At 65.0% G+C, this 115,343-nt stretch carries 79 protein-coding genes, 1 pseudogene and 3 riboswitches (2 of these 83 only partly in view); of the genes and pseudogenes, 40 read left to right on the top strand and 40 right to left on the bottom strand.

The window, feature by feature from the left end:
- Positions 1 to 182, bottom strand: the 5' end (the start) of a protein-coding gene (locus JLZ96_RS00650) for a precorrin-8X methylmutase (RefSeq protein WP_027497104.1). It extends 445 nt beyond the left edge of the window; 182 of the gene's 627 nt are visible here — the first part of the coding sequence; the start codon lies at positions 180 to 182; the stop codon falls past the left edge of the window.
- A 54-nt stretch (positions 183 to 236) separates the two neighbouring features.
- Positions 237 to 1,367, bottom strand: coding sequence for a precorrin-3B synthase (gene cobG / locus JLZ96_RS00645; protein WP_201009345.1), 1,131 nt, complete (start codon positions 1,365 to 1,367; stop codon positions 237 to 239).
- An 82-nt stretch (positions 1,368 to 1,449) separates the two neighbouring features.
- A riboswitch (cobalamin riboswitch) is annotated at positions 1,450 to 1,581 on the top strand.
- 67 nt (positions 1,582 to 1,648) lie between these two features.
- On the opposite strand from cobG, the gene cobN reads away from it, so the two are divergent.
- The 3 genes from cobN to JLZ96_RS00630 all read left to right on the top strand — a co-directional run bounded on the left by cobN (position 1,649) and on the right by JLZ96_RS00630 (position 6,167).
- Positions 1,649 to 5,254 (top strand): cobaltochelatase subunit CobN, encoded by a 3,606-nt coding sequence (gene cobN, locus JLZ96_RS00640; protein WP_094622163.1) that lies wholly within the window; start codon positions 1,649 to 1,651, stop codon positions 5,252 to 5,254.
- Positions 5,255 to 5,272: 18 nt separating this feature from the next.
- Positions 5,273 to 5,653, top strand: coding sequence for a PPOX class F420-dependent oxidoreductase (locus JLZ96_RS00635; RefSeq protein ID WP_027497107.1), 381 nt, complete (start codon positions 5,273 to 5,275; stop codon positions 5,651 to 5,653).
- An 88-nt stretch (positions 5,654 to 5,741) separates the two neighbouring features.
- The gene (locus JLZ96_RS00630; protein ID WP_032365857.1) at positions 5,742 to 6,167 is read left to right on the top strand and encodes a VOC family protein; all 426 of its coding nucleotides are present in this window, start codon (positions 5,742 to 5,744) and stop codon (positions 6,165 to 6,167) included.
- A gap of 39 nt (positions 6,168 to 6,206) precedes the next feature.
- On the opposite strand, the gene JLZ96_RS00625 is transcribed toward JLZ96_RS00630, so the two are convergent.
- The 3 genes from JLZ96_RS00625 to JLZ96_RS00615 are packed head-to-tail and all read right to left on the bottom strand — an operon-like array spanning position 6,207 to position 9,869.
- Positions 6,207 to 7,568 (bottom strand): metallopeptidase TldD-related protein, encoded by a 1,362-nt coding sequence (locus tag JLZ96_RS00625; RefSeq protein WP_201009344.1) that lies wholly within the window; start codon positions 7,566 to 7,568, stop codon positions 6,207 to 6,209.
- Positions 7,565 to 9,091 (bottom strand): TldD/PmbA family protein, encoded by a 1,527-nt coding sequence (locus JLZ96_RS00620; RefSeq protein WP_032382028.1) that lies wholly within the window; start codon positions 9,089 to 9,091, stop codon positions 7,565 to 7,567. The genes JLZ96_RS00625 and JLZ96_RS00620 overlap by 4 nt, the downstream gene beginning before the upstream one ends.
- Before the next feature lie 10 nt (positions 9,092 to 9,101).
- The gene (locus JLZ96_RS00615) at positions 9,102 to 9,869 is read right to left on the bottom strand and encodes a TSUP family transporter (RefSeq protein WP_032370548.1); all 768 of its coding nucleotides are present in this window, start codon (positions 9,867 to 9,869) and stop codon (positions 9,102 to 9,104) included.
- A 17-nt stretch (positions 9,870 to 9,886) separates the two neighbouring features.
- On the opposite strand from JLZ96_RS00615, the gene JLZ96_RS00610 reads away from it, so the two are divergent.
- The 7 genes from JLZ96_RS00610 to JLZ96_RS00580 all read left to right on the top strand — a co-directional run bounded on the left by JLZ96_RS00610 (position 9,887) and on the right by JLZ96_RS00580 (position 43,604).
- Positions 9,887 to 11,047: a sensor histidine kinase gene (locus JLZ96_RS00610; protein ID WP_032370549.1), complete on the top strand. Its 1,161-nt coding sequence runs from the start codon at positions 9,887 to 9,889 to the stop codon at positions 11,045 to 11,047.
- A 16-nt stretch (positions 11,048 to 11,063) separates the two neighbouring features.
- The gene (locus JLZ96_RS00605; protein ID WP_027497113.1) at positions 11,064 to 11,720 is read left to right on the top strand and encodes a response regulator transcription factor; all 657 of its coding nucleotides are present in this window, start codon (positions 11,064 to 11,066) and stop codon (positions 11,718 to 11,720) included.
- Positions 11,721 to 11,801: 81 nt separating this feature from the next.
- On the top strand, positions 11,802 to 12,359 hold the full coding sequence (locus JLZ96_RS00600; RefSeq protein WP_201009343.1) for an FxsA family protein: 558 nt from the start codon (positions 11,802 to 11,804) through the stop codon (positions 12,357 to 12,359).
- On the top strand, positions 12,356 to 13,951 hold the full coding sequence (locus JLZ96_RS00595) for an amidohydrolase (protein ID WP_201009342.1): 1,596 nt from the start codon (positions 12,356 to 12,358) through the stop codon (positions 13,949 to 13,951). The genes JLZ96_RS00600 and JLZ96_RS00595 overlap by 4 nt, the downstream gene beginning before the upstream one ends.
- Entirely contained in the window at positions 13,941 to 15,518 is a 1,578-nt protein-coding gene (gene lnt / locus JLZ96_RS00590; RefSeq protein ID WP_201009341.1) for an apolipoprotein N-acyltransferase, read from the top strand. Before JLZ96_RS00595 ends, lnt begins: the two co-directional genes overlap by 11 nt.
- A gap of 636 nt (positions 15,519 to 16,154) precedes the next feature.
- Entirely contained in the window at positions 16,155 to 42,908 is a 26,754-nt protein-coding gene (locus JLZ96_RS00585; protein ID WP_201009340.1) for a non-ribosomal peptide synthase/polyketide synthase, read from the top strand.
- A 99-nt stretch (positions 42,909 to 43,007) separates the two neighbouring features.
- Positions 43,008 to 43,604, top strand: coding sequence for a hypothetical protein (locus JLZ96_RS00580; RefSeq protein WP_032365824.1), 597 nt, complete (start codon positions 43,008 to 43,010; stop codon positions 43,602 to 43,604).
- Positions 43,605 to 43,658: 54 nt separating this feature from the next.
- Here JLZ96_RS00580 and pabB read toward each other — a convergent pair whose 3' ends face one another.
- From pabB to JLZ96_RS00565, 3 genes are all read right to left on the bottom strand, one after another.
- Positions 43,659 to 45,734, bottom strand: coding sequence for an aminodeoxychorismate synthase component I (gene pabB, locus JLZ96_RS00575; protein WP_032372412.1), 2,076 nt, complete (start codon positions 45,732 to 45,734; stop codon positions 43,659 to 43,661).
- A 10-nt stretch (positions 45,735 to 45,744) separates the two neighbouring features.
- Complete coding sequence (locus JLZ96_RS00570) at positions 45,745 to 46,140, bottom strand: chorismate mutase family protein (RefSeq protein ID WP_027497119.1); 396 nt, start codon at positions 46,138 to 46,140, stop codon at positions 45,745 to 45,747.
- Positions 46,141 to 46,415: 275 nt separating this feature from the next.
- Positions 46,416 to 46,754 carry an RNA polymerase-binding protein RbpA gene (locus JLZ96_RS00565; protein ID WP_027497120.1) on the bottom strand — a complete coding sequence of 113 codons (339 nt, stop codon included), beginning with the start codon at positions 46,752 to 46,754 and terminating at the stop codon, positions 46,416 to 46,418.
- 30 nt (positions 46,755 to 46,784) lie between these two features.
- Here JLZ96_RS00565 and JLZ96_RS00560 point away from each other — a divergent pair, with 30 nt between their 5' ends.
- From JLZ96_RS00560 to JLZ96_RS00545, 4 genes are all read left to right on the top strand, one after another.
- On the top strand, positions 46,785 to 46,925 hold the full coding sequence (locus tag JLZ96_RS00560; protein ID WP_155288453.1) for a hypothetical protein: 141 nt from the start codon (positions 46,785 to 46,787) through the stop codon (positions 46,923 to 46,925).
- A 6-nt stretch (positions 46,926 to 46,931) separates the two neighbouring features.
- Entirely contained in the window at positions 46,932 to 47,264 is a 333-nt protein-coding gene (locus tag JLZ96_RS00555) for a hypothetical protein (protein WP_027497121.1), read from the top strand.
- A 142-nt stretch (positions 47,265 to 47,406) separates the two neighbouring features.
- Entirely contained in the window at positions 47,407 to 47,862 is a 456-nt protein-coding gene (locus JLZ96_RS00550) for a tellurite resistance TerB family protein (protein WP_027497122.1), read from the top strand.
- A 203-nt stretch (positions 47,863 to 48,065) separates the two neighbouring features.
- Complete coding sequence (locus JLZ96_RS00545) at positions 48,066 to 49,703, top strand: cation:proton antiporter family protein (RefSeq protein ID WP_032370555.1); 1,638 nt, start codon at positions 48,066 to 48,068, stop codon at positions 49,701 to 49,703.
- 51 nt (positions 49,704 to 49,754) lie between these two features.
- Here JLZ96_RS00545 and JLZ96_RS00540 read toward each other — a convergent pair whose 3' ends face one another.
- From JLZ96_RS00540 to JLZ96_RS00510, 7 genes and pseudogenes are all read right to left on the bottom strand, one after another.
- Complete coding sequence (locus JLZ96_RS00540) at positions 49,755 to 51,353, bottom strand: TPM domain-containing protein (RefSeq protein ID WP_201009339.1); 1,599 nt, start codon at positions 51,351 to 51,353, stop codon at positions 49,755 to 49,757.
- A 444-nt stretch (positions 51,354 to 51,797) separates the two neighbouring features.
- Complete coding sequence (locus JLZ96_RS00535) at positions 51,798 to 52,244, bottom strand: VOC family protein (protein ID WP_032370557.1); 447 nt, start codon at positions 52,242 to 52,244, stop codon at positions 51,798 to 51,800.
- A 139-nt stretch (positions 52,245 to 52,383) separates the two neighbouring features.
- Positions 52,384 to 53,223: an SDR family NAD(P)-dependent oxidoreductase gene (locus tag JLZ96_RS00530; RefSeq protein WP_201009338.1), complete on the bottom strand. Its 840-nt coding sequence runs from the start codon at positions 53,221 to 53,223 to the stop codon at positions 52,384 to 52,386.
- The gene (locus JLZ96_RS00525) at positions 53,220 to 53,564 is read right to left on the bottom strand and encodes a nuclear transport factor 2 family protein (RefSeq protein ID WP_052055084.1); all 345 of its coding nucleotides are present in this window, start codon (positions 53,562 to 53,564) and stop codon (positions 53,220 to 53,222) included. Before JLZ96_RS00525 ends, JLZ96_RS00530 begins: the two co-directional genes overlap by 4 nt.
- 112 nt (positions 53,565 to 53,676) lie before the next feature.
- A complete protein-coding gene (locus tag JLZ96_RS00520) occupies positions 53,677 to 54,894 on the bottom strand; it encodes a benzoate/H(+) symporter BenE family transporter (protein ID WP_201009337.1) in 1,218 nt (405 codons plus the stop codon).
- A 15-nt stretch (positions 54,895 to 54,909) separates the two neighbouring features.
- Positions 54,910 to 54,997: riboswitch (ZMP/ZTP riboswitch) on the bottom strand.
- Between the two features lie 223 nt (positions 54,998 to 55,220).
- Positions 55,221 to 56,320: pseudogene (locus tag JLZ96_RS00515) on the bottom strand (hypothetical protein).
- Between the two features lie 145 nt (positions 56,321 to 56,465).
- Positions 56,466 to 57,410, bottom strand: a complete 945-nt coding sequence (locus JLZ96_RS00510; protein ID WP_201009336.1) for a squalene cyclase — start codon at positions 57,408 to 57,410, stop codon at positions 56,466 to 56,468.
- 373 nt (positions 57,411 to 57,783) lie between these two features.
- Here JLZ96_RS00510 and JLZ96_RS00505 point away from each other — a divergent pair, with 373 nt between their 5' ends.
- Complete coding sequence (locus tag JLZ96_RS00505) at positions 57,784 to 59,979, top strand: EAL domain-containing protein (RefSeq protein ID WP_201009335.1); 2,196 nt, start codon at positions 57,784 to 57,786, stop codon at positions 59,977 to 59,979.
- Positions 59,980 to 59,983: 4 nt separating this feature from the next.
- Here the strand turns inward: JLZ96_RS00505 and JLZ96_RS00500 are convergent, their stop codons facing one another.
- On the bottom strand, positions 59,984 to 60,502 hold the full coding sequence (locus tag JLZ96_RS00500) for a hypothetical protein (RefSeq protein WP_201009334.1): 519 nt from the start codon (positions 60,500 to 60,502) through the stop codon (positions 59,984 to 59,986).
- Between the two features lie 94 nt (positions 60,503 to 60,596).
- Here JLZ96_RS00500 and helR point away from each other — a divergent pair, with 94 nt between their 5' ends.
- Positions 60,597 to 62,759, top strand: a complete 2,163-nt coding sequence (helR, locus tag JLZ96_RS00495; RefSeq protein WP_201009333.1) for an RNA polymerase recycling motor ATPase HelR — start codon at positions 60,597 to 60,599, stop codon at positions 62,757 to 62,759.
- On the opposite strand, the gene JLZ96_RS00490 is transcribed toward helR, so the two are convergent.
- Positions 62,715 to 63,635 (bottom strand): LysR family transcriptional regulator, encoded by a 921-nt coding sequence (locus JLZ96_RS00490; protein ID WP_032383822.1) that lies wholly within the window; start codon positions 63,633 to 63,635, stop codon positions 62,715 to 62,717. The genes helR and JLZ96_RS00490 overlap by 45 nt on opposite strands.
- 79 nt (positions 63,636 to 63,714) lie before the next feature.
- On the opposite strand from JLZ96_RS00490, the gene dapA reads away from it, so the two are divergent.
- The 5 genes from dapA (at position 63,715) to JLZ96_RS00465 (ending at position 70,116) form a co-directional block, all read left to right on the top strand.
- Positions 63,715 to 64,653: a 4-hydroxy-tetrahydrodipicolinate synthase gene (dapA, locus tag JLZ96_RS00485; RefSeq protein WP_236253798.1), complete on the top strand. Its 939-nt coding sequence runs from the start codon at positions 63,715 to 63,717 to the stop codon at positions 64,651 to 64,653.
- A 71-nt stretch (positions 64,654 to 64,724) separates the two neighbouring features.
- Positions 64,725 to 67,106: an excinuclease ABC subunit UvrA gene (locus tag JLZ96_RS00480; protein WP_201009331.1), complete on the top strand. Its 2,382-nt coding sequence runs from the start codon at positions 64,725 to 64,727 to the stop codon at positions 67,104 to 67,106.
- A 32-nt stretch (positions 67,107 to 67,138) separates the two neighbouring features.
- Positions 67,139 to 67,699 (top strand): isochorismatase family protein, encoded by a 561-nt coding sequence (locus JLZ96_RS00475; RefSeq protein WP_201009330.1) that lies wholly within the window; start codon positions 67,139 to 67,141, stop codon positions 67,697 to 67,699.
- A gap of 99 nt (positions 67,700 to 67,798) precedes the next feature.
- On the top strand, positions 67,799 to 68,599 hold the full coding sequence (locus tag JLZ96_RS00470) for a HugZ family protein (protein WP_201009329.1): 801 nt from the start codon (positions 67,799 to 67,801) through the stop codon (positions 68,597 to 68,599).
- Positions 68,600 to 68,712: 113 nt separating this feature from the next.
- Positions 68,713 to 70,116: an NAD(P)/FAD-dependent oxidoreductase gene (locus tag JLZ96_RS00465; RefSeq protein WP_032366182.1), complete on the top strand. Its 1,404-nt coding sequence runs from the start codon at positions 68,713 to 68,715 to the stop codon at positions 70,114 to 70,116.
- Between the two features lie 91 nt (positions 70,117 to 70,207).
- Here JLZ96_RS00465 and JLZ96_RS00460 read toward each other — a convergent pair whose 3' ends face one another.
- The 8 genes from JLZ96_RS00460 to JLZ96_RS00425 form a co-directional block, all read right to left on the bottom strand.
- Entirely contained in the window at positions 70,208 to 70,867 is a 660-nt protein-coding gene (locus JLZ96_RS00460; protein WP_201009328.1) for an urease accessory protein UreD, read from the bottom strand.
- A 3-nt stretch (positions 70,868 to 70,870) separates the two neighbouring features.
- A complete protein-coding gene (ureG, locus tag JLZ96_RS00455; RefSeq protein WP_032370566.1) occupies positions 70,871 to 71,575 on the bottom strand; it encodes an urease accessory protein UreG in 705 nt (234 codons plus the stop codon).
- A 61-nt stretch (positions 71,576 to 71,636) separates the two neighbouring features.
- Complete coding sequence (locus tag JLZ96_RS00450) at positions 71,637 to 72,326, bottom strand: urease accessory protein UreF (RefSeq protein WP_052073775.1); 690 nt, start codon at positions 72,324 to 72,326, stop codon at positions 71,637 to 71,639.
- Positions 72,326 to 74,047, bottom strand: a complete 1,722-nt coding sequence (locus tag JLZ96_RS00445) for an urease subunit alpha (protein ID WP_027497140.1) — start codon at positions 74,045 to 74,047, stop codon at positions 72,326 to 72,328. The genes JLZ96_RS00450 and JLZ96_RS00445 overlap by 1 nt, the downstream gene beginning before the upstream one ends.
- Positions 74,047 to 74,679 carry an urease subunit gamma gene (locus tag JLZ96_RS00440; protein WP_048320343.1) on the bottom strand — a complete coding sequence of 211 codons (633 nt, stop codon included), beginning with the start codon at positions 74,677 to 74,679 and terminating at the stop codon, positions 74,047 to 74,049. The genes JLZ96_RS00445 and JLZ96_RS00440 overlap by 1 nt, the downstream gene beginning before the upstream one ends.
- Before the next feature lie 50 nt (positions 74,680 to 74,729).
- Complete coding sequence (locus JLZ96_RS00435) at positions 74,730 to 76,001, bottom strand: DUF6986 family protein (RefSeq protein WP_201009327.1); 1,272 nt, start codon at positions 75,999 to 76,001, stop codon at positions 74,730 to 74,732.
- A gap of 5 nt (positions 76,002 to 76,006) precedes the next feature.
- A complete protein-coding gene (locus JLZ96_RS00430; protein ID WP_027497142.1) occupies positions 76,007 to 76,468 on the bottom strand; it encodes a PaaI family thioesterase in 462 nt (153 codons plus the stop codon).
- Positions 76,469 to 76,690: 222 nt separating this feature from the next.
- Positions 76,691 to 77,413, bottom strand: coding sequence for a hypothetical protein (locus JLZ96_RS00425; protein WP_228139410.1), 723 nt, complete (start codon positions 77,411 to 77,413; stop codon positions 76,691 to 76,693).
- Between the two features lie 222 nt (positions 77,414 to 77,635).
- Here JLZ96_RS00425 and JLZ96_RS00420 point away from each other — a divergent pair, with 222 nt between their 5' ends.
- From JLZ96_RS00420 to JLZ96_RS00410, 3 genes are read left to right on the top strand one after another with little or no spacing between them, the layout of a single operon-like run.
- Positions 77,636 to 79,111: an iron chelate uptake ABC transporter family permease subunit gene (locus tag JLZ96_RS00420; RefSeq protein ID WP_080729245.1), complete on the top strand. Its 1,476-nt coding sequence runs from the start codon at positions 77,636 to 77,638 to the stop codon at positions 79,109 to 79,111.
- A complete protein-coding gene (locus tag JLZ96_RS00415) occupies positions 79,108 to 80,211 on the top strand; it encodes an iron chelate uptake ABC transporter family permease subunit (RefSeq protein WP_236253797.1) in 1,104 nt (367 codons plus the stop codon). Before JLZ96_RS00420 ends, JLZ96_RS00415 begins: the two co-directional genes overlap by 4 nt.
- Positions 80,208 to 81,077, top strand: a complete 870-nt coding sequence (locus JLZ96_RS00410) for an ABC transporter ATP-binding protein (protein ID WP_201009326.1) — start codon at positions 80,208 to 80,210, stop codon at positions 81,075 to 81,077. The genes JLZ96_RS00415 and JLZ96_RS00410 overlap by 4 nt, the downstream gene beginning before the upstream one ends.
- Before the next feature lie 9 nt (positions 81,078 to 81,086).
- Here JLZ96_RS00410 and JLZ96_RS00405 read toward each other — a convergent pair whose 3' ends face one another.
- Both JLZ96_RS00405 and JLZ96_RS00400 read right to left on the bottom strand, forming a co-directional pair.
- Positions 81,087 to 83,609 carry a bifunctional lysylphosphatidylglycerol flippase/synthetase MprF gene (locus tag JLZ96_RS00405; RefSeq protein ID WP_201010617.1) on the bottom strand — a complete coding sequence of 841 codons (2,523 nt, stop codon included), beginning with the start codon at positions 83,607 to 83,609 and terminating at the stop codon, positions 81,087 to 81,089.
- A gap of 101 nt (positions 83,610 to 83,710) precedes the next feature.
- Positions 83,711 to 85,012 carry an esterase family protein gene (locus JLZ96_RS00400; protein ID WP_032370569.1) on the bottom strand — a complete coding sequence of 434 codons (1,302 nt, stop codon included), beginning with the start codon at positions 85,010 to 85,012 and terminating at the stop codon, positions 83,711 to 83,713.
- Positions 85,013 to 85,206: 194 nt separating this feature from the next.
- On the opposite strand from JLZ96_RS00400, the gene JLZ96_RS00395 reads away from it, so the two are divergent.
- From JLZ96_RS00395 to gndA, 4 genes are all read left to right on the top strand, one after another.
- Positions 85,207 to 85,623, top strand: a complete 417-nt coding sequence (locus JLZ96_RS00395; protein ID WP_032366177.1) for a BlaI/MecI/CopY family transcriptional regulator — start codon at positions 85,207 to 85,209, stop codon at positions 85,621 to 85,623.
- 23 nt (positions 85,624 to 85,646) lie between these two features.
- On the top strand, positions 85,647 to 86,603 hold the full coding sequence (locus tag JLZ96_RS00390; protein ID WP_032383817.1) for a M56 family metallopeptidase: 957 nt from the start codon (positions 85,647 to 85,649) through the stop codon (positions 86,601 to 86,603).
- 280 nt (positions 86,604 to 86,883) lie between these two features.
- Positions 86,884 to 88,557 carry a DEAD/DEAH box helicase gene (locus tag JLZ96_RS00385; protein WP_032366175.1) on the top strand — a complete coding sequence of 558 codons (1,674 nt, stop codon included), beginning with the start codon at positions 86,884 to 86,886 and terminating at the stop codon, positions 88,555 to 88,557.
- A gap of 164 nt (positions 88,558 to 88,721) precedes the next feature.
- Complete coding sequence (gndA, locus tag JLZ96_RS00380; RefSeq protein WP_032388365.1) at positions 88,722 to 90,173, top strand: NADP-dependent phosphogluconate dehydrogenase; 1,452 nt, start codon at positions 88,722 to 88,724, stop codon at positions 90,171 to 90,173.
- A 71-nt stretch (positions 90,174 to 90,244) separates the two neighbouring features.
- Here gndA and JLZ96_RS00375 read toward each other — a convergent pair whose 3' ends face one another.
- Positions 90,245 to 90,772 (bottom strand): DUF4262 domain-containing protein, encoded by a 528-nt coding sequence (locus tag JLZ96_RS00375; RefSeq protein WP_052053297.1) that lies wholly within the window; start codon positions 90,770 to 90,772, stop codon positions 90,245 to 90,247.
- A gap of 87 nt (positions 90,773 to 90,859) precedes the next feature.
- Between JLZ96_RS00375 and JLZ96_RS00370 the strand changes: the two genes are divergently transcribed.
- The 9 genes from JLZ96_RS00370 to JLZ96_RS00330 all read left to right on the top strand — a co-directional run bounded on the left by JLZ96_RS00370 (position 90,860) and on the right by JLZ96_RS00330 (position 103,386).
- Positions 90,860 to 92,188, top strand: a complete 1,329-nt coding sequence (locus tag JLZ96_RS00370; RefSeq protein WP_201009325.1) for a DEAD/DEAH box helicase — start codon at positions 90,860 to 90,862, stop codon at positions 92,186 to 92,188.
- The gene (locus JLZ96_RS00365; protein ID WP_032372395.1) at positions 92,185 to 93,084 is read left to right on the top strand and encodes a DMT family transporter; all 900 of its coding nucleotides are present in this window, start codon (positions 92,185 to 92,187) and stop codon (positions 93,082 to 93,084) included. The genes JLZ96_RS00370 and JLZ96_RS00365 overlap by 4 nt, the downstream gene beginning before the upstream one ends.
- An 11-nt stretch (positions 93,085 to 93,095) precedes the next feature.
- Positions 93,096 to 94,532: a GuaB1 family IMP dehydrogenase-related protein gene (locus JLZ96_RS00360; protein ID WP_027497156.1), complete on the top strand. Its 1,437-nt coding sequence runs from the start codon at positions 93,096 to 93,098 to the stop codon at positions 94,530 to 94,532.
- A gap of 331 nt (positions 94,533 to 94,863) precedes the next feature.
- Positions 94,864 to 96,243, top strand: a complete 1,380-nt coding sequence (locus tag JLZ96_RS00355; RefSeq protein ID WP_027497158.1) for a hemolysin family protein — start codon at positions 94,864 to 94,866, stop codon at positions 96,241 to 96,243.
- Positions 96,236 to 97,357 (top strand): hemolysin family protein, encoded by a 1,122-nt coding sequence (locus tag JLZ96_RS00350; protein ID WP_201009324.1) that lies wholly within the window; start codon positions 96,236 to 96,238, stop codon positions 97,355 to 97,357. Before JLZ96_RS00355 ends, JLZ96_RS00350 begins: the two co-directional genes overlap by 8 nt.
- Entirely contained in the window at positions 97,358 to 98,272 is a 915-nt protein-coding gene (locus JLZ96_RS00345; protein ID WP_201009323.1) for a 3-methyladenine DNA glycosylase, read from the top strand.
- 64 nt (positions 98,273 to 98,336) lie between these two features.
- Positions 98,337 to 100,511, top strand: coding sequence for a malate synthase G (locus tag JLZ96_RS00340; protein ID WP_201009322.1), 2,175 nt, complete (start codon positions 98,337 to 98,339; stop codon positions 100,509 to 100,511).
- A gap of 67 nt (positions 100,512 to 100,578) precedes the next feature.
- The gene (locus JLZ96_RS00335; protein ID WP_236253796.1) at positions 100,579 to 102,243 is read left to right on the top strand and encodes a substrate-binding domain-containing protein; all 1,665 of its coding nucleotides are present in this window, start codon (positions 100,579 to 100,581) and stop codon (positions 102,241 to 102,243) included.
- Between the two features lie 3 nt (positions 102,244 to 102,246).
- Complete coding sequence (locus tag JLZ96_RS00330; RefSeq protein ID WP_201009321.1) at positions 102,247 to 103,386, top strand: metallophosphoesterase; 1,140 nt, start codon at positions 102,247 to 102,249, stop codon at positions 103,384 to 103,386.
- Positions 103,387 to 103,417: 31 nt separating this feature from the next.
- Here the strand turns inward: JLZ96_RS00330 and gcvP are convergent, their stop codons facing one another.
- The 12 genes from gcvP to idi all read right to left on the bottom strand — a co-directional run bounded on the left by gcvP (position 103,418) and on the right by idi (position 113,965).
- Positions 103,418 to 106,258: an aminomethyl-transferring glycine dehydrogenase gene (gene gcvP, locus JLZ96_RS00325; protein ID WP_201010615.1), complete on the bottom strand. Its 2,841-nt coding sequence runs from the start codon at positions 106,256 to 106,258 to the stop codon at positions 103,418 to 103,420.
- Between the two features lie 205 nt (positions 106,259 to 106,463).
- A riboswitch (glycine riboswitch) is annotated at positions 106,464 to 106,561 on the bottom strand.
- A 12-nt stretch (positions 106,562 to 106,573) separates the two neighbouring features.
- Positions 106,574 to 107,113 carry a MerR family transcriptional regulator gene (locus JLZ96_RS00320; protein ID WP_157226114.1) on the bottom strand — a complete coding sequence of 180 codons (540 nt, stop codon included), beginning with the start codon at positions 107,111 to 107,113 and terminating at the stop codon, positions 106,574 to 106,576.
- Between the two features lie 413 nt (positions 107,114 to 107,526).
- Positions 107,527 to 108,000: a bifunctional nuclease family protein gene (locus JLZ96_RS00315; RefSeq protein ID WP_027497166.1), complete on the bottom strand. Its 474-nt coding sequence runs from the start codon at positions 107,998 to 108,000 to the stop codon at positions 107,527 to 107,529.
- A 97-nt stretch (positions 108,001 to 108,097) separates the two neighbouring features.
- Positions 108,098 to 108,835, bottom strand: a complete 738-nt coding sequence (locus JLZ96_RS00310) for a MerR family transcriptional regulator (RefSeq protein WP_027497167.1) — start codon at positions 108,833 to 108,835, stop codon at positions 108,098 to 108,100.
- Positions 108,832 to 109,329 (bottom strand): glycogen accumulation regulator GarA, encoded by a 498-nt coding sequence (gene garA, locus JLZ96_RS00305; protein WP_027497168.1) that lies wholly within the window; start codon positions 109,327 to 109,329, stop codon positions 108,832 to 108,834. The genes JLZ96_RS00310 and garA overlap by 4 nt, the downstream gene beginning before the upstream one ends.
- Before the next feature lie 229 nt (positions 109,330 to 109,558).
- Positions 109,559 to 109,963 carry a glycine cleavage system protein GcvH gene (gene gcvH, locus JLZ96_RS00300; protein ID WP_027497169.1) on the bottom strand — a complete coding sequence of 135 codons (405 nt, stop codon included), beginning with the start codon at positions 109,961 to 109,963 and terminating at the stop codon, positions 109,559 to 109,561.
- 40 nt (positions 109,964 to 110,003) lie between these two features.
- The gene (locus tag JLZ96_RS00295) at positions 110,004 to 110,735 is read right to left on the bottom strand and encodes a DUF881 domain-containing protein (protein ID WP_063216679.1); all 732 of its coding nucleotides are present in this window, start codon (positions 110,733 to 110,735) and stop codon (positions 110,004 to 110,006) included.
- A gap of 3 nt (positions 110,736 to 110,738) precedes the next feature.
- Positions 110,739 to 111,062 (bottom strand): small basic family protein, encoded by a 324-nt coding sequence (locus JLZ96_RS00290; protein ID WP_205912519.1) that lies wholly within the window; start codon positions 111,060 to 111,062, stop codon positions 110,739 to 110,741.
- 113 nt (positions 111,063 to 111,175) lie between these two features.
- A complete protein-coding gene (locus JLZ96_RS00285) occupies positions 111,176 to 111,973 on the bottom strand; it encodes a DUF881 domain-containing protein (protein ID WP_230592984.1) in 798 nt (265 codons plus the stop codon).
- A 59-nt stretch (positions 111,974 to 112,032) separates the two neighbouring features.
- Entirely contained in the window at positions 112,033 to 112,638 is a 606-nt protein-coding gene (locus tag JLZ96_RS00280; RefSeq protein WP_032366166.1) for a CDP-alcohol phosphatidyltransferase family protein, read from the bottom strand.
- 67 nt (positions 112,639 to 112,705) lie between these two features.
- Positions 112,706 to 113,332 carry a CoA pyrophosphatase gene (locus JLZ96_RS00275; RefSeq protein WP_374758017.1) on the bottom strand — a complete coding sequence of 209 codons (627 nt, stop codon included), beginning with the start codon at positions 113,330 to 113,332 and terminating at the stop codon, positions 112,706 to 112,708.
- Between the two features lie 24 nt (positions 113,333 to 113,356).
- Positions 113,357 to 113,965 carry an isopentenyl-diphosphate Delta-isomerase gene (idi, locus tag JLZ96_RS00270; protein ID WP_032366164.1) on the bottom strand — a complete coding sequence of 203 codons (609 nt, stop codon included), beginning with the start codon at positions 113,963 to 113,965 and terminating at the stop codon, positions 113,357 to 113,359.
- Between the two features lie 44 nt (positions 113,966 to 114,009).
- Here idi and JLZ96_RS00265 point away from each other — a divergent pair, with 44 nt between their 5' ends.
- The 3 genes from JLZ96_RS00265 to JLZ96_RS00255 all read left to right on the top strand — a co-directional run.
- On the top strand, positions 114,010 to 114,171 hold the full coding sequence (locus JLZ96_RS00265) for a hypothetical protein (RefSeq protein ID WP_167328012.1): 162 nt from the start codon (positions 114,010 to 114,012) through the stop codon (positions 114,169 to 114,171).
- A 104-nt stretch (positions 114,172 to 114,275) separates the two neighbouring features.
- A complete protein-coding gene (locus JLZ96_RS00260; RefSeq protein WP_027497175.1) occupies positions 114,276 to 114,530 on the top strand; it encodes a hypothetical protein in 255 nt (84 codons plus the stop codon).
- Positions 114,527 to 115,343 carry the 5' portion of a cupin domain-containing protein gene (locus tag JLZ96_RS00255; RefSeq protein ID WP_201009320.1) on the top strand. It continues 446 nt past the right edge of the window, so the window shows 817 of its 1,263 coding nt (coding positions 1–817); its start codon is at positions 114,527 to 114,529; the stop codon falls past the right edge of the window. Before JLZ96_RS00260 ends, JLZ96_RS00255 begins: the two co-directional genes overlap by 4 nt.

Raw genomic sequence — 115,343 nt, 5'->3', positions numbered from 1 at the left:
GACTCCACCACGTCGGGCGTGAAGCCGATCGTCTCGGTCAGGTCGATCTCACCGACAGCGTGAATCATGCGCACGACGACCTGGGCGACGTCCGGGGTGAACCGAGACAGATCCGCTTCGGCGCGGATGGTTGCGAAAGACTGGCGGTAGATCTCCGCGCCGTCACGGATGTAGTCGTGCATGCGTGTCACGATAGGGGAGAGGGACCCCTCAGCCGGAAGCCGGTCTCCAGGTGCTCAGGACACCTGGTAGCCGATTCCCGTCGCAATGACGTCGGTCACCTCGCCTTTGGGTCGGCCGCATCGACGCTCGCAACCGGACCAATGCTGCCGCTCGTCCCGTGGCGTCATCCGCGCATCGACCGCGGCCGCGAGGTCGGCTCGGACGTCGGCGAGGGACTTCTCGCAACCGGGCGATCCGGTGCAGGCACTGACTCGGATCCACGGTGACGCGGCGTCGAAGATCAGGCCCATGGGTGCGAGAACTCGAACGACCTGTTCGGCCGGTTCCTCGTCCAGATCACCCACGATCAGCGATCGCCACGGCGTCACGATCAGCGGACGATCGACGGCAGCGAGGAATTCGGCCAACCGCGCGCCGAGGACGCCGTTGGCCAGACCTGCGCCGAGCGCAACGTGGCCATCGTCCTGATCGAGCCAGCCGATCGGTGGCACCTCGACCGGCGCAGGCATGGCCAGTACCGGTCCGGCCTGCAACCCGAGCACGTCGACGATGCGCGCGGCACCGCCGTCCAGTTCCGCCAGTCGCCATTCCTTGTGGCGCAACCGGACGAAGGCATCCGCGCAGTCGAGCAGAGTCGAGACCACGTGCTCGCGGTCGACGCGTACACCGCTGTCGCGTCCTGCCAACAGCACTGCGAACGACCCGTCGGCCTGGGCGTACACCCCGAAGTCGGGTTCGAGTCCGCACAGATCCCCACGGCCGTCGTCCAGGGCGAACAATGTCCGGCCTGGCAGTCCGGCGAGCTCGGGGCGAGCGCACACGGCAGCGTCGAGCTCGCCGACGAGACTGCGGACGTCGTTGAGTCCGCCGACCCGGCCCGACAGCGGCGAGGCGAGAATGTTGCGCACGCGCTCGTGCGTCGGAGACGGCAGCAACCCGGCGGCGGCCAACCTGTTCGCGAGCTCGTCCGGGTCCGAGACCGCACGAACCTGAATGTTGCCCCTCGACGTGAGTTCGAGCGAGCCGTCGCCGAGCTCGGCCGCGTCCTCGGCCAGGACCTGCATCTGCTCCGGCAGCACGAGGCCGCCCGGGAGCCGGATTCTGGCCAACGGACCGTCCGCCGCGCGGTGCGTCGACAGAGCTCCGGGGCAGCCGTCGGGCACGGACCTACTGGGCGAACTCATGTTCACCAGGCTACAAGTGCGACGGGTGGCCCGATCTCGTCCCGGCACCGGTAGCATTCGATGTTCACGGCTCCGGCCGAGAGGAAACCGGTGAAATCCCGGTACGGTCGCGCCACCGTGACCGCCCTGTAGTTCGTCGAGAACAGCTCGTCGGGAATGGTTCTCGGGACCTGTTCTCGAGGATCGTGCCTTCGGGACGGGGCGGAAGTCGGACCCTCTCACCGACGAGCTAGGACGATTCACCGATCCAGGGGCGCGAAACCCCGAGGAGGGCGTTACCCGTGTTTCTGTTGCTGTCCACATCGGACACCGATCTGCTCAGTGCCCGCGCCAGTGGGGCCGATTTCACGTGGGGCAACCCGTCCCGCCTGCTGGCGGAAGACATCCCGTCGATGGCCGAATCGGCCGAGCTGATCATCGTCCGCATTCTCGGATCGCGTCGCTCGTGGGAGTCGGGAATCGAGGCCGTCCTGGCCACCGGTTTGCCCGTGGTCGTGCTGGGCGGCGAACAGGCCCCGGATGCGGATCTGATGGAGATCTCCACGGTGCCCGCCAACGTCGCCGCCCAAGCGCACAACTATCTGGCCGAGGGCGGCTCGGGCAATTTGCGGCAGCTGTACAACTTTCTGTCCGACACGGTGCTCCTCACCGGTCACGGTTTCGATGCCCCTCGACACCTGCCGACGTGGGGCCACCTCGAGCGGAACTCCGACCAGCACTCCGACGGCCCGACGGTGGCGATTCTGTACTACCGCGCTCAGCATCTCGCCGGAAATACCACCTACATCGATGCCCTCGCCGCCGCAGTCGAGAACGCCGGGGCGAACGCACTGCCCATCTACTGTGCGTCACTGCGTACGGCGGAAGCCGACCTGCTGGAGACGCTGAAGTCGGCGGATGCCTTGATCGTGACCGTGCTGGCTGCGGGCGGCACCAAACCCGCCGGCGCTTCGGCAGGCGGCGACGACGAAGCCTGGGATGTCGCCGAGCTCGCCGCCCTCGACGTTCCGATCCTGCAGGGTCTGTGCCTGACGAGTTCCCGCGCGACGTGGTCCGAGAACGACGACGGACTCTCGCCCCTCGACGTGGCCACGCAGGTCGCTGTCCCGGAATTCGACGGCCGCCTCATCACGGTTCCGTTCTCGTTCAAGGAGATCGACGACGACGGCCTGACCACGTACGTTCCGGACCACGAGCGAGCAGCACGCGTCGCCGGCATCGCCGTCCGCCATGCGCGGCTCCGACACATCCCGGCCGCCGACCGACGAATCGCCCTGATGTTCTCGGCGTATCCCACCAAACATGCCCGCATCGGCAATGCCGTCGGCCTCGACACTCCCGCCAGCGCGATCGCGTTGATGTCGGACATGCGTGAGGCCGGTTACGACCTCGGACCGCTCGAGGGCCCGGATTCGGTGCCCGGTCTGGCGGCCCGAGACGGCGACGCACTGATCCACGCCTTGATCGCCCGTGGCGGTCAGGACCCCAACTGGCTCACCGACGCCCAGCTCGAGGGCAATCCCATTCGCATTTCGGCGGCCCGGTACCGCACCTGGTTCGAGCAGCTTCCCGACGACCTCCGCGAGGGCGTGATCGAACATTGGGGACCGGCACCGGGTGATCTCTACGTCGATCGTTCCGCTGATCCCGACGGTGAGATCGTCATCGCAGCAATGCAATTCGGCAATGTGGTCATCATGGTTCAGCCGCCGCGCGGATTCGGTGAGAAGCCCGTTGCGATCTACCACGACCCGGATCTGCCGCCGAGCCATCACTATTTGGCCGCCTACCGGTGGATCTCCGCAGCCCGCGAGGACGGCGGCTTCGGGGCCGACGCGATGGTTCATCTCGGTAAGCACGGCAACCTGGAATGGCTCCCCGGCAAGACCCTCGGCATGTCCGCCTCCTGCGGCACCGACGCTGCACTGGGCGACTTGCCGCTGATCTATCCCTTCCTGGTCAACGATCCGGGGGAGGGCACACAGGCCAAGCGGCGAGCCCACGCCACTCTCGTCGATCACCTCATCCCGCCGATGGCGCGAGCGGAGAGCTACGGAGACATCTCTCGGCTCGAACAGCTGCTGGACGAACACGCGAACATCTCGGCTCTCGATCCGGCCAAGCTACCGGCCATTCGCCAGCAGATCTGGACACTGATGACCGCGGCACAGATGCACAAGGACCTCGGACTCGACGAGCGTCCCGACGAGGAAGTGTTCGACGACATGCTGCTGCACGTCGACGGATGGCTGTGCGAGATCAAGGACGTGCAGATCCGCGACGGGCTGCACATCCTGGGCCAGGAGCCCGTCGGCGATGCCGAGGTCGAGTTGGTGCTGGCGATGCTGCGCGCTCGGCAGATGTGGGGCGGCGAGCAGACGGTGCCCGGTCTACGCGAAGCTCTCGGGCTCAGCGAGGACGGCGACGAGGAACGCACGCGCGTCGACAGCATCGAGGCCGTCGCGCACGGACTGGTCGCGGCAATGCAAGCGACGCAGTGGAATCCGGCCGAGGCCGAGCGGGTTGCGGGCGAACACGGTGACGTGGTCGCAGAGATTCTGAGGTTCGCCGCCGCCGAGGTGGTACCGCGTCTACGCGGAACTTCCCGCGAGATCGAGCAGGTGTTGCACGCTCTCGACGGCGGGTTCATCGCGGCGGGTCCGAGCGGATCACCGCTGCGCGGCCTGATCAACGTGCTTCCTACCGGCCGCAATTTCTACTCGGTCGACCCGAAGGCCGTGCCGTCGAAACTGGCGTGGGAGACCGGTCAGGCGATGGCAGAATCCTTGCTCGCACGCTACCGCCAGGATCACGGCGAGTGGCCGAAATCCGTCGGTCTCTCGGTGTGGGGCACCTCGGCCATGCGCACCTCGGGCGACGACATCGCCGAGGTGTTCGCTCTGCTCGGAGTCTCCCCGGTGTGGGACGAGGCCTCGCGCCGGGTGACGCGCCTCGAGGTGATCGACCTCGACGAGCTCGGCCGCCCTCGCATCGATGTGACGGTTCGGATCAGTGGATTCTTCCGTGACGCGTTTCCGCACGTGCTCGCCCTTCTCGACGACGCGGTTCGGATGGTGGCTGCGTTGGACGAGGAGCCCGAGCAGAACTACGTCCGTGCACACGCGCAGGCCGATCTGGCCGAACACGGTGACGAACGACGTTCTACGACACGCATTTTCGGGTCGAAGCCAGGAACGTACGGTGCCGGGTTGCTTCAGCTGATCGACAGCAAGACGTGGCGCAGCGACGACGACCTCGCTCAGGTGTACACCACCTGGGGCGGCTTCGCCTACGGCCGCGGACTCGACGGAGTACCCGCGTCGGACGACATGCGCACTGCGTACAAGCGTATTGCCGTGGCCGCCAAGAACACCGATACACGTGAGCACGACATCGCCGATTCCGACGACTACTTCCAGTACCACGGAGGCATGGTCGCGACGGTGCGCGCGCTGACCGGAAAGTCGCCCGAGGCATACATCGGTGACAGCACGCGGCCGGAATCGGTTCGCACGCGCACACTCTCGGAAGAAACCGCCCGCGTCTTCCGCGCTCGGGTCGTCAACCCTCGGTGGCTCGAAGCCATGCGCAGGCACGGCTACAAGGGTGCGTTCGAGATGGCGGCGACCGTGGACTACCTGTTCGGTTACGACGCCACCACCGATGTGGTGCAGGACTGGATGTACGAGAAGTTGGCCGAGACCTATGTGCTCGACGAGCAGAACCAGAAGTTCATGCAACAGTCCAATCCCTGGGCACTGCACGGTATTGCCGAACGACTGCTCGAGGCCGCGGAGCGCAAGATGTGGGCCGAGCCGGACAAGCAGGTTCTCGACGGCTTGCGCCAGGTGTACCTGGAAACCGAAGGTGAGCTCGAGGGGGAGTAGCGACGTACCCTTCTCGGTATGACTGCCACCTTCGAGGACATTGCCAAGGGCAAGTACGTACTGCTGACGACGTTCAAGAAGGACGGCACCGCCGTACCGACCCCGCTCTGGGGTGCGCTCGACGGTGATCGTCTGCTCGTGTGGACGGTGTCGGATTCGTGGAAGGTCAAGCGCATTCGCCGTAACTCGAAGGTTCTGCTCGCACCGTGCGACATGCGCGGCAAACCCCAGGGTGACGCGGTCGACGCGACAGCCGAGATCCTCGATGCAGCCGGCACCGAGAAAGCGCGCGCGGCGATAGTGTCGAAGTACGGCATCCTGGGCTGGCTCACCGTGAAGGGCAGCGTTCTTCGAAGGGGCAAGAGCGGCTCGGTCGGGCTCGCGATCACTCCCGCGTAACCGGTCTGCACGACGACACCATCGTTGGTATGCGCAGTTCCGAATGCTTCATGAGGCGGCTTCCCCTGCTGCCGGAACGGAGCACCACGTGCCTATTGCAGTGACCGATTACAACCATGTCCGACTCACCGTCAGTGACATCGACCGATCCCGATCGTTCTACGACTCGGTGTTCGGCTTCGAGGTCGCCTACGCCTGGGATCCCGACGCGGACGAGGAGACCAAACAAGCCCTGTGGTTCCTCTTCGGCGGTGTGATCTACAAGTTCGGCGGGGGTTTGCTCGGTCTGCGCCCGGTCGCGCCGAGCGACGACACCTTCGCCGAAGATCGTTGCGGGCTGGACCACCTCAGCTTCACCGTCGATACCCGTGCCGCGCTCGAGGATGCAGTCAAGACGCTCGATGAGCTCGGCATCGCGCACGAGGGCATCAAGGACGCAGGGCCCGGACTGTCCATCGTGGAGTTCCGCGACCCCGACAACATCGCGCTCGAGCTGTCCGGACCCGACAAGTAACGGTCGGACGCAGGGCCTGCGGGAAAGACCCCGCAGACCCTATTGCGCGGCGCTGACCGAGGACATGTGAAAGTCCGGAATGCGCAGCGGCGGCATTGCCGTGCGAGTGAACCAGTCCTTCCACTCGCGCGGCAGTGTTGCCTCCGTCCGTCCGGCCTCGGTGACACGTCGCAACAGATCCAGAGGACTCTCGTTGAAGCGGAAGTTGTTGACGGCTCCGATGATCCGGCCGTCCTCGATGGCGTAGACGCCGTCGCGGGTGAGACCCGTGAGCAGCAACGACGTCGGATCGACCTCTCGGATGTACCACAGTGTCGTCAGTAACAGCCCGCGCTCGGTCGACGCGACCATCGCGTCGATCCCGGTGTCGCTGCCGCCGGTGAGGATCAGATTCTCCCCGGGGACGGCAACGGGTACCTCGAACTTCCGGGCTCCGGCGCGGGTATAGGCCAGTGCTGCGATCGCGCCGTCCCGGATCCAATCGACCCGGTCGATGCCGAGACCGTTGTCGAACACCGACACCGAATCACTGGAGGAGCCCGCCGCGACGAACGGCGCGTACCCGAGACCGGGCTCGCGAGGGTCGGAGTGCAGCGTCAGGGGCAGCTCGGTGAGCTTCTCGCCGACTCGGGTGCCACCGGCCCGCGAGAGTGCGGTGCGACCCTCCTGGGCCCCGCGCCCCTCCATGGTCCACATCAGGTAGATCATCAGATCGGCCACGGCGGAGGGCGGCAACACCGTGTCGTACCGACCGGCGGGACGCTCCACGGTGTTCTGCGCCCAGCCCAGCCTGGTGGACAATTCGTCGAGCATCGATGCCGCCGACACGTCGCGGAAATCGGCTGTACCTTTCCCCACCCAGGCACTCGCACCGGACCGCTTTCCGTTGATCTCGATCGACCCGGTCGGCTGTGTGAACGTGCGCCGCACACCGGTCGAGGTTCCGAGCCACACGTTGTCGACGCGATGCTCGGCGAATCCGTACAACGTGTCTCGGCCGTCGAATCCGACGTTCAGTTCCGTTGCCAGCGAACCGAACACGTCGATGGACGTGGCCTGCGCGTGTCGATCCCAGCCGTCCGGCTCGGAATCGGGGGTCAGCAGCGGCATCGCGTCGTCCGCAGGCTCGGCGGCGCGGGCCGCTGCTTCACTGGCACGCACGACGTCCGCGATCTCGCTCGGATCGACACTGGTGGACGACACCGAGCCCACCCGCGCCACGTCCCCGTTCCGGACGATGGACACCACCACCCACTGCCTCGAAGTGGAGACGCCGTTCGTGGTCATCGAATTGCCCGCCCACCGAAGCGTCGCGTCGCTGGAGTCGGTGACGAGGACGACGGTGTCGTCGACGCTCGCACACGCCAACGCACGTTCGATCACCTGCTGCGGCTCGATCATCGACCTGCCTCCGATCGGGTGTTGAGGACGTTGACCCCGCGGAACAGTGCGACCGGGCAACCGTGACTGACCGCGGCGACCTGACCGGGTTGGGCCTTGCCGCAGTTGAACGCCCCACCGAGTTTCCAGGTGGAGCGACCTCCGAGCAGTTCCATGGAACCCCAGAAATCCGTCGTCGTCGCTTGATAGGCGACGTCGCGCACCTGGCCGTCGAGCACACCGTTTCGAATCCGGTAGAAGCGTTGTCCGGTGAACTGGAAGTTGTACCGCTGCATATCGATCGACCACGATTTGTCGCCGACCACGTAGATACCGTCCTCGACCGCGGCGATGACCTCCTCGGTCGACCGGTCGGTGTCGGGATCGGGCTGCAACGACACGTTCGCCATGCGTTGGATCGGAACGTGATGTGCGGAGTCGGCGTAGGAGCATCCGTTGGACCGTTCCAGTCCGAGCCTCGGGGCGAAGACCCGATCGAGTTGGTAGCCGACGAGTGTTCCGTCGCGAACCAGATCCCACTTCTGCGCGGCCACGCCGTCGTCGTCGTAGCCGATACTGGCGAGACCGTTCACCTCGGTCCGGTCTGCGGTGACGTGCATGATGGGTGAGCCGTAACGCAAGGTTCCGAGCTGATCGGGTGTGGCGAAGGACGTCCCGGCGTAGGCGGCCTCGTACCCGATCGCTCGGTCGTATTCCGTTGCGTGTCCGATGGATTCGTGGATGGTGAGCCACAGGTTGGTGGGATCGATGACGAGATCCGTCGGACCTGCCACCACCGACGGGGCCTTGACCTTCTCGGCCAGCCACTCCGGGATGCGCGCGAGTTCGTCCGCCCAGTCCCACGTGCTGTGTTCACCGAGGTATTCCCAGCCGCGTCCGACGGGCGGTGCCAATGTCCGCATCGAATCGAACGCACCGGCCGCTCGGTCCACGGCAGTGGCCTCGAACTGAGGGTGTAGTCGTACCCGTTGCTGAGTGATCGAGCTGCCCGCCGAATCGGCATAGAACGACTGTTCCTTGACCTGCAGCACCGACGCCGTGACGTGGTCGACGCCGTCAGAGGCGGACAACCTGGCCGAGTACTCGGCCAGCAGCGCCACTTTGTCGGTGGTGGGAACGTCGAACGGGTCGATCTCGTACTGCGAGACCCAGACCGCGTCCGAGTACACCGGTTCGGGCGCGAGTTCGACCCGTTCGCGGTTGAGCACGCGTAACGCCGTCGCCACCTCGGCCGCACGCCGCGCCGTGGTGGCAGCCGCGTCGGTACTCAGCTCGGCGTGAGAGGCGAAACCCCAGGTGCCGTCGACGACCACCCGCACCGCCAACCCGATTTCCCCCGCGTCGACGGCGGATTGCACCGAGCCGTCGCGCAGTGAAATCGACTGGGTCGTCAGCCGCTGCACCCGGAAGTCCGCATGCGAGGCTCCGGCCGTGCGCGCCGCGCTCAGGGCCGCGTCGGCAAGTTCTCGCAGGGGGAGGGCGAGGAAATCGGCGTCGACCGACCGGTCCGATGGTGTCGTCACGACTGTGACGCTAGCCGAATTGTTGCCAGCCGAGGCGTAGGACCATGCCGATCACGACGACGAGCAACACGATCCTGACGAAGCCTGCGCCCCTGGCGACCGCCGTCCTCGAACCGAGTACCGCACCGACGACATTGCAGGCGGCCATCGCAGCACCGAGTTGCCAGTACACACTGCCGGTGAATGCGAAGTAGGTCAGCGCACCGACATTGGAGCCGACGTTGATCACCTTTGCCATCGCGGCGCTGCGGACGAACTCGGTGCCCAGCATCGTCGCGAAGACGATGATGAGGAAGGTGCCGGTGCCGGGTCCGAGAATGCCGTCGTAGAACCCGATGCCGGCTGCGGCGAGGCCGATCACGATCAGAACTTTGCGATGGGTCGGGGGCGACGGTGCCGCGGTACGACCGATGGTCGGTCGGCAGGTCACCAGTACCGCAACGCCGACCAGCACGACCATGATGATCGGCACGAAGAGGTCGCGGTCGATCAACGACACCGCGGCAGCGCCCGCCGCCGAGGTCGTCGCCGCGATCGCGCCGGCAGGAACGAGCACCTTCCAGTCGAGCGAGACCTTGCGGGCGAACGTGACGACGGCGGCGACTGTTCCGAAGACTGCGGTCGCCTTGTTGGTCGCGAGGGCTGCCTGCTGTGTCAGTTGCGGTGCCACGAGCAAGATCGCCGGCAACAGAATGAGACCGCCGCCGCCGACCACGGCGTCGACCCATCCTGCTGCCGTCGCGGCGGCCATCAACAATCCCCAGTCCGCGACAGTCATACGGCAAACTCAATCACATGCGTCGATTCAGCCTGTGGCTCCGTGGCCAACCGTTCGTGGCCGACGCACTGCTCGCCGGTGGGCTTTTCGTCATCGAGATTCTCGTTTTCGTGAGTTCGGCCGACGGCCTGAACGGGCCGTTGTTTCTGGCCTTCTCGGTGGTCCTGACCGTTCCCGTCGCGTGGCGGCGTCGGTTCCCCAGGTCCGTGGCGGCCGTGGCGCTCGTGTCGACGTTCGTCGCCGACGTGTGGGGAGCCATGGTCGGGGATACCTCCAACGGCCATCCGGCCGCACTGGCGTTGCCGATCATGCTCTACACCCTGGTGGCCTACGTCGGCCGCGCACAGGGGGCCGTCTACGCCGCCGGTGTGGCCGCCTACTCGGTGTCGTCGTTGTTGCTCTTCCACCAGCCGTTGTTCACGACGCTGCTGTTCAGCGCTCTGCTGTACGCACTGTCGTGGGTCGCTGCCGAATTCCTCGGTGCCCGACGCGCATACGACGAGGCGATGGAAGCCCGACTGATCGTGGCCGAGTACGACCGGGATCGCCGCGCCGAGGAGGCCGTGCTCATGGAAAGAACACGCATCGCGCGCGAGCTGCACGATGTCGTCGCCCACGGGGTGAGCGTGATGGTGGTCCAGGCCGACGGGGCGTCGTATGCCATCCGGCGCAACCCCGAACGTGCCGAGCAGGCGGTGGCCAACATCTCGGCGACGGGCCGGCAGGCGCTGGCCGAACTGCGTAGGACGGTCGCGCTGCTGCGGACGACCCCCGACGCGGACGACATGCCCGAGTACGGCACGGCCGGTCTGGCCCGCGTCGTGGAAATGATGAGTCGAGCCGGCCTGAACGTCGAGTTGGAACAGACGGGCAATCTCGACGACATCAGCCCGGCGATCAGTCTCGGCGTACACCGACTCGTCCAGGAATCGCTGACGAACGTTCTTCGGCACGCCGGCCATGCCCCACGAGCCGTCGTGCGGGTCGCACGCGAAGCAGACACCGTCACCGTCGAGATCTCCGACAACGGCACCGGCAGTGCGGCGCCACCGACCCGTGGCGGAGGACACGGACTGGTGGGGATGCGGGAGCGAGTCGCGGTGTTGCAGGGCACGTTGCAGGTCGGTCGAACACCCCAGGGCTCCTGGCTCGTGCGGGCGAGACTGCCGATCGAGTAGGCGTTAGGTTGTGTCGGTGCCGATCACCGTTGTCGTCGTGGACGACCAGGAACTGATGCGAATGGGCCTGAACATGGTGCTCGAAGCCCAGGACGACATCGAGGTGATCGGTGAAGCGTCCGACGGCTCCGGTGCCATCGAAGCCGTGGCACGGTTGGCGCCCGCCGTGGTCTTGATGGACGTCCGCATGCCCGGGATCGACGGGGTCTCCGCCACTCGAGCGATCACCGAATCGGGATCGGACACCAGGGTTCTGGTCATGACGACGTTCGATCTCGACGAGCACGTACTCGGTGCGCTCAGGGCAGGAGCCAGTGGATTTCTGCTCAAGGACACACCGCCCGAGGATCTGGTATCCGCGATTCGGAGCGTGGCTGCGGGTGACGCCGTCGTATCACCGAAAGTCACGAAGAGGCTGTTGTCGCGGTTCGTCGAGCGCACCGAGCCGGCCGTCGACCCATCGGTACTGGACGGCCTGACCGGGCGTGAGCGAGAGGTCATGGCGCACCTGGCAACCGGGCTGTCCAATGCCGAGATCGCGACGGTGTTGCACCTGTCCGAGGCGACCATCAAGACCCACATCGGCCGAATACTGACCAAACTGGGAGTACGTGACCGAGTGCAAGCCGTCGTACTCGCCTACGAATCCGGCCTCGTCAGACCCGGATCCTGAGAATCTCCAGGCAAACAGGACGCATCGGGAGAAAAACGACTGTGCCGGACGTTGTACGGACCAAGCGAAGAAAGGACCGTCATGCTCGCTCTGTTCGTGCTCTACGTAGTGGTCGAGGTCGCAGCCCTGGTCGCTGTGGGCAGTGCACTCGGTGTGCTGTGGACCGTGGTGCTGCTCATCGCCGGATCGTTGGTCGGTTCGTTGCTGGTCCGTTCGCAAGGCCGGCGGGTACTGGACGGCCTGCGACGCGCATCGCAGGGTGAACGCTCGGCCGAGGGAGCCGTGGCCGACGGCGCACTCTTCGCTGCAGGGTCGGTGGCCATGTTCGTGCCCGGCCTGGTGACCACGGTGGTAGGCCTGTTGCTGTTGATCCCACCGACTCGCTGGCTGCTCCGGCCTGCCGTGCTGTGGGCGGCCGCGCGGTGGCTGCCCCGAGTCGCGGCGTCCACTCGGCGCATGCGCCCCACGGTCATCGACGGTGAGGTACTCGACGACCGTACGGCCGACGAGAATCGCGGACCACGAACCACCGGGCCGTCGCTCGTTCTCGAGGGTGAGGTGATCGACCCGGGCCGCGTCGATCCCGCTGCCGGGGATTTCCCCAAGCCCCACCGGCAGGGGCAGACTGGTCGCTCGTGACCACCGAATTGTTCTGCGGCGGACGGATCTACAGTCCTTCGGCTCCCGATGCCACCGCCATGGCCGTGACCGACGGAATCATCAGCTGGATCGGTGAGGATCGCACCGGAAGAGCCTTGCACCCCGGCGTTCCCATCACCGATCTGGCCGGTTCTTTCGTTGCTCCGGCGTTCGTGGACACGCACGTTCACGTGACCGACCTCGGACTGTCGCTGATCGGCCTGGACCTGAGCCGGTCCACGTCGATCGAAGAGTGCCTGCGCATGGTGCGAGAACATGCGGCATCCTCGGAAGACGAACTGCTCTGGGGTCACGGTTGGGACGAGTCGACCTGGTCCGAACAACGTCCTCCCACCACCGCCGAACTCGATGCGGCTGCTCCCGGACGAGCGGTGTACCTCACCCGAGTCGACTCGCATTCTGCCGCCGTATCCACCCGGTTGCGGTTCGCCGCGTCCGCTGCCGACGCCACCTCCGGCTACTCCGAACAGTCTCCATTGACCGCAGACGCCCACCATCGTGCTCGGCAGACCGCTCGCTCGCTGCTCACCGCCGACACCCGACGCCGGGCCAGGGCTGCTGCGCTCGATGCAGCAGCGGCGCACGGAATCGTCGCGGTCCACGAATGTGCAGGACCGGTGGTGTCGGGCATCGTCGATTTCCGAGAACTCATGAACACCGAGCACGGCGTCGAAATACGCGGCTACTGGGGCGAGCTGGCAGATACCGCCGAACGCGCCCGCGAATTGCTCGAAGAGACCGGTGCCCACGGATTGGCAGGCGATATCTTCGTCGACGGATCCCTCGGGTCGCACACCGCATGGTTGAGCTCGCCGTACGCCGATGGTCCCGGAACCGGTGTGTCGTACGCAGATGTCGACGCCATAGCTGCACACATCGCCGCCTGCACGACGGCCGGAATTCAGGCCGGCTTCCACGTCATCGGCGACGCCGCTGTGTCGGCCGCCGTCACTGCATTCGGCCGGGTGGTCGCCGATCTGGGCACACCCGCCGTCGCGTCCTGCGGACACCGGCTCGAGCACGTGGCGATGGTGTCCGCGCAGCAAGCCGACCTGTTGGCGTCGTGGGGCGTCATCGCCAGCATGCAGCCGGCGTTCGACGCGGCGTGGGGCGGAGCCGACGGCCTCTACGCCGCGCGTCTGGGTGCCGAGCGCGCTGCCCAACTCCACCCGTTCGCACGCCTGGCGTCTGCGGGAGTCTCGCTGGCGTTCGGCTCCGATGCGCCGGTGACGTCCCTCGATCCGTGGGCGACGGTCCGGGCTGCGGCGAACCACCGCACTCCGGGGAGCTCGGTGTCGCCCCGTGCTGCGTTCTCGGCTGCGACGCGCGGTGCATGGCGGGCGGGGGGAGTGCGCGACGGTTTGGCCGGAACACTGGTGCCGGGAGCCCCCGCGTCCTTTGCGGTGTGGGACGTGGACGAGCTCGTCGTGCGAGCACCGAAGGACAGCGTTCAACGGTGGTCGACCGACCCCCGTGCGGGCGTGGCACCGCTGCCCAGCCTCGAGGCGTCGTCCGTCGGTCCCCGCTGCTCGATGACGGTGCACCGTGGACGGGTCGTTCATGAGCAGTGAGAACTCCTCGACCGCGCGACTGACCCGGCTGTACGGGCCTGCGCTGTCGACCGTCCTGGCTGCCGTTGCCGGCGCGCTCGTCTTCGCCAGTTTTCCGCCGCGAACGCTCTGGTTTCTGGCACCCATCGGCATCGCAGTACTGGCACTGGTTCTGACGGGGTTCGGCGGTCGGCGATCGGTGTCGCTGAAAGGCGGATTCGGATACGGCTACGTGGCCGGCCTCGCCTTCTTCGTTCCTCTGCTCCCGTGGATCGGCGTCTACGTCGGCCCGGTGCCGTGGCTCGCGCTGGCCGCAGCCGAATCGGTATTCCTCGGTCTGTTCGGTATGACGGCCGTGCTGGTTGCGCGGAGCGCGTGGTGGCCGCTGTCGATGGCACTGATGTGGAGCGCCGCCGAGTGGCTTCGGGCGAGCGTTCCTTTCGGAGGATTTCCGTGGGGCCGGCTGGCGTTCGGACAACCCGAGGGCTGGTTGCTTCCGTTGGCGAGCATCGGAGGCGCACCGCTGCTCAGTTTCGGGGTCGCGCTCACCGGTACCGGACTGGCCGCGCTGGTGCTGACACTCACGCGTCGCGTCACCGCCCGATCGCTCGTCGGACCGGTCGTGACCACGGCGATCGCATCGATCACTGCGGTGTCGCTCATCCCGACTCTGCACACGAACGACACCGGGGACGGCGATCGCACGGCGACGATCGCTGCCATTCAGGGCAGTGTTCCTCGCCTGGGGCTGGACTTCAACGCGCAGCGACGCGCGGTGCTGGACAACCATGTGCGCGAAACGATGGCGTTGGCCGCCGATGTCGACGCGGGCAAACAACCCGCGCCGGATCTCGTCGTGTGGCCGGAGAACGCGTCGGATATCGACCCGCTGCGCAACTCCGACGCTGCGACGCTCATCACGCAGGCGTCGGTTGCCGTCGGTGCCCCGATTCTCGTGGGCACCGTCCTGGTCAACGCGAACAACACGAACACCAATTCCGTCATCGCATGGAACGGTGCCGACGGACCAGGGGAGCGGCACGACAAGAAGATCATTCAGCCCTTCGGTGAATACTTGCCGTACCGAAGTTTTTTTCGGCTGTTTTCGGAATACGCCGATCGAGCGGGTTATTTCGTTCCTGGAAATGGAAACGGTGTCGTACACGCTGCAGGAATGGCGGCCGGAATAGCCACGTGCTACGAAGTCGCATTCGATCGGGCCCTCGACGAGTCCGTTCGTTCGGGTGCGCAATTCATCGCGATCCCTACCAACAACGCCACGTTCGGCGATACGGAAATGACGTATCAACAGCTGGCGATGTCGCGGGTGCGAGCCGTCGAACACGGACGCACCGTCGTGGTTGCGGCGACGAGCGGCGTCAGTGCCGTAGTCGGACCCGAGGGGAACGTCCTGCAGCAAACCCCGCTGTTCGAGCCGGATGTACTGGTATCGACGGTCGAACTGCGGAGCTCGCTCACACCGGCAACGCGCATCGGTTTCGGCACGGAGCTGGCGCTGATTCTGGCCGCGGCAGTGGGCTTGATCGCGACGCTCGTCGACGTCCGACGTCGACGGCTTCGTGAATGAAACAATCGTCAAGTTCGTTCGGGTCGGTATTCGGCGCATCGCCGGTCCGAATCACTATCATTCGTTCGATGTAAAAACGGTGGCCGGGTGGCGCACACAAGCGATCCTGTAACAAGCTTCCCCGAACAATCGATGCCCACTAGGACTACCGCACAAAAGAACTTGGCCGATGTTGTATCTTTGTAAGCCGCTGGAGGTGTTGGAGGTCCAGGATGCGGCCGCCGTCGTACCCCCGAACGCCGCCTCGGTCACGATGTCAGGGGAGCGAACAATCGGCATCGATGCCGCGTCCGGATCGAGCGCCTGACAGGGAGGGGGAACCGTGTTCCTGAGTTCACGGACACCGTCGATCGGCTCTACTTCGCGTGAGGTTCCCGCGATGCAGCCCGCCCGGTGAAAACGGGGTTCTTCCCTGTTTCAATCCGACAAGCTCCAGGCGACGAATCCAAACAGCCCCACAACCGCCATCGAGTGTGTGTGGACCGATACGAACGCAGACCAGAACGGACGCCAGAATTGCTCAATCGCGCGCAGACGCCGCCGCGGCCGGAGATCTCTCACCCGGCCGAAGGCTCCGATTCCACGGGTTCGACGTCGGCTTTTGCCGGTGCCTCCGTCCCGCCGAAAGGCAAGTGAATGCGCGCAGTGACCACCGGTGGCTCTCAGGTCCCGCCGACCGGAACAGGGTTCGACAATTCCTTCCCGCTGTCCTCGGCGCAGCGCGGAATGTGGTTTGCGCAACAACTCGCGCCTGACGTCGCTGTCTGTATCGCCCAATACGTCGATCTGCGCGGACCACTCGACATAGCGGTTCTCCAGGAGGCGTCGGCCCGCGCCGGGCACGAGTTCCAGTCGGCCTACCTGCGCCTGGCCCAGGTCGACGGGGAGCCGGTTCAGACGGTCGACCACGGCATAGATCAGTCGGTGCACTACCTGGATCTTCGCGGCGAAGACGATCCGATGGCGTCGGCGCTGGCGTGGATAGACGAGAACTACGTCAAGCCGGTCGACATGGAGAACGATCCGCTCGTCGACAGCTGGATCCTTCAGGTCGAGGACGAACGCAACCTCTGGTACAGCAAGATCCACCACGTCGCCCTCGACGGCTACGGTGCCATGACACTGGTCCAGCGCACCGCCGCGCTCTACACCGCAGCGGTCGAGAATGTCGAACCCGAGCCGAACAAGGCAGCCGAACTTCGGCGACTGTACGACCTCGATCAGGAGTACCGGACGTCCACTCGTTTCGAGACGGACAAGGAGTACTGGACATCGAGGGCTGCGGGCATCCACGACGGTGCCACGCTGTCCAACACACCCGGTCGTACCATCGCGGCCAGCAAGCTGCGCAGTGTCGCACTGCCCGATGACGTCGTCACCGAACTCGAAGCGTCGGACTCGACGAAGGGTGGGACCGCCGCCGCGGTGTTCATCGCTGCATTCGGCTGTTACCTCTCGCGCATGACCGGGCGAGAAGACGTCCTGGTCAACATCCCCGTGTCCGCGCGCACCACGGCCCTCCTCCGTCGATCCGGCGGAATGTTGGTCAACGTCGCACCCATTCCGATGCGCGTCTCCGAGAAGGCCACCGTCGGTGAACTCGTACAGCAGGTACAGCTCGAGCTGATGGGTGCGTTGCGGCACCAGAGGTTCAGCATCGAAGATATCCGGCGCGAGTTGGCAGCCACGGGAAGCGACAAACAACTCGCCGGCCCGATGGTCAACATGATGCTGTTCCATCAGCAGATTCAGCTCGGCTCGATCGTCGGCGAATTCAACATCGTCACGTCCGGCCCGGTCGAGGACCTCCTCGTCAACGTTTACCAGAGTGGCACTCCTGCAAGAACATTCGTCGATTTCCGGGCAAACCCCAACCGCTACGACGACAACGACCTGACGACGCATCACTCCAGTTTCGTCGACATGGTCACCGAATTCATCGCCTCCGGCCCGGACGTGCCCGTCCTGCAAGTTCATCCGGACAGCGCCCTCGAAGGTCGCCGCCGCCGTCGCGCCGCGGCGCACGTAGCCCACTGGGTCGATCGACTGGCCGATGCGCCGGACCTGCTCGCGCTGCCGACCGACCGCCCCCGGCCTTCGCGCATCGGGCATGTTCGCGCGTCGCACGAGGTCGCCCTGGGGTCCGCAGCGTGGGATGCCGTGAGCCGACTCGCCGACGACAGCTCGACCACCCCGTTCGTCGTGCTCGAATCCGCTGTGGCCGTTCTTCTTTCGCGTCTCGCATCCACGGACGACGTCTCGATCGCAGTGCCCTCCGGCCGCGGCGAGACGGTTGTTCTGCGCACCCGCCCCGACGGCCGTCAGTCGTTCTCGGACTTCGTCGGCACCACCGCGGCAGAGTTCGTCGATGCGTCGGCCCACGCCGATGCCACCTTCGCCGAGATAGCCCGAGCACTCGGCTCGGCCGAAACCGGCTCGCACAACCCCCTCGCCCAGGTCGCGCTCCGCTTCGGGGAGTCTCCGCTTCCGCGCGACGGAATAGATTTCGATCTCGTCGTCACGGTTCACGAGTCCGAATCTCCGCATGTCGTCATCGATTACGCCACAGAACTGTTCGATGCCGGCAGTGTTGCTCAGATCGGTCGTCGTCTGGTGCGCATCGTCGACGCACTGACGAATGACCCACAGCGTGCCGTCGGTGACGTGGAGTTGCTCTCCGCCGCCGAACGTGCGCGTCTCGCTCCGGTTCGTGGTCCGCGTTCTGTTGCGGGTGTGGTGTTGCCGGAGTTGTTGGCTGGTGCGGTCGGTGTTGCTGGTGTCGGTGGTGTTGCGGTGGTGTCGGGTTCTCGGGTGCTCTCGTATGGGGAGTTGGATGCGGCGTCGTCGCGTGTGGCGCGGGTGTTGATGTCGTGTGGTGTGGGTCCGGGGTCGTTCGTGGCGTTGGCGTTGTCGCGGTCGGTGGAGTCCGTGGTGGCGGTGTGGGCGGTGGCGAAGGCCGGTGGTGCGTTCTTGCCGGTGGATCCGAATTATCCGGTGGATCGGATCGAGCACATGTTGGTCGATTCCGGTGCTGTGGTGGGTGTGACGTTGGGTGCGCATCTGGATGCGGTGTCCGGTGTGGGTGGGGTGTCGTGGGTGGTGCTCGACGATGCCGATGTGGTGGCGGATCTGGCGTTCGCTTCGCCTGCTCCGGTGTTGGATGCCGAGCGTTCGGGTGTGTTGCGTCTCGATGATGCGGCGTATCTGATCTATACCTCGGGGTCCACTGGTGTGCCCAAGGGTGTGGTGGTCACTCATCGTGGTGTGGGGAACTTGGCTGCCGAGGAGCGGGTTCGGTTCGGTGTGGGGCCGTCGTCTCGGGTGCTGGCGTTCGCGTCGCCGAGTTTCGATGCTTCGATTCTCGAGTTCGTGTTGGCGTTCTCGGGTGGGGCGACGATGGTGATTGCGCCGGCGATGGTGTTCGGTGGGGTGGAGTTGGCGTCGTTGCTCGCCGAGGAGCTGGTCACGCATGCGTTCGTGACTCCTGCGGCGTTGGCGTCGGTGGATCCGGTGGGGTTGGATTCGGTGGAGGTCGTGGTCACCGGTGGTGATGTGTGTGCGCCGGAGTTGGTGGCGCGGTGGGCGCCGGGTCGGCGGATGTTCAATGCGTACGGTCCGACGGAGGCGACGATCTTCTCGTCGATTTCGTCGGCGTTGGTGGTGGGGGAGTCGGTCGATATCGGTTCGCCGACGATCGGTTTCGCGGAGGTGGTGTTGGATGCGCGGTTGAATCCGGTGCCCGTGGGTGTGGTGGGTGAGTTGTATCTGGCGGGTCCGGCGTTGGCTCGTGGGTACCACGCGCGGTCGGGGTTGTCGGCGGAGCGGTTCGTGGCCAATCCGTTCGGTGGTGCGGGTTCGCGGATGTATCGCACCGGTGATGTGGTGCGGTGGAATGCCTCGGGTGCGTTGGAGTATGTGGGGCGCAGCGATTTTCAGGTGAAGGTGCGTGGTTTCCGCATCGAGTTGGGTGAGATCGATTCGGTGTTGGCGTCGGTGTCGGGTGTCGATTTCGTGGTCACTGTCGGGCGTGAGTCCGCGGCGGGGTCGACGGTGTTGGTGTCGTATGTGTTGCCGGCGGCCGGTGCGTCGTTCGATGCCGGTGTGCTGCGTGATCATGCGGCGTCGGTGCTGCCTGCGCACATGGTGCCCTCGGCGTTCGTGATGTTGGAGTCGATCCCGTTGACTCCGGCCGGCAAACTCGACCGCAAAGCCCTCCCCGAACCCGAGCTCGGTTCTCAGAGCACCACGGAGTCGCCGGAAACCGAGTACGAGGCGGCTGTGGCTGCCGTGTTCTGCGACGTACTGGAGCTCGATCGTGTCGGCGTCACCGACAGCTTCTTCGATCTCGGCGGAAACTCCCTTGTCGCAACGCGTTTGATCGCCCGCGTCAACGCAGCTCTGGGTACGGATCTGCGGGTTCTCGATCTGTTCGAGGCATCGACGGTTCGCACCCTCGCCGACCGTGCGGAGTCGACGGGCGCATCGCTGCACCGTCGCCCGGCACTGGTTCCCGCCGATCGGCCGGAGTCCGTTCCGCTGTCGCTGGCGCAGCAACGTATGTGGTTCATCAATCAGTTCGATGCATCCTCGCCTGCGTACAACATTCCTCTACTCGTTCGCCTGTCGGGCCGGCTGGACGTCGATGCGATGTCCGCTGCCGTCGGCGACGTGCTGACTCGACACGAGTCGCTGCGCACGGTGTTCCCCACAGTGGGCGACCTGCCGAATCAGGTGATACTTCCGCCCGAGAAGGTCACCGGACCGAACCTTCCGCTCCGTGTCGTCGACGTGACTGCCGATGCCGTCGACGCGCTCGTGCGTACCTCCGCCACAACGGGATTCGACGTCACCGTCGATCTGCCTTTCCGGGCGGTTCTGTACCGCACCGGCCCGGAGAGCTTCGTGCTCTCGATCGTGGTCCATCACATCGCTGCCGACGGCGCCTCGATGGCACCGCTCGCCCGCGACGTCATGGTCGCCTACAGTGCTCGATCCGCGGGTTCGCAGCCGGCGTGGACGCCACTGCCGGTGCAGTACGCAGACTTCGCGCTGTGGCAGCACGAGGTGCTCGGCGACGAGAACGACCCCACGTCCGTGGCAGCACGCCAGATCGAATTCTGGAAGTCCGCGCTGACCGACCTTCCCGACGTACTACCGATGCCGCTCGACCGACCACGCCCCACCCGTCAGTCGATGCGCGGCAGCGTCACACCGTTCACCATTCCGGCCGATGTCGCAGCTCGCCTGTCTTCGGTTGCTGCCGAACACGAGTCGACTCTGTTCATGGTGGTGCACTCCGCTCTGGCCGTGCTCCTCGCGCGCCTGAGCGGTACCCAGGACATCGCCATCGGCACCCCGATCGCCGGCCGAGGGGACGCAGCACTCGATGATCTCGTCGGAATGTTCGTCGGAACCCTCGTTCTCCGCACGCAGGTCGAGCCACAGGCCAGCTTCGCCGAACTGCTCGCCGGCGCTCGTAGCTCCGACCTCGCGGCGTTCGACAACACCGACATTCCGTTCGAGCGGCTCGTGGACGTACTCGATCCCGCCAGGTCGACCGATCATTCACCCCTGTTCCAGGTGCTCCTCGAATTCCAGAACAACGCCACCGCCGTGCTCGAGCTGCCCGAACTCGTCGTCGAATTCGAGGAGATCGGTACCGACACTGCGAAATTCGATCTGCAGCTTCGCGTCGACCAGGAACCGGTCGACGAGTCCGGTGCCCTGTCGGCGTCGTTCACGTACGCAACGGATCTGTTCGATCCCGAGACCATCGACCGTTTCGTCGACCGGTTCCTGAGGATCGTCGCGACCATCGGCAGCTCGACGGACATTCGTACCGGCGACATCGACATTCTGTCCCCGGCCGAACGAGAACTCGTACTGTTCGAGTGGAACGACACTGCACGTCTCATCGAGGATCCGGTCCACCGACAGCTCCACACCGGGGCCGTCGACATGACTCTGAGCAGTCTGTTCGACCGTCAGGTGCTGCGTGGTCCGTACTCGACCGCCCTCGTCTTCGAGGACGAGCACATCACCTACCTGGAGCTGGATGAGCGCGCCAATCAGCTTGCACGGCATCTCATTTCACTGGGTGTAGGGCCCGAGTCCCACGTCGGGCTCGCGATCCGACGTTCGATCGATCTGCTCGTGGGTATGTACGCGATCGTCAAGGCCGGCGGTGCCTATGTACCGATCGACCCCGATCACCCGGTCGAGCGATCGTCCTACGTGCTGTCGAGCGCTCAGCCGGTGTGCATTCTCACCACGAGCCGCGATTGGATCGACATCGCGGTCGCCACTCCTGTTCTCGCGGTGGATCTTCTCGACGTCTCCGATCGCGACCGCTCCACGATCACCGACCAGGACCGCCTCGGAAGCCTGCACGGAGCCAACACCGCCTACGTGATCTACACCTCCGGCTCCACCGGCCGACCCAAGGGCGTCGCCGTCACGCACTCGGCCATCGTGAACCGACTGCTGTGGATGCAGGACGAGTACCACCTCGCGCCCGCCGACACGGTGTTGCAGAAGACCCCGGCCACGTTCGACGTATCGGTGTGGGAGTTCTTCTGGCCCCTACAGGTCGGTGCCAAGCTCGTCGTGGCGGAGCCCGACGGCCATCGCGACCCGGTGTACCTGTCGAAGATCATCGCGGCCGAACACATCACCACCGCGCACTTCGTGCCGTCGATGCTCGCGGTGTTCGCAGCCGGAGCTCGGGCTGCGGACTGTGTGTCACTACGGCTCGTCTTCTGCAGTGGCGAAGCACTTCCGCCCGCCACCGCCGCGCAGTTCGCGCAGTTCTCCCAGGCCGAGCTGCACAACCTCTACGGTCCTACCGAGGCCGCCGTCGACGTCAGCTACTACCACGTCACCGGCCACGACGGCGTGTCCATTCCCATCGGTTCTCCGGTCTGGAACACCCGTCTGTACGTGCTCGACGCGTCGCTTCGACCGGCCCCGATCGGTGCTCCCGGGGAGCTGTACCTGGCCGGAGTTCAGCTCGCTCGCGGCTATGTCGGCCGCGGCGATCTCACCGCCGATCGCTTCGTCGCCGATCCGTTCGGCGAGCCGGGTGAACGTCTCTACCGCACCGGCGACCTGGTTCGTTGGCGCGCCGACGGCGAACTCGAGTACATCGGCCGTACCGACTTCCAGGTGAAGCTGCGTGGTCTGCGTATCGAGCTTCCCGAGATCGAAGCGGTGCTGCTGCGCTCGGAGTCCGTCGCCCAGGCAATCGCTCTGGTGCACAAGGATCCGAACACCGGCGAGACGTTGGTGGCCTACGTGGTCTCCGCGTCCGGTCACGCGGTCGACTCGGCCGAGGTGATCGCCGAAGCCGGACGCCGGCTGCCGGGGTACATGGTGCCCTCGCATGTGGTCGTACTCGACTCACTTCCTCTCAATGCCAGCGGCAAGCTCGACCGAAAGGCACTGCCGGCCCCCGAGTTCACCGTTGCTGCGTCCGAATTCGTCGGACCGGAGAATCCGGTCGAAGAGATCGTCGCGGGCGTCTTCGCGGATCTGCTCGGCGTCGCACAGGTCAGCGCGACCTCGAGCTTCTTCGAGATCGGCGGCAACTCGCTGATCGCGATGCGCCTCGTCGCACGCGTCAATGCCGCCCTCGGAACCGACATCGGCATCCGAGATCTGTTCGATTCACCGACTGTTCGATCGCTGTCCGCGGGCATCGACGTCAGCACACAGGACTCCGCACCGACGCCTCGGTTGGTGCCACAGGAACGACCCGCGGTGGTGCCGCTGTCTCTGGCACAGCAGCGGATGTGGTTCATCAATCAGTACGACACCGAGTCGGCTGCCTACAACGTCGCGTTCGCGATGCGCCTGAGCGGCATCCTCGACGTCGACGCGATGCGCTCGGCCATAGCGGACGTGCTCACACGCCACGAGTCTCTTCGAACGATGTTCCCGCTCACCGACGACGGCCCCGTGCAGTCCGTCCTCGACGTGGCATCGGCCGTTCCGGACCTGACTCCGGTTCCCGCAGAGGACGACCGGCAGGTCGCCGAGCTCATCGGCGCCGTCGCCGGTGCCGGCTTCGACGTCGTGGCCGATGTTCCGTTGCGCGTCCGCCTGATCCGTCAGGGCGAGAACGAACACGTACTCGTCATGGTGGTCCATCACATCTCCTCCGACGGCTTCTCCAGCGCGCCGCTCGCCCGCGACCTGATGGTGGCGTACAGCGCCCGAGCTGCAGGTCATGCGCCGAGCCAGGAACCGTTGCCGGTGCAGTACGCCGACTACGCGCTGTGGCAGCGCCGATTCCTCGGCGAGGAATCCGATCCCGACTCCCTGATGGCGAAGCAGGTGACGTACTGGGTCGACGCGTTGGCGGGTAGCCCGGAAGTGCTGCCGTTGCCGACCGATCGTCCGCGTCCGGCAGTGGCGTCCTTGCGCGGCGACACCGTCTCGTTCGCGATCGATCCCGCAGTGCATGCTCGGCTCGTCGCCGTTGCCGCGCAGCACAATTCGAGCTCGTTCATGATCGTGCACGCCGCTCTGGCCGTGCTGCTGGCACGGCTGTCCGGTACCGAGGACATTTCGGTCGGCACACCGATCTCCGGGCGAGGCGATGCCGCACTCGACGAGCTCGTCGGCATGTTCGTCAACACGCTCGTCCTCCGCACCCAGGTGCCCGGGTCGACCCCGTTCGAGGATCTGTTGGCGGATGTGCGCACCGTCGACCTGGCGGCCTTCACCCACGCGGACGTGCCGTTCGAGCGGGTCGTCGACGCCGTCGACCCCGCCAGGTCCACCGCTCACGCCCCGTTGTTCCAGGTGATGCTCGAGTTCCAGCACACCGATCGACCGACGGTGACCTTGCCCGGGCTGTCGATCGAGGGCATCGAACTGCCCAACGACATCTCCAACTTCGACCTGCAGCTCACGGTCTCCGAGGAGTTCGACGCTTCCGGGAACCCGGTCGGCATCGAAGCCAGCTTCCGTTACGCCACAGAACTGTTCGATGCCGACACCGTGCGTGTCATGTCCGATCGTCTGGTGCGGATCCTCGACGCTGTGACGGCCACGCCGTCCGTTCGCATCGGCGACATCGACATCCTCTCGAGCGACGAGTACTCAGCGTTGGCTCCGGTTCGTGGTCCGCGTTCTGTTGCGGGTGTGGTGTTGCCGGAGTTGTTGGCTGGTGCGGTCGGTGTTGCTGGTGTCGGTGGTGTTGCGGTGGTGTCGGGTTCTCGGGTGCTCTCGTATGGGGAGTTGGATGCGGCGTCGTCGCGTGTGGCGCGGGTGTTGATGTCGTGTGGTGTGGGTCCGGGGTCGTTCGTGGCGTTGGCGTTGTCGCGGTCGGTGGAGTCCGTGGTGGCGGTGTGGGCGGTGGCGAAGGCCGGTGGTGCGTTCTTGCCGGTGGATCCGAATTATCCGGTGGATCGGATCGAGCACATGTTGGTCGATTCCGGTGCTGTGGTGGGTGTGACGTTGGGTGCGCATCTGGATGCGGTGTCCGGTGTGGGTGGGGTGTCGTGGGTGGTGCTCGACGATGCCGATGTGGTGGCGGATCTGGCGTTCGCTTCGCCTGCTCCGGTGTTGGATGCCGAGCGTTCGGGTGTGTTGCGTCTCGATGATGCGGCGTATCTGATCTATACCTCGGGGTCCACTGGTGTGCCCAAGGGTGTGGTGGTCACTCATCGTGGTGTGGGGAACTTGGCTGCCGAGGAGCGGGTTCGGTTCGGTGTGGGGCCGTCGTCTCGGGTGCTGGCGTTCGCGTCGCCGAGTTTCGATGCTTCGATTCTCGAGTTCGTGTTGGCGTTCTCGGGTGGGGCGACGATGGTGATTGCGCCGGCGATGGTGTTCGGTGGGGTGGAGTTGGCGTCGTTGCTCGCCGAGGAGCTGGTCACGCATGCGTTCGTGACTCCTGCGGCGTTGGCGTCGGTGGATCCGGTGGGGTTGGATTCGGTGGAGGTCGTGGTCACCGGTGGTGATGTGTGTGCGCCGGAGTTGGTGGCGCGGTGGGCGCCGGGTCGGCGGATGTTCAATGCGTACGGTCCGACGGAGGCGACGATCTTCTCGTCGATTTCGTCGGCGTTGGTGGTGGGGGAGTCGGTCGATATCGGTTCGCCGACGATCGGTTTCGCGGAGGTGGTGTTGGATGCGCGGTTGAATCCGGTGCCCGTGGGTGTGGTGGGTGAGTTGTATCTGGCGGGTCCGGCGTTGGCTCGTGGGTACCACGCGCGGTCGGGGTTGTCGGCGGAGCGGTTCGTGGCCAATCCGTTCGGTGGTGCGGGTTCGCGGATGTATCGCACCGGTGATGTGGTGCGGTGGAATGCCTCGGGTGCGTTGGAGTATGTGGGGCGCAGCGATTTTCAGGTGAAGGTGCGTGGTTTCCGCATCGAGTTGGGTGAGATCGATTCGGTGTTGGCGTCGGTGTCGGGTGTCGATTTCGTGGTCACTGTCGGGCGTGAGTCCGCGGCGGGGTCGACGGTGTTGGTGTCGTATGTGTTGCCGGCGGCCGGTGCGTCGTTCGATGCCGGTGTGCTGCGTGATCATGCGGCGTCGGTGCTGCCTGCGCACATGGTGCCCTCGGCGTTCGTGATGTTGGAGTCGATCCCGTTGACTCCGGCCGGCAAACTCGACCGCAAAGCCCTCCCCGAACCCGACTGGTCCGCTCAGGTCACCTCGGGACGCGACGCCGACAATGCCGTCGAGAAGACGCTTGCCGGTTTGTTCGCCGAGGTGCTCCGCCTCGATCGCGTCGGAGTCGACGACTCCTTCTTCGCGCTCGGCGGAGACAGCATCATGTCGATTCAGCTCGTCTCCCGCGCAAAAGCGGCAGGGCTGGCTCTGTCGCCGCGAGATGTGTTCGAGCACAAAACCGTTGCCGCACTGGCCGAGGTCGTCGCCGCCGGCGACGGGACCGTTCCGCTCGTGCTCGACGAGCTGCCCGGCGGTGGCGTCGGAGACGTCCCGCTCACCCCGATCGTGCACTGGATGCTCGACCGCACGTCGGTACTCGACAAGCACACACAGACTGCCGTGCTGACACTGCCGTCCGATATCGAGCTCGACGTTCTCGAAGCAACCGTTCAGACCGTCCTCGATCACCACGACATGCTCCGTGCAGTTCTGCACCGTGCCGGAGAGCCGTCGATGGAGGTGCTCCCGATCGGTTCCGTGACGGCGCAGTCCGTCGTCCGCCGGGTGGAGTCGAACAGTGTTCGGGGACCGGAGTTCTCGGATCAGGCCAGGTCGGAAGCCGCTGCAGCAGTGGATCGTCTGGCACCCGATGCCGGTGTCATGATTCAGATGGTCTGGTTCGACGCCGGCTCCGAAGGCAGCCGACTGCTCGTCGTCGCGCACCACCTGGTGATCGACGGCGTCTCGTGGCGAATTCTCGTGCCCGACCTCGCGTCGGCGTGGGCTCAGATCCTCGGCGGCAGCACACCGGAACTGGCCCCGGTCGGTACCTCGATGCGTCGTTGGGCGCACGGCCTGCGTGAGGTCACCGCAACGCGTTCGGACGAGCTCGCAGTATGGCGCGACGCGCTCGCCGATCCCGATCCGCTCATCGGTTCACGCGCACTCGACCGCGAGATCGACGTCTATCGAACGGTGGACAAGGTCGAAGTCACTCTGTCGACCGATGTCACCGAGGGCCTGTTGACGGCTCTGCCCGAGGCGTTCCACGGCAGCGTCAACGACGGTCTGCTGGCCGCTCTGGCTCTGGCGACAGCCGTGTGGCGACGAAACCGCGGTGTCGTCGTGTCCGACGCACTGATCTCTCTCGAGGGCCACGGCCGTGAGGACCATGTGGTTCCGGGAGCCGATCTCAGCCGCACCATCGGTTGGTTCACCACCATCTACCCACTTCGACTGACCCTCGACGGGATCGACCTCGACGACGCTCTCGCCGGCGGGAACGCGGCAGCAGCGCTGGTCAAGTCCGTCAAGGAGCAGCTGCTCGCCGTTGCCGATCACGGCATCGGGTACGGCATGCTCCGCTACCTGGACGAGGAGGCCGGTGCGACACTGCGTGACTTCCCGGCACCCCAGGTCAGTTTCAACTACCTCGGTCGATACAGCACCGACGTTCCGGACGAGCTCCGCGGACACGGGTGGCTGCCGGTCGACGACTCCGGCGTCGGTGATTCCCAGGACGAGGACCTGCCGGTCGCCGCTGCGCTCGACATCAACGCGGTCACCACGGCCACACCGACCGGACCGCGGTTGGAGGCGACCTTCGCATTCCCGACGGGCGTGCTCGACGCCGACGAGGTCACCGAACTCGCCCAGTTGTGGAAGCAGGCTCTCACCGCGCTGACGCAGCTCGCTCAGCGGCCGGGGACCGGCGGGTTCACGCCGTCCGATCTCGATCTGGTGAGCCTCGACCAGAAGTCCATCGACGATCTCGAGCGGGTGTACCCGACTCTCGACGACATCTGGTCGATGACGCCTCTGCAGGCCGGTTTGCTCTTCCATGCCGAACTGTCGGATCAGTCCGTCGATGCCTACATCGTCCAGCTGGTGCTCGACCTCCGCGGGGACGTCGACGAGGCTCGCTTCCGCCGCGCTGCCCAGGCCCTACTGCGGCGCCACGCGAACCTGCGCACGGCGTTCGTCCACAACAACGACGGCGAATCCATCCAGATCGTGCATCACGACGTCGACGTGCCGTGGACCTCGGTCGACTTGTCGTCGCTGAGCGTCGACGATCGCGCAGCCGAGCTCGAGCGAATCGAACACGACGACCGCGCAACGCGATTCAACATGGCACAGGCGCCGTTGCTGCGCTTCATGCTCGTGACGCTGGCCCCGGGCGAGTGGCGTCTGGTGATGACCAACCACCACATCCTTCTCGACGGATGGTCGACGCCGCTGCTCCTCAAGGACCTGCTCACGCTCTACGTCGTGGACGGCGACGACGCCGTTCTTCCGCGTGTACCCGCGTACCGCGACTACCTGTCGTGGTTGTCGCGGCGTGATCACTCGGCAGCTCGTGCGGCATGGACGGAAGCCCTCGCGGGTCTCGCCGAACCCACCCTGCTGACGCCGGTCGAGAGCCGTCGCCAGGAGTCGACATTGGCCGGCCGCGCGTTGGTTTCCCTGGACATAGAGCAGACCGAACGACTGCGCAGTCTCGCCCGGGCACGCGGCATCACGATGAACTCGATGGTGCAGGCTTCGTGGGCGATGGTGCTGGGCACGTTGACCGGTCGCACGGACGTCGTGTTCGGTGCCACCGTCTCGGGACGTCCGCCGGAGGTCTCGGATATCGAGTCCATGGTCGGTCTGTTCATCAACACGCTGCCGGTGCGCATCGTGCTGGATCCAGCCGAGACACTCGGCCAGTACCTCGATCGGGTGCAGGCCGAACAGGCTTCGCTGCTCGATCACCATTACCTGGGCCTGACCGATATCCAGCGTGCCGTCGGTCCCGCGGTCGCGTTCGACACGCTCACCGTGTTCGAGTCGTATCCGATGGACCGCGCGGGTCTGTCGGCCGAGACCGATCTCGCCGGCATGCGGGTGCACGACGTGCACGACGGCAGCGACACCGCACAGTATCCGCTGACCCTGGTCGCGATGGTCGACGACCGATTGCACATCGAAGCCAAGTACCTGCCCGAGCTGTTCGAGCACAGTGTCGTCGTCGCCACCGTCGATCGAATCGTGCGTGTTCTCGAGGCGATCGCGACCGACACCGACCAACGGGTCGCATCGCTGTCGCTGCTGTCCTCGGAGGAATCGAACAGGCTGGCCCCGGTACGTGGTCCCGCTTCCACGACCGAGCGCCTCCTGCCGGACATCCTCACCGATGCTGCTGCCCGCAACCCCGGTGGTACGGCAGTGTGGAGCGCAGGTCGGACACTGACCTACACCGAATTGGATACTCGGTCGTCTGCGCTGGCGCGTGCATTGATCGCCCGCGGAGCAGGTCCGGAAACCGTTGTGGCACTTGCTTTGCCACGCTCCATCGAATCGGTTCTCGCAATCTGGGCCGTGGCCAAGACCGGTGCGGCCTTCCTGCCGATCGATCCGAGTTACCCCCGTGATCGAGTCGAGCACATGCTGGTCGACTCCGGCGCGTCCATTGGCGTCACGTCGACCGAACACGTCGGTGCCGTCGATGGTCTGGGCTCGGCTACGTGGTCCGTCCTCGACCACGACGACACTCGCCGCGATCTCGCGAACCGTTCGACCGCACCGGTTCTCGACTCCGACCGCACTCGGCCGGTACACATCGACCAGGTCGCGTACTTGATCTACACCTCCGGCTCCACCGGAGTTCCCAAGGGCGTCACCGTCACTCATCGCGGCCTGGCCAACCTGGCCGAGGAAGAACGGTCTCGTTTCGAGGTGACTCCGAACGCTCGGGTTCTCGCGTTCGCGTCACCGAGCTTCGATGCATCCATTCTCGAGCTGGCCATGGTGATCTCGGGTGCCGCCACGATGGTGATCGCACCCACCTCCGTATACGGCGGCGTGGAGCTCGGCGAGCTCCTGGCGCAGCAGCACGTCACGCATGCGTTCGTGACTCCCGCGGCCCTCGCCTCGGTGGACCCCGACGGTCTGACCGAACTGAGCGTCGTTGCAACCGGTGGCGACGTGTGTCCGCCCGAGCTCGTCGCACGGTGGGCACCGGGCCGGCGCATGTTCAATGCGTACGGCCCCACGGAGGCCACCATCTTCTCCTCCGTCAGTGACCAGCTGCACGTGGGCTCGCCCATCGATATCGGCTCGCCGACAATCGGTTTCGGCGAAGTAGTGCTGGATTCGCGTCTGCATCCGGTACCGGTCGGTGTCGCAGGAGAGCTCTACCTCGCCGGCCCCGCCCTGGCGCGTGGCTACCATTCGCGATTCGGTCTGACGGCAGAGCGGTTCGTCGCGAACCCGTTCGGCGAGCCCGGCGAGCGTATGTACCGAACCGGCGACGTCGTGCGGTGGACCGAGTCGGGCACCCTCGAATACGTCGGACGCAGCGACTTCCAGGTCAAGGTGCGCGGTTTCCGTATCGAGCTCGGCGAGATCGACGCGGTGCTGACCGATGATCCGACAGTCGAATTCGCTACGACGATCGGTGTCGACGGACCTGCCGGAAACACGATCCTGGTCGCCTACGTTCTTCCGCGGCCCGGCCACGAAATCGATGTGACGACGCTGCGCACTCGGGCGTCGAGTTCGCTTCCGACACACATGATTCCGACGGCGTTCGTTGCCCTGGAGTCGATCCCGCTCACGCCCGCGGGCAAGCTCGATCGACAGGCGCTGCCCGCCCCGGATCTGCACCTCGGCAGCGACTCGCGCGCTCCTCGCAACGAGACCGAGCGAATCATCGCCGACATCTTCGGCGAGGTTCTCGGCGTGGGCAGCGTCGGCATCGACTCGAGCTTCTTCGATCTCGGTGGAGACTCGCTGAGCGCCACCCGCCTCACCGCTCGGGTGAATGCAGCCCTCGACACCGCTGTCAGCGTTCGTGCGTTGTTCGAGGCCCCCACGGTCGAGTCGTTGGCGGTGCGAGTGCACAGCAACCCGGCCGATGCCGCGCGCCGTCCGGCGCTCACTGCGAAGCCTCGCCCGAGCTCGATTCCGTTGTCGATGGCTCAGCAGAGAATGTGGTTCATCAACCAGTTCGACGTCGACTCGGCCGCCTACAACATCCCGCTCGCGGTTCGATTGACAGGCCGTCTCGACATCGAGGCAATGAACGCTGCGATCGGTGACGTGCTGGCGCGGCACGAGTCGCTGCGCACCGTGTTCCCCTCGCACGGCGATCGGCCCGAGCAGCACATTCTCGGCACCGACGCGGCGACGACCCATCTGCACGTCGTCGACGTCGATGCCACCGAGATCGTCACCGCGATCTCGTCCGCTGCCGCCCGCGGATTCGACGTGTCGAAGGACCTGCCCTTCCGGGCCGTTCTGTACCGAACGGCACCCGAAGATTTCGTGCTGTCGATCATCGTGCATCACATTGCCGCCGACGGCGCGTCCATGGCACCGCTGGCCCGAGACGTCATGGTGGCATACGGATCTCGCGTGTCGGGAGTAGCTCCGATGTGGGCACCACTCGACGTTCAGTACGCCGATTTCGCGATGTGGCAACGCTCGGTTCTCGGCGACGAATCCGACCCGAGCTCGGTAGCAGCACAGCAGCTGGGGTTCTGGAAGTCCACTCTCGCGGATCTACCCGAGCTGCTGCCGCTTCCGCTCGACCATCCTCGCCCGGCACGGCAGTCGATGCGCGGCAACAGTGTTCGGTTCGAGATCGAGCCAGACGTCCACGCCGGCCTGGTGGACCTCGCCCGCGCGAACGACGCGACCGTGTTCATGGCCATGCATGCAGCATGGTCGATCCTCATGGCTCGCCTCAGCGGGACCGAGGACATCGCAGTCGGCACGCCCATCGCCGGGCGCGGCGACGCAGCGCTCGACGATTTGGTCGGCATGTTCGTCGGGACTCTGGTTCTGCGCACCGAGGTAGCGCCCGATCTCTCGTTCACCGAGCTGCTCCGCCGGACCCGTGCCGCGGACTTGGCGGCGTTCGACAACACCGACGTGCCGTTCGAGCGTCTCGTCGACGTCCTCGATCCGGCCCGTTCCACCGATCACTCGCCGTTGTTCCAGGTACTGCTCGAATTCCAGAACAACACCTCGGCGGCACTGGAGCTACCCGAACTCACCGTCGAGGCCGTCGACATCGACGCCCACGTCGCGAAGTTCGACCTCCAGCTGACCGTCGCGGAACGGTTCGACGACTCCGGTGCTCCGGCAGGTATGACCGCTGCGATCACCTATGCGGTCGACCTGTTCGACGAGATCTCCGTGGACGAGTTCTCGACTCGATTCGGTGCCGTCCTCGCCGGCGTGACCACCGATCCCGATCGTGCTGTCGGCGACATCGACATCCTGTTGCCGGGTGAATTCGACGCCATGGCCCGGCAGTGGAACCACGATGGACACACGGCGACCGATGCGACACTGGCCGACCGCTTCGCCGCTGCCGCTGCGCAGTTCCCCGAAGCACAGGCAGTCGTGTTCGGCGATCGCTCGCTGACCTACGCCGAGCTGGACGACCGCTCGAACCGACTTGCACGGATCCTCGTGTCGCGGGGTGTGACGTCGGAGTCCCTGGTGGCGGTTGCGATGCCGCGCACCGAGGAGCTGATCGTTGCTCTGCTGGCGGTCGTCAAATCCGGCGGCGGCTACCTCCCGATCGATGTCGGCTATCCGGCCGACCGGCTCGCCTTCATGCTCGACGACGCGTCACCGGTCTGTGTGATCTCCACCGTCGCCGACAGTGCATCGGTGCCTGATTCCGATGTCGAGATGCTGCTGCTCGATGCACCCGAAGCGGTCGCCGAGCTGGCAAACGTGTCCGGAGCCCCGCTGACCGACGCCGACCGCATCGGCACCACCGATGCCGATTCGATCGCCTACGTCATCTACACCTCGGGTAGTACCGGACGTCCCAAGGGTGTGCAGATCTCGCACCGTAACGTGGCGACGCTGTTCGCGAACACCACGGATCTGTTCCACTTCGACGACCGCGACGTGTGGACCATGTTCCACTCCTATGCGTTCGACTTCTCGGTGTGGGAACTGTGGGGACCACTGCTGCACGGCGGGACTCTCGTGGTCGTCGACTACTACACCGCACGCTCGCCGGAACTGTTCCGCGAGTTGCTGATTCGTGAGAAGGTCACGGTTCTCAACCAGACACCGACGGCGTTCTACCAGTTCGCCGAAGCCGATCGTGTGGCAACCGCGGCCGGTGGATCCGCCGACGGATCGGACGCACTGTCGCTGCGGTACGTCATCTTCGGTGGTGAAGCACTCGATCTCGGGCAGCTCGGTCGCTGGTACGCACGGCACGAGGAGACCTCGCCGACCCTGGTCAACATGTACGGCATCACCGAGACGACGGTCCACGTGAGCCACCTGGCTCTGACCGAGCAGTTCGCGGCGTCCGCTTCGGCCAGCGTCATCGGCCAGGCGATCCCGGCGCTGCGTGTCGCCGTACTCGACACCCGCCTCAATCCTGTTCCGCCCGGCGTGGTCGGGGAGATGTACGTGTCCGGGGCACAGCTCTCTCGCGGATACCTCGGCCGAGCAGGGCTGTCCGCAACACGTTTCGTTGCCGACCCCTCCGGCGATGCGGGTGCGCGTATGTACCGCACCGGTGACACCGCCAGGTGGAATCGCGATGGGGCTCTCGAATACCTGGGTCGAAGCGACATGCAGGTCCAGTTGCACGGCTTCCGTATCGAACTGGGCGAAATCGAAAGCGCGCTACTGGCATTCGACGGGGTAGCGGCTTCCGTGGTCGCCGTCCGCGACGACGGTTTCGGTGATCGCCTGATCGGCTACGTCGTGGCCGAGGCCGGTCGTGCACTCGACCATGCGGCCGTTCTCGACTTCGTGGGCAACTCGTTGACCTCGTACATGGTGCCCGCAGCGTTGATCGTCCTGGACGAGCTGCCGCTGACCGCCAACGGCAAACTCGATCGCCGTGCACTCCCGGCACCGGACTTCTCGGCAAACGTCACCGAAAGTCGTTTGCCCGCAACCGAAGTCGAATCGATCCTGGCCGGTCTGTTCGCGGACGTTCTCGGGCTCGATACCGTCGGCGTCGACGATTCGTTCTTCGCACTCGGCGGCGACAGCATCATGTCGATCCAGTTGGTCTCGCGCGCCAAGGCCGCCGGGCTGGTGCTGGCTCCCCGCGACATCTTCGAGCGCAAGACCGTGGCCGCTCTCGCGGAGGTCGCTGTTCTCGGCGGCGACGCCGTGGTGCTCGAAGAACTCGACGGTGGGGGAGTCGGCCCGATGCCGCTCACCCCGGTCGTGCGGTGGATGTTGGACCGCAGCACCGAATTCGGCCGTTACACACAAACAGCGCTGCTTCAGCTTCCGGTCGGCATCGAGCGCGAGACGCTCGAACGCACGGTGGCAGCGGTGCTCGATCGTCACGACATGCTGCGTGCGCGCCTCTACCAGGACGCGGACGGGGAGTGGCACGAGGAAGTGTCTCCGGTCGGAACAGTCTCGGCTGCGAGCGTCCTTCACGCGGTCTCGGTCGAATCCGTCGACGGCCCCGAATTCTCCGTCGTTGCCGCGGCCGAGCTCGACGCCGCTGCCGATCGTCTGGTTCCGGCCGACGGCGTCATGGTGCAGATGGTGTGGTTCCAGAGCCCCAATGGCTCGGGTCGACTGCTCGTGGTCGCCCACCACCTCGTGATCGACGGCGTGTCCTGGCGCATTCTGGTTCCCGACCTCGCCACGGCATGGAGTCGGATCGTCGCCGGCCAGGAGCCTGAACTGGCTCCGATCGGTACCTCGATGCGTCGGTGGTCCACCGGACTCACCGAGGTCACGGCCGCCCGAACCGACGAGCTCGGACTGTGGCGTCGGATCCTCGACGGAGCCGACCCGACGATCGGTTCTCGCCCGCTCGACAAGAGAATCGACGTCGACGCCACCGTGCAGCGTGTCCGCACGTCCCTGCCGGTCGAGGTCACCGAGCGCCTGTTGACCACTGTCCCGGACGTGTTCCGCGGCAGCGTCAACGACGGCCTGCTGGCCGGTTTGGCTCTGGCCCTGACGGCGTGGCGTCGCGAACGCGGCGATGCGGTGCGGGACGCTCTCGTGACTCTCGAGGGCCACGGCCGCGAGGACGCGGTGGTGCCCGGTGCCGATCTCGGTCGGACCGTCGGCTGGTTCACCACCATCTTCCCCGTACGTCTCGATCTCGGGTCGCTCGACGTCGCCGACGCTCTGGCGGGCGGCGCGTCGGCCGGTGCCCTGGTCAAGACCATCAAGGAACAGCTGCTCGAGATCCCCGATCACGGCATCGGCTACGGCATGCTGCGGTACCTCGATTCCGCTGCTGCCGAGGCACTGTCCGGCTTCGCCGCACCACAGGTCAGCTTCAACTACCTCGGCCGGTTCTCCACCGGATCCACCGAAGGCATGGACGACGTGGGTTGGATCCCGGTGGCCGACGCAGAGCTCGGCGACGCGCAGAATCCGGATATGCCGGTGCCTGCGGCGCTGGACATCAACGCTGTCACCACCTCGACCCCCGACGGCCCGCAGCTCGACGCGACGTTCGCCTTCCCCGCGGGCGTTCTCGACGCCGACGAGGTCGGCAGGTTGATCGAACTGTGGACGCAGGCCCTCACCTCGATCACCGAGCACGCCTCGGCCGACGGTGCGGGCGGCTTCACGCCGTCGGATCTCGAGCTGGTCGACATCGATCAGACATCCATCGATGCTCTGGAAGAGCAGTTCCCGAATCTCGACGACGTGTGGTCGTTGTCGCCTCTGCAGGCCGGCTTGCTGTTCCACGCTCGCCTGGCCGGCGAGATCGGCAGTGCCGGTTCGGGTGTCGACGCGTACATGGTTCAGCTGGGGCTCGAGCTCCGGGGAACTGTCGATGCGACGCGGATGCATGCTGCCGTCGACAAACTGGTCTCTCGCCATCCCAACCTGCGAGCAGCGTTCGTACACAACAGCAACGGCGAGTCACTGCAGATCGTGCAGAGTTCGGTCACTGTTCCGTGGTCCGAGATCGACCTTCGGGGGGAGCCCGATGTCGAGGTGGCCCTCGAGGCAGTTCTCGAGGCCGACCGTGCGGTGCGCTTCGAGATGGACCGGGCACCGCTGCTGCGGTTCACGCTCATCACCCTGGCCGACGATCACTGGCGTCTGCTGCTGACCAACCACCACATCCTGTTGGACGGATGGTCGACGCCGCTGGTCGTCAAGGAACTCATCACGCTCTACGTCACCGAGTCCGACGACTCGATGCTGCCGCGCATTCCTGCCTACCGGGACTACCTGGCCTGGATGCGCCAACGCGACGTGGCGATCTCCACCGCGCAATGGGTCAGTGCCATGGCCGGCGTGGAAGAACCCACGCTGTTGGTCACCGACGATCGTGGCCGGCAACTGTCCACCGTGTCGCAGGAGACCGAGCGGTCGTTGTCGGTCGAGACCACCGCGGCACTGCGTGACTTCGCTGCTCGCCGTGGATCGACCCTCAACACCCTCGTCCAGACCGCATGGGGCGTCGTGCTGGCCACCCTCACCGGACGCGAGGACGTCGTGTTCGGTGCGACGGTGTCGGGTCGTCCGCCGGAGGTTCCGGGTATCGAGGGCATGATCGGGCTGTTCATCAACACCCTGCCCGTCCGGGTCACGCTCGACCGGAGCGAAACGCTGGGTGCACTGGTCGATCGGGTTCAGGCCGAGCAGGCATCGCTGTTGGATCACCACTACCTCGGCCTGACCGATATCCAACGCGCAGCGGGTGCAGGCGTGGCTTTCGACACCTTGACGGTGTTCGAGTCGTACCCCGTCGACCGGGCCGGCGCTTCTGCGGCAACCGATTTCGCCGGTATGCAGGTCACCGACATTCTCGGAACCGACGCAGCGCACTACCCGCTGACTCTGGTCTCGTCGGTCGACGAACGCCTGAACCTGAAGGCTAAGTACCTGCCGGACCTGTTCGACGTCGATGCCGTGCACGCCATCGTCGATCGCGTCGAGCGTGTCCTCGACGCCGTGCTCGAGGACGAACAGCAGCCGCTGGGACGGCTGCGACTCCTCGGTGACGCCGAGTTCGCCTCGCTGGCACCGGTGTTCGGACCCGATGGACGCTCGGCCCGGCTGCTGCCGGAGATCTTCTCCGACGCTGCCGCGGTGAACCCGGACGCCATCGCACTGCGCAGCACCGACGGCGAAATGACGTACCGGGAGTTGGACCGTCGATCCAACCGACTCGCTCGAATTCTGCTGGGCCACGGCGTGCGCACCGAGACCTTCGTGGCACTCGGCATCGCACGGTCGATCGAATCGGTGCTGACGGTCTGGGCCGTCGCAAAATCCGGCGCGGCATTCGTACCGGTGGATCCCAACTACCCGGCCGATCGCATCGAGCACATGTTGGCCGACTCCGGAGCAACGTTCGGCGTCACCACCCGCGCCCATCTCGACGACCTGCCGTCGACCGTCCCCTGGATCGTCCTCGACGATCTGGCGACGGACGGCCCGAACGCAGTCAGCGACGAGCCGATCGACGCCACCGAGCGGAACGGACGCATCGCCTTCGAGAGCGCGGCGTACACCATCTACACCTCGGGTTCGACGGGTGTGCCCAAGGGTGTCGTCGTCACGCACTCCGGTCTCGACAACTTCGCAACCGAGCAGCGCGAGCGATACCGAATCACCAAGGACTCACGCACACTGCACGTCTCGTCCCCGAGCTTCGATGCATCTGTGCTCGAGTACCTACTCGCCTTCGGCGTCGGCGCGACGATGATCATCGTGCCGCCCACCGTGTACGGCGGCGACGAACTCGCGGCACTGTTGGCAGCGGAGTCGGTCACCCACGGCTTCATCACCCCGTCGGCTCTGGCGTCGGTCGACCCGAGCGGGCTCGACACGTTCGCCGACGTCGTCGTCGGCGGCGAGGCCGTACCGGCCGAGTTGGTCGCGAAGTGGGCCCCGGGCCGGAATCTCTACAACGGCTACGGTCCGACCGAGGCCACGATCATGTCCAACATCAGCACCCCGATGACTGCAGGTGACACCGTCTCGATCGGTGGTCCTGTTCGCGGCGTGTACGAGGTGGTGCTCGATTCACGGCTGCAGCCCGTTCCTGTCGGCGTCGCAGGTGAGCTCTATCTCGCGGGTGTCGGACTCGCCCGCGGTTACCACGATCGATTGGGTCTGACGGCGGAGCGATTCGTCGCCGACCCGTTCGGCGCACCCGGCGCGCGGATGTACCGCACCGGAGACGTGGTGCGGTGGTCGCCGGATCTGACGATCGAATACGTCGGTCGAAGTGATTCGCAGGTCAAGGTCCGCGGCTTCCGCATCGAACTGGGCGAGATCGACGCGGCGCTCGCATCGCATCCGTCCGTGGACTTCGCCGCGACCTTCGGCACTCCGGGTCCCTCGGGAGCGACCGTCCTGGTGTCGTACGTACGAACCACCGAGGGCGCGGCGGACGCGTTCGATACCGGTGTCCTGCGTGACCACCTGGCCGCCATGTTGCCGTCGCACATGGTTCCCGCAGCCATCGTCGTGCTCGACGCCATTCCGCTCACACCGGTCGGAAAACTCGATCGGTCCGCGTTGCCGGTGCCCGAGTTCGGGTCGGCGACGTCGTACCGCGAGCCGAGCACGCCGGCCGAGCTCACCGTGGCCGCCGTGTTCGCCGAGATTCTCGACGTCGATCGGGTCGGTGCCGACGACAGCTTCTTCGAGCTCGGTGGCGACTCGCTCAGTGCCACCCGTGTCATCGCTCGCGTCAATGCCGAACTCGGCACCACGATCGGCGTGCGCACGATCTTCGAGATGCCGACTGTCGCCGGATTGGCGAGCGCGGTCGGCGCAACGTCCACACGGACGCAGCGTCCGAATCTCGTTGCGACACAACGTCCTGATCACATCCCGCTGTCGCTCGCACAGCAACGCATGTGGTTCATCAACCAGTTCGACACCACCTCGGCGGCGTACAACGTGCCACTGGTCGTCAAGTTGACCGGGCAGCTCGATACTGCGGCCCTCGCCGCGGCAGTCGTCGACGTACTCGAGCGGCACGAATCGCTGCGGACGACGTTCCCGGACGGACCGGACTTCCCGGTCCAGCTCGTACATCCGGCCGTGGAGGTAGCTCCGGTGGTCGAGCCGGAATCGATCGATGCCGGTGTGCTGACCGACCGGGTGGCGCACCTGGCGGGTCGTGGATTCGACGTGACCACCGAGATTCCGGTGCACGTCGAGCTGTTCCACGTCGTCGGTGCCGATACCGATGCCGAGCCCGTCTTCGTACTGGCGATGGTGGTGCATCACATCGCGGCCGACGGAGCCTCGATGGCACCGCTGGCACGAGACGTGGTGCTCGCGTACTCGGCGCGCACCGCGGGAGGAGCGCCGGGCTGGGAGCCCCTGCCGGTGCAGTACGCCGACTACACGCTGTGGCAGCGTTCGTTGCTCGGTGACGAGAAGGACGAGTCGAGCGTAGCCGCGGCCCAGCTCGAGTACTGGTCGACGGCGCTCGCAGGTCTACCCGATCTGCTGCCGTTGCCCACCGATCGCCCGCGGCCCACCACGCAGGATTTCCGGGGTGGCCGGGTTCGCTTCACCGTCGACGCCGAGATCCATCGGGCACTCGTCGAGATCACCCGCGAGCAGAACGTCAGTATGTTCATGGTGTTGCACGCCGCGTTCGCGGTGGTGCTGGCGCGCCTGAGCGGTACCGACGACATCGCGATCACCACTCCGGTGGCAGGGCGCGGCGACGCGGCACTGGACGATCTCGTCGGCATGTTCGTCAACACCTTGGTGCTGCGCAGCCGGATCGACGACTCCGCCTCGTTCGTGGATCTGCTCACGCAGGTGAAAGCACACGACCTCGACGCCTTCGATCACACCGAGATGCCGTTCGAGCGCATCGTCGAGGTGCTCAATCCCACGCGATCGACGGCGTATGCACCGCTGTCGCAGGTGGCGTTGTCGTTCCAGAACAACGAGAAGGCGTCACTCGAGCTACCGGATCTGCGCGTGGAGGGCTTCGACTTCGACGTTCCCGTGGCCAAGCAGGATCTGCAACTCCTGGTGTCCGAGACCTTCGACGACGACGGGCGACCGACCGGATTCGAGGCAGCGTTCGATTACGCCACCTCGCTGTTCGACGCGTCCACCGTCGATGCGATCGCGGCGCGACTGGTTCGCGTACTCGACGCCGTCGGCAGCGATCGGCTCACCGCGGTGGGGGATATCGACATTCTCGGTGCCGACGAGAAGCAGGCTCTGGCACCAGCTCGCGGGTCGGCCGACGTCGCGTTGCGAACGTGGCCGGAAATGCTCGCCGCCTCGGTGGCGCTCGACCCGTACGCGGTCGCCGTCACGTATCGGGGCGTGAGCCTGTCCTACGCCGACCTCGACAGTTGGTCGAACCGAATCGCGCGAATGCTCATCGACTACGGCGTCGGACCGGAAACGTTCGTCGCCTTGGCACTGCCTCGGTCCATCGAGTCGGTTCTGTCGGTGTGGGCGGTCGCCAAGACCGGTGCGGCATTCTTGCCGGTCGACCCGAACTACCCGGCCGACCGCATTGCGCACATGCTCGAAGATTCGCGTGCGGCAATGGGATTGACCGACGTCGACAGTCGGCAGTCGCTGCCCGACACCGTGCCGTGGCTCGTCCTGGACGATCCCGAGACGTCATCGGAGCTCTCTCGCTATCCCGTGGCCGCAGTCACCGATGCCGAGCGCACCGCGACGCTGCACCTCGACCACCCGGCGTACCTGATCTACACCTCGGGTTCGACCGGTCGCCCGAAGGGCGTCGCAGTGCGGCACCGGGGCCTGGCCAACCTGCAGGCCGAGGTGATCGATCGATTCCGTCCCACCCGGGATTCGCGGGTGTCGCACATCGCCTCGCCGAGTTTCGACGCCTCGGTGTACGAGCTCACGATGGCGTTCGGCGTCGGCGCCACCGTGGTGATCGTGCCGCCGGGAACGTTCGGTGGCAGCGAACTGGCCGACCTGCTCGAAACGGAACATGTCACACACGCATTCCTGACTCCGGCGGCGTTGTCCTCGATCGACGAGACGCGTTTGGGCACGGTCCGCGTCCTCGCCGTCGGCGGCGAGGCCTGCACTCCGGAGCTGGTGGCGAAGTGGGCACCGGGCCGCAAGATGTTCAACGGCTACGGTCCGACCGAGACGACCATTCAGGCGAGTGTCGGCGGTCCGTTGATGCCAGGCGGCACGGTGGACGTCGGCCGGCCGGGTACCGGATTCCGGTTCCTCGTGCTTGACGCACGTCTGCGGCCGGTCCCGGCCGGGGTGTCGGGCGAGCTGTACATCGCAGGCCCCGGTACGGCACGCGGATACCTGCGACGGTTCGGGCTCACGTCCGAACGCTTCGTCGCAGACCCGTTCGGTACCGCCGGTGAGCGGATGTACCGAACCGGTGACGTCGTGCGCTGGGGGAGTACCGGTGTGCTCGAGTTCGTCGGACGCAGCGACTTCCAGGTCAAGGTCCGCGGATTCCGTATCGAGCTCGGCGAGATCGATTCCGCGCTCACCGATCACGACGAGGTCGGCTTCGCGGCGACCATCGGTCACAATGCGGCGTCGGGAGATACGGTTCTCGTGTCCTACGTCCTGCCGGCCGAGGGTGCATCGGTGGACGTCGAGGCATTGCGCGACAGTGTCGCGACCGTTCTTCCGCGCCACATGGTCCCGTCGACGATCATCGAACTCGCCGACATCCCACTCACTCCGGTGGGCAAGCTGGATCGACGCGCGCTCCCGGTGCCGGAACTGACGGTGTCGACGACGCCGTATCGTGCACCGAGTACCGATCTGGAAGCAGCCATCGCCGACGCGTTCGCCGAGGTGTTGGGTGTCGAACGAGTCGGTATGGACGACAACTTCTTCGAGCTCGGTGGCACGTCGCTGGTGGCAACCAAGATCGGCCCGGCCATCGAGAACGCGGTCGGAGTTCGCGTCCCGCTGCAGGCGTTGTTCGTCGATCCGACCCCGGCAGGGCTCGCGGCTCGGGTCGCGTCGGACGTCGATTCGTCCGGTGCGCAACTGGATTCGGTGTTCGGAGTGGTCATCCCACTGCGCAGCACAGGCTCCAAGGAACCACTGTTCTGCGTCCATCCCGGAATCGGGTTGTCGTGGGGATATGCGGGCCTGGTGTCCCAGATCGGTGACGACCGTCCCGTGTACGGCCTGCAGTTGCCCAGCATCGTGGAAGGCACGCCGTTCGGCTCGATTCGAGACCTCGCGCACCGGTACGCCGACGAGATCCGGGCTGTCCAGCCGGTCGGTCCGTACCACCTGCTCGGGTGGTCGCTCGGTGGTTCGCTCGCCCATGCGATCGCCGTGGAACTACGCAGCACCGGCAGCGAAGTGCAGACTCTCGCGTTGCTGGACAGCTACGTCGACGGCCATGACGAGACGGCCGACGGTGAGCTGAGCGTCGAGAACCTGCTCGCGGGTCTGGGGCTGGATCTGACTGCTCAGGCGTCGTCCGAGCCGTTGACCTACGAACGTGGTGTCGAACTGCTCGACGAATCCCTGGGGCAGACCACCGGTGTCACGGCGGATCATTTGCGCAGAATCAATGCAGGATTCGAGAACTCGACGCGAATCATGGCCGAGTTCATCCCGGACGTGTTCGACGGAAATGTTTTGTTCTTTTCTGCAACGAAAGGCGCGAGTGACGGAATTGTTCGGTCACCACAGGAATGGCGACCGTACGTGTCAGGAGATATCGTCATCCACGGTGTGGACGTTTTCCACAACGAAATGACCAATCCCGATGCTGTCTCGGTGATCGGTCCGGTTGTCGACGCACATCTGGGCAATACATATCCATAACGTTTGCGAGTGTTCTTCCGTGAAAGAGCACTCGCTCGAATACCATCAGCTTTCGATACTCGAGTGGTCGAATGCGAATCACTACTACCAGGGGACACAGTGAAACTGATCAGAACAGCAACGGTCGCGGTGGCGTTGACCGCAGCCGTAGCCACCGGCGCAGGCCAGGCCGTAGCGGATCCGACGTCGGAGTCGATGAACTACCAGACGTCGGTCAACCCGGATGGAACCGTCAAGACCATCCTCGACGCCGGTCTCTTCCGCGTCGATGCGACGAGCGAGACGGTGTCGATCGTCGACCAGGCCGGCTCCACGGTGGCGTCGATCCCGCTGGAGTACTCCATCAATGGAACCGTCTACTCCATTGCGCCCCTGATCGGTGCCGAAGGTCGGGAACTCACTCTCACCCCGCAGACCGTTCCTGTCGCTGAGGTCGCAGGCGCGAAGACCAAGCAGCAGGCCTTCGACAACATGGTCAACCAGCTCGCCATCGGTTGGAACAACGGCGGCGGCGTCGGCACGGCCATCGGTGCAGGCCTCGGCTTCGCCATCGGCTGCGTCTCGATCTTCCCGAACTTCATCTCGGGCTGCATCATCGGAACCGTGATCGGTACGGTCGCCGGCACGGTCATCGGAATCAACAACGCCAACCCCGAAGCTCAGCCTGCGGTGTTCGAGTACTTCACCACTGCGTAGAGCACGACGGCCACTGGCCGAGGGATGTGGAACAGCGGGTAGAGCGCGTGCGCTCTACCCGCTGTTCGCTGTCCGGCCAGTGAGGGCTCGACGCATCGACACCGCTTTGACCATCGTCTCCTCGAACTCCTCGTCGGGGTCCGAGAGCGCGACGATCGCGCCTCCAACGCCGTACGTGACCTCGTGCTCGGTCGCCACGATCGTGCGAATGACGATCGAGAAATCTGCCGTACCCGTGATCGAGAAGTAGCCGATGGCACCGGAATACACTCCGCGCGGCCCATCTTCGAGCTTGTCGATGATTGCCATCGTGCGAATCTTCGGAGCGCCGGTCATCGAGCCGCCGGGGAACGCCGCTCTGATGCAGTCGGCAGCCGACGCGTCGTCACGCAGCCGGCCACGAACCGTGGAGACCAATTGGTGCACGGGAGCATAGGTTTCGACGTCGAACAGCTTCGGCACGTGTACCGAACCAGGAACGCACACCTGAGCCAGGTCGTTACGCACCAAATCGACGATCATCAGATTCTCGGCCTTGTCCTTCTCGTTCGCGACGAGGTCGGCCTTGAGTGCGTTGTCCTCTTCGGGGGTGGCCCCGCGCGGCCGAGTTCCCTTGATGGGCTTGGACTCCACGATGCGGTCGGCGTCGATACGCAGGAATCGCTCGGGGGAGGCGCTCAGGACCGAGACGTCGGGAAAATTCAAGAAGGCACTGTACGGGGTGGGATTGATTTCCCGCATGTAGGAGTACGTCGCCGCGGGGTCGATGGAACCGGCCACGGTGGCAGTGTTCGTCAGGCAGACCTCGTAGGTTTCACCGGAACGGATTTCGGCCAGGCACTGAGAGATGAGGTCGAGGTAATGCGTGCGATCGTGCCTGAGCCGTGGCTCCAGGGATAGCTCTGCGCCGAGCAACGGAGCACCGGACGCAGGTATCCCACTGGGCGCGCTCACGGTCTGCGCCTTCTCGGACAGTCCACTCAGCGTTGCGGTGACCGAGTCGAACCACTGCGCGAGGACCGGATCCCCGGGGGTATCGGCCAACCCCATCAAGTACAGGGTGCCGGCCTCGTGGTCGAACACCAACGCCCGATCGGAGAACACCATCGAGGCGTCGGGGGTCGCCGAGGTGTGCACCAGCTGCCCGCCCGTATCGGCCTTGAGTTCGTACCCGAGGTAGCCGACGTAGCCCAGTCCGAATGCAAAGGGAAGATCGTGCCGCGGGGGAGTAGCTCGGCGACGTAGTTGGGCGTCGATGTAGTCGAAGAACGTCGAGTGGATGTGTTCTTTCGTGCCGTCGGAGCCCTCGACGGTAACCATCGTCTCGGCTACCGAGTACGTCACGTATTCGGCGTGCGGCCCGGAGCAATCGCCCATGACGGTGAATCGGCACTCGGGCTCGAGTGCGGCGCTTCCGTCCAGCCAGAAACTCTTGGTGTCGTGCGCGAACAGCGTCTGGAACACGCGCTCGGAGTCGAAATCGCTGTCGATAGTGCGGGTTTCGATGGTGAACATCGAATCGTGGGTCCCCGCTGCGTTCGCTGCGCTCGACCGCGCTAGCGTCAGATCGCGGAAATTCGCCAGCAGCTCACGCCCGTATTCGGTGCTGATCGACTCGGGGTGGAACTGCACTCCCCACAACGGCTTGCTGTGATGACGAACCGCCATCACCAGACCGTCCGGGGTCCAGGCGACTTCCTCGAAGTCGGCGGGAGTCCGGGTGACGACCAGAGAGTGGTAGCGCACCACGGAATACGGCGAGGGAATCCCCTCGAACAGATCCACCCCGGTGTGCGTGATGTCGGTGATGCGGCCGTGCATCGGTGCGGGGGCCAGATCGACCTCGCCCCCGAAGAGGTGGCACATCCCCTGATGGCCGAGGCAGACACCCAGAATCGGGAGACCGGATTCGCTTATCACTCGACCACTGATACCGAAGTCCTGCTCGACGTCCGGGCGGCCGGGACCGGGCGAGATCACGACGTTGTCGAACGCGGCGAAGTCGAGGGAAGACCACGCGACGTCGTTCTTGACCACGGTCGGTGGTCGGCCGTTGACCTCGGCGAGGAGGCTGTACAGGTTGTAGGTGAACGAGTCGTAATTGTCCACAAGGAGGGTTCTGATCGTCATCGACGTACCTCTATCGTTCGCCCTCGAAGCCAGATTCTGGCCCCGGAGAATCGATGATGAGATCCTCGACGCGACACGCCTCGGCAATCATCGACTTGTACAACTCTTCGAGAAAGTCGGGCGACAATCCGTTCGCGGACGCGAACTCACGAGCCCGTTCGGTCACCACGCCCACCCGGCCCGGCTGCATCATGGGAATACCGAATTCGCGTTTGACGTGGGCCACCCGTACACACACATCGATTCGGTCGCGTACGGCTGCGCGCAAGACCTCGTCGATACCGTCCAATTCGCGGCGCAATTCCGCCAACTTCTGTTCGCCGACCGCAACGCGTCCGTCCGATTCCGAGTCGGACGCCGCCGTCCGCGGATCGTCGTGCAGACACTGATCGGAACCCTGGCTCACGAGTTGATGCCCCCTGTTTTCGACGACTACGGTGCTGATGATTATCGGTCGCAGCCGACATTTGTTACCGCGATCATCACAGACTCGGTAACCGACTACATGCGATGTTCGATGGTGTCATCCCGAGCCGTTTTCGCGCCACTCAAACGCGAAGAAAACGGACGCTGAACGACAATAATCACACAAGTCACCCGAAAAAAATCTCCGAGTTTCCAACCAATCGAAAAAATGCACCGCCGGATTGTTTCCAATCGGGCGGTGCATCGCTCAGGGGATCAGGCTCCGCGTCGCTTGACCTTCAGTAGATCGAGGCGCTCCTTCAGCAACTCTTCCAGTTCATCCACCGAACGGCGCTCGAGGAGCATGTCCCAGTGGGTACGAGGAGGCTTGACCTTCTTTGCCTCGGGCGCGGTGCCCTCGATCAGAGAACCCTCGAGTCCGTTACGGCACGCCCACGTACCGGGAATCTCGGCGTCGTCGGCGAACGGGACGTCGAATTCCTCACCGTTGTCGCAGCGATAGCGAGCCACGCGGCGGGGTGCCAAATCGTGATCACGATCGGTCTCGTAGCTGACGGCTCCCAGTCGACTACCTCGAAGTACACGATCTGCCATAGTGAAGTCCTCTCCATCGATAGTAGGTATGTGCGCCGATTCCACCGGCCGGTTTCGGCGCGGCCGAGCTTCGTCGTCCACCCACTGATCTACAACGTCGTCGAGCGTCCGTTCGTTCCCGGCTCGCCCGCGCAGATCAAGGCATCTTACCTCGCCGGCAAAGTAGGCTGAGCGACCATGTCCGTGAAAACCCGTCGCAACCAGACGTGCGAGTGGTGCGGACGTCCCATCGACGATGTCGGCACCGGCCGCAAACGACGGTACTGCCGACAATCGTGCAGACAACGTGCGTACGAGCAGCGCAGTGCCGTCAAGGGGACGTCCATTCCCGTCGACGCCGTCGTGCTGACCGCCGAGGAAGCATCGGCCGTTGCAGATCGCGCATTCGAACTGCGCTGCGCGGCCGAGGATGTCAGCACCGCAGTGGCAGAAGGTGCCGCCGCCGACGAACTGCAGCGCCTGTGTATCGAGCTCGTGGCGAAAGCACACGATGCCGAGCGGCTGCGCTGAGTATTTTCGGGGCTCCTCGCTGGTCGTCCTTCGTGCGGCGCGACGGTCGACGACATCGCTCCCGTCGTTGTTCACCGAGTCCGTGGACAATGGGCGACGCACGCGCGTCTTGCGCGGACGCAAAGACACACAGAGGAGCTCCATGGCGTTCTGGGATCAACTCAAGTCCAAAGCACAGGAATTGAACGGGCAGCTGCAAACCAAGACCAGCCAGTTCAAGAACAAAGAGTTCGCCAACGGCAGCATGGCGATGTGCGCTCTCATCGCCGCCGCGGACGGCACGATCGATCCGGCCGAGCGACAGAAGACGGCAGCGCTGATCGCCGGAAACGAAGCTCTCCGCGTCTTCGAGTCCGATGAGCTCCGCCAGAAGTTCGACTGGTACTGCGACAAGCTGCAGGGTGACTTCGACTTCGGAAAAGTCGAGGCCACCGCGACGATCGGCAAGTTGAAGTCCAAGCCGGACCAGGCCCGTGCCGTCATCCAGATCGGCATCATCATCGGCGGTGCCGACGGGCATTTCGACGACCACGAGAAGGCCGCCGTTCGCAACGCATGCTTCGCAGTGGGAATCGACCCGGCCGAGTTCGAGCTCTGACCCGCTCCGACGTGGGCATCGAGACTGGATGAGGTCTGCGGCGACCGACGACGCATCGACGTCGTCGGTCGCCGTCGCCGTCCCTGGATTCCATCTGTCCTGCAATTTCCTACTCCGCGGGTTACTTTGCTCGTTCCGGCTGGGTGCAAAGACGTCGTCGACGCGTCAGCGGACCGATCGATCCGTGACCGAGGAGACCGAGCATGACTGTTGCCGCGATTTATCTCGTCATCGCATTCGGCCTCGGCGGACTCGCGATGGCGGTGCGACTACCTCCGTTGGTCGGCTTTCTGGCGGCTGGGTTCGTCATCAATGCTCTCGATGTCGGTGAGGTGCCGCAGCTGGACCTGCTCGCCGACTTGGGGGTGACGCTGCTGTTGTTCGCCATCGGCCTCAAGCTCGATCTCCGCATTCTGTTGCGCCGCGAGGTCTGGCTCACCACGTCGGTCCATCTCGCGATCAGCGTCGTGCTCGGAACCACGGTGTTGTGGTTGGCCGCCGTGGCCGGCCTGGCCATGCTGTCCGGGCAAAGCCTGACGACCATCGCACTCCTGGCCTTCGCCATGTCGTTCTCGAGCACCGTGTTCGTCGTCAAGGTACTCGAGGAGCGGGGGGAGTCGCATGCGCTCTACGGCCGCGTCGCCATCGGCGTCCTCGTCATGCAGGACATCGTTGCCGTCGTCTTCCTGACGGTCACCAGCGGCACTCTGCCCAGCCCATGGGCCTTCACCCTCGTCCTGCTGTGGCCGCTCACGCGAATTCTTCGGAGAATTTGGAGCGGGCTGGGGCACGGCGAGATGCAGTCGTTGTTCGGCATCGTGATGGCTCTGGTTCCGGGGTACGCACTGTTCTCCACGCTGGGCCTCAAAGGTGACCTCGGTGCCTTGATCATCGGTGTCCTGTTGGCTTCGCATTCCGCGTCGTCCGAACTCGCACGGTCTCTGTTCCACCTCAAGGAGCTTCTGTTGGTGGGCTTCTTCGTCTCGATAGGCCTGTCCGGACTACCCGATGTGCCCAGTCTCGTTGTCGCTCTGCTGATGATGCTCGTTCTGCCGCTCAAATCCGTGCTCTACGTAGCGCTGTTCGCCGCGATGAAACTTCGGTATCGAACGGCCCTGCTCGCAGGACTGAGTCTGATGAACTACTCGGAGTTCGGTCTGATCGTCGTCTCCGTCGGAGTGACGACCGGGCTGCTGGAACCCACGTGGCTGGTCGAGATGTCGATCGCGGTGGCTCTGAGTTTCGTGGTGTCCGCCCTTGTCAACGGCCGCGGCCACCTGATGGTCGAGAAGATGGCGAGCCGGCTGCCCGTCCAGGACGAGCAGAGCCTCCACCCCGAGGAACGCCCCGGTGATGCCGGCGACGCCGAAGTCGTCGTCATCGGCATGGGGCGTGTGGGGTTCGCGGCCTACCAGCGACTGAACGAGCACTACCGATTGGACGTGGTCGGAGTCGACTACGACGGCCCGCGCATCCGTCGACTGGCCGAGCAGGGACTGCGTGTCATCGAGGGCGATGCCACCGACCTCGACTTCTGGCACCGACTACGCAGATCGGATTCCGTCCGGATCGCGGTGCTCGCCATGCCGCGGCACGGTGCGAACGTCACTGCACTGGCGTGTCTGCGAGAGTCCGGCTTCGGTGGAACGGTGGCGGCGGTCGCACGGTACGACGACGAGGTGCAGTGGGCAAAAGACCAGGGCGTCGATATCGCCTTCAACGTCTACGCTGGCGCGGGATTGGAACTGGCCGACCAAGTAGGGCATTCGACCCCGGAATACATCGACGATCGCACCGACTCCGAGACCGACGAGCCGCGTACACCGGACAACACCGGATAGGCCAGCGGTGCGAGTGATGGAGGCGCTCGCCGGAAACGAATGGGGGAGTCGTCAGGTACTGCCTGCCGCTCCGCCTCCTCCACCTGCACCTCCACCGGACGCAACGGATCCGCTACTGCTGGAGACGAACACACCGGAGAACGCAGACCAGGGGAGGACCACCGGGACACCCGCCGCATAGTCGGCATCCGCGGGTGATGTGAAGGCTCGTAGCGGCGTGTCACTCCCTGGGTCGGTTGCGGCCTCTAGTCGTTTCCGAAAGAACGGGGCCAAGCCGAACGCAACGATGTCAGGCAGAGCTACGTTCAGATCGACCGACTCGTCGTTGTCCTTGGCGGCCTGCTTCAGTCCGTCGCGGTACGCCTCCCAGGGGCGAGAGGCGTCCAGGCCCGCGACCGAGAAGCGTGAGTAGGCGATCGCCGTCCACAGTCCTGCAACGAAGAGAAGGCCCGACAACACCGCCGCGAGCCACATCGTCCGTGCACCCGACGTCGCCACGGCAATTCCTCCGATTGCGAGAGCGCCGCCGAGTACGCCCAAACCGGCCAACGCTGTCCGGCGTCGACCTGAGCCGTCGGCGACGAATCCGCTGTCCCGCAGTGTTTTCTCCAAGAGTTCTTTGGTTGCACCGGGGCCTCGAGCGATCTTCTTCAACTCGTCGCCGGGTACGACATCGTCCTCGGCTCGTTCGGCGAGCATCGACCAGACCGTCTGTTGAACCTCGCCGCGGGCACGGGTTCGGTCGACAAGCCTGATCTTGACTGTCCCTTTGTCGACCTTTCCCGGCTTCTTGTCCTGCTCGAAGGTGAGCGCATCGGCGGTGGCAAGCGCCAGTACGGTCCCCGGTACGCCGCTGGGCTGCGCGCTGCGGTGCACCAGGGCGGTCGCGTACGCTGCATCGGTGGCCTGGTCCGGTCGAACCGTCGTCGGATATTGTTGGGAGACAGTCGGTTTCGCTCGTCCCCGAAACACCGTTCCCACCAGAAGCAGCCCGAGAAGCGCGAACACCGAACCGGCCCACGGCAGCCAGGTCGAGCCTGGACCGTCGGCGAATCTGTCCAGGGCAGTCACCGGCGGACCGGTGCGAATGTCGGACGCCAGGCGATCTATGCCCGCGGTCAGGCTTCCTGCGACGTCACCATCTCGCAGCGGCGGAATCAGTGCGTCCTCGATGATGGCCTCTTGTTCGTCCCGCGGAACGTTACCGTCGTCGTACGTGGAGCCGACGAAGATGCCCGCGCGAGCCTCGTCGACCTTTCCCGGCTCCCGGTTGATCAGTATTGCGCCTGCAGTGTCCTGGTCGACGCCCGTCAGGGACACCCATCTCTGCTGCAGGTCTTCTACTTGATCCAACGTGTCGTCGGGGTCCGCATCGAGCTCACGCACGTACGCGATCACGTCCGCACCGGTGTCGGACTTCAAGTTCTCCAACTGACGTTGGATGTCCGCGGTCTGCGCCGGATTCAGAGAAAAACCCGTTCGGTCGTAGACACGCTGACCCGAGGTCAAACCCTCGAAGTCGGCGTCTCCGCCGGACGAATCGTCGGAGCAGCCGACGAGGCCGAACGATGCAATGAGGGCCATCAGTACGGCTGCAGCAACTCGGCGGTGGAAGTTCCGGCGACGGGATGTCTCGAGAAAGGCGTCCATCATACGAACTCTAACCAGAGTTCGTATGCGGTAGCCAGCACATCGGACCGACGCGGCAATGGATATCCAGACTGGTCTTCTTCCTCACCGTTGTTTCGTCACAGTGACGAAACAACGGTGAGGAAGAGTAGAGAGGGAGAGGGTGCCGTCCGGTCCGCAGTGCGCCGATCCCATGACAGCGGGCAGTCAGCGGGCCGGCTGCGACAACTGTTCACCGGATGCCCGTCACATTTCCCGCAGGCATTTCGATACCACCGGGACGCGTCGCGTCGACGCAGACTTCGGACAACGAAGAGCTTCAGCCGAATCGACTGCGTCGAGCAAAGTTGTTGGGCTGCAGCGAACTACAGTCGATCCCAGCGAACTGCAGGTCGACAGTTTGCCGATAATCAACATTATGTCAGGTACTGTCCTGAACGTTCGATCGACCTGGGTAATCGGTTGTCACTGCGGCGGCTCCATGAATTCGATCGTCTCTCCGTGTGGACCCACCGCGTACATCACGCGGGTGCCCACCTTTGCCCCGCCGGCAATAGGTTGAGGAGTTCCCTGCGCCGTCCACCCGAAGTTCGCGATTCGCGTCAGGACCGCGTCGATGTTGTCGACCTCGAAGGCAAGATGCGCGAAACCAGGATCGTGTGGTCGAGAGGATCCCTGCTCTCCCTGGACGTTGCGATATTCCAGCAGTTCGATCGTCTGACCCGCAACGGATACCACCGCCATCCGGACTGTAGCCCCGTGCGCTCCGGTGACCTCTCCCAGAAACTCTCCACCCATCTCACCGGTACGTTCGAGGACCGCGCCGAGACCATCGATCCAGAACCGAAGGGCGTCATCGAGGGAACCGACGGCGAAGCCGACGTGGTCGGAGCGAAGGATTCTGAACGACATGCCAGGAGCCTACGCCTGGCATGTTTCACGAATTGCGCTTCTGTTCGGCTCTCATCAGTCCGCCTCCGACGATCAACCGCTGGATCTCACCGGTCCCCTCGTGCAGCCGCGGCAGAATCAGCGAGCTCCACCAACTTGGTTACTCCGGAAAATCCGCGCTCCGAGACAGCCTTTCGTTCGACCGGATGTCGCCCAAGTTTTGTTCCAGCGCACCGATCACGGCGTCGTACCCGCTGTTGCCCAGGATCAGTCGGCGTGGCGGCGGGTCCTGAGCCATCGCTTGGATCACCGCACGGGCACCACGATACGGATCGCCCGGCTGCACCCCGTTCATGTCGACGAAATCGGCACGAACCTGTTCCAGCATGTCGTGGTAATCCGGAATCGCTTCCGCGACAGGCTCGTCGGCGAATCCAGCGTAGGCGTTGGTGCGGAAAGCCCCTGGTTCGACCGCCAACACGGAGATGCCGTGCTCGGCAACCTCCTGGCGCAGAGCGTCTGTGACGGCTTCGATCGCGTATTTCGTAGCGCTGTAGTAGCCGAATCCGACCGCCGCCAGAAGTCCGGCCACTGAGGATACGTTGACGATCCACCCACTTCTGCGGGTGCGCATTCCTGGTAGCACGGCTCGCGTAACGGACAGTACTGCAAAGAAATTCAGCTCGAACATTGCCCGGATCGAGGCTTCGTCCATTCCCTCGATCGATCCGTACCAGCCGCGACCGGCGTTGTTGACCAGCACGTCGATACCGCCGAAATGCTCTTCGGCCGTTCGTACCGCCTGCAGTACCTGTGCCGCGTCCGTGACATCCATGGGCACGACGAGAACGCGGTCACCATACTGATCGGCCCACGACGCCAGTTCACCTGGACGCCGCGCCGTGAGTACCACGCGGTCCCCCGCGCCCAAAGCCACCTCGGCGTACGCCATGCCGAAGCCGCCTGGGGTGCCACCGGTGATGAACCATCGCTTGCTCATGGCTCGATCACCAACCGGTTGATCAGCGCGCCGTCCAGAGTGAAACGGTAGTGCAGGTCGACGACTCCCCCGGGAAAATTGCCTTCCAGGTGCTGCGTGACGTCGACGGTCGTGCCGGTCGCGGTCGCTCCCGTGAACTCCGTTGTGTAGGTGTACTCACTCTCATTGACCGAGGCGGTCAACCATGCCTCGATCTCCTCGCGGCCAGAGTGATCACGACCCTCATCGGTCACGACGGCATCTGCGGTGAACACGGTGATCACTCGAGCGCCTTGTCGGGCGTCGAGTGCGGTCATGAACTTCTTCACGTTGTCCGGGAGTGCATCCCATTCTGTGGTCATGACACCACGGTGATGCCTCCCCCAGGGGGAAGGTCAATACCGGATCGGCTACCGGTGTTCATGACCGACACTCGCCCCGGCGCCCCGTCGACTCACGCTGGTACGCAGGACGTCAAGCGGCGGACCGTGGCTTGCTCAGCAGCAAGCGTGCAGTCAGCCCGGCCAGGAGCGCCCAGAAGGCAGCGCTGACACCGACGATGACTGTGCCGGACGCGGCGGTCACAAAAGTGATGACGACGGGGATTCGCTCTACCGGATCAGCGAACGCGGCGGTCAACGACGCGGCGAGTGTCCCGAGTAGGGCGAGTCCTGCGACCGCGGCAATGACTCCGACGGGGGCAAGTGCAACGAGTGTGCCGAACGACGCCGACGCCACGCCGAGCAACATCAGGACGATTCCCGCAGTCAGACTTGCAATCCATCGGCGAGTGCGGTCCACACCCGCGTCCGGCCCGGCAGCCAGGGCGGCGCTGATTGCCGCCAGGTTGATCGCATGCCCGCCGGCGGTAGCGCCGAGCAGGGTGCCTGCGCCGGTCACGAGCATCGATCGCCGCCACGGAACCTGGTAGCCGAGACCGGCCATGACCGCTACACCCGGGACGTTCTGTGAAGCCATGGTCACGAGGTACAGCGGAAGCGCGATCCCGACGACACCCGCGACGGTGAACGTCGGCGAAGTCAAATGGACCCGAGGTACGAGGTCCGCCGGGCCCACCGTGGTTTCGCCGGCCGCCACCGTGATCCCGATGACGACTGCGGCGGCAAGAAAGGCGAGGGGCGCGGCCCAACGGGGCGAGAACCGAAGTGCAACAAGCCAAGTCAGGACGACCGGGGCGACAGCGATCGGGTTCACAGCCAACCCGGTGACCGGGCCGAGACAGAGCTGCAGGAGGACCCCGGCGAGCATGGCTTGGGCAAGCGAGGTGGGGATGCGGGTGACCAGCGCCGCGAGCTGGGGTACCAAACCGGTGAGGACGATCAGCACCCCCGTGACCAGGAACGCCCCCACCGCGGCGGGCCAACCGCCATCGACGGTGCCGGTGGTCGCGAGCAGGGCCGCGCCGGGGGTGGACCAGGCGGCGGTGATCGGCAGCCGAGTCTGCCAGGAAAGGACGATGCAGGCCAGACCCATGACGACGGTGACAGCGAGCAGGCCGCTGGCGGCCTGCTCGTGGTTCGCTCCTACCGCTGTCAGGCCGCTCAGGACTACCACGAACGAACTGGTGAACCCGACCAAGGCCGAGACCACGCCTGCCGTGATCGGTGGCGCCAGTCCACCCGTCTTACGTGCATCAGAATGGGCGGTATCACGCGGTGGGGTGTGGCTCATGGTTCTCCTCGGCTCGGTGGGAGCCCAGGCGCGCGGCAGACGTCAACAGACGAGGCCGCTTCCCGATGGTGATCCATCCACAGCGCCAGTCACGGCCCGACCACAGGGTAGACCGAAACTACGGACCATCGGTACCGGAACAACCGTGACCGCTTCATCCCATGGAGCAACCCGACGCGCACCACCCGAACCATCTTCGGTGCCATTGATGCTTTCGCCCGGTATCGAAAAGACTGTGCGCGTTGCGAACCCGGGCAGTCCTCGATGGTCGGCCGACGAAATCCGTGCCGCCGCCGAAGAGGGCTACGGTTCTATCGGTCGCAGTGTCATTCCGGGTCGTTCGAGCGTGCCTGCGTCTCTTCGATGCGTTGCCTCTGCCGCACACCGTATGCGGCTTCGGTGACTGCGCGATCGTCTTCGAGGCCCGAACCGAGCGCCCCACCGATGGTCGCAATGGACGCGAGTAGCCAAGCGAGACTGAGGTAATCGGAAAAGCCGACCGCGTGTCCGAGGGTGCTGGACAGCAGTCCCGGAGGAAGTGTGAGACACGCGGTCCCCAGCAGCATGCAGAACAGGGCTATGTGGAGGACGACAACGCCGATCACCAACGTCACGGCTGTCGCTGCGTTGTACAGCACAGATCTGTCTCGCTCTTCGGGTGATTTCGGCCGCTCCCACAATTCGTGATCGAGAATCAGCCACAGAACCATCGCCGCAATGGAGAGAATCGTCGCCGCGCACATTCGCCATGGGCCCATTGTGTCGGCGAACAACCAAATCGTGCTGGTAGCCAGCGCGAACGCTCCGGTGGCAAAAGAGCTCCGACCAGCACTTTCGACAGCCCTGTCACGAGCCGCCACGGCCGGTTCGCCCGCACCATCCCCGACAACAGCCGCAACCGTCGAAGTCCCGACGGTGCGAAGAAGCGTGTTCCGCCCTCGATGTTCTCGCTGGGAAACCGCGATGGTGCGCCGGGTGGGGCTAGTTCCGGTTCACCCACGGCATAGGCGATTGCCAGTTCGGTCACCGTGCGGACGCGGTCCTCGATACGCACACCACCCACCGCTGCAACGGAGATGAGTGCGAACAATCGTTCGGCGCTGACGTCGGCCACCACCGGCATGGTGTCTTCTCGCCGTGGCAGATCGGTGAGGTATACGACGATTTCTGCGTCCTCCGAAGACGGATCGACAGCGTCGATAACGTCCGCCAAGTCCGCTTGCTCTCCAGAGAGGTACGGCTTACTGCGTACTCGCGACGTCCATCTGCGTTCGCGGTGGTCTCTGCTTCGTAAGTGTTGCGGTAGGTGCGCAGCCACCCGGTGTGCGAGCGCAGTGGGTTTGCCGGGATCAGCGATCAATAACACCGAAGCCGGTTCGCCTGCGGAACCCGCTCGATCCACCTGGTTGTGGTCGATCCCCGACACCACACAATTCTAACCAGTCAGGTCCGATCCGGGAACCCTCTGGCTCGAGAATTCCTGAGGCTCGGCGAATTCGGCATCGGTTCACCAAACCGATGTCCGTACAGAGGTTTTCGCTGCTCGCTCGGTCGCCGGCTCACGCGGATTATCACGATGTCTCCACTCCGGACCATCTCATGATTCGCAGGGCGCGCAGGGTATTCCACCTACTCGGACGCCCATCGCCATTCTCGATCGGAAAGTGGACCGCACCGGCGTGAGTTCTGTCCAGCAGCCAAGTGCCGTCGTCGCACTGTCTCGACCGGATGTGTTCGATTGCCTCCGTCAACCTCGGGTCGACGAAAGATCCAGCGGTTCGGAAGTAGTCGACTCCACGAAGCAGGTCGTAATGCCACCAGGTCGGAAAGGGGAAAAGCAACCAGTTCGGTTCGACGAGCTCCCCCGTGCTCACCCTCCTGGCCAGCCGGCGTTCCAGAAGGTACTCCTCGCCTCGGTGGCGTGCGGCACTCGACGCGGGAGGGCCGCCAGTGGCTCGTTCGTGCTCGAGCAACCCTTCGAGCACACAGATCGTCGAGTGAAAAGACCCGCGAGTCGATCCGTACTCCGCCTCGCAGTTCCAGCCACCGTCGGCGAGCTGATCTTTCACCAATCTGGTGACGATCGCGTCGACGTCGACTCCGAAATATGCACCCACGGCGACAGTCCTCCCGTTGATGCAGGGCTCGACTTCACCGTCGAAGAACCGTTGGCCTGCGTGTTCCCACCGGCAATTCCGGCGCACCGCCTCGATGGCGGTCCGTACTTCACCGGCGTACGGGTCGACACCCATCTCGCGCAGCAACGTCAACGAATGAAGCGTCGAAGTCCATGGCTGCCCTCCTGAGAAATCGCCGTCGAAACCCGATGGGAAGCAAGCACCTCCGGCCCACAGGCCGTTCGGGTCGCGCGCGGCAAGCAAACGCGCGCCCCAGCCTTCGTACACAATTCGATTGCGCTCACTCGCCACATCAGCAGGGGGCGCGTCGTGCAGATCGCGCAGTACCTGCCATCGAATCGCTGGATCCGAATCGAGCAGCCACTCGTCCATGACCATGAAGGCGAGGCTAGCAATGAAACCGACCTTTTCAGCGCTGTGTGCGGACGGGTCATCGGGCATTCTCTACGTTCCGAATTTCTGCAAAATTGCCGAGACAATTGGTGAAGACATCCGACTCGCTTGCACGTGATTCTCGGGGAGGGTCCGAGTCGGAAAATGTATTGCTGGCCCAGTTGTTTTTCGGCCCCATCGAAGCTCGCGTTCTCCGTGGCGGAGAAGTCTCTGACCGCAACCATTGTCGACTGTCCGAAGGCGGCGTGCTTCTGACAATTGGGTTACTGCCCGCTCGTGTTCGAACCCATCGAACTCGGTGGCCGAATAACATTGGCCCGAGCCGCTCGAACACCGAGCGACGCAGATCGGAGGGCCGATGTTCGATGCTGCCGACGATGTGATGTCGCTTCGGCAATTTCTGGAGCGATCGCCGGACTTCGTCGCACTCGCCGACCTGACGGGCACAGTTCTCCACATCAACCCAGCAGGCTTGGAACTCATCGGCGTGTCCGACTGGGCCGAGGCATCGACACTGCCGGCTTTGGATTTTCTCACTGCGGACGGCCGTGAGCGCGCCGAGGAGATCGGTACGGCGCTGCGTTCCGAGGGAAGGTGGGACGGCTACTGCGAACTACGCCATCACGGGACCGGTGCAGGTATTCCGGTCGTGGTCTCGGCATACGTCGTTCACACCCCGGACGGCCGACCTGACGTCGTCGTCTCGATCATCCGGCATCGGCACACCGTCGAACAACGTAGTGCCCGGATGGCGGCCGATGCCGTAACCGCCAGCCGACACGCACAGGAGCAAAAAGCCCTGGCCGACCTCAGTCGGTTCGCAGTCGTCGCCGAGCTGTCGGAGCTGTTGACTGCAGCCACCGACACTGCCGCCACGTTGATGGGTGTGGGAAATTCCGCCATCGCGCACCTCGAGAATTCCACCGATCCTTACTTGACCATGGATGCCGCGAGCGGTTCGCTCGGTATTCGTCGGGACGTTCCTTCCGGCGACGGCTCCATGACCGGGTACGCACTCGCTCACGAACAGCCAGTGATTTGCAGCAACCGCGGCGACGAAAGCCGGTTTCGTACAGACACGATGGCGGAGCTCGGACTGCGCAGCGGTGTGGCAGTACCGATCATGACTGCGGTTGGAGACGCCTGGGGAGTCCTCTCGATCCACAGTGTGGAAGCACGGCTGTATCGCGAACAGGAAGTCTCGTTCCTCAGCTCCGTCGCGGGTATCGTCTCCGCGGCACTTCGGCGAATGGAACTGGAAAGCCAACTCCGACGGCGCAGCACCCACGACGCACTCACCGGGTTGCCCAATCGCACTTTCGCCTACGACGTCCTCGACACCGCTCTGGCTCGGGCACGCTTTCAGTCCGATACTTTGGCCCTCCTTCTGCTGGATATCGACGACTTCAAAATCATCAACGACAGCCTGGGCCACGACGCCGGAGACAGGGCGCTGGTGAAATTCGTGGAGCGACTGGTGTCCGCAACGAGCGCGACCGACACCATTGCTCGTCTCGGCGGGGACGAATTCCTGATCATCTGCGAAGGGGTGCGCACTGTGGAACGAGCGGAGGAGATCGCGCGACACATCGCCCGCACCATCGCGAAACCATTCGCTGCCGAGGACGTCCCCATCCCCCTCAGTGCCAGCATCGGTGTCGCTGTCTCCGACTCGAATTCGACAAGGCATGAGCTGATTCACCGGGCAGATCTGGCAATGTACCGCGCCAAGGACAGCGGAACCGGTGGCCATGCAGTTTTCGACCCGGGAGACCTGTACGACGCCGACCGGATCAGATCGCTGTCGGTCGACCTGCGCGCGGCATTGAGCTCGAACGAACTCACCATGGCATACCAACCTCTGGTGGACATCTCGACGCGTGAGGTCGTTGCAGTCGAGGCGCTCGCCCGCTGGAATCATCACGATCTAGGGCCTGTCGAGCCGACCGAATTCGTCGCAGTCGCCGAGAGAACAGGTCTCGCAACACCATTGGGCGCGTGGGCGCTCCGCGTCGCGTGCAGCGACGCAGTGCGGTGGCGCGCATTCTCCGACGTCGTGGTGCGCGTCAACGTCAGTGCGCTTCAACTGCGCGACCACGAGTTTCCGACGCAGGTCGCCACTGTTCTGGCTGACACCGGCCTACCACCGAACGCATTGGGTCTGGAAGTGACCGAAACAGTGTGGGTCGCAGACACCGAACGAGTGGCGAATACCGTTGCTGCGCTGCACGCAATGGGTGTGTCCTTGCTCCTCGACGATATGGGCAAAGGGCACAGTTCCATGTCGTATCTGGACCGGTACCCGATGTTCGAGAGCTTCAAGATCGACAAGTCATACGTGGCCCGGTTGCCCGCCGTCCGCGCCAGGGCAATAATCTCGGCGATCGTTGCACTCGCCCGCGCGTTCGACGTCACAGTCGTCGGCGAAGGCGTCGAAACCGAAGAACAACTCGAAGCACTCGCCGCAACAGGATGCGACGTAGCTCAGGGATTCCTGCTCGGACGTCCGATGAGCGCCGCAGCAATCACCGATCTGCTGCTGTCTTCTCAGTGAACGACTACCGACTCCACCGCGGTGGTGGGCTGACCGTCTGATCCCTCGTTATGCGTCGGGCGCGCCGATCCGTGAGTACGAGAAGTAGACCGGGGATACCGGCGACGGTCCATGGCGCTACCGCCCCGACAGTCGGAACCACCTGGAGCACTCCCAGTCCGCAGAAGTCCGATGAGTGTCCGCACACGATCGCGTCGTAGGGCGTGGCCAAAAAGGAGATGGTCAGCGCCGTGGTGAGGAACGCCAGGACCCCGGTCGAGATGGCCGCCGCGAGCGCCTTCGGGGACGTACACAATCCGGTCCAACCCCACGCGAGAAGCGCGACGCAACATGTCAGGCCGATCAGAGCGACAGCAGCGCCGACCTCACCGCCGTGACCGTCGACCCGTACGCCGGTCACAAAACCGAGCTGAACGGCTACGCCGGCCAATACGCCCGTGCCGATCAAGGGAAGTAATCCACGCAGAACACGCAACGGGCGTCTGCGGCGTGATGCGGAGAAGGAGATTCGCTCTCTTTCCACTTTCAATGTATAGCTCACCCGGGGTCTTGCGGCAAGACCCCGTCGAGGGTTCAGAATGGCTCGCTGCACACCCGCACCATCGGATCGGAGTCCCGTGAAATCAGTGCCGCCCCATGTCTTCGACCTCCCCGACAGGCTCGCACCTAAGCGCCAACCCACGCTCATCGGTCATGACCGACAGCACTTTTCGGCGATCACCGCCAGCATCGAGAAGTCACGTTCCGACACGATCGCTCGATTGAACGCCATCCAGAAGTCATCCGGGCGGATGGGACAGGAGGTGATGGAACGTGATTTCGAGATTCACCGACTGAACGGGCGGCTGCGCCAATTGAATCGTTACGGTGCCGATCTGTGTTTGGGGAGGTTCGTCCCCATCGACTCGGACCAACCGGTGTACGTAGGGCGTACCGGCTTGCTCGGCAATGCGGGCGAACAATTGCTCGTCGACTGGCGCTCCCCCGCTGCCGAGCCGTTCTTCGGTGCAACCCATGCCAACCCGATGGGACTGAAGAGCCGTCGCCGCTATCGGTGGACGAACGGCAGCATCACCGACTACTGGGACGAGGTCTTCGATCCCACGTCTCTGGACGACAATGCCGCGCTGGACGATCAGTCCGCGTTCATCGCCAGTCTGGGTGCCGAGCGCTCACCTCGGATGCGTGACGTACTGGGCACGATCCAGGCGGATCAGGACGCGATCATTCGAGCCCACGCGCACGGGGCACTGGCGATCGACGGTGGCCCGGGAACCGGGAAGACTGTTGTTGCCCTTCACCGCACCGCGTACCTGCTGTACGCAGACTCACGAATAGGGCACAACCGCGGCGGAGTACTGTTCATCGGTCCGCATCAGCCCTACCTCGCGTACGTCTCGGGCGTACTCCCCAGTCTCGGCGAGGAGGGAGTACGGACATGCACCCTGCGAGACCTCGTCGCGGAAGGGACGCATGCGCTCGACGACACCGATCCTGTTGCGGCGCGGCTCAAGGAAGACCTCGACGTCGACGCGGTCATCGAGGCGGCTGTTGCCTTCTACGAACAACCACCGACCCACGACGTCACAGTCGAAACAGACTGGGGAACATTTGTATTGACGCCGAACGACTGGGTGGAGGCATTCGGTGCGCCAGATCCCGGTACGCCGCACAACGAGGCTCGCGAGCTGATCTGGGACCTACTGACGACCATCGTGACCGATCGCTGTGCCGCACAGGGATCCCGCGGAGAATTTCGGCAGTCGCTGCAGCTGAACGAGGATCTGCGTGACGTCCTGGAACGCTCGTGGACGATCGTCGATGCCGCAGACCTCGTGGCGGACCTGTGGACCGTTCCGGCATACCTGCGCACATGCGCACCCTGGCTCGACGCGGACGACATTCGAGCACTTCGACGCGCTGATGCGACACGCTGGACTGTGGCCGACCTACCTCTGCTCGACGCGGCACGGGCGCGACTCGGCGATCCGAAATATGCTCTACGACAACGACGTCGATCGCTATCTGCTGCGATCGAACGCTCGCGAATGGACAGTGTCGTCGACGAGTTGATCGCGGTCGACGACGACGAAATGATGGCCGCGCAATTCCGTCAGGAGATAATTCGGGATGCACTCGTCGATTCGTCCGGCTTCGAGGACCATCCGACGGATCCGCTGGCGGGTCCGTTCGCGCACATCGTGATCGACGAGGCTCAGGAGTTGACCGATGCGCAGTGGCAGATGGTGATTCGGCGATGTCCTGCTGGGAGTTTCACCATCGTCGGAGACCGGGCGCAGTCTCGTCGGGGCTTCACCGAGACGTGGCCGGATCGGCTCGAACGAGTAGGTATCGACGAGGTGACCGTCGCCGCTCTCGGCGTGAATTACCGGACGCCGCAGGAAATTATGGACGTGGCCGAGCCGGTGATCCGGGCGGCGCTGCCCGACGCGAACGTTCCCACGTCGATACGCAGAACCGGCGTGCCGGTCGAATACGGTGACGTCGCATCACTTTCGACGGTTCTCGCCGATTGGCTCGGTTCGACGACCGGCGGAACCGCATGCATGATCGGTGATCCTACTTTTCGGCAGTCCGATCGAATCAGCTCGCTGACACCACAGCTCGCCAAAGGTCTGGAATTCGATCTGGTCGTTCTGATCGACCCGGATTCTTTCGGCTCCGGCATCGCAGGTGCTGTCGACACGTATGTGGCCATGACGCGAGCCACCGGTCTACTCGTCATCTTGACCTCGTCGCAGCGCGAGCGAATCGAGTAGATCCAGCACGGCGTGGATCGCCGGACTCGCATCGGCGCTGCGCCTCCACGCGGCATGCACTTCTCGCTTGGGGGCGCGCGCCAGCGGGACCGCCACGAGCGCCGGGCCCAGGGGCGGTCTCGCAAGACGGGGAATCAGTGCCAACACATCGTCTGCCTCCACGAGGGAAAGCTGAGTGGAGAAGTCGTCGACGAGGTGCCGAACGTCGATCTCGCGCGACGTGTCCGCGAACAATCGACGAAACCACTGGTGGCACACCGTGCCCGCCGGGCTCGTCACCCACGGGTACGTCGCGAGGCCCGCCGGTGTCAGTGGAGACTTCCCTGCGGCGAGGGGGTGGGTTCGATTCATGACGACATCGCCGTGGTCGGTGTGAATGGATCGCCGAACGATCGAGCGCGGAGCCACTGCGGGAACTCCGTCGGCGTCGTGCACCAGCGCCAGGTCAGCTGCTCCTGAATGCACACTGTGCAGCGCCCGATCCGGGTCCTCCTCCCCGATCTGCACGGTGAGGTCGGGATAGCGAGCGCTCAGGGTCGCGAGTGCAGGTGCAAGCAGACCGCGGATCGCAGTGGAGAATCCGACCACTCGTACCACCCCGCGCGCGGCACCCTCGTCTGCCGATCTCGCCGACTCCAGACACCGCTCGAGAGCGTGAAACACCTCGTCCGCGGAGTCGACCACTGCCCGTCCGGCCGGCGTGAGCACAACACCTCTACCCGCCTGCGCAAGTACCGGCGTTCCGACCTGGCGCTCGAGCCGTTTGATCTGCTGCGAGACGGCCGACGAGGTGTAGCCGAGCTCGTCGGCCGCTTTCGTCAGCGTGCCCAGGGCGGCAACTGCACGCAGCGCGTGGAGTGCATTGACATCGATCATGAAGCAACGGTACGCAATACTGCCGAAATTACATCGCTGGACCGAGACGATCGTGTGGGCTCACACTGGGACGATGAACATGTCCACTCCTTCGGCCACATCGACGTTCGGCACCAACGTGGTTGCCCTGTGCACACCGATGAACGCCGATGGGCAGGTGAGCCGCACCGGCACGGACGCCTTGCTGACCCACTTGCTCGCGACCGGGTGCGACGGCGTCGTCGTCGCCGGCACCACCGGGGAGGCGCCGACTCTCACGCCGCGTGAGCAGACCGATCTGATCACGGCGACGCGCGAATTCTCGGGCCACGCCCTGCGCGTGATCGCGGGTGTCGGTACCAACGACACCTCCGCCGGGATCGAGTCGGCGCGACGTGCCGCCGATGCAGGGGCCGACGCATTGCTCGTCACCGCCCCCTACTATTCGCGCCCCACGCAGGCCGGCATCGCCGATCACATCGTCGCCATCGCCGATGCCGGAGCGCTCCCGGTCATGGTGTACGACGTGCCGGCTCGGACCGGCGTGCCGATCGAGGCGTCGACGCTGGTCGAACTCTCGCGGCACACCTCGATCACGGCGGTCAAGGACGCGAAAGGCGACCTGTACGAGGCGATGAACGTCATGGCTGAAACCGGCCTGGCCTATTACTGCGGTATCGACGAACTCACACTGCCCTATCTGTGTTGCGGTGCAACGGGTTCGGTGAGTGTGGTCGGCAACGTCGTCGCCGACCGCTACGCCGATCTCGCCGACGCTGTCCGCTCCGGCGATCTGACCAGAGCGAACGCAATACAACGATCGCTACTTCCTCTCGTCGATGCCGTCATGCGCACCACGCAGGGAGCGATCATGGTGAAGGCAGCCTTGGTCGCCATCGGGGTGCTGGCGGAAGCCACGGTGCGACGTCCGTTGCTCGAATCGTCCGCCGCAGATCTGCAGCGTCTGACCCATGCGTTGGCGCTGACAGGAATCGATCAGGAATCGAGAAGCATGCGCGTTCCGATACGACTAGCGTGATCGCACACATACCTCGGTGCAATCGACCTTCTCGGTTTCGGTTGCCGTGACGATCAGGAGACACCGCGAGCATGGCGACGACCAAGGTCACGCAGAAATCGGCAGCGCACGCCGCCGACAGTCACGATCTGATTCGAGTACAGGGCGCGCGGCAGAACAATCTCGCCGACATCAGCGTCGAACTTCCCAAGCGACGCCTCACGGTGTTCACCGGTGTCTCCGGGTCCGGAAAGAGCTCCCTCGTCTTCAGCACCATCGCGGCCGAATCCCAGCGCATGATCAACGAGACCTACAGCGCCTTCGTTCAGGGCTTCATGCCGACTCTCGCGCGGCCCGACGTCGATGTGATGGACGGGCTCACCACGGCCATCATCGTGGATCAACAGCGAATGGGTGCCAATCCCCACTCCACCGTCGGAACCGCCACCGACGCCTATGCCATGCTTCGCATTCTTTTCAGCAGAGTGGGGAAGCCGTATATCGGCTCTGCACAGGCTTTTTCGTTCAACGTGGCATCGGTCTCCGGTGCAGGTGCTTACAAGGTGGACAAGGGAGGTCGTCAGACCACCGAAAAGAAGTCCTTCTCCGTCACCGGTGGAATGTGTCCGCGCTGTGAGGGACGCGGCTCGGTCAGCGACTTCGACCTCAAAGCCCTGTACGACGCCGACAAATCGCTCAACGAGAGCGCCATCACCATTCCCGGCTACAGCATGGAAGGCTGGTACGGCAGGATCTTTCGCGGCTGCGGTTACTTCGACCCCGACAAACCCATTGCGAAATACACGAAGAGAGAGCTCGACGATCTGCTGTATCGAGAGCCCACGAAGATCAAGGTCGAGGGCATCAATCTGACCTATTCCGGCCTGATCCCTCAGATCCAGAAGTCGTTCCTCTCGAAGGACGTCGACGCGATGCAGCCGCATGTCCGGGCGTTCGTGGAGCGTGCGATCACGTTCACCACGTGTCCCGAATGCGACGGAACGCGGCTCAACGAGGGTGCACGATCGTCGAAGATCAAGGGCATCAACATCGCCGACGCCTGCTCGATGCAGATCAGCGATCTGGCCACGTGGGTCGCAGGCCTGAAGGAACCGTCGGTGGCACCGCTGCTGACGACGCTGAGCGAGACCCTGGACTCGTTCGTGGAGATCGGCCTCGGCTACCTGAGCCTGAATCGGCCGTCGGGCACACTGTCAGGCGGAGAAGCGCAGCGCACGAAGATGATTCGACATCTCGGCTCGTCGTTGACCGACGTCACCTACGTGTTCGACGAGCCGACGACGGGTCTCCACCCCCACGACATCGAACGGATGAACAACCTTCTTCTGCAGTTGCGAGACAAGGGAAACACCGTTCTCGTCGTGGAGCACAAGCCGGAAACGATCGCCATCGCCGACCATGTCGTCGACCTGGGGCCCGGTGCCGGCAGCGCGGGCGGACATGTCTGCTTCGAAGGCACCGTCGACCAACTGAGACAGAGCGATACGGTCACCGGCCGCCATTTCGACGACCGAGCGAGTCTCAAGGATTCGGTTCGCGAGTTCTCGGAGGTGCTCGAGATTCGAGGGGCGGATTCGCACAATCTGCGAGACGTGGACGTCGACGTTCCACTCGGGGTGCTGGTCGTTGTCACCGGAGTGGCGGGCTCCGGTAAGAGCTCGCTGATTCACGGGTCACTCTCGGGCACCGACGATGTGGTCTCGGTCGATCAAGGTGCCATCCGCGGATCGAGGCGGAGCAACCCCGCGACCTACACGGGTCTGCTCGAACCCATCCGCAAAGCCTTCGCGAAGGAGAATGCGGTCAAACCCGCTCTGTTCAGCTCCAATTCGGAAGGTGCCTGCCCGACGTGCAATGGGGCGGGAGTCATCTACAGCGACCTCGCCATGATGGCCGGCGTCGCCACGACGTGTGAGGTGTGCGAGGGCAAACGGTTTCAAGCTTCGGTACTCGAGTACCATCTCGGCGGCCGAAACATCGACGAGGTACTGTCCATGTCGGTGGCCGAGGCCGAGGATTTCTTCTCCGACGGACCAGCGAAACTGCTTGCGGCACACAAGATTCTGCAACGGCTCAACGACGTCGGACTCGGCTACCTGAAGATCGGCCAGCCGCTGACGACTCTGTCGGGCGGCGAACGGCAACGACTCAAGCTCGCGACACACATGGCCGAGAAGGGTGGGGTGTATGTACTCGACGAGCCGACCACCGGGCTACACCTCGCCGATGTGGACAGACTGCTCGGGTTGCTCGACCGCCTGGTCGATTCGGGTAAGTCGGTGATCGTCATCGAGCACCATCAGGCCGTCATGGCCCACGCCGACTGGATCATCGACCTCGGCCCTGGGGCCGGGCACGACGGCGGCCTCGTGGTCTTCGAGGGCACCCCCGCAGATCTGGTGGCGGACGGATCCACACTGACCGCGAAGCACCTGGCCGCGTACGTCGGATAGCTGACCAGAACCGAGCACTCGATGGAGACGACGTGACGACCCTGCCCGACCGCCCTGCAACTGCGCTGCTGATCGTCGACGTCCAGAACGACGTCATGGCGGCCGCCCACGATCGCACTCGCGTCGTCGACAACATGGTGCAACTGGTCTCGCGAGCGCGAAAGACCGACACACCGGTGATCTGGGTGCAACATTCCTCTGACCGCGAGCTCGTGTCCGGCAGCCCGGGCTGGCAACTCGTGGAGGAACTTCCGATCGACGCCGGAGACGCCTTGGTGCACAAGAAGCATGGAGACGCCTTCGAGGGCACGTCCTTGGAGGAGGTGCTCGCCGATGCCGAAGTGGGGCATGTGGTGGTTGCCGGCGCGCAAACGGACTTCTGTGTGCGATCGACTCTGCACGGAGCTCTGATTCGTGGGTACGACGTGACTCTGGTCAGCGATGCCCACACGACGGAGAACCTGCCGGACCCCGCCCTGCCCACACCGCAGCAGGTCATCGCGCACACGAACATGTACTGGGACAACCAGACCGCACCCGGCCGAACCGCATCGGCCGTCGCCACAGAGGACGTCACGTTCGTCGGCCGCTAGCCTGACGCTCCTATTGTTGCTCTGTTCGACTCGTGCTGATCGGCAACCCGGTCACGCACGCACACCATCTCGTTCCGGGACGAACGTAGACTGCCGCCCATGGCACTCGATCACGGCGATCCCGGCGACGCCCCGTCCGTTCCCCCTCCCCTGTCTCCGGTGGTCGCGGACCGTCGTCCGTCGGCGGCCGAGGAGGCGCGCACGATCGCTGCGTCCACCAATATCGCGACGCTGGCCAGCCTGACCGCCGACGGCGATCCATGGGCGTCGTTCGTGACATACGGCTTGCTCGACGGCGCACCCGTGCTGTGCGTGTCGCGGATGGCGGAGCATGGTCGAAATCTCGACGGTGATCCACGAGCGAGTCTGTCGATCGTTGCACCCCAGTCACAGACGGACCCGCTGGCCTCGGGCCGCATCACGCTGGCCGGGGTGGTCGAGCGACCGGCAGGAGCCGAGCTCACTGCCGCACGACAAGCGCATCTCGACGCGGTGCCGGCCGCCAAGTACTACGTGGATTACAGCGACTTCACGCTCTGGGTCATGCGAGTGCATCGGGTTCGATGGGTCGGCGGGTACGGCCGAATGGATTCGGCGACGGCCGACGCGTACTCCACGGCGTCCCCGGATCCCGTGTCCCCGTCCTCGGCCTACGCCGTCGAGCACCTCAACGCGGACCATGCGACGTCACTGTTGGCCATGGCCCGAAAGCTGGGTGGCTACCCGGACGCGACCTCGGCGACGTGTACGGCCGCAGATCGATACGGCCTCGATCTGAACGTCCACACACCGCGCGGTGTGGCCTACACCAGAGTCGGTTACTCCGAGCCCATCGATTCCGCGGACGAGCTGCGCGCTGCAACGGTCGAACTGGCCAAGAGGTCGGCTACCGCCCCGTAGTTCCCCAGCGACAGCGAGAGCTGCACGTCGACCGGTAGCTGGGCCCTTGGCGAGACGCTCCGCCCCGGGGCGACTACCGTTGTGGCTACATCGCAACGTCTAGGGAGCAGGTAATGAGCATCCAACCGGTCGAATCGAAGCGTCACCGTGTCGTCGTCATCGGTTCCGGGTTCGGAGGTCTGTTCGGCGTCAAGGCGCTCAAGAAGGCCGACGTCGACATCACCCTCGTCGCAAAGACGACCCACCACCTATTCCAGCCGCTGCTCTACCAGGTGGCCACAGGCATTCTGTCCGTCGGTGAGATCGCTCCCACTACCCGCGTCATCCTGCGCAAGCAGAAGAACGCCGAGGTGTTGCTGGGCGACGTGCTGAACATCGACCTCGAGGCCAAGACGGTCACGTCCAAGTTGCTCGAGCGCGTCACCGTCACCCCGTTCGACAGCCTGATCGTGGCCGCCGGTGCCCAGCAGTCGTACTTCGGTAACGACCATTTCGCCGAGTTCGCGCCCGGCATGAAGACAATCGACGATGCACTCGAACTGCGCGGACGCATCCTTGGAGCCTTCGAGCAGGCGGAACTCTCCGACGACCAAGAGGAGAAGGACCGCCTGATGACGTTCGTCGTCGTCGGAGCAGGTCCGACGGGTGTCGAACTCGCAGGGCAGATCGCAGAACTCGCCGACCGCACCCTCGACGGAGCGTTCCGCAACATCGATCCCCGCGACGCGCGCGTCATCCTGCTCGACGCCGCACCGGCCGTCCTTCCCCCGATGGGCGAGAAGCTCGGCCGCAAGGCAGCCGAACGGCTCGAGAAGCTCGGTGTCGAGATCCAACTCAACGCGATGGTCACCGACGTCGACAACGACGGCCTGACCGTCAAGGAAAAAGACGGAACGACGCGTCGTATCGAGGCTCAGTGCAAGGTCTGGTCCGCGGGTGTGCAGGGCAGCCCGCTCGGCAAGCAGCTGGCCGACCAGTCGGGTTCGGAGACGGACCGCGCCGGCCGAGTTCTGGTGGAACCGGATCTGACTGTCAAGGGTCATCCGAACGTCTTCGTCATCGGCGACTTGATGTCGGTCAAGGACGTTCCCGGCATGGCGCAGGGTGCGATCCAGGGTGCCACCTACGCCGCCAAGCTGATCAAGGCATCGGTCAAGGGGCAGGACGACCCCACCCAGCGAGCACCCTTCAAGTACTTCGACAAGGGCTCCATGGCCACGGTGTCGCGTTTCAATGCGGTGGCGAAGGTCGGCAAGCTGGAGTTCGGTGGCTTCATCGCATGGCTCATGTGGCTCGCCCTCCACCTGTACTACCTGGTGGGGTACCGCAGCCGTATCACCACGGTCATTTCCTGGTTCGTCACGTTCCTCGGTAGAGGCCGTGCTCAGATGGCATCGACGGAGCAGCAGGTGTTCGCGCGGCTTGCCATCGAACAACTGAACTCTCTCGAGAAAGCGGGCGACGTGAACAAGCGGACGGCCGAGGTCGAAGAGGAACGCGAAAAAGCAGCGGGTTGATTCACGCAGCACCCGCAAGGTAAGCGAAGCAGAAAGGGCTCCGTCCGACGCACATCGTCGGACGGAGCCCTTTCTTTCTGCCCTGCCCGATCTATCGGGTCGACTGAAGGCGATGACCGACGGAGGTACTCAGCGAGCCACCCCCAGCCAAGGCCAAGCGCACGGTGCCGCCCGCCAGATCGACCTCGGAATCCCGGCTGTCCGGATAGCGAAGCGTGCTGGACATCGACATCGGTGCCGACAACCCGTCGTGCGCCACCGTCCCCTCCCCCAGTTCCACCCGGTGGCGCAACAGCGGCGTACCTCCCACATCGCAGTGCATCGAACTCGCCCACTGTCCCGCCACCTCGTCGAGCCTGCCGATCTGTACGCGCTCACGCAGCCACAGATCGGAGTCTTGTTCCAATTCGATGACATTGAGCACCGTGTGAGAGGCATCGGACACGACAACCATCGGCTCGGGGTCGAAGACGAGTGACGCCCCCGCCCCCAGCTCGACGTGCCAGTGCGCCGACGAATGACGTTGTGCTGCACCGGGCATCGCCAAGGACGCCGCCACACTGCGCACATCCAGACGAGCGCCGGCAGCCACCGAGATCCTGACGCTGATGGTGTCTCCGCCGAGAGGCGTGGCCGCGGTGCCGATCAAGTGGACGGTGTCGGGCCCCGTCTGCCTACCTGCGAGTCCGCCGACCGATGTGATGCGGGGACTGCGTCGACGACTCGCGTCGATGCGGAGCTCGGTGTGCATCGTTCAGTGCGCGTGGTCGTGTGCGTCGGCGTCGGCGATGACCTTCAATTGCTCACGCACCCAGCCGAGCACCGTCGTTGCTGCGGGATCGTCCGTGAGAGAGATCAGGGCCGTGGGACGACCCTCGCGCACCTGCGCGGCGTCGCGCTCCATGACACCCAGATCCGCACCGACGTACGGCGCGAGATCGGTCTTGTTGACGACGAGCAGGTCGGAGAACGTCACGCCGGGACCACCCTTACGAGGCACCTTGTCTCCTCCCGCGACGTCGACGACAAAAATCTGGACGTCGATCAAACCGGACGAAAACGTGGCGGTGAGATTGTCGCCGCCGGACTCCACCAGAATCAGGTCGAGAGGGGGGTTGTTCTCGATCAGGTCGTCGATCGCGTCGAGATTGGCGGTGATGTCGTCGCGTATCGCGGTATGCGGACAGCCGCCTGTCTGCACGGCCGTGATGCGCTCGTCCGGCAACACTGCGTGCCGCCGCAAGAAGTCGGCATCCTCGGTGGTGTAGATGTCGTTGGTGAGCACGGCCAGAGACAGCTCGTCGCGGAGCTGGCGGCACAAGGCGGCCACCAAGGCGGTCTTGCCCGACCCGACGGGTCCGCCGATTCCCACACGCAAAGCATCGCCTGCGACCCGTGTGCGCTTGGGTCGGTCCAACCCGTGGTCGTGGGGCTCACCGTCGATCAGGTGCGGGGGCATGACATCTCCTTCGGTCGAGAAAACGGTACTGCGGTCGAGAACCGTGTCAGCGGTCGTGAATTCAGGATACGAACAATGGGCGATCGCGGACGGCGTGGGCTTCCGCGAACATGTCCAGCAGCGGATCGGACAGCTCCATCAGAACCGGAAGCGATGCGCACGCGGCGTCGGCCACTTCATCGCAGAAGTCCCCCAACCGAATGGTGCACGAGGCAACCTCGGCGGGGTCGAGCGCAAGCAGACGTTGCGCCGCGATCGCCGAGCCGGTCATGGTGATGTACACCTGCACAGCCGCGGTGTCGGCGACGGACAGCTCGGCTGCGAGTCCCACGTGCCCGGCCGCGACGGCCAGATGCGGCCGCCGGCCGATGGACTGCCAATCATGATGCGGCCATGCTGATTTGGCCAACCTGAGCAGCCCCCGACCCTGAGCTCGCGACGCAGCTCGCACTGCCGGCGACGGCGTCCGGGCATCGCACTCGGCGTCGGCCGCATCCGTATCCAACGAGCCGAGAACAACCGCACCCGCGATGGATGCCGCCGTGGCTCCCGACGTCCGAATTCGTCGACGCAGAAATGCTTCGAGGGTATCGATGTCGCGCACGAAACCTGATGCGATCGCTTCTTCGACTCCCCCGGAATGGACGTGCCCACCGGTGGGAAGTCGCGAATCTGCAAGCGAGAGAAGGGTTGTGACCTGTCGACGTGCAGCGTACGACGACGCAGTCGACGAGAGGGATCCTAGGGCCATCAGAAGAGGAAATACCGTTGCGCCATCGGCAATTCGGACGCCGGTTGTTCCTTCCATACCTCGCCGTCGATACGCACGGTGAAGGTGTCCGGATCGACTTCGATCTCCGGAAGCGAATCGTTGAGCGGCATATCGGCTTTCCTGATCCCGCGCACGTTCGCAACCGGAACGAGACGGCGATCGCACGCGAGGCGATCGGCCAGACCGTCCTCGATCGCTTGTGGCGCAACGAAATGCAGCGACGTCGCAGCGGCTGCCTTGGGTGACGCTCCGAACATCGGCCGCGGCAGCTCGGGTTGCGGCGTAGGAATGGATGCATTGGCGTCGCCCATCGCGGCCCACGCGATCATGCCGCCCTTGATGACCATGTGCGGACGCACACCGAAGAAGGCCGGATCCCACAACACCAGATCGGCGAGCTTGCCCGTTTCGATCGACCCGATCTCCGCATCGAGACCGTGGGCCACGGCCGGACAGATCGTGTACTTCGCGACGTATCGCCTGACCCGATTGTTGTCGGCACCGTTGTCCCCGGGCAGGTATCCGCGCCGCGCCTTCATGACGTGAGCTGTCTGCCAGGTTCGCAGCACCACCTCACCGATACGTCCCATGGCCTGGGCGTCGCTGCCGATCATCGAGATCGCTCCCATGTCGTGCAGCAAGTCCTCGGCCGCGATGGTCGACGGCCGAATGCGGCTCTCGGCGAACGCCAGATCCTCCGGAATGCTCGGACTGAGGTGATGGCACACCATCAACATGTCGAGATGCTCGTCCAACGTGTTCACGGTGTGCGGACGCGTCGGATTGGTCGAGCTGGGCAGCACGTGTGCTTGCGCGGCAACGGTGATGATGTCGGGAGCGTGTCCGCCGCCTGCACCTTCGGTGTGATAAGCGTGTATTCCACGGCCGTTGATCGCAGCGAGGGTGGTCTCGACGAATCCGGCCTCGTTGAGGGTGTCGGAGTGAAGAGCCGCTTGAACTCCCGCCTCGTCGCACACTCGCAGGCACGCGTCGATCGCGGCGGGAGTCGACCCCCAATCCTCGTGCAACTTGAATCCCGAAGCGCCGCCGCGCAACTGCTCCCACATCGAATCGGGATTGACCGTGTTGCCTTTGCCGAGCAGCACGATGTTCATCGGCCAGTCGTCGAGAGATTCGAGCATCCTGGACAGATGCCAGGCACCCGGGGTGACGGTGGTTGCCTTGCTCCCTTCGGCGGGCCCGGTACCACCCGCGATCACCGTGGTGATGCCGCCGCCCAGGGCTTCTTCCTTGATCTGCGGGCAGATGAGGTGCACATGGCAATCGATGCCGCCGGCCGTGACGATCTTTCCGTTGCCCGCGATGATCTCGGTCGATGGTCCGATCACGAGATCCGGATGAACGCCGGTCATGGTGTCGGGATTGCCGGCCTTTCCGAGCGCAACGATCCGACCGTCGCGAATACCGAGGTCTGCCTTGATGATTCCCCAGTAATCGACGACGACCACTCCGGTGATGACGGTATCCGGGGCACCGTCTGCCCGGGTGGCACGTGACTGGCCCATCGACTCACGGATCACTTTGCCGCCGCCGAACACCGCTTCCTCGCCGGCCTTGCCCGGACCACCACTTCTGTCCTCGGTGATCTCGATCAGAAGGTCGGTGTCGGCCAACCGAATCCGATCACCCGTCGTGGGGCCGAACAACTGGGCGTATCGACTGCGACTCATACGCGCCATCAGCTGTCCAACTTTCCTGGAGGTGTCATGCTCAAGCCGTATACCTCGCGGGTCCCACCGAGGGGCACGAGTTGCACCGTCTGCTCGATGCCCGGCTCGAAGCGCACGGCAGTGCCGGCCGGAATGTCGAGCCGACACCCGTAGGCGCGATCGCGATCGAACTGCAGGGCGGCGTTCGCTTGAGGAAGATGCACGTGACTTCCCACCTGCACCGGTCGATCGCCGCCGTTCACCACCGTCAAGGTGATCGATTCGGCGCCATCGTTGATCTCGATATCTCCTGCGACGGTGAAGATCTCACCCGGAACCAGATGGCCGTCTCCGCGCTCGGGCGAGATCGGCTCGTGCACAGTGATCAGCTTCGTTCCGTCGGGAAACGTCGCTTCCACCATCACCTCGGGAAGCAGTTCGGGCACACCACTCAGTACGTCGTCGGCCGTGAGCACTTCCCGGCCCGACGCCATCAGCTCGGCCACGGACTTTCCGTCACGAGCACCCTCGAGGAGGTGATCGGTGATGACCGCGATCGCCTCGGGGTGATTGAGTTTCAGGCCGCGAGCACGGCGCCGCCGCGCGAGTTCGGCGGCGTAGCTGACGAGCAGTCGATCCTGCTCGTGCGGAGACAACCGCATGTAGGTTCTCCGTCCGATCGGTGATGATGCTCGGCAATTCTGACACGCAGTCAGCCCAAGGGCACGGTGACCGACCGATCGAGCAGACCCCGCAGGACATTTCGGTCGACAGAAGGGGCCACGTCCTGCAGTTCGGTGACCCCGAACGCGCCCGCGTCCAGGCCGCGTACCAATACGCCCGCGAGAGCCTGCGCCGTCGCCGGCTCGTCCATCACATCTCCGCCGCGACGATCGAGGTAGTTGCCCAGCCGAGCTGCGGCGACGGGCATCGCGTGACGAAAGAACTCGAACGTGGCCAACCACCGCGTCACCAGATGACCGGGGTGCATGTCCCACCCCTGGTAGAAGCCCCGCTCGAGGGATCTGGTCACCAGATCGAAGTGGCGCCGCGCCGACGCTGCCACTTGTTCGGAGCTACCGGTCGGAACCACCTGGGTGGACCCGTCGCACACCCACACGCCTGTCTGCGCTGCCGCAACCAACATGACGTTCTTGGCATGGTCTGCCACCGGATGAGCCAGAGATTGCTGCGCCGATGTGATTCCACACGCCGCGCTGTAGTCGTAGGTGCCGTAGTGGAGCGACGTGCAGCGACCATCCGCGCGGGCTATCGCACGCGCCAACGTCGTCGTACCGTCGGCACCGATCACGGCCTGCGGGCTTTCGATCTGCAACTCGAAACGGAGTGCCCGATCGGGAAGACCGTGAGCCCGCTCGAGTTCTTCGCACAACGCGACCACGGCCGAAACCTGCTCGACCGCGCGGAGTTTGGGCACTGTGAACACGAACCCGTCGGGCACTCCCCCGGCCCCGTCCAGGACGAGTTCCAGGGTTCGAATGCCACGCCGACGCTCATGAGCGGCAAGGCCTTTCGCACGGATGCCCAGCCACGACGGGCCCGCCGTGTCACGTGCCAGCGCAGCCAACGCTGCACCTGCTCCCGCGGCGTGACGATCCTCGACGGCGTCCGAGCGCCACCCGTAGCCGTCCTCGAAATCGAACCTGAGGTCCTGGATCGGTGCTGCGGTCAGCCGGTCCCGTACCACCGGTAGAGCATCGGTGGTGCCGAGGCCGGCGAAGACCTCGGGATGCGCATCGAGCAGGCCGAGGGCTGCGGTTCCCCATGCGGTCGGGATGTTCTCGGACGCCTCGGAGGCCGGGACGTAGACAGTGTGGGAGGGCTGCCCGCCTATCCGGTCTCCCGGATAGTGCTGCGCCAGATCGACGTCGATGGGCTCGAAGAGTGCTTCGATGCGGGCGAACGCGTCGTCGGTCAGCGCACCGCCGGCGGAAGGGGGAACGACATCGTCGTGTCCGGTCATGGGCTTCACTGTCCCAGACGTGCTGTGTTTTCGATATTCGCCAGCCGCACTTTGCCCTGTGCCACCAGGCGGCCGCCCTCGTCGGAGATGTCGACCTGCCAGAGTTGCTGGGTGCGGCCTCGATGGATCGGATGTCCGTGCGCGGCAAGAGAGCCCGAGCGCGTTGCTCGCAGGAAGTCCGTGCTGTTGTTCACCCCGACGACATGACCGCGCGAACCGAACCAGGCCGATCCACCGATGCTGGCAACCGATTCCACCACGGCGCACAGAACACCACCGTGCATGATCCCGGCCGGCTGGTGCAGTTGCGGGGTGACATCCCACTCTGCGCGAACGACGTCGCCGGTCACTTCTCGGTAGGTCAGTCCGACCACACCGTCGAATCCGCGTCCGCAGAGTTCGGTCAACTGTTCCGGGGTGAGGGTCTCGAAGGGGCTCGCTTCGGTGGTGCCGTTCGAATCGGTCATTGCTCCGCTTCCGGTCGCGTACTGAGAATGTTCGCCGACTGCAGTCGACCCATGACCAGAAATACACGACACTCCGCCCGAGAAAATCGGTGGGCCTCTCGTTCGAGTCGAACGAGAGGCCCACCGTGGCAAGGACCGGGAGACACTGCAGCCCTCAGGTCTCCGGCGCGGTCCGTTGGTATGAAATTAGCATAGGCATACCTCAGTTCCGACGCAAGACCTTCATGACGCGCGTAGCCGCTGCCGGCCCGGGACTCCGACTCGCGATCGCACGGGCGCGCCGGCAGCGACCATCGCGTCGAGCAGTAACTGGCCGCGCCGCGTTCCGGCGGAGGGGCCGGTCCCGGCCAAGATCGGGACGTACGTCGACGCACCGAGGATCGCGTCACCCACCAGCGCCCAGAAAACGCGAGCATCCAGAGGAGCCCGCTCACTGATCGCGCGATAGACAGACCCGAGAGACGTCAGGCACCGATGCGCGGTCCAGACGAGAAGAGCCTGTTCGCAGGGCAACGTCACGGTTCCGGGCTCGCCCGCAGCCGGATCCTCCGGCAGCACTCGCAAGATGGGAGACGCAACACCCGCCCAATCGATTCCCCCGTCGCTGTCCATATGGATCCACAAGTTCTCGATGCCCGGATCCCAGGCACGCGCTTCGAGCACGAGCAGTGCTGCAACCCGCCCGACCACCGCATGAATCAGCGCAGTCGCCACCTGCACCGCCGCAGCGTGCGGCACTTCGAGATCCTCGAGCGAACGGCGGTACATCTGCTCGACGCGACCGTCGTCGAGACCGACCGACAGCTGCCACCAACGCCGCTTGCCCTCGTCGGCCATGGCGGCCACCGCGTACATCCTCGGATAGTCGGGATTGAGCGCGCGCAGAGTGGAACACGACTCGGCCAACAGAGCGTGCCCACCGGATCGGTCCGAGAATCGGTGCACATCGGCCCAGCCCGTGAATGCCGCAGTTGCAACTGACACCTGAACGCTCCTTCTGTTCGTGACCGGTGAACTCGCCCCACCGTCGACCAATGGATGTAGGTTAGCCTAACCAGATCCGGCTGCCGAGTCAGGCACCGCTACCCTTACCTCGTGTCGCACGGCGAGCAAGGGTTCCGTAACCTAAACCGTGTCCCTTCGATCCAGCGAGGAGTCACGACCCCAGTGACCACAGCTCCGCTACTCGGCCCCCACGGCTCGCGTCGCTCGCCCGACGAGCGATACGGGACCGAGGACGTGCCCACCGGGCCCGCACCGCGGAGTACACGCATCGCAGCCGCGGGGATCGACGCGCTGATCGTGCTCGTGCCGTTGTTCATCGGGTGGTCGATCGTCGACGCCCTTCGCGACGACAACGGCGGTGGCCAGGCCGACCGTGTCGTGTTCGGAGCCATTTCTGTTTCGGTGGCCGTCGCCTTGTTCGTCTGGAACCGCGGCTACCGCGATGGCAACGAGGGGCAGAGCACAGGTAGACGGTGGATGAGTCTGACGCTCCGCGACACCGACACCACCGGCCCGGTCGGTGTCCGTCGAGCTCTCCGTCGCCAGTTCGGTCTCGGCCGGTCCAGTTCGGAGGTCGTGCGCGAGAAGACCGCTGCAGCGGATGATTTCGAGCCCATTCCCAAGGATGGTTCGGTTGCCGCCATTCGCCGACGCAGATTGCTCGGCCTGGCAGTGCTGGTCGTCGCTCTGGCCGCCGGCATCTTTGCGAGCATCGCCATCGGTGCCCGACCACTGACGTTCGCCGAGATCGCCCATGCATTGATCGATTCGAACGGCACGGACACCGACATCATCGTGCGGACCTTGCGTGTCCCCCGAACGGTGCTGGCGTTGGTGGTCGGCATCGCGCTCGGTATCGCAGGTGCCCTCATCCAGGGACATACGCGCAACCCGCTGGCCGATGCCAGCTTGCTCGGCCTCAATTCCGGGGCTGCGTTCTTCGTCGTCATGGCCATCTACCTGTTCCGGTTCACCTCTCCGAGCCAGTACCTGTGGTTCGCGTTCGCGGGTTCGGCAGTGGCGAGCGTCGTGGTGTTCGGTCTGTCGTCCATCGGGTCGGGCAGATCGAGTCCGATCAACCTCGCCCTGGCGGGCGCGGGTGTCGCGTTCTTCCTCTCCGCGATGACGAATGCCGTCGTGTTGCTCGACCAGACGAGCCTCGACGGCTACCGCTTCTGGGTGGTCGGATCGGTCGCCGGTCGGGGGCTCGACGTGCTGTGGCAGGTTCTCCCCTTCCTAATTCTCGGTGTGCTGATCGCACTCGCCAGCACCCCGGGCCTGAACGTCATGAGCCTGGGCGAGGACGTTGCGCGGTCCCTCGGAACGAACATCGCGGTCACCCGAACCGTCGGAATCCTGGCCATCACTCTGCTGACCGGAGCGGCAACGGCCGCTTGCGGGCCCATTGCCTTCGTCGGCCTCGTCGTTCCGCACATCGCCCGAGCTGTGACCGGACCCGACTACCGCTGGCTCGTGCCCTACGCGGGCCTCATGGGCGGCGTGATGCTGATGATCGCGGACGTCATCGGACGCGTCGTGGTGCGCCCGGGCGAGTTGCAGGTGGGCATCGTCCTCGCACTCTTCGGCGCGCCGTTCTTCATCGCACTGGTACGCCGTAGAAAGTTGGCGAGCCTGTGACCGCCGAGATCCGGTCCCCCGAACCCTCCACGGCCGGTCTCGGCACCGTGCCCGCGCGGCCCGCCGTTCGCCTGGGGCGGGTGTCCCTCGTCCGCCGTCCACTGATGGTCGTCACCACCGTCCTCGTGGCTGCCGCGTTGATTCTCGTCATGTGTGTCAACATCGGCCGCGGCGACTTTCCGCTGTCGATCCCACAGGTGCTCGATGTCCTGCTCGGCGGCGGAACGCGGATCGAACGGTTCATCGTCATGGACCTACGCCTGCCCCGGTCGTTGACGGGCTTGCTCGTCGGAGCGGCCCTGGGAATTTCCGGTGCGATCACGCAATCCATCTCTCGGAACGCGCTCGCCAGCCCCGACATTCTCGGCATCACCGCCGGTGCCAGCGCTGCAGCCGTCGCACTGATTGTGCTGGGCGGCGGCGGTACCTTCAGCGGTCTGCTCGCCACCCTCGGTCTGCCACTGGCAGCGCTGATCGGCGGAGTACTCACCGCAATAGCGATCTACTCACTCGCCTGGCGGAAAGGCGTCGACGGCTTTCGCTTCATTCTGGTGGGAATCGCCGTCAACGCCATGCTCACGGCCGTCATCGGGTGGTTGCTGATCAGCGCCGACATCAACGACGTGTCGCGCGCGCAGGTCTGGCTCAACGGTTCTCTCAACGGAGCCAACTGGTCGACGGTGTGGCCGGTCGCTGTCGCCGTCGTCGTCGTCGGGGGCGCAACCATCGTGTCGACGTTCACGCTGGGAGCACTGCGTCTGGGTGACGACAATGCACGATCGCTCGGAGTGCGGTTGCAGCACAGCCAAGCCGTGATGTTGCTCGCCGCCGTCGCACTCGCTGCCGTTGCCACGGCTGCGGCCGGACCGATCGCGTTCGTCGCACTGGCAGCCCCGCAGATAGCGGTACGGCTCCTTCGAACCCCAGGACCGCCGATCATCGCCTCGGCATTACTGGGCGGACTGCTGGTAGTGGCGAGTGATCTCATCGCGCGGACGATCCTGCCGGTGGAACTGCCGGTCGGCATCGTCACCTCGGCACTCGGTGGACCGTTCCTTCTGTACCTTCTCGTGCGCAGTAATCGAAAGGCTTCCGTATGACAATCAGCCACGCCTCGCGTTTGGTCGCCGACGATCTCAGCCTCGGTTACGGCGACCGGACCATCATCGAGCACCTCGACCTCGCGATTCACACCGGGGTGATCACCACCGTCATCGGCCCGAACGGCTGCGGCAAGTCTACCCTGTTGCGGTCGCTCGGACGCCTGCTCAAGCCCAAGGCCGGAAGCGTGATGCTCGACGGCCGGGCGATCTCCTCGATGAAGACAAAAGAGGTTGCCCGAACCCTGGGCATGCTGCCGCAGGCACCTACTGCTCCGGAAGGACTGACCGTCGCCGATCTGGTCTCGCGCGGTCGTCACCCCCATCAGTCGTGGATAAGGCAGTGGAGCTCGGACGACGAGGCAGAAGTGGCCAACGCACTCGAACTCACCGGCGTCGGCGACCTCGCCGACCGTCCCGTCGACGAGCTGTCCGGTGGTCAACGGCAACGCGCCTGGATTTCGATGGCACTGGCGCAAGGCACCGACATCCTGCTGTTGGACGAGCCGACCACCTACCTCGACCTCGCCCACTCGATCGAGGTACTCGACCTCGTCGATCGCCTGCACGAGGAGCTCGGCCGCACCATTGTCATGGTGTTGCACGATCTCAACCTCGCACTGCGATACAGCGACCAGTTGATAGTCATGAAGCAAGGAATCATCGTCACGTCGGGTCGCCCTCAGGACGTCATCTCGGAGGAACTACTGCTCGACGTGTTCGGACTCGAGGCAGCCGTGATCGACGATCCCATGTCGGATCGCCCGCTCATCGTTCCGATCGGAACTCGCCACGTGTACGGGTCGGTCGGTGGTCCGGTGAAGTCGGACAGGCGTTCCGGGACACCGGACTCGCGGGCCGTCTAGCGCAGAGCGTCACCGCTCGATCATCGTTCGGACGAGCTTGAAGCCCTGACCGATGGACACGTCGGGCAGGTAGGCCCGGCCGATTGCGTTGCCGATACTGGGCAGGGCGGCCGGATCGGCGAACGTCATGTGCATCGGCTCGTAGCGCGGCTGGAATTTGGATTTGAATGCCAGCAGAGACCGGAACCCGTATACAGGTTCGAGGGTGCGCCCGAGTACATCGAGCAACCGTTCGAGCAAGCCGGACAGCGTCGACTGCTCGGCGCTGGACACGTGCTCGGGCTGCTTCTCGTCGACTTTGGCCAGAGGTGCACCGGACAGGCTCAGGAACCTGGCTCCCTCCTGCTCGAGGAGCAGGGCGGCAGAGGCGATGAGAAACTCCATTGTCGGCCGAAAACCTTCCGATCGTCTCCGCATGAAATCGAGCGTCCACCCGACGATGACGCCGTCCTCGTAGACGGGCATCCACGACGTGACCCCGTGCACGGTTCGATGTTCGTCGACGGCAATCAGGCATCGCACGTTCTCGTCGTCGACCTCCTCGAGACCGCCGAGGGTGAAGCCCATCTCCGGCATCCCCTTGTCTGCCACCCACTCCTCGGAGATCGCGGTGATCTGATCGGTGATGGCCAGAGGAGCGGTGGGAAACCGAATCCACTCCGCGACGACGCCTGCCTTCTTCGCTCGATTGAGCGCAGTACGAACATCCTGGAACCGCTTGCCGGTGAACGCTATTCCGTCCAGATCGAGCACGGTCTCCTCACCGACCTGGATCCCGCCCCATCCCAGAGAATCGGTGATGCGCCGGACGGCCGGCGTGACAGAGTAGAAACACGGAATCCACCCGTTCTTCGACGCGAACTCGGCGAACTCGACCACGTTGTCTCGCAATGATTCTCGCGGCCCGACAGGGTCACCGGTGGTCAAAGCCACGCCGGAAATCACGCGATACGCCACGTAGCTGCGGCCGTCGGCGCTGAACCAGTACTTGTTCCCGCGCCAGGTCGTCATCCACGACAGCGCCGAGCCGCTGCTCGACATCAGCACGCTGCGAGCCCGTTCGGTGGCATCGGTCTCCGGGCCGTACACCGGTGTGAGGAAGGTGCTGATCGTGAGCACGCACACCACGACCCAGAACACGACGCCGGTCCACTCGAACAGCAAGGTGGTCGGGATGCTCTGGGGTAGAAGGGCGGGCTCGAGCCACTGCAGATAGACCGGCGGAACCAGCCTCTGCGGGAAATCGATCAGCAGTCCGCCGAAGGACGGCGAGTCGGCGAAACCGCCGCGACCGAGATAGCCGCCGATCGCGTAGATCAGGCCGAGTCCTACTACGGCGGCCACGACGGACGCGGCCCAGCGTCGGTACGTGCCAGCCGGTGCCGACACGTCGAAGAACTTCCGAGTGACGATCAGGACCAGCAGGACGATCAGGGGCAGAAGGAAGGGCACGGCAGTGCGGTAGGCAGTGGGAGATTCCAGCCCGTAGAACAACGATTCGTCGTCACCGGCTTCGAGGAATCGGATGGCGTAGTTCGCCACCGACAGCGCGAGCAGAACCACCTGCGAGATCACTGCCATCGCCCACGCGAACCGTCGACCGCGGCGCAAACCGTCACTGACCACCAACAGGAACAGCGACGGCATGATGCTCAGGATCGTCGGTCCGACTCCGCCCAGCCTGAGGTCGAGCAGCCCGCGGCGGCATTCCACCGGATCGGTCGTGGTATCGGCGCAGATCTCACGAACCTCGGCAGCTGTGTACGGCACACCGCGAACCACGTCGCGAAGCACCGCGAACGGCCCCACGGCATTGGGGCTCAAGGCCGCCAGCACCGGACCCAGGGCACTGGCGGCGACGATCAGCGCGACCAGGACACGTCCTTCACGCTGCGTTCCCGCCAATCTCGGACCGCGCGCCGACCGGCCGACGATCCACGGGCCCACGATCAGACCGATCACCGCTGCCGCCAACCGAACGACGTCCTGCAGATGACCGCCGAACAAGGCCAGGGTCACCAGAAGGGTCAGCAGTCCGACGCGAATCCGCCTGCGCCACAGCGTGTCCATCCGCGACGTGGCAACCAGCACAACGCCACAGACCCATGTCGTCGGGCCCACGGCCGTACCTACGTGGAGGCGGAAACCCCAATCCTCGTCGACGGTCTTCGCCAGCACGGCCAGGCCCAGCCCGAACAACGACCCCGCAACCTGCGTCACGAATGCGGCTACCGCGAACCGACGGGAACCGATACGACGTTCGATCGGGGCAGCAGCGAGGAGCACCGCAACGGTCGCCACCACGCAGCCCGCGATATTCGGCGCTGCCAGACCAGATGTCAGCGGCGTCCAGAGATGCCAGTGCTCGAACGGGACGATGCCGACCGCGAAGTACCTGTCGACCTGACCACGGCCGTCCGACACGACGGCATATATCCCCGAAAGCCAGACCACGGCGAGCAGGGTGAAGCTGACCGGGGCACCCACGGCACCGAACAGGATCAGCGACCACAATCGCCGCGACTGCCGCATCGTCGCCGAGGCGGCGGATCTCACGACGGCCACCTTCTCGGACATCCACGTCGGTGCCGCAGCATCGATCGCTTCCGTCGGACTCCCCGACTCGTCGGTGTTCACGCCGTCAGTCCTGTTCTCGTAGCCAGCCACGGCAGTTCTCGACGTAAGCCTTCGGACCACACCGCGAAGCTGTGTCCCCCTGGTACCTCCACGTACTGCACATCCATTCCAGCGGCCTTCGCCGCGTCGTACATCTCCTGCTGGCCCGGTTGGTAATCCTTGTCCTCGGACCCCACGACGAAAATACCGGCAGAGTCCGGGTATCGACGCGATTTGAGCAGGTCGAGAGGGTTGATCGCGGTGAACGCTGCGGCGTTGCCGCCGAACGCCTGCTGCACGGTTCGATCTCGATCGCCGAGGGTCGGCTCGCGCTGACCCGACAGGTCGAGAAACGTGGGATAGACCTCGGGATGATTGGTGGCCATCTGTATCGAGCACGTTCCGCCGTAGGACAATCCGCCGATCGCCCAATGAGCACGGTTGCGATCCACCTGCAGGGAGTTGTCGATCCAATCGGGAACGTCACGTGCGAGGTAGGTGGCCGCGTTGCCGAGTGTCGAATCCACGCAGAGCGGATTGGCGATCGACGAGCCGGTGCCGTCGGCCACGACCACCACCGGTGCCAGACCGGCATGATCACGCGCGAAGTTGTCCATGGTCTCGGCGAGCTTGCCCCCGTTGAACCAGTCTTCGGGTGCGCCGGGCTGGCCGGCGAGTAGTACGAGGACAGGAAGGAGCGGACGGGGATCGGCGAAATAGGCCGGCGGTAGGTAGATCTGGGCGTCTCGCGCCGTGAAGTTCGACGCGGTGGCAGGAATGGTGGCGGAGGTGACGCGGCCGGCGGAAGGCAGGTCGGCAGGTGCGGACCAGGCAGATTCCAGGGGTGTGCCGGTGACGGTGTCGGAGACCGGAGGCGGCACGTCCGAGAACGCTATGCGCTCGGCCGACTCGACACCGAGCGCATTTCCCACGGTCGGATACGCATCGAATTCGAGGTTGACGTGCAGAGCAGACGTTGCCACCACGAGTACCGCCGCCAGCACCGACACCACTGTGCCGACCACGCCGCGGGCAGCGATCGACCGTGGTACGAGTGCGAACAGGGCAGCCACACCCACCCCGATCCACACGTAGATCGACATGTCGATCGGATCGGGGAACGGACGCCATACTTTTTCGACCACTACGTAACCGATGGCCGTGACGACGATCGCCGCGGTGGCAGCGATCGGCAGCGCACGCCTGGCGTACCGACGCGACCTCGAGACCAGCAACCACAGTCCGCCGGCGGCGCCGAGCACGGACACGATCACCGGCAGTGGCCCATCGAGCAACGACAGTGAATCGAACCACTTCACGCGAGGTCTCCACTCATCTTTCCGACTCGGCCCAGCGGCACCAACTCTCGACAGAGTATGCCCACGGACCCGCTCACGGTCACGACCCGCCGACGCCACTCGACCGCGGCTATGACCGAGACCACAGCACTCGGACGGTAGTTACTACTACGAGTAGTACGCATCCGCGTCGGACTGGCCGTAGACTCGGAGGAATGGCTGGCCTTGGTGAATTGGAACGCGCAGTAATGGACCATCTGTGGGAATCGACGGAGCCGCAGACCGTTCGTCAGGTACACGAGGCCCTTGCGACTCATCGTGAACTCGCTTACACGACCGTGATGACGGTCCTGCAGCGTCTGGCGAAGAAAAGTTTGGTCGTCCAGCAGCGCGACGACCGAGCTCACCGCTACGCCCCGGTCCATGGTCGCGACGAGTTGGTCGCGAGCCTGATGGTCGACGCGTTGTCCCAGGCCCCCGCCTCCGGCGGTCGTGCAGCCGCCCTCGTGCACTTCGTCGGGCAGGTCGGAGCAGATGAGGCCGCCGCCCTCCGTGAAGCACTCGCGGCGCTGGAAGTGGCACAATCGACGACAGAGTCACCTTCTGCTGCAGAAGGCCGTCCGACGGACTGAGGCTCCTCGTAGTAAGTGAGGACATGAACTCCACCACTGCGCTGGTATTCGCGATACTCGCGCTGATCCTGGCTGGACCTGTGCCGGCGATGCTCGCCCGTGCGAGCTGGCCTTACCGGTCGCCTCGCGCTGCTCTGGTGCTGTGGCAGGCCATCGCTCTCGCGGCCGTGTTGTCGGCCTTCAGTTCCGGCCTGGCAATCGGCGGATTGCTGCTCGTGCCGGGCCCCGACGGCCGTCCGACCACGGCTCCGACCGACGAGATCGACGCCTTGGGCCTGCCTCTGTGGACCTTGTACGTGGTAGTGCTCGCGATCACTCTGGGCATCGGAGCGAAACTGATGTTCTCGGTGGCTCAGGTGGCGGTGCGTACCCGCCGTCGCCGCTCCCGTCATCGCATGTTGGTCGATCTGCTCGACCGGACCGACAAGAGCGACAATCCGTTCAGGGGCCTGCGTGATGCAGACATCCGGGTTCTGGACGCGGCGGAACCGATTGCGTATTGCCTGCCCGGACTACGGCAGCGGGTGGTGCTGAGCCGCGGAACGCTTGCCAGCCTCTCCGAAGCGGAGGTGACCGCGATCCTCAGTCACGAGCGATCACACCTACGATCCCGGCACGACCTCGTGCTGGAAGCGTTCACCGCGGTCAACGAGGCGTTCCCCAGAATTGTTCGTAGCAAGTCCGCCCTGAGCAGCGTTCAGTTGTTGGTCGAACTGCTGGCCGATGACACGGCGGTCAAGGTCACCGGACCCACCCCTCTCGCGCGCGCACTCGTGACGTGCGCCGGATCCACCGCACCGCGGGGTGCCATGGCAGCCGGCGGACCGCACACACTCATTCGCGTCCAGCGGTTGAGCGGGCCGGGCAGCGATGTCCGGATCGCCGCTGTGGCATATCTGGCCGCCGTCGTCATACTCGTGCTGCCGACCATCTACGTCGCGATGCCGTGGCTCGAAGAGCTGAGCAAGCTCCTCGGCTGATCGAAGGCCACCACACCGAGGGGTCACGCAGGTCACACCCATCCGGGTGAACAAATGGCGGTACGTCCCGTACAGTAGAACTCGGTCGCCATCGCGACCAAGCAATCGAAATGGCACAAACAGCCCCACTTTATGCAGGTTCGACCTGCGTACCGATGGCCAGGTGACAGTGCCCTGGCTCGTATCAATGTGTTCTGGCTGTTTTTCGTGTTTCCCTTCTCGTCGGGTCTCTCAGCTTCGGGCTTATTGGCGTGCCCGCAATCCGGAGAGGCTTTACTGCGTGACCAACGCTGTTTCCAATACCACCGTTTCCCCCGAGTCCGACTCGACGGCCGTACCGACGCCCGCAGCGGCACCGGCGTTCACATTCGCCGAGCTCGGTCTGCCCGAGGCAGTCGTCGCGGCTCTCGCTCGTAACTCGATCACCGTGCCGTCCCCCATCCAGGAAAAGGCGCTTCCCGACGCCATCGCCGGCAAGAACGTCCTCGGTCGCGCGCAGACAGGTTCGGGCAAGACCCTCGCCTTCGGCCTGCCGATTCTGCAGCGCCTGTCGCTGCACACCGATCGACCGGCCGCCAAGCGCCCGCGTTCGCTCGTACTGGTTCCCACCCGCGAACTCGCGTTCCAGGTAGTCGAGTCGCTCGCTCCCTACGCCAACGCACAGGGCCTCCGGGTCATGCCTGCCGTCGGCGGCACCCCGTTCAACAAGCAGGTCGAGCAGCTTCGCCGCGGAGTCGACGTACTGGTCGCCACTCCGGGACGACTGGCAGATCACCTGCGTCAGGGCACCTGCATCCTCGACTCCATCGAGATCACCGCGCTCGACGAGGCCGATCAGATGGCCGATATGGGCTTCCTGCCCGAGGTGCGCGCCGTACTCGCCGATACACCCGCAGACGGACAGCGGATGCTGTTCTCGGCCACCCTCGACCGCGAGGTCCAGTCACTGGTTCGCCAGTTCCTGCCCGACCACGTCGAGCACTCCACCCAGGACGGCAAGGCCAGCGTCCGAACCATGGACCACTACGTCCTCATGGTCGACCGCGGCCAGAAGGATCTGGTGCTCTCGGAGATCGGTGCCCGTGAAGGCGGCCGCACCATCATGTTCGCGCGCACCAAGCTGGGCTGCGACGGCATCACCGATCGCCTGCGCGCCCTCGGCATCGCTGCAGAGTCGCTGCACGGCGGCAAGGCACAGAACCAGCGCACCCGAGTGCTCGAGCGATTCAAGAACGGTCGCACCCCTGTGCTCGTGGCCACCGACGTCGCGGCCCGCGGAATTCACGTCGACGGAATCGACCTGGTCGTACACGTCGATCCGCCCGCCGACCACAAGGACTACCTGCACCGCGCCGGCCGCACGGCACGCGCTGGAGAAAAGGGCACCGTCGTCGCGATCGTGCTCCCCAATCAGCGTCGTCAGGTTCTGCGTTTGACCGGGATGGCCGGCGTCAAGGCCACCGCGGTCAACGTCTCCCCCGGTTCGGCCGAACTCAACAGCATCACCGGAGCCAAGAAGCCGACCGGTGAGCCGTTGCGTGCCGAATCCACCCCGCGTGATCGCAACAGCCGCCCGCGCACCGGTGGCTACCAGGGGTCCAACCCCCGCAGCGGTGGCTACCAGGGTTCCAACCCGCGCAGCGAAGGCGGCTACCAGGGTGACCGTCCCCGCACGGGATACCAGGGATCGAGCCCTCGCACCGGCGGCTACCAGGGATCCAACCCGCGCAGCGAAGGCGGCTACCAGGGTGACCGCCCGCGTCGCTCCGACTCGAGCTCGTACCGCGGCTCAGAGGGTCGCGGTTACGAAGGTCGCGGCTCGGACAACCGTGGCTCGGACAACCGTCGTCCCGCATCCGCCCCGCGCCAGGACGAGAACCGATCGGGTGGGTTCCGTAGCCGCACCGAGCGTCGTTCGTACGACGGTTTCGACGGGCCTGCACGCAGCCACTGATCCATTGTTCGAGGCGAAGTCCTGATTGGACGGGCTTCGTCGCTCGAACCCCGAGGTGCCGCATTCTTCGCGAATGCGGCACCTTTTTCTTCGTATCGGCCGGCGTCGCACCCGACCCAGGGGGTTGGCTCGCGCGAAATCGCGCGGCAAGGAAAGCTGTCTGTATGACCTCAGCAGCAAAAGAGACAGAACTGGCTCAGATCGGAGTCACCGGACTCGCCGTCATGGGCTCCAACATCGCGCGTAACTTCGCCCACCACGGGCACACTGTCGCGTTGCACAACCGCAGTATCGCTAAAACCGACGCGTTGATCGCCGAGCACGGTACCGAGGGCAACTTCATCCGTACCGAGACCATCGAGGAGTTCGTGGCCGCGTTGGCGAAGCCGCGGCGCGTGCTCATCATGGTGAAGGCAGGCGACCCGACCGATGCGGTGATCGAGGAACTCGCCGGTGTGATGGAGGAAGGCGACATCATCATCGACGGCGGCAACGCGCTCTACACCGACACGATCCGCCGCGAGGCGGCCATGAAGGACCGCGGTCTGCTCTTCGTCGGCGCCGGTATTTCCGGCGGCGAAGAGGGCGCGCTCAACGGCCCGTCGATCATGCCGGGTGGTCCGGCCGAGTCCTACAAGGCATTGGGACCGTTGCTCGAGTCCATCGCTGCGCAGGTGGACGGCACGCCGTGCTGCACGCACATCGGCCCCGACGGCTCCGGCCACTTCGTCAAGATGGTGCACAACGGCATCGAATACGCCGATATGCAGCTCATCGGCGAGGCGTACAACCTCTTTCGCGACGCGCTCGGGTACTCGCCTGCGCAGGTTGCAGACGTCTTCACCGAGTGGAACAAGGGCGATCTGGAGAGCTATCTCGTCGAGATCACTGCGGAGGTCCTTCGCCAGGTCGACGCGAAGACCGGGCAGCCACTGGTCGATGTGATCGTCGATGCTGCCGAGCAGAAGGGCACCGGTCGATGGACCGTCAAGGCGGCACTCGATCTCGGAGTACCCGTGACCGGCATCGCCGAGGCAGTGTTCGCACGGGCTCTGTCGGGATCGCGGGCCCAGCGCAAGGCCGCTGTCGGCCTCGCCTCGGGATCACTGGCCGACAAGCCGACCGATGCCGAGCAGTTCACCCACGACATCAGCCGGGCGCTGTACGCGTCGAAGATCGTCGCCTACGCACAGGGCTTCGATCAGATCGCGGCGGGTAGCGCCGAATACGATTGGAATCTGCATCCGGGCGATCTCGCCACGATCTGGCGTGGTGGCTGCATCATTCGGGCGCGATTCCTGAACCGCATCAAGGACGCGTACGACGACAACGCCGAACTACCGAGCCTCATCCTGGCGCCGTACTTCCGTGACGCCATCGAGAACGCGATCGACAGTTGGCGGCGCGTCGTCATCACGGCTGCGTCGCTCGGCATCCCGGTGCCTGCGTTCGCATCCTCGCTCTCGTACTACGACGCGCTGCGTGCCGAGCGTCTGCCTGCGGCCTTGACGCAGGGACAGCGCGATTTCTTCGGTGCGCACACCTACGAGCGCACCGATTCCGAGGGCAAGTTCCACACTCTGTGGAGTGGAGATCGCTCCGAGATCGAAGCCTGACATCGGTCCCTCGCCGGTGGCACCGCGCGTACTTTCGTGCGGTGCCACCGGTGTGATCGGTCTTCGCTCGCTCAGAAGGGCACCGGCCCGAGTATCGGTTGCACCACCGTCGACGGAATTCCCTCCCACGGCAGTGCACCTTCGAGGTCCCTCCAGACGGCTTGTACGGCGCTGAAGCGTCCCGTGCCGTACACGTCGGAGGCGACGTACAGGATGTCCGCACAATCCGGTACGTCGATGGCCAGAAGATCGAATCCTGCTGCTGCACAACCGATTCCGGATTCGATCTCCAACATCCCCGACGCCACCGAAGTCCCCAGCGCGTTCAGGATCATCGAGGATTCACGTGGCCCGCGTCCCGTCACGACGATTTCGGGACTGCCCAGGTCGGTGAGACCGACCGTGTAGCAGAACGCGGGATGAACGCCGTCTCGATCGACCTCCGATTCCACGTACTGCAGCGCCCACCCGAATGTCTCGATCGTTGCCCTCACGTCATCGATGTAATTGTCGACACCGAACCCTCGGCACATCTTGCACATGACTCCCCCACCTTCGCCGTGCAACCGCCCCTGCGGAGATTGCGTCTCGAACGCCATTCGAACTCACGTTCTAGGGCAAGTATTGCGTGCGGTACCGACAAGAACGGTCGAACGCGTCGTCGATCCGGCGGTAAGGTCAGCTCCATGCCGGGTCAATCCACTCGATCGTTCGCAGACCTCGGTCTCCCCGTCGTTCTGGTGCACTCCCTCAGGAATGCAGGTGCTCGCGACCCGTTTCCCATTCAGGTCGCGGCGATCCCCGATGCCCTCGCCGGACGGGACGTCCTCGGGCGCGCACCCACGGGCTCGGGTAAGACCCTGGCGTTCTCACTGCCGATTCTCGTCCACCTCGCCGGCAAGCGAAGCGCACCTGCGGCACCGCGCGGGTTGATTCTCGCCCCCACGCGGGAACTGGCACTGCAGATTCGTGAAGTACTCGACATCCACGGTGCCACCTTCGGACTTCGAACCGTCGGCGTCGTCGGAGGTGTTCCGCTCGAACGCAACGTCCGAGATATTCAGCGCGGAGTCGACATCGTGGTCGCGACTCCCGGCCGGCTCATCGATCTCCTCCAGCGACGCTCGATCACACTCGAGCATGTCGAGGTCACCGTCATCGACGAAGCAGATCGCATGGTGGACATGGGTTTCCTGCCTCAGGTCGATTCACTGCTCGCCGCCACCCCGGCACACGGTCAGAGGATGCTGTTCTCCGCGACGCTGGACGGGGAGGTCGACGGGCTGGTCGAGAAGTTTCTGAAAGACCCCGCTGTGCACTCCACTGCGGCAGCCGTCAGCGAACCCGACATGGCCCATTTCGTCTTCCGAATCGACGCGGCCCGAAAGACCGAAGTCGCTGCCGCACTTGCCAACCGCGACGGAAAGACACTTCTGTTCCTACGGACCACCCATGCCGTCGATCGACTCACCGACGAGTGCCTCGCGCTGGGTGTGCCGGTATCGTCGTTGCACGGCAACAAGACTCAGGCGCACCGCACCCGATCGCTCGCGGCCTTCGGCGAGGGCACGTCCGTGGCTCTCATCGCAACCGACGTGGCAGCCCGCGGTGTTCACGTCGACGACGTGACGCTCGTCGTTCACGTCGATCCCCCCGTCGATTTCAAGGATTACCTGCACCGCGCCGGACGCACTGCACGTGCCGGTGCCCGCGGAACCGTCGTGACGCTGGCAACGGACGACCAGTTGGATCGCGTCCGATCGATGGCCGACGAGGCCGGCGTTGCCGCCACGATCATCGATACCGATCTGGACCAGTCCGCGTGGCGTCGACCGACGGGCGCACGCACCCCGATCGGTCGACCGCTACCTGCCTCGGTACCGACGGCGAGCGGTGCTGCGGCCGACACGCGAACTGCGCGCGGTGCGGGCCGGACGGGTACGCCGGGCAGGCGTGGGCGGAGCGATGGCACCGGGAGCCGGCGGGGTGGCGGTAGCAGAGGACGACGCGGGTGACCGCGTCCTGGCCGGCGGTCGTACTCGCGCTGATTTCGGCGTTCCTGTTCGCCTGCGCGTCGGTCGCGCAACAGAGCGCGGCCGCGTCCGTCCCCGAAGGTGAATCCCTCGTTTCGGCACTGGTGCGCAGCCCGCGGTGGTGGGTAGGGGTCCTCGGAGACGGCGGTGGCTATGCGGTTCAGATCGCCGCGCTGTGGGTCGGCTCGGTACTGATCGTCCAACCTCTGCTGGTGACAGCACTGCTGTTCGCTCTCCCGATGTCGGCAAAGCTGGTCGGGAGAACACTGCCCGCCACCACCTGGGCGCTCGCCGTGGCGATGGCCGCGGCACTCGCCGTCTTCATCGTGGTGGGCGACCCGAGCGAGGGCAATACCGACGCCCCTTTTGTGCAATGGCTCGTTCCACTGATCGCGGTGGCCGTCGTGGTCGGCTGCGCCGCCGCGGGCGGATTGCTGCTCACCTCGCCGGGAGTTCGGGCACTACTGCTCGGTGCAGCGGGAGGATTGCTGTTCGGCCTGGCGGCTGCGCTGACCAAGAACGTCACCGACCTCGTCGACGGTAACCCGGTCGAGGCGCTGACGGCCTGGCAGACCTACACGCTGATCGGATCCGGCGTCGTCGGCTTCTACCTGCAGCAGCGTGCATTCCAGGTGGGTCCGCTGTCGGCGTCGATGCCGGCCGTGACGATCTGTGAACCACTCGGCGCGGCGTTCGTCGGAGTCACTGTCCTGAACGAGCGAATCAGAACCGAGGGCGCAGCCCTGACGGTCATCGTCGTGGCCGTGGCCGTCATGATCGTCACGACGGTCCTGCTGTCGCGTACGCAGGCTGCGAACGCGTCCGAACCGACCGCTCGGGACGGGGCGTCGAACCCAGGAAGTCCATCCGACCGGTAGTCTCGATCAACGTGCAGTTCCTCGATGGTCACCAGCCGCCCTACGATCTCACCTACGACGACGTCTTCCTCGTCCCGAACCGGACCGATGTCACTTCTCGTTTCGACGTGGACCTCAGCACGGTCGACGGGTCGGGAACGACCATTCCGATCGTGGTGTCGAACATGACCGCAGTATCGGGTCGGCGGATGGCCGAGACCGTCGCACGACGCGGTGCCATTGCCGTCATTCCGCAGGACCTGCCCACCGAGGCCGTGGCCGAAACGGTCGCATTCGTCAAGAGCAGAGATCTCGTTGCCGACACACCGGTCGTTCTCGGCCCCAACGCCTCGGTCTCCGATGCGCTCGCCCTGGTGCACAAGCGCGCTCATGGATCCGTCGTGATCGTCGAGCACGGCAAGCCCGTCGGTGTCGTCACCGAGAGCGCCTGCGCGGACGTCGATCGCTTCGCTCGGCTCAGCTCGGTGGCCGCGACCGACTTCGTGCGGGTGGCCCGCAACGCCTCACCCAAAGAGGTCTTCGAGCTGATGGAGGCCGCCCACGCCCAGCTCGCGATCGTCGTCGAGGACGACGGTTCGTTGGCCGGTGTGGTGACGAACACCGGTGCCGTCCGCACCGGCATCTACGCCCCTGCCGTCGACGCGTCGGGACGGCTGCGGATCGCTGCCGCGGTCGGCATCAACGGCGACGTGGCGAAGAAGGCGACGGCACTGGTCGAGGCCGGTGCCGACGTCCTGGTGATGGATACCGCCCACGGGCACCAACAGAAGATGCTCGAAGCGTTGGCCGAAGTGCGTTCGCTCGATCTCGGCGTACCGCTCGCCGCCGGCAACGTCGTCTCCGCTCAGGGCACCCGTGACCTGGTGGCGGCGGGTGCGGACATAGTCAAGGTCGGTGTCGGCCCCGGGGCCATGTGCACCACTCGCATGATGACCGGCGTGGGTCGGCCGCAGTTCTCCGCCGTGGCCGACTGTTCGGCTGCCGCAGCCGAACTCGGTGCGTCGGTCTGGGCCGACGGCGGTGTTCGCCATCCTCGCGACGTCGCGCTCGCGCTCGCGGCCGGTGCCGCCAACGTCATGATCGGATCCTGGTTCGCGGGCACCTACGAATCTCCCGGAGACCTTCGCGTCGACGCGGCGGGCAACCGATACAAGGAAAGCTTCGGCATGGCGTCCAAGCGTGCCGTCGCGGCGCGCACTGCCACCGACGGGGCCTTCGACCGCGCCCGCAAGGCGTTGTTCGAGGAAGGGATTTCCAGTTCCCGGATGCGACTGGATCCGGATCGTCCCGGCGTCGAAGACCTCATCGATCACATCTGCGCAGGTGTGCGCAGCACATGCACCTATGCCGGGGCCCGTTCCCTGCCCGAATTGGCCGAACGAGCCGTCCTCGGAGTCCAGTCGGCCGCAGGATTTGCCGAAGGGCGCCCCCTGCCGTCCGGGTGGTAACGCACCGACACGGTTAGACTCACCCACTACGAGTTCGACGACGTTCGCTGTCGTTGCCCGCGCCGAGACGACAACGTCGACTCGGCGCGGATCGACGACGCGTCGGCCACCACCGGTGTGCCGCAACGCGAACCAGACAGAAGGGAATCAGGTGCCCGAGGCACCCACTATTTCGGTTGCCGGTTCGGCAACTGCGGAACAGCACGACGACGGTTCCACATCGGAGGGATCCTCTATCGAGCCGGGAGAGAAACCCGGCGACACCGATTTCGACAGGTCCCCGCAGACGAGCGGAGCGGTACTGCTCTCTCAACTTCGGCGGCGTTGACCTGTGGCCACTCTCGTCACCATCGTCAGCCTGATCGGCTTCGTGGCGCTGACGGCAGGTACTGCCCTCTTCGTCGCGGCAGAGTTCTCCCTCACTGCTCTCGAACGCAGTGCGGTCGAGTCTCAGGCCGAGAACGGCGACCTACGCTCGCGCCAAGTTCTGCATGCTCACAAGACGCTGTCTTTTCAGTTGTCGGGCGCGCAGCTGGGCATCACGATCACCACCCTCATCACCGGTTATCTCGCGGAGCCGGTGCTGGCAGGATTCATTCGGCCGGTGACCACCGCGCTCGGTGCCTCGGACTCTCTCGCGTCGGGCATCTCCCTCGCGGTGGCTCTGATCTTGGCCACGTCGTTCTCGATGATTTTCGGTGAACTGGTCCCCAAGAACATCGCCATCGCGAAACCGATGTCGACCGCGCGGGTCACAGCCGGAGCGATGGCCGGGTTCTCCCTGATCTTCAAATGGGCGATCAACGGACTCAACGGCTCGGCCAACTGGCTCGTGCGACGGCTCGGCATCGAACCGGCCGAGGAACTGCGTTCGGCAAGATCACCGCAGGAGCTCGGTTCACTGGTCCGAACGTCGGCCCAGCAGGGCTCGATCGACGAGAACACCGCACGTCTGGTCGACCGGTCGTTGCAGTTCGGCGACCGCACCGCCGAGGAACTGATGACTCCGCGGGTCAAGATCGAGACTCTCGCCACCGACGCGACCGTCGCCGACCTGATCGAAACCGCTGCGCGAACGGGCTTCTCTCGGTTCCCGGTGGTCGACGGCGACCTGGACGACACCGTCGGTGTCGTACACATCAAGCATGCGTTCACGGTGGCCGGAGCGGACCGCCGGTCCACCACTGTCGAGTCCCTGGCGCGCGACGTTCCGGTCGTTCCGTCGAGCCTGGACGGCGACGCTGTGATGGAACGCGTGCGAGCCGACGGAATGCAGGTGGCCCTCGTGGTGGACGAGTACGGCGGCACCGCAGGCATGGTGACGATGGAAGATCTGATCGAGGAGATCGTCGGCGACGTGCGCGACGAACACGACGAGCCGGAACTGGACGTCGCTCGTTCGGGCGACGGCTGGGACTGCGCGGGGCTGCTTCGCATCGACGAGGTTGCGTCGGCGACGGGCTATTCGGCCCCGGAAGGCGAATACGAAACCATCGGGGGCCTGGTACTGATGCAACTCGGCCGGATTCCATCAGAGGGAGACGCGGTGCTTCTACCGTCCCCGGCGACGGAGGACGTCCCCGACGGCGACGGCGGGTGGATGGCGCGCGTGATCCGCATGGACGGCCGCCGTATCGATCGTGTGCTGATCCTGCCGGTCGACGCCGAAGCAGTGGCGCGTCTGCGATCGGACGGTGAGGTCGATGGGTGACTTCCTCGGGGTAGGTCTGGCAGTTCTGCTGCTGGCCGGAAACGCCTTCTTCGTCGGTGCCGAGTTCGCACTGATCTCAGCTCGCCGTGATCGTCTCGAGGCATTGCTGGCGCAGGGCAAGAAGCGCGCGCAGAGCGTCATCGAGGCCGGTCAGAATCTGTCGCAGATGCTCGCCGCGGCACAACTCGGCATCACGATCTGCTCGATTCTGCTCGGCCGCGTCGCCGAGCCCGCGGTCGCGCACTTGATCGAGGTGCCCCTGGAGCTGGTCGGCATCCCCGGCTCGTTCCTGCACCCGATCGCCTTCGCCATCGCGCTGACACTCGTCGTCGTCCTGCACATCCTTGTCGGCGAGATGGTCCCGAAGAACATTGCCATCGCCGGCCCGGAGAGCACCGCCATGGTGCTCGTGCCCATCCACCTGATGTTCATCAAGGTGGCGTTGCCCCTGATCTCGTTCTACAACCTGTGCGCCAACCTGACGCTGCGCATGCTTCGCATCGAGCCCAAGGACGAACTGAGTTCGTCCGTCTCGGCGGTGGAGCTGTCGCAGATGATCGGCGAATCGCGCTCGGAGGGACTGATCGACGCCGAGGAACACCGCAGATTGCGCCAGGCTCTCGAGACCTCGGGCCGAACCGTGGCCGAGGTTCTGATTCCCTCGCATCAGGTTCGGAGTATCGAGCTGTCCGGGCCGGACCACACTTTCGGTCCGACCCTCGGTTCGGTGGAACGCGCAGTCATCGAAACCGGGTTCTCTCGGTACCCGGTGCGTGATGCGAGCGGTTCCCTGGTGGGCTATCTGCACCTGAAGGACGTGCTCGACGACATGGCCGACGATTCCGCCGGCCCGGAGACCGTCATTCCCCGCAGCGACGTCAGGGCCCTGCCCGTGGTGTCCATAGACACCGTGCTCGACGACGCGCTGACGAAGCTGCGGCGCGCCAGCAGCCACCTCGGTGCCGTGCACGATGCGACCGGTGCCACGGTCGGCATCGTCGCGCTGGAGGATCTGGTGGAGGAGTTCGTGGGCACGGTTCGAGACGGGACTCACCGTGTCGCCGGTCCCCGACCGGGTCAGTCAGCACCTACCGGTACCCCGTGGAACGTCTGAATGGGCGAATCGGCAACGCTGACCGAGGCGGAGTGGACTGCCCGGCGAGACGCGCACTCGGCGCGGGTGGAGAGTCTCGTCGGCAGCTATCTGGTCGATCGCGGACACGGCAATGTGCATCCGGTGGTGGATTTCTTGTTCACCTACTACAGCCACCGCCCGGGTCAGTTGCGGCGATGGAACCCCGGCCACGGCAGGGTTCTGACGGGCGATCGAGCGCGTGACTTCGCCGAGTTCGCCTCGTACGAGCAGGTCGAGACTGCGGATGGTCCAGGCTTCCGAGTGCGGTCGGATCTGCTCGAGCGACGCCGGCCCAGCATCGAGTTCGTTCTGGGTCTGCTGTCGGCGACGCGGGAGCGACCGCCCCTGCTCGGCTGCTTCGGTCTGCACGAATGGGCGATGGTCTACCGCGGCGGCGACTCGGCAGTCCGGCACAGCCAGGTCCCATTGCGACTCGGTCATGAGGGAACCGACGCCGTGGTCGACTCGATGACGTTGCGGTGCACTCATTACGACGCCTACCGCTTCTTCACCGAGGACGCGGTACCGCGTAACGCCCTCGCGTTGTCCCCCGAGTCGCGCCTGGGGTCCGAGCAGCCCGGTTGCATCCACGCGTCGATGGATCTGTACAAGTGGTGCTACAAATTGGGTCCGTTGATCGACTCGGAGTTCGTGACCGACTGTTTCGAGTTGGCGTTGGAGGCGCGAACGATCGACATGCGCGCAAGTCCGTACGACCTGAGCGAGTACCATCTCGATCCCATCCGAATCGAAACTGCGGCTGGACGGGCAGAGTACGTTCGCGCGCAGGGAGAGCTGTCGGAAAAGGCCGCTCCCCTACGCTCGGCACTGATGGATCGGTGTCGAAATCTGCTCACCGGCGGCGGGTTCGGCGTCGGACCTACCGCCGAGTAACATCGACAGCGTTGTCGTGGGGACACCGTCACCGGTGTCCGTGACCGGAAAGAGTGAGGAATTCATGACCGATCGTGTGCAGGCTGGTGGACTTCAGGTCGCCAAGGTCCTATTCGATTTCGTCGAGAAGGAGGCGCTGCCGGGTACCGACGTAGATTCGGAGGCCTTCTGGGCCGGTGCCGCGTCGGTGATCGCCGATCTCGCTCCCAAGAACAAAGCGTTGCTGGCCGTCCGCGACGAAATTCAGGGCAAGGTCGACGCGTGGCACGGCGAGCATGCCGGTGCCGATTACGACCGCGCAGCGTACAAGGCCTTCCTGAAAGAGATCGGCTACCTGCTCGACGAGCCCGCCGACTTCCAGATCACCACGTCCGGCGTGGACACCGAGATCACCACCACGGCCGGGCCGCAGCTCGTGGTTCCCGTGCTCAACGCACGCTTCGCGATCAATGCCTCCAACGCACGATGGGGCTCGCTCTACGACGCCCTCTACGGAACGGACGCCATCCCCGAGACCGACGGAGCCGAGAAGGGCACGAGCTACAACAAGGTCCGCGGAGACAAAGTCATTGCGTTCGCGCGTGACTTCCTCGACGAGGCATTGCCGCTGAGCTCCGGCTCGCACGTGGGGACCACCGGATACGTCGTCGACGCCGCCTCGCTGACGGTGACGTTGGCCGACGGCAGCACCGTCGGCCTGAAGGATCCGTCCCAGCTGTTGGGCTACCAGGGCACACCCGATGCGCCGACGGCCATCCTGTTCGTGCACAACGGTTTGCACTTCGAGATCCAGATCGACCCCGAGAGCCCGATCGGCAAGACGGACGGAGCGGGCGTCAAGGACGTGCTGCTCGAGTCGGCTGTCACCACGATCATGGACTTCGAGGATTCGGTCGCCGCAGTCGATGCCGACGACAAGGTTCTGGGCTACCGCAACTGGCTCGGTCTGATGAAGGGCGATCTCACCGAGGAGGTCTCCAAGGGCGGCAAGACGTTCACTCGCGCGATGAACAAGGACCGCACCTACACCTCGGTCGACGGTTCCGAGCTGACGCTGCACGGCCGTTCGCTGCTGTTCGTCCGCAACGTCGGCCACCTGATGACCTCCGACGCGATCCTCGACGCCGACGGCAACGAGGTTCCCGAGGGCATTCTCGATGCGCTGTTCACCTCGCTCGCCGGTCTGCACTCGTTGACTCCGGACAACGTGCTCTCGAACTCGCGTACGGGCTCGCTGTACATCGTCAAGCCGAAGATGCACGGACCGGACGAGGTCGCCTTCACCGCCGAACTGTTCGGCCGCGTCGAGCAGGTCCTCGGCCTGCCCACCAACACGCTCAAGGTCGGCATCATGGACGAGGAGCGCCGCACGACGGTCAACCTCAAGGCCTGCATCCAGGCCGCGTCCGAGCGGGTCGTGTTCATCAACACCGGCTTCCTCGACCGCACCGGCGACGAGATTCACACCTCGATGGAGGCAGGGCCCGTCGTTCGCAAGGGAGCGATGAAGGGCGAGAAGTGGATTGCCGCCTACGAGGACTTCAATGTCGACACCGGGCTGGCGGCCGGCCTGCAGGGCAAGGCGCAGATCGGCAAGGGCATGTGGGCCATGCCCGATCTGATGCACGACATGCTCGAGCAGAAGATCGGCCATCCCAAGGCCGGTGCCAACACTGCATGGGTTCCCTCCCCCACTGCAGCGACCCTGCACGCCTTGCACTATCACAAGGTCGACGTGTTCGCCCGTCAGCACGAGATCGCACAAGCCAAGCGCGCCACCGTCGACGAGATCCTCGAGATCCCTCTCGCGCCGTCCACCGACTGGACGGACGAGGAGAAGCAGAACGAACTCGACAACAATTCGCAGTCCATCCTCGGTTACGTCGTGCGCTGGATCGACCACGGTGTCGGATGCTCCAAGGTGCCCGACATCAACGACATCGCTCTCATGGAAGACCGTGCGACGCTGCGCATTTCGAGCCAGTTCATTGCGAACTGGTTGCGGCACGGCATCGTCACCGAGGAGCAGGTGCGCGAATCGCTGAAGCGAATGGCACCGGTGGTCGACCGGCAGAACGCGTCCGATCCGACGTACAAGCCGTTGGCACCCGATTTCGACACCAACATCGCCTTCCAGGCTGCGAGTGATCTGATCTTCCAGGGCACGAGCCAGCCCAACGGATACACCGAGCCGATCCTGCATCGCCGCCGACGGGAGTACAAGGCCGTCAACGCCTGACGGACTTGTCGACCACGTGGGTGAACACCGGAACTCAGGGCGCGGACGTTCCATAGCCGCCGGGCCCGTGATCGTCGTACTGACGATCGCGGTCCTGGTGGCGGCCGTGTTCGGATGGTTTGCGCTGCGTGATCGAATTTCGGATCAGGGGATCGAGGCAGCCGACACCTGCGTGGAGGGACCGGCCGTCCTCACCGTGGCGGCCGACCCCGACATCTCCGCCGCGATCGAACAGCTGGCAACACGATTCGACGCGACCGCCCCGGTGATTCGCGATCACTGTGTGACCGTAGAGGTTCGAGCCATCGCGTCCGATGCGGTGCTGGCGGCACTGAACTCCGGCGCCGACAACTGGGATGTCGGTGCGCTCGGCGCTCGTCCGGGTCTGTGGATACCCCAGTCCTCGGCAGACGTCGAGGCCGTCGTAGACCGTGGAGCCATCGACGGTACGCCGCGGCCCGTCGCATCGAGTCCGATCGTCCTCGCTGCACCGGGCGCGGTGGCCGACGCCGTCGTCGCTGCAGGCTCGAACTGGGCAGATCTCATACGACTGCAACGCGACCCGCAGGCTCTCGGACTCCCCGAGTGGGGTGGGCTTCGACTCGCCGTGCCGTCCGGCTCCGACACCGGCGCGAGCACTCTTGCGGTCGCGGCCATCGCGGCAGGCGTAGGCGGTGACCCGACCACCGCACTCACCGTCGATGAGGCCTCCTCGACGCAATTGGTGTCGGCGATGTCGGAGTTGGCGGTGACCGATACCGGCGCTGCCGCAACCTCGGCCTCCACCACGTACGACGCCCTCGCGGCGCTCGAGAATGCTGCCGGCCCCGACGCCGCCGTCCACGCGGTCCCGGTCACCGAACAGCAACTCGCGTCGACCGACTCCTCGACGCTGACCGCCGTTCGACCACAGGGTGCAACGCCTGTCGCCGATCATCCGGCGGTCGTGCTCTCCGGGGACGAGACCTCCACCCGAGCAGCCGCGGCATTCGTCGATTTCGTTCGTCAGCCCGACGGTACGCAGACACTCCTGGACGCGGGATTCACCGTGGACGAGGCCCAGGACGCGGGCATCGTCGCCCCACCATCGGGGCCGGTTGCCGACGCTCTGCTCGCTGTGCTTCGCAATCCGGTTCTGCCCCGCCGTGCCACTGTTCTACTCGACGTGTCCGAGTCGATGCGTACCACCGAAGGCGGTGCGACGCGGCTGCAGAACACCGTTCGCGCACTGAGCGAGCAGTTCCGACGAGTCCCCGACGCCACCGAACTCGGTCTGCGGAGTTTCAGCGAAGACCTGAACAACTCGCTGCCCTTCCGGGTGGATGTCCCGACCGGACCGATGACAGTTCCCGTCGGGACCACTCCGAGGCGCTCCGCCCTCGATGCGACCGCTGCGGCGTTGACGCCGGCAACCGGCTCGTTCACGTACGCGTCCGTCCTCGTCGCGTATCTCGACGCCGTGGCCGGTTACGTCCCCGGCCGCGTCAATTCGGTCGTGCTGATCACGGACGGCCCGGACGACTCACCCTTGTCGGCGGACGAGCTACTCACCGAACTGACATCGGCGTCCGATCCGGCGCGGCCGGTTGCGGTGAACATCGTGCGCATCGGCGACGACAGCCCTGCCCCCGTGTTCACCGACATCGCAGCTCGCACCGGCGGCACCGTGGACACGGTCCCGACATCGGATTCCCCAGACCTCCTCGATCGACTCGGAAAGTTGCTGTACTAGAACATGTCTCGTGTACTTTTTGTCGGCGTCTTCCTACTCCTCGTCACGCTCTTCCTGCACTGGCGGTTTCTCTCCGTAACGAGGGCACCGGCACGTGTCGGACGCCCTGCAGATCTGTTGCTGATACTTCTGTGGTTGTGCGCGGTGGTCGGCTTCGGCAGCGGCGTCGAGTTCGATCCGTCCTGGGCCCGTGGCCCGGCTTTCCTCGGCCTGACCTGGTTGGCGGTGGTGTTGTATCTGTTCCTCGGCACGGTCCTCGTTGCTCTGATCTGCACCGTCGTGCGGGTGATGTTCGCACTGTCGCATCGTGATTCGACTGCTGTTCGGCTGCGCATATCGCGGGTCGGCTCCGTCGTCGTGGCTCTCGTCAGCGTCGTCGCAGTGGGGTACGGCCTCGTCGAAGCCGCCTCGCCTCGTGTCACACGCACCCAGGTTGCGCTCGACCGGTTGCCGGCCGAATTCGACGGTCTGCGAGTGGCATTGGTGTCCGATATTCACGCCGGACCGTCTCGCGGTGCGGGCTTCGTGCGCACGGTCGTGGATTCGGTCAACGCGCAGCAGCCTGATGTCGTGCTGCTCGACGGCGATCTCATCGACGGGACAGTGGAATTGGTCGGAGAAGACCTCGAGCCGCTGCGCGACCTCGAAGCCCCTCTCGGGGTCTTCGCTGTCAGCGGCAACCACGAGTTCTACGCGGGCGACGGCGGAGAGTGGCTGGACTTCTGGTCGACCCTCGATATCAAGGTGTTGCGCAACGAGCGCAGGACGATCACCCGTGATGGCGCTGCCATCGATATCGCCGGCATCAACGACGCCACTGCCCCGGAACCGTACGAACCGAATCTCGGCGCTGCGCTCGACGGCATCGACCCGGATCGCTTCGTGCTGTTGATGGCTCATCAGCCCAAGCAGGCTGTGGAGGCCTCCGAGCTGGGCGTGGACATGCAGGTGTCCGGACACACTCACGGCGGGCAGATCTGGCCGATCCGCTATCTGGTGCCGCTCCAGCAGCCCAGTGTCGAGGGGCTGGACACGATCGGTGACACCACGCTCTACACCACCCGCGGTGCAGGCGCGTGGGGTCCGCCGGTGCGCGTGGCAGCCCCGCCCGAGATCGCGATGCTCGAACTCACACGGGGCTGACCATCCGCCCGTCCATCGGGCGAACAGCAGGTCAGGCGAACGCCTCGATCGGCGGGCAGGAACACACCAGGTTGCGGTCACCGTGCGCGCCGTCGATCCGCCGGACCGCGGGCCACACCTTCGGTCGGTCGTAGCCTGCCGGGTACGCCGCGAGTTCCCGCGAGTACGGGTGGTCCCAATCGGCGACGAGGCATTGCGCCGTGTGCGGAGCGCCGCGCAGCGGGTTGTCCTCTGCAGTCCACTCTCCGGAGCCGACGCGGTCGATTTCCCTGCGGATGGAGATCATCGCGTCGCAGAATGCGTCGATCTCCTCCAGATTCTCGCTCTCGGTCGGCTCGACCATCAAGGTCCCCGGAACCGGGAAGCTCATCGTCGGCGCGTGGAAGCCGTAGTCCGCCAGTCTCTTCGCGACGTCGTCGACGGTGACGCCGGTGTCCTTGGTCAGGCCTCGCAGATCGAGGATGCACTCGTGCGCCACCATGCCGTTGTCGCCGGTGTAGAGCACGGGGAAGTACTCGTCGAGGCGGCGCGCGATGTAGTTGGCCGACGCGATGGCGGTCAAGGTCGCCCGGCGCAGCCCCTGCGCACCCATCATCGCGATGTATGCCCACGTGATCGTCAGGATCGACGCGCTTCCGTACGGTGCGCCCGCAACGGTCGGGCCGTCGCCCAGTTGCGGTGCCAGCGGGTGGCCGGGCAGGTACGGCTGCAGATGCGAACGGACGCCGATCGGTCCGACTCCGGGACCGCCACCGCCGTGCGGGATGCAGAAGGTCTTGTGCAGGTTCAGGTGACTGACGTCTCCGCCGAAACGACCCGGCCGAGCCAACCCGACCAGAGCGTTGAGGTTGGCACCGTCGACGTACACCTGTCCACCCGCGTCGTGCACCGCGGCACAGATATCGGATATCTCGTGCTCGTACACACCGTGGGTGGAGGGGTAGGTGATCATGATGGCGGCGAGGGTGTCGGCGTGCTCGGCGATCTTGGCCCGCAGGTTGTCGACGTCGACGTCTCCGTTCGGTCGGCACGCCACCACGACGACGCGCATCCCGACCATCACCGCGGAGGCGGCGTTGGTGCCGTGTGCGCTCGACGGGATCAAGCAGACCGTGCGATCGGTGTCGCCGTTGGCCTGGTGGTATCGGCGGATCGCGAGCAGTCCCGCGTACTCGCCCTGGCTTCCTGCATTCGGCTGCAGGCTGACCGCGTCGTAGCCGGTGATGTCGACGAGCCATTGTTCGAGGTCGGCGATCACCCGAAGTAGTCCGGGAACGTCGGTCGACGGCGCGAACGGGTGTTGGCGCGCGAACTGAGGCCAGGTGATCGACTCCATTTCAGCGGTCGCGTTCAACTTCATCGTGCACGATCCCAGCGGGATCATGCTGCGGTCGAGGGCGATGTCCTTGTCCGACAGCGCCCGAAGGTAGCGCAGCATGGCTGTCTCGGTGCGGTAGCGCGTGAAGGCGGGATGCGTCAGGTACTCGGACGTGCGGGCACAATCGGCCGGGACGGACTCGGCTCCCGGGCCGGCGGGCTCGGCACCGAATGCAGCGAGCACATCGACGATGTGAGCCTCCGTGGTTGCCTCGTCACAGGCGATCGCGACGTGATCGTCGTCGACCGGTCGGAGGTTGATACCGCGTTGTTTGGCGGCATCGACGACGGTGTGGGCCGCGCCGGGGACCGCGGCGAGCACGGTATCGAAGAACTCGGCATGCACCACGTCGATGCCCGCAGCCTGCAACCCTGCTGCGACGGTTCGAGCACGGGTGTTGACGCGAAGTGCGATCGCGCGCAGCCCATCCGCGCCGTGGTAGCTGGCGTACATCGCGGCCACGATGGCCAACAGCACCTGGGCGGTGCAGATGTTGGAGGTCGCCTTCTCACGGCGAATGTGCTGCTCGCGCGTCTGCAGGGCCAAGCGGTAGGCCCGATGTCCGTCTGCATCGACGGACACTCCGACCAACCGCCCGGGCAGCTGGCGCGAGTGCCCGGAGCGCACTGCGAGATAACCGGCATGCGGACCGCCGTACCCCATCGGAACCCCGAAGCGCTGGGTGGTTCCGAAGCAGACGTCGGCACCGATTTCGCCGGGCGCGGTCACCAGGGTGGCGGCCAGCAGATCGACCCCGACTGCAACCAGCGCACCGCGCTCGTGTGCAGCCTCGATCGTGGCGGTGTGGTCCACCAGACGGCCTGACGCTCCCGGCAGCTGCGCCAGCACTCCGAAGAAGTCGCCTTCGGGCAGGCCGTCGGCGAGGTCGGCGTACACCAGCTCGATCCCGAGCGGTTCGGCGCGCGTAGCGAGGACGGCTTTGGTCTGCGGGAAAATATCCGAATCGACGACGAGGCGGGGTGACTTCGAGCCTCGGTTGGCGCGACGCATGAGCGTCATGGATTCGGCTGCGGCAGTGGACTCGTCGAGCATGGAGGCATTCGCGACATCCATACCGGTCAGATCCGAGACCATCGTCTGAAAGTTGAGCAGTGCCTCGAGTCGGCCTTGACTGATCTCGGGCTGATAGGGGGTGTAGGCGGTGTACCAGGCCGGATTCTCCAGGATGCCGCGCGTGAGCACCGGAGGCGTCAGGGTGTCGTAGTAGCCCAGGCCGATCATCGAGGTGGCCACCGTGTTGCGGCCGGCGAGATCGGCCAGCGCGGCCAGCGCATCATGCTCGCTCAGAGCAGGCGGCAATGTCGCCAGGCCATCGGGAACCCCGTCGACGACGGTATCGAGAATGGACTCGGGAACAGCCTTGCGGGCCAGCTCGTCGAGGCTGTCGACACCGATTGCATCGAGGATGCGGGCCAGTTCGGTGGTGTCGGGGCCGATGTGTCTGTCGACGAAAGCCGATGCGGTCGAAGTCATTCGGTCGGTCACGGTCTACTCCCAGGGGTCCCAAGACGAGGCGTCGGACGGCCGGGGCATACGCGCCGACCGCTCCTCCCCCTCTGTCGTGTGCTCGCTGACGCGTGCGCCTGAGAGATTCGGTAGAACACGGCGCGCTGACGTGCGCGCACCGGCACCTTTCCCCTTGGGCGGGTGGGTGCTCCCACCACTTTCCAGAGTTGTCGAAGCCCACACGGTCCGTGTGCCTGAGAGATTGACGGGGAGGTATTGCTCCTTCGGCGTCCGAGACTGGATGCCTCGGAACTCTCCCGCGCAGGCGCGACGGGTAGAAGTCTAGCCGGTCTTACGACTCGCGCGATTCTTGCGGCGGGACGCCAGTTCGTCTTCGGGGCTCGGCTGGCTCTCTCCGCCGTCTGCTCGCTCGGCCGGGAAGTCGGCGATGGTGCCGGTGAGCTCGCGCATCGCGCCGTTGACGGCGATACCGAAGACGCCCTGCCCGCCCTGCAGCAGGTCGACTACTTCCTCGGCCGACGTGCACTCGTAGACGGTGGTGCCGTCGGAGAACAGGGTGATGTTGGCGAGATCGCCGACGCCACGCTGGCGCAGGTGATCCACGGCGACGCGGATGTTCTGCAACGAAATTCCGGTGTCGAGTAGGCGCTTGACGATCTTGAGAACCAGCATGTCCTTGAACGAGTACAGCCGCTGGCTGCCCGAACCTGCTGCGCCTCGGATGGACGGTACGACCAGGCCCGTACGCGCCCAGTAGTCGAGTTGCCGATAGGTGATGCCGGCAATCTGGCACGCGCTGGGTACGCGGTATCCGACGAGTTCGTCGGGCACCGAATCGTCGGGGAACAGGCCGGGTTGAATGTCCTGCGACTGTGCGACAGGGCGATTCGACGCCTCGTCGGGGGTCTCGACCCGAGCATCGGCTGCGGACGCGTCCTCTGTCCGGCTTGCGGCGTCGGATTCTCGACTGCCGTGATGCTGCTGCGGCTGATCTCCCACTGACTGCTCCCTCTCGGATGTCTCACTGCGTTCGGATCCAGTCAGTACTGGGATCCGTCCGAAGCGCGCCTGAACGCCTCGGTGTACTCGCGTGAAGTCATACCGTGTACCAGGGCCAGACTACGCCTCGGCGGCAACCGAAGAGGCGTGAACTGCGTCGGTCCGGCCTGCGCCGGCGATGAACTTCACTGGCACGAACGTTATGGGGGCGATCGACCAGATTCAACGCAACGCGCCGTAAACCTGAACCTAAAGTTGAGGTTGAGACTATTCCGTTACCCGTCGGTGGCCTTGAAGTCGTCCGGCGACACCGATTCGAGGAATTCCTTGAACTTCTCCACCTCGTCCTCCCGCTCGTCCGGCATCAGCAGGCCGGCCTCGGCGAGCACAGGCTCCTCCGCATAGATCGGGACTCCGGCACGGAGCGCGATGGCAACCGAATCCGACGGCCTCGCCGACACGCGGATGTCCTTGTCGAATACGAGATCGGCGTAGAAGGTGCCTTCCTGGAGGTCCACGATGCGCACCTCCTTGAGCTCGTGCCCCAACGCAGAGATCAGGTTCTTCACCAGATCGTGCGTCAGCGGCCGAGCCGGCTGCACACCTTGCTGCTCCAAAGCTATTGCGGCAGCTTCGGTTTGGCCGATCCAAATCGGGAGGTACCTATCTCCGTCGGATTCACGCAGCAGCAACACGGGCTGGTTCTGCGGCTGTTCGACACGAATACCGACCACACGCATTTCACTCATCGTGTCCACCTCACACCTCGAGAAATCTTCGCTGGTCGTCGCTGGTCCAGCTCACCAGAACCGAGTCTATTGGAATCCGAACCGGCGCGAGCGAACCTCACCGGTCGAGCGCACCACGCACCGCTGCTTTGACCAGACACGTATGCAAGGTCAACGACAGAGCTGCCAATTCCCGGATCATCTCTTCGGCACGATCACGTGCACCGGCATCGCGCCCCTTGGCGACCGGCCCGGCGATCTGAGCGACGAGACCCGCTTCGCGGTCCGCCGCGAGCTTGAACGCACGGAGGTGACGAACCTCGAGCCCGAACTGCAACATCGCGTGCGCGGTACGAGCGAGCGTGACGGCACCGTCGTCGTAGAACCCGGCCTGCCCGGGAGTGATCAGACCGCTGCGCAGCAACTCGGTCAGGAAGGCGTCGTCGATGCCGGCCTGAGCCAGTAGATCTGCCTTGCTGATGCGGACCTCGCGATCGGGCAGGAACTCCTCCGGCGAGACTTCACCGGCCGCGATCGTCAACGACCGTGGGCGCTTGACCGAGGCGTCTGCTCTCTCGACGGTTGCAACGCCGTGGTCGATCGCTTCGAGTTGTTCCTTGATCACCTTCAGCGGCAGGTACTGATCACGCTGAGCGGTGAGCACGAACCGCAGCCGTTCGCAGTCCGCGATCGAGAAACGCCGATAGCCCGACGGAGTGCGCTCCGGAGAGATCAGACCCTCGGCTTCGAGGAATCTGATCTTCGAGATAGTCACGTCGGGAAAGTCGGGCCGGAGTCGATCGAGGACGGAGCCAATCGACATCCCCCCGCTGGACTGCTGCCCGACGGCGGTCACTGGCTTCCTGCACCCGCAGACGACTCGCCGACTGCAGATCCATTGCCGCCACGCGGCCCGGTGAGGAAGACCAGACGGAACTTGCCGATCTGCACCTCGTCACCGTTGGCGAGCACGGCGGAGTCGACCGGCTCACGGTTGACGTAGGTGCCGTTGAGGCTGCCCACGTCGACGACCTGGAAGTCGTCCTCGTCCTGGCGGAACTCTGCATGTCGACGGCTCACGGTGACGTCGTCGAGGAAGATGTCGCTGTCGGGGTGACGACCGGCCGACGTGGTCGGCTGGTCGAGCAGGAATCGGGATCCGGCGTTGGGACCACGCTTGACGACGAGCAGGGCAGCTCCGACAGGCAAGCCCTCGACACCCGATACCGGAGCTTCGGTGCTCTGGGCGGTAGCGGAGTTGTCCAGCTCCTGGAGGAAATCGGCGCGGAAGACCGAGGTGGTCTCGGCCGGCGACTCCCCGTAGTTGCTGTCGTTGTCGTTCTGGCTCACCGTTACTCCTTCTCAGTCCGTTGACCCGGGCAACGATCACCTCGGGTAACGCAGTACATGGTCTTCACTTCTGGTTCTGCTGGCGTTCGGTGGTGCGTTTCGGTTCCTCGGTGCGTGGCGGACCACTCACCATGCGCGACCTTCGCCCCGACAGGCTGTTCGCTCGGTGTCGACCGTACCCTGCGCGCCGAGGACCTGTGGTCGGTTGGCCGGTGTGTACGGCCCTTCGTCACTCAGCTGTGATGAGAGCATATCCGGCGGCATCGAGCATCGGTGCCAGCGCCGCGTCCAATGCCTCCGAGGATGCGACCTCGAGCTCGATCAGCCACCCGCCGGTGTACGGTCCGGAGTTCACCTTCTCGGGTTCGGAATCCAGATCTTCGTTCACGGCAACGACTTTGGCCGTGAGAGGACTGAACACGTCGGACACGCTCTTGGTCGATTCCACTTCACCGAGAGACTCGCCCGCGGTGACGCTGTCACCGATCGCCGGAAGCTGAACGAACACGACGTCGCCCAACTGAGTCTGGGCGTAATCGGTGATACCGATTCGAACCGTCGCAGGCCCCGTCCGCTGCACCCACTCGTGCTCGGGGGTGTAAAGCAGATCAGCTGGTGTGTCGATGTCGCTCAACGCGGCATTCCCTTCCATCGTGCCCGGGGCGAGCGGGCGATCAGTTTCCGGGCTGAGCGTATTGACGTGGGCGCGGATCCCGCAAGGCGGAGACCGTGACCTGGTCCGATCGCTCGACTCGCGAGCTCGCCCCGTTGCGGGCGACCGTGTCGATCACCCCTCCCGGAATGTTCAGTGCAGCTTCCAGAGTCGCCGGATCTCCGATGGCAGTGAAGGTGTAGGGAGCGCGTAGTTCTCGGCCGTCCACCACGACTCGGCCGGCCGGTCCGGCCATCCACGAATCCACACCGATGCGGACGGCGACCCCACCACCGTTGATCTGCAACGCCTCGGCACCGGCGGCCCGCAGCTCCTGCAACGCGTCGAGCAGAACCTCTGCTCCGACGCCGGCGTCGGTGTCGTCGATCGTCAACGTGACGCCGGGTCCTCGGGCCGCCACGGTGCCGATCTGAATGGACAACGCGGACAATCTTTCCTGGGCTTCCGCCACCGCGGCGTCCGACCCGGAACCGGACTGCCGGAGGGTGGCGAGCGTGCCTTGAAGCGCGCTGATCTCGTCGCGGATCGACGCCTCGCGTCGCGTCAGGGAGTCCAACACCACCAAAAGGTCCTCGGGCCGCGAGTTCTCCAGATTGCCCGACGTGCTCGTTTCCCGCACCTGTGTCGCGATTCCGATTCCGAGGGCACACATCAACACGAGAGCGAGAATGCCGAACCACGTGCGCTGTCCACGTCGGGTGCGCCGACCGTGCCGTCCGGGGCCTGCGTTCATCGGTCAGGCACCGAAAAGCCGTCGGCGCAACGCAGCGGCGTTGCCGAAGATACGTATTCCGAGCACGACGACGATGGCGGTGGACAGTTGCGTTCCGACTCCGAGCTGATCGCCGAGCCACACGATGAGCGCCGCGACGAGGACGTTGAAGACGAAGGACACGACGAACACCTTGGCGTCGAAAATGCCGTCGAGAAAGGCGCGCACGCCGCCGAACACTGCATCGATAGCGGCCACGACGGCGATCGGCAGGTATGGGGCGACGACTGCTGGAACTCGAGGCCCGGCGACGAGACCGATCACGACTCCGACGACGAGCGCGACCAATGCTGCGAGCGCGAATCCGGCGCGGCCGGTGGCGGCGGGCTCGGTGCCGCCGGGCACCTCGGGACCGGGGCTGCCGGAGTCGGATGCCTCGACGTCCGGGACGTCACTCGCCGTCATCGTGGGGCCACCTCCTTCGCCTCGAACGACTCCCTGGCGACGGCCGGCCCGAACTCGAGATCGGTGGCAGGCCGTACCGAGAAACCGACACCGTAGAGCTGAGCGACCGTGCTCATGCGCAGGTACGCGTCGCTGACGGCGAACTGCACCTGAATGCGCTGCGGTGGACCGATCGCATCGATGTCGTAGGGCGAGGTGATCGGGCGATTGTCGAGCAGCATCGCGCCGCCTGCCTGTCTGATCGTCACGTTCGGCCCGACTCGATTGCCGTCGACGGACACCGCTTCGGCGCCGCTGGCCCACAGGGAGTTGACGACGGCAGCGATGTCGCGGTCGAGAACGGTTGCGCCGGAACCGGTACGGACCGATCTGTTGGATGCACCGCCTGCGGCAGGTTCTGTCACGACGACCGACAAGCCGGGACCGGTCACCGAGTCGATACCGGCCGCCGACTCGACCGCATCGAGACGGTCCAGGAGCTCGCTCCCGGCAGCATCGGACTGGAGCGCGCGATCACGCTCGGTCGATACCTGGGCTGCGAGTTCGTCCCTCGTGACGTCCAGTTCGGCCTCACGCTCCTGGGCAGCACGCACTGCAGCAGAGGCGTCGGCACTGGCCCGGTCGATCTCCGCCGCGTCGGAGGCCAGCTGCGACATCGCGACCCCGAAGACCACTCCGACAGCGACGGCACCGGTGATCAGCCAGAGGACAGGCGGCACCCTAGGGGTACGCACGTGGTGCGCCGACCGTTCGACGGCAGCGGCTGCGTAACCCGGATCGAGGTGATCCGTCAACAGCGATGTGAGCAGTGACGGAGTCGGGTTCCTCTTCGGTCGTGCTGGTGGCTGCACCGTCACCTGCCCGGTGCGGAGGTGGGCGCGATCGCTCGCGCGACGGCCACTGCCTTGCCGAGGTACAACGCACCGGTCCACGTGTACAGCACCGTCCCCCAGATCAGGAGCGCGTAACCGAGCGGCCCAGCGGCGTCGGCCACGGAACCGGTGCCCACGGAGACCAACAGCACCGGCAGCGCGATCATGACCACGAACGTGGCTGCCTTCCCGAGATAGATCACGTCCGGAGGCGGGAGGGAGCGACGTCGGTAGACGAACATGGTCAGGCCGAGAACCGCGTCTCGCCCGATCAGGATGGCAGCGACCCACCACGGGATGATGCCGCGCACCACGAATGCGACCAGCGTGCTGACGACGTACAAGCGATCGACGAGCGGGTCGAGAATCGCCCCCAGCCGCGACGACTGCCCGAGCAAACGCGCGAGTTTTCCGTCGAGCCAGTCGGTGCCGCCGCTGACGAGCAGAATGACCAGCGCCCAGCCGTCTGCCTGGGGGCCGAGAAGAAGAAACAAGAACAGCGGAACGCCGGCGAGTCGCACGGCACTGAGCAGGTTGGGAACAGTTGCGATCCGATCCGTTACCTCGAGTTCGCTCTTGTCCGTCACCGCTCACCTCCTGTCGCCTCGGGCGTCGTGGCAGCCGGCGCGAGCGCACCGGCGGTTCGAGGCCACGTTAGCGCCACGCGAACACCGGCTGCTCGAAGTCCGCGACCCGGGTGTGTCGACCGCGAAAGACCACTTCACGAAACTGGTGCACGATGGCACCCGTGGGAGCATGGATGGCACCGGTTCGGAACGGCCACCGAATCACGGGTCGGGGCGACTCGGGGATTGTGACGAATTCCGCATCGACATCGAGTTCGGCCTCGGTCACCTCGAACACTTCGGCCACCTCGTCGGCACTGGGCTGCAGCGACGACGAATACTCGCCCACCCACACCACGAACGGTGTGATGACGTAACCCGAACGGGTGACGTAATCGTCGAGGCGCCCGAGTACCTCCCCCGGGTCGGTACGAATGCCCAACTCTTCCTGGAGTTCACGCAGGCAGGCCTGTGCCGGGGTTTCGCCCGGATCGACTCCGCCACCAGGTAGCGCGTACTGACCCGGGTGAGCGCGCAATCGGCTCGGCCGTCTGGTCAACAGCAGGCGATGGTCTCCGCGCTCCCCGCCGACCGCCAGAGCAACAGCTGCGTGGCGCAGACCGTCGGCATCTGCTGTCCGAAACTCGAAGTGGCCGAGTGCGCGCTCCATCGAGTCGCGGCCGAGGCAGTCGCTCGACTCGTCGCTACGCGCCATGAGTACCCACCGATTCGATTGCCGTCACGCGGAATCCGCGAGACGCGCGGCCGGAGGAAGGAGTTCGTCGGCGGACGCGGGCCAGGCCAGTGCGTGCTCGGCCAACCCGGCGAGTTGCTCCACTTGTGTTCGACACCAGGGCGATACATCGATTCGGTCTGCGAGCACGTCGGCCGAAAATTCGGACCAGGACACCCATCGCGTTTCGTCGACCTCGTCAGGATCCGGGTCGAGTGTCGCGTCGTCGCCGACCGTCACTCGGTAGACGGGGCAGATCTCGTTCTCGACTATCCCGTTGTCCATCACAGCGCGGTACCGAAAATGCGGCAGCACCAGTTCCGCGGACCGGGCCTGCAGACCCAGCTCCTCGCCGATGCGCCGGAGCACTGCCGACTCCAGGTCCTCGCCGGGTGCTGGATGTCCACAACAACTGTTCGTCAACACGCCGGGCCATGTCGTCTTGCTCGACGCCCGTCGCGTGAGCAACACGGCACCGTCCTCACGCACCACGTAGCTGGAGAACGCCAGGTGCAGCGGGGTCTGTTCGGTGTGCACCGTGGTCTTGTCCTGAGTGCCGACGGCGCGGCCTTCGTCGTCGAGCAGCACCACGTGCTGCGCAGGGGATCGATCCATCGTTCCATGCTCCCACGGACGGACGGCCGGTCTAGTGTCGAACCATGGGACAGGACGACAAGGACAAGACAGACGGCGGCACCTCGACCGAACACGACACGGCGGACTCCCCCAAGGGCGGCCGCCCCGGACCGGTGGACGGCGGAGGCGGCGGTGGGATGGCGACACGAGAGAACGCCCCGGAGATCGCCGACGATCAGGAGTGATATTTCCCGGTGCCGTCGCTGTTTGAATCACAGAGATTGCGTCAATACCCCCGATGTTCCCGCGCTGCGCGAGAGCACGAACCTCCATCAACGGAAGGACCTCGATGAGCATCAACGACGACGACATCACCACCTCAGGCGGATCTGCAGGCGAAGGACCCGCTGACGGCGGATCCAATCCCGGCGGACACGACGGCGGAGCCGACGGCCCGGCCGGAGCAGGCGAAGGACCCGCTGACGGCGGATCGAATCCTGACGGACACGACGGCGGAGCCGACGGCCCAGCGGGTGGAGAAGGCCCGGCCGACGGCGGATCCAACCCCGGCGGACACGACGGCGGTGCGGACGGTTCCGCTTGATCATCGAGTCGAACGACGAGCGCGGACCGGGCAACCGGTCCGCGCTTCGTCGTCTCACCGGAATCGACGCCGCCACTTTCGCGGAGCGTCACTGGGGCACAGCACCCAAGTTCACCCGATCTGCCGAACTGTCCGGATCGTTCGAGGATCTGATGACGGTCGACGCGGTCGACGAGTTGATCGCCGAGCGCGGCGTACGCACCCCGTTCGTGCGGATGGCCAAGGACGGCCGCCTGCTGGAGAAGAACAAGTTCACGGGGTCCGGAGGGTTCGGCGCCGAGATCACCGACCAGGTCGATTCCGCGGCGGTTCTGTCGGCCTTCGCGGCCGGCAACACTCTGGTGCTGCAGGGCCTGCATCGCCTGTGGCCGCCCTTGATTGCTTTCACCGGCGAGCTCGTTCGCGAGCTCGGCCACCCGGTACAGGTCAATTCCTACGTCACTCCGGCTGCGTCCCAAGGCTTTTCGCCGCATTACGATGTTCACGACGTGTTCGTCGTGCAGATCGCCGGTAGTAAGCGGTGGACGATTCACTCGCCGGTGCATCGCCATCCACTGAACAATCAGCCGTGGTCGGACCGACGAGCAGCAGTGGAACGTCACGCCGACGACTCCCCGGAGTTGGACATCGTGCTCGAGCCCGGTGACGTTCTGTATCTCCCGCGCGGCTGGATCCATTCGGCGCAGGCCCTGGGCGAGACGACGGTGCATCTGACGATAGGCGTCGCGGCGTTCAACGATTACGACATCGCCCATCACACCCTCGGTGCTCTTCAGGACGTCGAGGGACTGCGCGCACCGTTGCCGGCCGGAT

Source organism: Rhodococcus sp. NKCM2511 (assembly GCF_014905595.1).
Taxonomy (GTDB): Bacteria; Actinomycetota; Actinomycetes; order Mycobacteriales; family Mycobacteriaceae; genus Rhodococcoides; species Rhodococcoides fascians.
This window is presented reverse-complemented; position numbering and strand designations above follow the sequence as displayed.

Excerpts from the sequence above, each read along its gene's own strand:
- cobG (WP_201009345.1), bottom strand. The coding sequence starts at position 1,367 with ATGAGTTCGCCCAGTAGGTCCGTGCCCGACGGCTGCCCCGGAGCTCTG.
- JLZ96_RS00635 (WP_027497107.1), top strand. The coding sequence starts at position 5,273 with ATGACTGCCACCTTCGAGGACATTGCCAAGGGCAAGTACGTACTGCTG.
- JLZ96_RS00625 (WP_201009344.1), bottom strand. The coding sequence starts at position 7,568 with ATGATCGAGCCGCAGCAGGTGATCGAACGTGCGTTGGCGTGTGCGAGC.
- JLZ96_RS00615 (WP_032370548.1), bottom strand. The coding sequence starts at position 9,869 with ATGACTGTCGCGGACTGGGGATTGTTGATGGCCGCCGCGACGGCAGCA.
- JLZ96_RS00610 (WP_032370549.1), top strand. The coding sequence starts at position 9,887 with ATGCGTCGATTCAGCCTGTGGCTCCGTGGCCAACCGTTCGTGGCCGAC.
- JLZ96_RS00600 (WP_201009343.1), top strand. The coding sequence starts at position 11,802 with ATGCTCGCTCTGTTCGTGCTCTACGTAGTGGTCGAGGTCGCAGCCCTG.
- lnt (WP_201009341.1), top strand. The coding sequence starts at position 13,941 with ATGAGCAGTGAGAACTCCTCGACCGCGCGACTGACCCGGCTGTACGGG.
- JLZ96_RS00585 (WP_201009340.1), top strand. The coding sequence starts at position 16,155 with ATGCGCGCAGTGACCACCGGTGGCTCTCAGGTCCCGCCGACCGGAACA.
- pabB (WP_032372412.1), bottom strand. The coding sequence starts at position 45,734 with ATGACGATCAGAACCCTCCTTGTGGACAATTACGACTCGTTCACCTAC.
- JLZ96_RS00565 (WP_027497120.1), bottom strand. The coding sequence starts at position 46,754 with ATGGCAGATCGTGTACTTCGAGGTAGTCGACTGGGAGCCGTCAGCTAC.
- JLZ96_RS00555 (WP_027497121.1), top strand. The coding sequence starts at position 46,932 with ATGTCCGTGAAAACCCGTCGCAACCAGACGTGCGAGTGGTGCGGACGT.
- JLZ96_RS00550 (WP_027497122.1), top strand. The coding sequence starts at position 47,407 with ATGGCGTTCTGGGATCAACTCAAGTCCAAAGCACAGGAATTGAACGGG.
- JLZ96_RS00545 (WP_032370555.1), top strand. The coding sequence starts at position 48,066 with ATGACTGTTGCCGCGATTTATCTCGTCATCGCATTCGGCCTCGGCGGA.
- JLZ96_RS00540 (WP_201009339.1), bottom strand. The coding sequence starts at position 51,353 with ATGGACGCCTTTCTCGAGACATCCCGTCGCCGGAACTTCCACCGCCGA.
- JLZ96_RS00535 (WP_032370557.1), bottom strand. The coding sequence starts at position 52,244 with ATGTCGTTCAGAATCCTTCGCTCCGACCACGTCGGCTTCGCCGTCGGT.
- JLZ96_RS00530 (WP_201009338.1), bottom strand. The coding sequence starts at position 53,223 with ATGAGCAAGCGATGGTTCATCACCGGTGGCACCCCAGGCGGCTTCGGC.
- JLZ96_RS00525 (WP_052055084.1), bottom strand. The coding sequence starts at position 53,564 with ATGACCACAGAATGGGATGCACTCCCGGACAACGTGAAGAAGTTCATG.
- JLZ96_RS00520 (WP_201009337.1), bottom strand. The coding sequence starts at position 54,894 with ATGAGCCACACCCCACCGCGTGATACCGCCCATTCTGATGCACGTAAG.
- JLZ96_RS00510 (WP_201009336.1), bottom strand. The coding sequence starts at position 57,410 with ATGGTCATGGACGAGTGGCTGCTCGATTCGGATCCAGCGATTCGATGG.
- JLZ96_RS00505 (WP_201009335.1), top strand. The coding sequence starts at position 57,784 with ATGTTCGATGCTGCCGACGATGTGATGTCGCTTCGGCAATTTCTGGAG.
- JLZ96_RS00490 (WP_032383822.1), bottom strand. The coding sequence starts at position 63,635 with ATGATCGATGTCAATGCACTCCACGCGCTGCGTGCAGTTGCCGCCCTG.
- dapA (WP_236253798.1), top strand. The coding sequence starts at position 63,715 with ATGTCCACTCCTTCGGCCACATCGACGTTCGGCACCAACGTGGTTGCC.
- JLZ96_RS00480 (WP_201009331.1), top strand. The coding sequence starts at position 64,725 with ATGGCGACGACCAAGGTCACGCAGAAATCGGCAGCGCACGCCGCCGAC.
- JLZ96_RS00470 (WP_201009329.1), top strand. The coding sequence starts at position 67,799 with ATGGCACTCGATCACGGCGATCCCGGCGACGCCCCGTCCGTTCCCCCT.
- JLZ96_RS00465 (WP_032366182.1), top strand. The coding sequence starts at position 68,713 with ATGAGCATCCAACCGGTCGAATCGAAGCGTCACCGTGTCGTCGTCATC.
- JLZ96_RS00460 (WP_201009328.1), bottom strand. The coding sequence starts at position 70,867 with ATGCACACCGAGCTCCGCATCGACGCGAGTCGTCGACGCAGTCCCCGC.
- ureG (WP_032370566.1), bottom strand. The coding sequence starts at position 71,575 with ATGCCCCCGCACCTGATCGACGGTGAGCCCCACGACCACGGGTTGGAC.
- JLZ96_RS00450 (WP_052073775.1), bottom strand. The coding sequence starts at position 72,326 with ATGGCCCTAGGATCCCTCTCGTCGACTGCGTCGTCGTACGCTGCACGT.
- JLZ96_RS00445 (WP_027497140.1), bottom strand. The coding sequence starts at position 74,047 with ATGGCGCGTATGAGTCGCAGTCGATACGCCCAGTTGTTCGGCCCCACG.
- JLZ96_RS00440 (WP_048320343.1), bottom strand. The coding sequence starts at position 74,679 with ATGCGGTTGTCTCCGCACGAGCAGGATCGACTGCTCGTCAGCTACGCC.
- JLZ96_RS00435 (WP_201009327.1), bottom strand. The coding sequence starts at position 76,001 with ATGACCGGACACGACGATGTCGTTCCCCCTTCCGCCGGCGGTGCGCTG.
- JLZ96_RS00430 (WP_027497142.1), bottom strand. The coding sequence starts at position 76,468 with ATGACCGATTCGAACGGCACCACCGAAGCGAGCCCCTTCGAGACCCTC.
- JLZ96_RS00410 (WP_201009326.1), top strand. The coding sequence starts at position 80,208 with ATGACAATCAGCCACGCCTCGCGTTTGGTCGCCGACGATCTCAGCCTC.
- JLZ96_RS00405 (WP_201010617.1), bottom strand. The coding sequence starts at position 83,609 with ATGCGGCAGTCGCGGCGATTGTGGTCGCTGATCCTGTTCGGTGCCGTG.
- JLZ96_RS00395 (WP_032366177.1), top strand. The coding sequence starts at position 85,207 with ATGGCTGGCCTTGGTGAATTGGAACGCGCAGTAATGGACCATCTGTGG.
- JLZ96_RS00390 (WP_032383817.1), top strand. The coding sequence starts at position 85,647 with ATGAACTCCACCACTGCGCTGGTATTCGCGATACTCGCGCTGATCCTG.
- gndA (WP_032388365.1), top strand. The coding sequence starts at position 88,722 with ATGACCTCAGCAGCAAAAGAGACAGAACTGGCTCAGATCGGAGTCACC.
- JLZ96_RS00375 (WP_052053297.1), bottom strand. The coding sequence starts at position 90,772 with ATGGCGTTCGAGACGCAATCTCCGCAGGGGCGGTTGCACGGCGAAGGT.
- JLZ96_RS00370 (WP_201009325.1), top strand. The coding sequence starts at position 90,860 with ATGCCGGGTCAATCCACTCGATCGTTCGCAGACCTCGGTCTCCCCGTC.
- JLZ96_RS00350 (WP_201009324.1), top strand. The coding sequence starts at position 96,236 with ATGGGTGACTTCCTCGGGGTAGGTCTGGCAGTTCTGCTGCTGGCCGGA.
- JLZ96_RS00345 (WP_201009323.1), top strand. The coding sequence starts at position 97,358 with ATGGGCGAATCGGCAACGCTGACCGAGGCGGAGTGGACTGCCCGGCGA.
- JLZ96_RS00340 (WP_201009322.1), top strand. The coding sequence starts at position 98,337 with ATGACCGATCGTGTGCAGGCTGGTGGACTTCAGGTCGCCAAGGTCCTA.
- JLZ96_RS00330 (WP_201009321.1), top strand. The coding sequence starts at position 102,247 with ATGTCTCGTGTACTTTTTGTCGGCGTCTTCCTACTCCTCGTCACGCTC.
- gcvP (WP_201010615.1), bottom strand. The coding sequence starts at position 106,258 with ATGACTTCGACCGCATCGGCTTTCGTCGACAGACACATCGGCCCCGAC.
- JLZ96_RS00315 (WP_027497166.1), bottom strand. The coding sequence starts at position 108,000 with ATGAGTGAAATGCGTGTGGTCGGTATTCGTGTCGAACAGCCGCAGAAC.
- JLZ96_RS00295 (WP_063216679.1), bottom strand. The coding sequence starts at position 110,735 with ATGAACGCAGGCCCCGGACGGCACGGTCGGCGCACCCGACGTGGACAG.
- JLZ96_RS00275 (WP_374758017.1), bottom strand. The coding sequence starts at position 113,332 with ATGGCGCGTAGCGACGAGTCGAGCGACTGCCTCGGCCGCGACTCGATG.
- idi (WP_032366164.1), bottom strand. The coding sequence starts at position 113,965 with ATGGATCGATCCCCTGCGCAGCACGTGGTGCTGCTCGACGACGAAGGC.
- JLZ96_RS00265 (WP_167328012.1), top strand. The coding sequence starts at position 114,010 with ATGGGACAGGACGACAAGGACAAGACAGACGGCGGCACCTCGACCGAA.
- JLZ96_RS00260 (WP_027497175.1), top strand. The coding sequence starts at position 114,276 with ATGAGCATCAACGACGACGACATCACCACCTCAGGCGGATCTGCAGGC.